At 72.0% G+C, this 106642-nt stretch carries 94 protein-coding genes; 46 read left to right on the top strand and 48 right to left on the bottom strand.

Annotated features, from left to right (window positions below; genetic code table 11):
- Nucleotides 1-131: 131 nt before the first annotated feature.
- The gene (locus ACZ59A_RS20015; protein WP_470960419.1) at nucleotides 132-2003 is read right to left on the bottom strand and encodes a glycoside hydrolase family 97 protein; all 1872 of its coding nucleotides are present in this window, start codon (nucleotides 2001-2003) and stop codon (nucleotides 132-134) included.
- Nucleotides 2004-2172: 169 nt separating this feature from the next.
- On the opposite strand from ACZ59A_RS20015, the gene ACZ59A_RS20010 reads away from it, so the two are divergent.
- The 8 genes from ACZ59A_RS20010 (at nucleotide 2173) to pssA (ending at nucleotide 13185) form a co-directional block, all read left to right on the top strand.
- Nucleotides 2173-5049, top strand: coding sequence for a glycosyl hydrolase family 95 catalytic domain-containing protein (locus tag ACZ59A_RS20010; protein ID WP_470960417.1), 2877 nt, complete (start codon nucleotides 2173-2175; stop codon nucleotides 5047-5049).
- 418 nt (nucleotides 5050-5467) lie between these two features.
- The gene (gene ccrA / locus ACZ59A_RS20005) at nucleotides 5468-6805 is read left to right on the top strand and encodes a crotonyl-CoA carboxylase/reductase (protein WP_470960415.1); all 1338 of its coding nucleotides are present in this window, start codon (nucleotides 5468-5470) and stop codon (nucleotides 6803-6805) included.
- Nucleotides 6805-8823 (top strand): protein meaA, encoded by a 2019-nt coding sequence (locus tag ACZ59A_RS20000; protein ID WP_470960413.1) that lies wholly within the window; start codon nucleotides 6805-6807, stop codon nucleotides 8821-8823. The genes ccrA and ACZ59A_RS20000 overlap by 1 nt, the downstream gene beginning before the upstream one ends.
- Nucleotides 8820-9794: an HpcH/HpaI aldolase/citrate lyase family protein gene (locus tag ACZ59A_RS19995; RefSeq protein WP_470960411.1), complete on the top strand. Its 975-nt coding sequence runs from the start codon at nucleotides 8820-8822 to the stop codon at nucleotides 9792-9794. The genes ACZ59A_RS20000 and ACZ59A_RS19995 overlap by 4 nt, the downstream gene beginning before the upstream one ends.
- A 5-nt stretch (nucleotides 9795-9799) precedes the next feature.
- Nucleotides 9800-10306 carry a MaoC family dehydratase gene (locus ACZ59A_RS19990; protein ID WP_468048006.1) on the top strand — a complete coding sequence of 169 codons (507 nt, stop codon included), beginning with the start codon at nucleotides 9800-9802 and terminating at the stop codon, nucleotides 10304-10306.
- 1 nt (nucleotide 10307) lies between these two features.
- A complete protein-coding gene (locus ACZ59A_RS19985; RefSeq protein WP_470960409.1) occupies nucleotides 10308-11510 on the top strand; it encodes an acyl-CoA dehydrogenase family protein in 1203 nt (400 codons plus the stop codon).
- 180 nt (nucleotides 11511-11690) lie between these two features.
- The gene (locus ACZ59A_RS19980; RefSeq protein WP_470960407.1) at nucleotides 11691-12338 is read left to right on the top strand and encodes a phosphatidylserine decarboxylase; all 648 of its coding nucleotides are present in this window, start codon (nucleotides 11691-11693) and stop codon (nucleotides 12336-12338) included.
- Nucleotides 12325-13185, top strand: a complete 861-nt coding sequence (gene pssA / locus ACZ59A_RS19975; protein ID WP_199830917.1) for a CDP-diacylglycerol--serine O-phosphatidyltransferase — start codon at nucleotides 12325-12327, stop codon at nucleotides 13183-13185. Before ACZ59A_RS19980 ends, pssA begins: the two co-directional genes overlap by 14 nt.
- Before the next feature lie 711 nt (nucleotides 13186-13896).
- Here pssA and ACZ59A_RS19970 read toward each other — a convergent pair.
- Entirely contained in the window at nucleotides 13897-15030 is a 1134-nt protein-coding gene (locus ACZ59A_RS19970) for a glycerate kinase (protein ID WP_470960636.1), read from the bottom strand.
- A gap of 180 nt (nucleotides 15031-15210) precedes the next feature.
- Between ACZ59A_RS19970 and ACZ59A_RS19965 the strand changes: the two genes are divergently transcribed.
- Entirely contained in the window at nucleotides 15211-16290 is a 1080-nt protein-coding gene (locus ACZ59A_RS19965) for an ADP-ribosylglycohydrolase family protein (RefSeq protein WP_470960405.1), read from the top strand.
- A gap of 23 nt (nucleotides 16291-16313) precedes the next feature.
- Here ACZ59A_RS19965 and ACZ59A_RS19960 read toward each other — a convergent pair whose 3' ends face one another.
- The 4 genes from ACZ59A_RS19960 to ACZ59A_RS19945 all read right to left on the bottom strand — a co-directional run bounded on the left by ACZ59A_RS19960 (nucleotide 16314) and on the right by ACZ59A_RS19945 (nucleotide 20733).
- On the bottom strand, nucleotides 16314-17027 hold the full coding sequence (locus ACZ59A_RS19960; RefSeq protein WP_470960403.1) for a hypothetical protein: 714 nt from the start codon (nucleotides 17025-17027) through the stop codon (nucleotides 16314-16316).
- A gap of 57 nt (nucleotides 17028-17084) precedes the next feature.
- Nucleotides 17085-18554: a GntP family permease gene (locus ACZ59A_RS19955; RefSeq protein WP_470960401.1), complete on the bottom strand. Its 1470-nt coding sequence runs from the start codon at nucleotides 18552-18554 to the stop codon at nucleotides 17085-17087.
- Nucleotides 18555-18600: 46 nt separating this feature from the next.
- Entirely contained in the window at nucleotides 18601-19884 is a 1284-nt protein-coding gene (locus ACZ59A_RS19950; RefSeq protein ID WP_470960399.1) for an MFS transporter, read from the bottom strand.
- Between the two features lie 66 nt (nucleotides 19885-19950).
- Complete coding sequence (locus ACZ59A_RS19945; RefSeq protein ID WP_470960397.1) at nucleotides 19951-20733, bottom strand: GntR family transcriptional regulator; 783 nt, start codon at nucleotides 20731-20733, stop codon at nucleotides 19951-19953.
- A gap of 64 nt (nucleotides 20734-20797) precedes the next feature.
- Here ACZ59A_RS19945 and ACZ59A_RS19940 point away from each other — a divergent pair, with 64 nt between their 5' ends.
- Nucleotides 20798-21652, top strand: a complete 855-nt coding sequence (locus ACZ59A_RS19940; protein ID WP_470960395.1) for an amidohydrolase family protein — start codon at nucleotides 20798-20800, stop codon at nucleotides 21650-21652.
- A gap of 9 nt (nucleotides 21653-21661) precedes the next feature.
- Complete coding sequence (locus ACZ59A_RS19935) at nucleotides 21662-22411, top strand: SIR2 family NAD-dependent protein deacylase (RefSeq protein WP_470960393.1); 750 nt, start codon at nucleotides 21662-21664, stop codon at nucleotides 22409-22411.
- A gap of 11 nt (nucleotides 22412-22422) precedes the next feature.
- Here ACZ59A_RS19935 and ACZ59A_RS19930 read toward each other — a convergent pair whose 3' ends face one another.
- Nucleotides 22423-22905, bottom strand: a complete 483-nt coding sequence (locus ACZ59A_RS19930) for a methylated-DNA--[protein]-cysteine S-methyltransferase (RefSeq protein WP_470960391.1) — start codon at nucleotides 22903-22905, stop codon at nucleotides 22423-22425.
- 41 nt (nucleotides 22906-22946) lie between these two features.
- Nucleotides 22947-24419: an AlkA N-terminal domain-containing protein gene (locus ACZ59A_RS19925; RefSeq protein WP_470960389.1), complete on the bottom strand. Its 1473-nt coding sequence runs from the start codon at nucleotides 24417-24419 to the stop codon at nucleotides 22947-22949.
- A gap of 151 nt (nucleotides 24420-24570) precedes the next feature.
- Here ACZ59A_RS19925 and ACZ59A_RS19920 point away from each other — a divergent pair, with 151 nt between their 5' ends.
- Genes ACZ59A_RS19920 through hemC form a run of 5 tightly spaced genes read left to right on the top strand, consistent with a single transcriptional unit; the run spans nucleotide 24571 to nucleotide 33286 of the window.
- Nucleotides 24571-24975, top strand: coding sequence for a CU044_2847 family protein (locus tag ACZ59A_RS19920; protein ID WP_470960387.1), 405 nt, complete (start codon nucleotides 24571-24573; stop codon nucleotides 24973-24975).
- 4 nt (nucleotides 24976-24979) lie between these two features.
- Nucleotides 24980-27154 carry a VMAP-C domain-containing protein gene (locus ACZ59A_RS19915; RefSeq protein ID WP_470960385.1) on the top strand — a complete coding sequence of 725 codons (2175 nt, stop codon included), beginning with the start codon at nucleotides 24980-24982 and terminating at the stop codon, nucleotides 27152-27154.
- Between the two features lie 48 nt (nucleotides 27155-27202).
- The gene (locus tag ACZ59A_RS19910) at nucleotides 27203-28171 is read left to right on the top strand and encodes an AAA family ATPase (RefSeq protein WP_470960383.1); all 969 of its coding nucleotides are present in this window, start codon (nucleotides 27203-27205) and stop codon (nucleotides 28169-28171) included.
- Between the two features lie 27 nt (nucleotides 28172-28198).
- Nucleotides 28199-32320: an SAV_2336 N-terminal domain-related protein gene (locus ACZ59A_RS19905; RefSeq protein WP_470960381.1), complete on the top strand. Its 4122-nt coding sequence runs from the start codon at nucleotides 28199-28201 to the stop codon at nucleotides 32318-32320.
- Between the two features lie 30 nt (nucleotides 32321-32350).
- Nucleotides 32351-33286, top strand: coding sequence for a hydroxymethylbilane synthase (hemC, locus tag ACZ59A_RS19900; RefSeq protein ID WP_468047286.1), 936 nt, complete (start codon nucleotides 32351-32353; stop codon nucleotides 33284-33286).
- Here hemC and ACZ59A_RS19895 read toward each other — a convergent pair.
- Nucleotides 33283-34191 (bottom strand): winged helix-turn-helix domain-containing protein, encoded by a 909-nt coding sequence (locus ACZ59A_RS19895; RefSeq protein WP_470960379.1) that lies wholly within the window; start codon nucleotides 34189-34191, stop codon nucleotides 33283-33285. The two genes, hemC and ACZ59A_RS19895, sit on opposite strands and share 4 nt — an antisense overlap.
- Nucleotides 34192-34511: 320 nt before the next feature.
- Here ACZ59A_RS19895 and ACZ59A_RS19890 point away from each other — a divergent pair, with 320 nt between their 5' ends.
- Entirely contained in the window at nucleotides 34512-35012 is a 501-nt protein-coding gene (locus ACZ59A_RS19890) for a hypothetical protein (RefSeq protein ID WP_470960377.1), read from the top strand.
- Between the two features lie 39 nt (nucleotides 35013-35051).
- On the opposite strand, the gene ACZ59A_RS19885 is transcribed toward ACZ59A_RS19890, so the two are convergent.
- Both ACZ59A_RS19885 and ACZ59A_RS19880 read right to left on the bottom strand, forming a co-directional pair.
- Complete coding sequence (locus ACZ59A_RS19885; RefSeq protein ID WP_470960635.1) at nucleotides 35052-36458, bottom strand: phytoene desaturase family protein; 1407 nt, start codon at nucleotides 36456-36458, stop codon at nucleotides 35052-35054.
- A gap of 58 nt (nucleotides 36459-36516) precedes the next feature.
- Nucleotides 36517-37344: an inositol monophosphatase family protein gene (locus ACZ59A_RS19880; RefSeq protein WP_470960375.1), complete on the bottom strand. Its 828-nt coding sequence runs from the start codon at nucleotides 37342-37344 to the stop codon at nucleotides 36517-36519.
- 175 nt (nucleotides 37345-37519) lie between these two features.
- On the opposite strand from ACZ59A_RS19880, the gene ACZ59A_RS19875 reads away from it, so the two are divergent.
- The 9 genes from ACZ59A_RS19875 (at nucleotide 37520) to ACZ59A_RS19835 (ending at nucleotide 47189) form a co-directional block, all read left to right on the top strand.
- On the top strand, nucleotides 37520-38401 hold the full coding sequence (locus tag ACZ59A_RS19875) for a transketolase (protein WP_470960373.1): 882 nt from the start codon (nucleotides 37520-37522) through the stop codon (nucleotides 38399-38401).
- Entirely contained in the window at nucleotides 38398-39378 is a 981-nt protein-coding gene (locus ACZ59A_RS19870; RefSeq protein WP_470960371.1) for a transketolase family protein, read from the top strand. Before ACZ59A_RS19875 ends, ACZ59A_RS19870 begins: the two co-directional genes overlap by 4 nt.
- The gene (locus ACZ59A_RS19865) at nucleotides 39365-40918 is read left to right on the top strand and encodes an FGGY family carbohydrate kinase (RefSeq protein WP_470960369.1); all 1554 of its coding nucleotides are present in this window, start codon (nucleotides 39365-39367) and stop codon (nucleotides 40916-40918) included. Before ACZ59A_RS19870 ends, ACZ59A_RS19865 begins: the two co-directional genes overlap by 14 nt.
- Entirely contained in the window at nucleotides 40915-41703 is a 789-nt protein-coding gene (locus ACZ59A_RS19860; RefSeq protein WP_470960367.1) for an SDR family oxidoreductase, read from the top strand. The genes ACZ59A_RS19865 and ACZ59A_RS19860 overlap by 4 nt, the downstream gene beginning before the upstream one ends.
- Nucleotides 41704-41737: 34 nt before the next feature.
- Nucleotides 41738-42760, top strand: a complete 1023-nt coding sequence (locus ACZ59A_RS19855) for an ABC transporter permease (protein ID WP_470960365.1) — start codon at nucleotides 41738-41740, stop codon at nucleotides 42758-42760.
- Between the two features lie 67 nt (nucleotides 42761-42827).
- Nucleotides 42828-43805, top strand: a complete 978-nt coding sequence (locus ACZ59A_RS19850) for a substrate-binding domain-containing protein (protein ID WP_470960363.1) — start codon at nucleotides 42828-42830, stop codon at nucleotides 43803-43805.
- Between the two features lie 11 nt (nucleotides 43806-43816).
- Complete coding sequence (locus ACZ59A_RS19845) at nucleotides 43817-45322, top strand: sugar ABC transporter ATP-binding protein (protein ID WP_470960362.1); 1506 nt, start codon at nucleotides 43817-43819, stop codon at nucleotides 45320-45322.
- A gap of 7 nt (nucleotides 45323-45329) precedes the next feature.
- Nucleotides 45330-46361: a sugar-binding transcriptional regulator gene (locus ACZ59A_RS19840; RefSeq protein ID WP_470960360.1), complete on the top strand. Its 1032-nt coding sequence runs from the start codon at nucleotides 45330-45332 to the stop codon at nucleotides 46359-46361.
- A gap of 30 nt (nucleotides 46362-46391) precedes the next feature.
- Nucleotides 46392-47189 (top strand): SDR family oxidoreductase, encoded by a 798-nt coding sequence (locus tag ACZ59A_RS19835; protein ID WP_470960358.1) that lies wholly within the window; start codon nucleotides 46392-46394, stop codon nucleotides 47187-47189.
- A gap of 43 nt (nucleotides 47190-47232) precedes the next feature.
- On the opposite strand, the gene ACZ59A_RS19830 is transcribed toward ACZ59A_RS19835, so the two are convergent.
- From ACZ59A_RS19830 to ACZ59A_RS19820, 3 genes are read right to left on the bottom strand one after another with little or no spacing between them, the layout of a single operon-like run.
- Nucleotides 47233-48036 (bottom strand): sugar phosphate isomerase/epimerase family protein, encoded by an 804-nt coding sequence (locus ACZ59A_RS19830; protein WP_470960356.1) that lies wholly within the window; start codon nucleotides 48034-48036, stop codon nucleotides 47233-47235.
- A gap of 27 nt (nucleotides 48037-48063) precedes the next feature.
- Nucleotides 48064-48984, bottom strand: coding sequence for a sugar phosphate isomerase/epimerase family protein (locus tag ACZ59A_RS19825; RefSeq protein ID WP_470960354.1), 921 nt, complete (start codon nucleotides 48982-48984; stop codon nucleotides 48064-48066).
- A 4-nt stretch (nucleotides 48985-48988) separates the two neighbouring features.
- Nucleotides 48989-50098: a Gfo/Idh/MocA family protein gene (locus tag ACZ59A_RS19820; RefSeq protein ID WP_470960634.1), complete on the bottom strand. Its 1110-nt coding sequence runs from the start codon at nucleotides 50096-50098 to the stop codon at nucleotides 48989-48991.
- 181 nt (nucleotides 50099-50279) lie between these two features.
- Here ACZ59A_RS19820 and ACZ59A_RS19815 point away from each other — a divergent pair, with 181 nt between their 5' ends.
- The 5 genes from ACZ59A_RS19815 to ACZ59A_RS19795 all read left to right on the top strand — a co-directional run bounded on the left by ACZ59A_RS19815 (nucleotide 50280) and on the right by ACZ59A_RS19795 (nucleotide 55752).
- A complete protein-coding gene (locus tag ACZ59A_RS19815; protein WP_470960352.1) occupies nucleotides 50280-51569 on the top strand; it encodes an ROK family transcriptional regulator in 1290 nt (429 codons plus the stop codon).
- 149 nt (nucleotides 51570-51718) lie between these two features.
- Nucleotides 51719-52843, top strand: a complete 1125-nt coding sequence (locus ACZ59A_RS19810; RefSeq protein WP_470960350.1) for a Gfo/Idh/MocA family protein — start codon at nucleotides 51719-51721, stop codon at nucleotides 52841-52843.
- 53 nt (nucleotides 52844-52896) lie between these two features.
- Complete coding sequence (locus tag ACZ59A_RS19805; RefSeq protein WP_470960349.1) at nucleotides 52897-54231, top strand: MFS transporter; 1335 nt, start codon at nucleotides 52897-52899, stop codon at nucleotides 54229-54231.
- Nucleotides 54232-54368: 137 nt separating this feature from the next.
- Nucleotides 54369-55187, top strand: a complete 819-nt coding sequence (locus tag ACZ59A_RS19800) for a hydrolase (protein WP_470960347.1) — start codon at nucleotides 54369-54371, stop codon at nucleotides 55185-55187.
- Nucleotides 55188-55323: 136 nt separating this feature from the next.
- On the top strand, nucleotides 55324-55752 hold the full coding sequence (locus ACZ59A_RS19795; protein ID WP_470960345.1) for a hypothetical protein: 429 nt from the start codon (nucleotides 55324-55326) through the stop codon (nucleotides 55750-55752).
- 233 nt (nucleotides 55753-55985) lie between these two features.
- On the opposite strand, the gene ACZ59A_RS19790 is transcribed toward ACZ59A_RS19795, so the two are convergent.
- The 6 genes from ACZ59A_RS19790 to ggt form a co-directional block, all read right to left on the bottom strand.
- Entirely contained in the window at nucleotides 55986-56984 is a 999-nt protein-coding gene (locus ACZ59A_RS19790; protein WP_470960343.1) for a TIGR03842 family LLM class F420-dependent oxidoreductase, read from the bottom strand.
- Between the two features lie 11 nt (nucleotides 56985-56995).
- Nucleotides 56996-58396, bottom strand: a complete 1401-nt coding sequence (gene hydA / locus ACZ59A_RS19785; protein ID WP_470960341.1) for a dihydropyrimidinase — start codon at nucleotides 58394-58396, stop codon at nucleotides 56996-56998.
- On the bottom strand, nucleotides 58396-59724 hold the full coding sequence (locus ACZ59A_RS19780; protein ID WP_470960339.1) for an aspartate aminotransferase family protein: 1329 nt from the start codon (nucleotides 59722-59724) through the stop codon (nucleotides 58396-58398). Before ACZ59A_RS19780 ends, hydA begins: the two co-directional genes overlap by 1 nt.
- Entirely contained in the window at nucleotides 59721-60563 is an 843-nt protein-coding gene (locus ACZ59A_RS19775) for a nitrilase-related carbon-nitrogen hydrolase (protein ID WP_470960337.1), read from the bottom strand. The genes ACZ59A_RS19780 and ACZ59A_RS19775 overlap by 4 nt, the downstream gene beginning before the upstream one ends.
- Before the next feature lie 153 nt (nucleotides 60564-60716).
- Entirely contained in the window at nucleotides 60717-62261 is a 1545-nt protein-coding gene (locus ACZ59A_RS19770; protein WP_470960335.1) for a hypothetical protein, read from the bottom strand.
- A gap of 144 nt (nucleotides 62262-62405) precedes the next feature.
- Nucleotides 62406-64277, bottom strand: a complete 1872-nt coding sequence (ggt, locus tag ACZ59A_RS19765) for a gamma-glutamyltransferase (protein WP_470960333.1) — start codon at nucleotides 64275-64277, stop codon at nucleotides 62406-62408.
- Between the two features lie 136 nt (nucleotides 64278-64413).
- Here ggt and ACZ59A_RS19760 point away from each other — a divergent pair, with 136 nt between their 5' ends.
- On the top strand, nucleotides 64414-65166 hold the full coding sequence (locus ACZ59A_RS19760) for a hypothetical protein (protein ID WP_470960331.1): 753 nt from the start codon (nucleotides 64414-64416) through the stop codon (nucleotides 65164-65166).
- Nucleotides 65167-65347: 181 nt separating this feature from the next.
- Nucleotides 65348-66937: an alpha/beta fold hydrolase gene (locus ACZ59A_RS19755; protein WP_470960330.1), complete on the top strand. Its 1590-nt coding sequence runs from the start codon at nucleotides 65348-65350 to the stop codon at nucleotides 66935-66937.
- On the opposite strand, the gene ACZ59A_RS19750 is transcribed toward ACZ59A_RS19755, so the two are convergent.
- The 5 genes from ACZ59A_RS19750 to ACZ59A_RS19730 all read right to left on the bottom strand — a co-directional run bounded on the left by ACZ59A_RS19750 (nucleotide 66938) and on the right by ACZ59A_RS19730 (nucleotide 70649).
- On the bottom strand, nucleotides 66938-67798 hold the full coding sequence (locus ACZ59A_RS19750; protein ID WP_470960328.1) for an amino acid ABC transporter permease: 861 nt from the start codon (nucleotides 67796-67798) through the stop codon (nucleotides 66938-66940).
- Entirely contained in the window at nucleotides 67795-68439 is a 645-nt protein-coding gene (locus ACZ59A_RS19745) for an amino acid ABC transporter permease (RefSeq protein WP_470960326.1), read from the bottom strand. The genes ACZ59A_RS19750 and ACZ59A_RS19745 overlap by 4 nt, the downstream gene beginning before the upstream one ends.
- Before the next feature lie 13 nt (nucleotides 68440-68452).
- Entirely contained in the window at nucleotides 68453-69370 is a 918-nt protein-coding gene (locus ACZ59A_RS19740; protein WP_470960324.1) for a glutamate ABC transporter substrate-binding protein, read from the bottom strand.
- Between the two features lie 8 nt (nucleotides 69371-69378).
- Nucleotides 69379-70125, bottom strand: coding sequence for an amino acid ABC transporter ATP-binding protein (locus ACZ59A_RS19735; protein ID WP_470960322.1), 747 nt, complete (start codon nucleotides 70123-70125; stop codon nucleotides 69379-69381).
- Between the two features lie 83 nt (nucleotides 70126-70208).
- Entirely contained in the window at nucleotides 70209-70649 is a 441-nt protein-coding gene (locus ACZ59A_RS19730) for a DUF6278 family protein (protein WP_468047345.1), read from the bottom strand.
- A gap of 154 nt (nucleotides 70650-70803) precedes the next feature.
- Here ACZ59A_RS19730 and ACZ59A_RS19725 point away from each other — a divergent pair, with 154 nt between their 5' ends.
- On the top strand, nucleotides 70804-72624 hold the full coding sequence (locus tag ACZ59A_RS19725) for an SGNH/GDSL hydrolase family protein (RefSeq protein WP_470960320.1): 1821 nt from the start codon (nucleotides 70804-70806) through the stop codon (nucleotides 72622-72624).
- Between the two features lie 225 nt (nucleotides 72625-72849).
- Here ACZ59A_RS19725 and ACZ59A_RS19720 read toward each other — a convergent pair whose 3' ends face one another.
- The 14 genes from ACZ59A_RS19720 to ACZ59A_RS19655 all read right to left on the bottom strand — a co-directional run bounded on the left by ACZ59A_RS19720 (nucleotide 72850) and on the right by ACZ59A_RS19655 (nucleotide 87118).
- Complete coding sequence (locus ACZ59A_RS19720; protein WP_470960318.1) at nucleotides 72850-73629, bottom strand: exodeoxyribonuclease III; 780 nt, start codon at nucleotides 73627-73629, stop codon at nucleotides 72850-72852.
- A gap of 31 nt (nucleotides 73630-73660) precedes the next feature.
- The gene (locus ACZ59A_RS19715; RefSeq protein WP_470960316.1) at nucleotides 73661-74305 is read right to left on the bottom strand and encodes an MBL fold metallo-hydrolase; all 645 of its coding nucleotides are present in this window, start codon (nucleotides 74303-74305) and stop codon (nucleotides 73661-73663) included.
- 52 nt (nucleotides 74306-74357) lie between these two features.
- Nucleotides 74358-75698: a bifunctional 3-oxoadipate enol-lactonase/4-carboxymuconolactone decarboxylase PcaDC gene (pcaDC, locus tag ACZ59A_RS19710; RefSeq protein ID WP_470960314.1), complete on the bottom strand. Its 1341-nt coding sequence runs from the start codon at nucleotides 75696-75698 to the stop codon at nucleotides 74358-74360.
- Between the two features lie 33 nt (nucleotides 75699-75731).
- Nucleotides 75732-76337 carry a hypothetical protein gene (locus ACZ59A_RS19705; RefSeq protein ID WP_470960312.1) on the bottom strand — a complete coding sequence of 202 codons (606 nt, stop codon included), beginning with the start codon at nucleotides 76335-76337 and terminating at the stop codon, nucleotides 75732-75734.
- 32 nt (nucleotides 76338-76369) lie between these two features.
- Nucleotides 76370-77524 (bottom strand): ROK family glucokinase, encoded by a 1155-nt coding sequence (locus ACZ59A_RS19700; RefSeq protein WP_468047358.1) that lies wholly within the window; start codon nucleotides 77522-77524, stop codon nucleotides 76370-76372.
- Between the two features lie 204 nt (nucleotides 77525-77728).
- On the bottom strand, nucleotides 77729-78538 hold the full coding sequence (locus ACZ59A_RS19695) for an ATP-binding cassette domain-containing protein (protein WP_470960310.1): 810 nt from the start codon (nucleotides 78536-78538) through the stop codon (nucleotides 77729-77731).
- On the bottom strand, nucleotides 78535-79593 hold the full coding sequence (locus tag ACZ59A_RS19690; protein ID WP_470960308.1) for an ABC transporter permease: 1059 nt from the start codon (nucleotides 79591-79593) through the stop codon (nucleotides 78535-78537). The genes ACZ59A_RS19695 and ACZ59A_RS19690 overlap by 4 nt, the downstream gene beginning before the upstream one ends.
- A complete protein-coding gene (locus ACZ59A_RS19685; RefSeq protein WP_470960633.1) occupies nucleotides 79590-80573 on the bottom strand; it encodes a sugar ABC transporter substrate-binding protein in 984 nt (327 codons plus the stop codon). Before ACZ59A_RS19685 ends, ACZ59A_RS19690 begins: the two co-directional genes overlap by 4 nt.
- A 150-nt stretch (nucleotides 80574-80723) precedes the next feature.
- Nucleotides 80724-81443 carry a GntR family transcriptional regulator gene (locus tag ACZ59A_RS19680; protein WP_358633569.1) on the bottom strand — a complete coding sequence of 240 codons (720 nt, stop codon included), beginning with the start codon at nucleotides 81441-81443 and terminating at the stop codon, nucleotides 80724-80726.
- A 116-nt stretch (nucleotides 81444-81559) separates the two neighbouring features.
- On the bottom strand, nucleotides 81560-82552 hold the full coding sequence (locus ACZ59A_RS19675) for an ABC transporter ATP-binding protein (RefSeq protein WP_470960306.1): 993 nt from the start codon (nucleotides 82550-82552) through the stop codon (nucleotides 81560-81562).
- Nucleotides 82549-83565 carry an ABC transporter ATP-binding protein gene (locus ACZ59A_RS19670; RefSeq protein WP_470960304.1) on the bottom strand — a complete coding sequence of 339 codons (1017 nt, stop codon included), beginning with the start codon at nucleotides 83563-83565 and terminating at the stop codon, nucleotides 82549-82551. Before ACZ59A_RS19670 ends, ACZ59A_RS19675 begins: the two co-directional genes overlap by 4 nt.
- On the bottom strand, nucleotides 83562-84443 hold the full coding sequence (locus ACZ59A_RS19665; protein WP_468047369.1) for an ABC transporter permease: 882 nt from the start codon (nucleotides 84441-84443) through the stop codon (nucleotides 83562-83564). The genes ACZ59A_RS19670 and ACZ59A_RS19665 overlap by 4 nt, the downstream gene beginning before the upstream one ends.
- Nucleotides 84440-85423, bottom strand: coding sequence for an ABC transporter permease (locus ACZ59A_RS19660; protein ID WP_470960302.1), 984 nt, complete (start codon nucleotides 85421-85423; stop codon nucleotides 84440-84442). The genes ACZ59A_RS19665 and ACZ59A_RS19660 overlap by 4 nt, the downstream gene beginning before the upstream one ends.
- Nucleotides 85424-85444: 21 nt before the next feature.
- Nucleotides 85445-87118: an ABC transporter substrate-binding protein gene (locus ACZ59A_RS19655; RefSeq protein WP_470960300.1), complete on the bottom strand. Its 1674-nt coding sequence runs from the start codon at nucleotides 87116-87118 to the stop codon at nucleotides 85445-85447.
- Nucleotides 87119-87467: 349 nt separating this feature from the next.
- Here ACZ59A_RS19655 and ACZ59A_RS19650 point away from each other — a divergent pair, with 349 nt between their 5' ends.
- Complete coding sequence (locus tag ACZ59A_RS19650) at nucleotides 87468-89414, top strand: cellulase family glycosylhydrolase (RefSeq protein ID WP_470960298.1); 1947 nt, start codon at nucleotides 87468-87470, stop codon at nucleotides 89412-89414.
- 71 nt (nucleotides 89415-89485) lie between these two features.
- Here ACZ59A_RS19650 and ACZ59A_RS19645 read toward each other — a convergent pair whose 3' ends face one another.
- Complete coding sequence (locus ACZ59A_RS19645; RefSeq protein WP_470960296.1) at nucleotides 89486-90373, bottom strand: alpha/beta fold hydrolase; 888 nt, start codon at nucleotides 90371-90373, stop codon at nucleotides 89486-89488.
- A gap of 207 nt (nucleotides 90374-90580) precedes the next feature.
- Here ACZ59A_RS19645 and ACZ59A_RS19640 point away from each other — a divergent pair, with 207 nt between their 5' ends.
- From ACZ59A_RS19640 to ACZ59A_RS19620, 5 genes are all read left to right on the top strand, one after another.
- The gene (locus tag ACZ59A_RS19640) at nucleotides 90581-91603 is read left to right on the top strand and encodes an AraC family transcriptional regulator (protein WP_470960294.1); all 1023 of its coding nucleotides are present in this window, start codon (nucleotides 90581-90583) and stop codon (nucleotides 91601-91603) included.
- A 79-nt stretch (nucleotides 91604-91682) separates the two neighbouring features.
- Complete coding sequence (locus ACZ59A_RS19635) at nucleotides 91683-92321, top strand: HAD family hydrolase (protein WP_470960292.1); 639 nt, start codon at nucleotides 91683-91685, stop codon at nucleotides 92319-92321.
- Between the two features lie 71 nt (nucleotides 92322-92392).
- Nucleotides 92393-93433: a helix-turn-helix domain-containing protein gene (locus tag ACZ59A_RS19630; RefSeq protein WP_470960290.1), complete on the top strand. Its 1041-nt coding sequence runs from the start codon at nucleotides 92393-92395 to the stop codon at nucleotides 93431-93433.
- A 92-nt stretch (nucleotides 93434-93525) separates the two neighbouring features.
- On the top strand, nucleotides 93526-93969 hold the full coding sequence (locus ACZ59A_RS19625) for a hypothetical protein (protein WP_470960288.1): 444 nt from the start codon (nucleotides 93526-93528) through the stop codon (nucleotides 93967-93969).
- Nucleotides 93966-94187, top strand: coding sequence for a hypothetical protein (locus ACZ59A_RS19620; protein WP_470960286.1), 222 nt, complete (start codon nucleotides 93966-93968; stop codon nucleotides 94185-94187). The genes ACZ59A_RS19625 and ACZ59A_RS19620 overlap by 4 nt, the downstream gene beginning before the upstream one ends.
- Here ACZ59A_RS19620 and ACZ59A_RS19615 read toward each other — a convergent pair.
- The 6 genes from ACZ59A_RS19615 to ACZ59A_RS19590 form a co-directional block, all read right to left on the bottom strand.
- On the bottom strand, nucleotides 94159-95445 hold the full coding sequence (locus tag ACZ59A_RS19615) for a cytochrome P450 (RefSeq protein WP_470960284.1): 1287 nt from the start codon (nucleotides 95443-95445) through the stop codon (nucleotides 94159-94161). The genes ACZ59A_RS19620 and ACZ59A_RS19615 overlap by 29 nt on opposite strands.
- Before the next feature lie 172 nt (nucleotides 95446-95617).
- Nucleotides 95618-96112: a hypothetical protein gene (locus ACZ59A_RS19610; protein ID WP_470960282.1), complete on the bottom strand. Its 495-nt coding sequence runs from the start codon at nucleotides 96110-96112 to the stop codon at nucleotides 95618-95620.
- A 95-nt stretch (nucleotides 96113-96207) separates the two neighbouring features.
- Nucleotides 96208-97077 (bottom strand): transporter substrate-binding domain-containing protein, encoded by an 870-nt coding sequence (locus tag ACZ59A_RS19605; protein ID WP_470960280.1) that lies wholly within the window; start codon nucleotides 97075-97077, stop codon nucleotides 96208-96210.
- Nucleotides 97078-97387: 310 nt separating this feature from the next.
- Nucleotides 97388-98044, bottom strand: a complete 657-nt coding sequence (locus ACZ59A_RS19600) for a bifunctional 4-hydroxy-2-oxoglutarate aldolase/2-dehydro-3-deoxy-phosphogluconate aldolase (RefSeq protein WP_468047398.1) — start codon at nucleotides 98042-98044, stop codon at nucleotides 97388-97390.
- Between the two features lie 168 nt (nucleotides 98045-98212).
- A complete protein-coding gene (locus ACZ59A_RS19595; protein WP_470960278.1) occupies nucleotides 98213-99178 on the bottom strand; it encodes a sugar kinase in 966 nt (321 codons plus the stop codon).
- Nucleotides 99179-99441: 263 nt separating this feature from the next.
- Complete coding sequence (locus ACZ59A_RS19590; RefSeq protein WP_470960276.1) at nucleotides 99442-99867, bottom strand: guanyl-specific ribonuclease; 426 nt, start codon at nucleotides 99865-99867, stop codon at nucleotides 99442-99444.
- A gap of 168 nt (nucleotides 99868-100035) precedes the next feature.
- Between ACZ59A_RS19590 and ACZ59A_RS19585 the strand changes: the two genes are divergently transcribed.
- The 6 genes from ACZ59A_RS19585 (at nucleotide 100036) to ACZ59A_RS19560 (ending at nucleotide 105083) form a co-directional block, all read left to right on the top strand.
- On the top strand, nucleotides 100036-100716 hold the full coding sequence (locus ACZ59A_RS19585; protein ID WP_470960275.1) for a helix-turn-helix domain-containing protein: 681 nt from the start codon (nucleotides 100036-100038) through the stop codon (nucleotides 100714-100716).
- Nucleotides 100713-100877 carry a DUF6126 family protein gene (locus ACZ59A_RS19580; RefSeq protein WP_470960273.1) on the top strand — a complete coding sequence of 55 codons (165 nt, stop codon included), beginning with the start codon at nucleotides 100713-100715 and terminating at the stop codon, nucleotides 100875-100877. The genes ACZ59A_RS19585 and ACZ59A_RS19580 overlap by 4 nt, the downstream gene beginning before the upstream one ends.
- A 47-nt stretch (nucleotides 100878-100924) precedes the next feature.
- Entirely contained in the window at nucleotides 100925-101824 is a 900-nt protein-coding gene (locus tag ACZ59A_RS19575) for a maleylpyruvate isomerase family mycothiol-dependent enzyme (protein ID WP_470960271.1), read from the top strand.
- Between the two features lie 33 nt (nucleotides 101825-101857).
- Nucleotides 101858-102718, top strand: coding sequence for an SCO6745 family protein (locus ACZ59A_RS19570; protein ID WP_470960269.1), 861 nt, complete (start codon nucleotides 101858-101860; stop codon nucleotides 102716-102718).
- Between the two features lie 94 nt (nucleotides 102719-102812).
- A complete protein-coding gene (locus ACZ59A_RS19565) occupies nucleotides 102813-103286 on the top strand; it encodes a carboxymuconolactone decarboxylase family protein (protein WP_470960267.1) in 474 nt (157 codons plus the stop codon).
- A gap of 195 nt (nucleotides 103287-103481) precedes the next feature.
- Nucleotides 103482-105083, top strand: coding sequence for an alpha/beta hydrolase (locus ACZ59A_RS19560; protein WP_470960265.1), 1602 nt, complete (start codon nucleotides 103482-103484; stop codon nucleotides 105081-105083).
- Here ACZ59A_RS19560 and ACZ59A_RS19555 read toward each other — a convergent pair.
- On the bottom strand, nucleotides 104969-105658 hold the full coding sequence (locus tag ACZ59A_RS19555; protein WP_470960263.1) for a hypothetical protein: 690 nt from the start codon (nucleotides 105656-105658) through the stop codon (nucleotides 104969-104971). The two genes, ACZ59A_RS19560 and ACZ59A_RS19555, sit on opposite strands and share 115 nt — an antisense overlap.
- A gap of 32 nt (nucleotides 105659-105690) precedes the next feature.
- Nucleotides 105691-106542: a helix-turn-helix transcriptional regulator gene (locus ACZ59A_RS19550; RefSeq protein ID WP_470960261.1), complete on the bottom strand. Its 852-nt coding sequence runs from the start codon at nucleotides 106540-106542 to the stop codon at nucleotides 105691-105693.
- Nucleotides 106543-106642: the final 100 nt, after the last annotated feature.

The following is a 106642-nucleotide window of genomic DNA, read 5'->3' as shown; positions in this document are numbered from 1 at the left end:
ACCCCGGGCTCCCCCCCACACCCCCCCCCTCTTTTGTGTTTGTCCCCCAACATGAGGGAGGGTTTGTTTTTCAACTTCTTCGGGGGGGGGGGGGGGGGGGTCCGGGGCGGAGCCCCGGGGAACAAAGACTCCTAACCCGCCGGGGTGAAGCGGACCGCGTAGCCGCCGTTCTTCGGGACGGCCACCGACAGCCGGGAAGAGGCCGTGACCTCTCGGGTCTCGGTGACGATCTTGCCGTCCGGGCCGTCCTTGTACAGCTCGGCCCGCCACGTCCCGGCACCCAGGAACTTCAGCGGTTCGTCCAGCGTGCGGGCGGCGCCGGAGGTGATCGCGCCCAAGTACCAGTCGTCGCCGGAGCGGCGGGCGAGGACCGCGCGGTCACCGGGGTCGCCGTCGACGAGCCGGGTGTCGTCCCACACCGTGGGCACCTGGTCCAGGAACTTCAGCGCGGCCGGGTGCGCCTCGTACGACTCGACGCTGTCGGCGAAGTGCTGCACCCCGGACTCGTACACCACGGACAGCGCCAGCTCGGCGGCGTCGCTGGTGGGGCGCACTCCGGTGAAGGTCACCGGGGTGAAGTCCATGGGGCCGATGAGGTTCCGGGTGAAGGGAAGCGTCGTGTAGTGGGCGGCCGGGAAGGGCTCGCGGCCCGGCTTGGGGCGGGTGCCCTCGGCGCCCTTGACCGCCTCGACGCTCATCATCTGCGGCCAGGTCCGCTCCTGGCCGCGCGGAATCGTCGCGCCGTGGAAGTTCAGCATGAGCCGGTGCTTCGCGCTGTCCTTGAACACGGCGTCGTACCACCGCATCCGGTCCTGGCCGTCCGACTCCAGGAAGTCGACCTTGAGCCCGACGATGCCCCAGGACGTGTACTGCGCGAACAGCCGGTCCCGCTCGCTCTGCTGGTCGATGGTCTGCCAGCGCACCCAGGCCCAGACGCCGACGCCCTTCTCCTTGGCGTACTTGGTGAGTTCGGGCATCCAGTCGTTGCTCCAGCCGGAGTCGACCAGGACGTACTCCCAGCCCTCCCGGGCGGCGAAGTCGACGAACTTCTTCTGGGCCGCGAGGCTGGTCGGGCTGCTGCCGTCCGACCACCACGACCAGGCCGCCTTGCCGGGCTTGATCCATGAGGTGTCGGCGACCTTCGACGGGGCGGCGAGATCCGTCGGCAGGTCGCTCTCGGTGACGGTGGCGAGGTCGCCGATGACCATGGTGCGCCACGGGGTGGTGAGGCCGGGGGTGCTCACCTCGGCGGGGTCGGGGAGGGTGAGGCGGAAGCGGTCGGTGGCGGCGTCGAGGGTGAGCCGGGAACCGCCGTAGGAGCTGTTGAGGTCGGCTTCCTCGACCAGCATCCAGCTCTTGCCGATGTGGAAGAGCGACGGATAGCCGTAGTCGCCCGACTTGGCGTCGGCGACGCTGCCGTGGTCATGGGCGGATTCGTAGTCCGAACGCCCGTTGTCGTACGGCAGCAGGTAGGAGTCGGCGGTCGGCGGCACGGCGAACTCCGACTCCTCCCCGAGCACGGTGACCGTGTCCTTGCCCGGCAGGGCGTAGCGGTACGCCAGCCCGTCGGCCGAGACGCGGACGATCACCTTCAGCGTCCGCCCGTCCTTGCGGAAGCTGAAGGTCGACTCGGAGGCATCGGAGGTGTGCCGGGTCCGGCGGCCGGTGGTGGTCGTGTAGGTCTCGTGGAGGGTGCGGTCGCTGCGCCCGGCGAAGCGCAGGCCCTTGCCGAAATCGGTGTCGGCGGTGCGGATGCCGAGCGCGGAGGGGCGCAGGACAGTGGTGGAGCCGTGCCGGGCGGTGAGGGTGAGGCCGCCGTCGCGGGTGAGGTTGAGCTGCCCGCTGACCTGGCCCTTCCCGGTCAGCCGCCAACTGCGGCCGTCCGAGCCGGAGGTGCCGGATGAGCCGCTCACGGCTTCGGCTTGGAGTGGTACGAGGGTGGCCGCCACCGCGCAGGCGGCGGCCGCCACGGCTGTGGTGACCCTGGATCGTGCGACGCGCATCGTTCCCTCCCACGGGAGCTAAGGCGAGCTGAGGCGAGCTGAAGCAATACAGCGGAGGCAATACATCAGATCTATCCGGCGCCTTGACGCATCTTTAGCCGCTTCCTACGCTCCCGTCTAGCCAAATCATCGGATCAATCACTTCAGTTTCGGACGGAGCTGGTCGACGATGGCAGTCAGCAGACGCGGTTTCCTGGGCCGGGTGGCCGCCGGTGCGGCGGCGGGGTCGACAGCGGGGGTGGCGCTCCCCGCGCCGGAGGCGGAGGCGGCCGAACAGGCACGCTCCGTGGTGCTGAGCGGCATGCGGACGGACACCGAGTGGCGGCGCTTCCTGGCCGGGCAGGACCTGGTCTGGAAGCGGATGCCGCGCACCTGGTACGAGGGCCCGTTCCTGGGCAACGGCCTGCTCGGCTCGATGGTTTACCAGGAGCCCGGCGAGAACGCCCTGCGCTTCACCATCCACCACGGTGAGGTCCAGGACCACCGCCCCACCCAGGGCGGCAGCGACTGGGGCGTGGCGCGGCTGCCGGTCGGCAATCTGCTGCTGCGCCCGGCCGGGAAGATCACCGGCGTCGATCTTCGACTCGGCCTGTGGGACGCCGAGTTACGCGGCACGATCACCACCGACAAGGGCCGTCTCACGCTCCGCGCGCTGGTCCACAACGACCGGACGATGCTGCTGGCCACCGTCGAGGCGAGCGCGGGCGAGGAGGGGTTCCGCTGGGAGTTCCGCCCCTCCCCCGCCGTCAGCCCGCGCATCGTCCGCGAGGACCCGCCGAAGGGGTTCGAGCCCAACCCGAAGCCGGTGAGCCGTACCGAGAACGGGACCGGCATCACCGTGCAGTCCATGGTCGCGGGCGGGCAGACCGTGACCGCGCACAAGGAGCGCGGCAAGGGCCGGGAGCGGTCGTACTACCTCTGCGTGGCGCATTCGTACCCGGGGACGGACGCCGAGGGCCGGGCCGTCACGACGGTCCGCAAGGCGTCCGCGCTGCCCGTCTCCAGCCTGCTGCGCTCGCACCGCGACTGGTGGCACCGCTTCTACCGCAAGAGCTTCCTGTCGGTCCCCGACGCGATGCTGCAGAGCTTCTACTGGATCCAGCTGTACAAGCTCGCGTGCGCGGCCCGGGAGCACGCCCCGGTGATGGCCACCACCGGCCCCTGGGTGGAGCCGACCCCCTGGCCGGGGGTGTGGTGGAACCTCAACGTCCAGCTGGAGTACTGGCCGGTGCTGGGCTCCAACCACCTGGAGCTGGACGCGATTCCGCGCACCCTCGCCGAGAACACCGATGTCCTGATCAGCGCCCTCAAACCGGAGTACCGGGCCGACTCGGCCGGACTACGGCGCTCCACTGATGCCCAGTGCGAGGACAACGGCACGGTTGCGGTCCCGGGCGTCGGCGACTCCCCGGAGGTCGGCAACCTCCCCTGGGCGCTGCACAACGTGTGGCTGCACTACCGGCACTCGATGGACAAGGGCCTGCTGGAGGATGTGCTCTATCCGCTGCTGCGCCGCTCCACCAACTACTACCTGCACTTCCTCACCGAGCAGGCGGACGGCCGTCTCCATCTGCCGAAGACCTTCTCGCCCGAGTACGGCGCGGCCCCGGACTGCAACTACGACCTGGCGCTGCTGCGCTGGTCCTGCCGGACGCTGCTGGAGTCGGCCGAACTGCTGGGCAAGGACGACCCGCTGGCACCGAAGTGGCGCGAGGTGCTGGACAAGCTCGTCCCGTACCCGGTGGACGAGAACGGCTTCATGGTCGGCACCGGCGTCCCGTTCGCCAAGTCGCACCGCCACTACTCGCACATGCTCTCCGTCTACCCGCTCTACCTGGTCAACTGGGACCAGAAGGAGAACCGCGACCTGATCACCCGCTCGCTGGAGCACTGGATCGGCTTCGAGGGCGCGCTGCGCGGCTACAGCTTCTCCGGCGCGGCATCGATCTCGACCCAGATGGGGCGGGGCAACGACGCGCTGAAGTATCTGCGCGAGCTGGTGGCGCGCTTCATCCAGCCCAACACCCACTACTACGAGGCGGGTCCGGTGATCGAGACCCCGCTCTCGGGCGCGCAGGCGATCCACGACATGCTCTGCCAGAGCTGGGGCGGGACCATCCGCTTCTTCCCCGGGGTGCCGGACGAGTGGCGGGACGTGGCGCTGCACGACTTCCGCACCGAGGGCGCCTTCCTGGTCAGCGGCGTGCGTGAGGGCGGCAGGACGCGATGGGTGCGGGTGCGGAGCCTGGCCGGGGAGCCGTGCCGGGTGCGGCACTCGCTGACCGGCCGGATCAGGGTCGCGGGGGTGCGCGGACCGGCCCCGAAGTGGCGCGACCTGGGGGACGGCGTGATCGAGCTGGAGCTCGGCCGGGACGAGGAGGCCGCGATCTACCCGGCCGCGGGGCCGCGCCCGGACTTCCGGATCGCCCCGGTGAAGGTGTCGGAGCCCGCCGACCGGTGGGGCATGCCGGAGCTGCCGCAGACGGGCCAGGTCACCCAGGCCGACCTGACGGGCGCCTTCGACAACGACGCCATCACCACCGAGATGTACTACGGCGACGGGGACTTCGACGGTACGGGGCGCACGTACCCGATGGCCCAGCTGCCGCAGACCGGGCAGACCGAGGACGACGGGATCACCTTCGCGTTCACCAACGGCAGCGAGGGGTCCCACAACAACGTGATCGCCGCGGGGCAGAAGGTCGCGGTCCCGGCGGGGAGCTACGCCCGGCTCCATGTGCTGGGCGCGGGCGACACGGGGAACGTGACGATCCCGGCGGTGGCCTCGTACGCGGACGGCTCGACCGCGAAGCTGAGCATCCAGCTGACGGCGTGGCTGTCGGGGCCGTCGTACGGGGAGACGGAGGCGGTACGGACCAGCCAGATCCACGCCCGGAGCGGCCCGGTGGGCACGAAGGCGGCGATCTTCCACCAGACGGTGGCCCTGGACCCGGCCAAGGAGCTGTCCGCGGTCACCCTGGCGGCCCCGGCGTCGGGCACCGCCCGGGCCCACGTCTTCGCGCTCTCGCTGGAAAAGAACACCTGAGCCGGGCCGGACAGGCCGGGTCAGGCTGAGTCACCAAAACCACACAATCGAACACCACCCGCAACGGCCGCCCCTCCCGGGGCGGCCGTTTGCTGCTCATGCGTGCAGCCGAGATGACATCTGAGAGAATTTGTTGGCACTCAGTGTCTTGCGGGGTGGCACACCGTGCCATACGGTGAAGGAGTCCGGGCGGCCGGCGCGCTGCACACCTCGCGTGCCGGCTGTCCCCGCAAACCGCCTTGCGCGCCCGGACACCGCCTGCGTCACCAGGCGGGCCCAAGGCGCTCACCCGCGCCCCAGGCCGAAGCACCTCCGCCGAACCGACGGCACAGCAGCAGCCAGCCAGCAGCTTTCACCCCCGTCACGAGCCCAGCGTTCCCTCAGGCGTCCTGTCATGGACGCTTCGCCGGAGGCACCGATGAACGAGATACTTGACGCGATCCTGGCGTCGGACAGCACCCCCCAGGACTTCGCCGCCCTGCGCGTCCCCGAGTCGTACCGCGCGGTGACCGTGCGCAAGGACGAGGCCGATATGTTCGCGGGCCTCACCACCAAGGAGAAGGACCCCCGCAAGTCGCTGCACGTGGACGAGGTTCCGGTGCCCGAACTCGGCCCCGGCGAGGCGCTCGTCGCCGTGATGGCCAGCTCGGTCAACTACAACTCCGTGTGGACCTCGATCTTCGAGCCGCTGTCCACCTTCGGCTTCCTGGAGCGGTACGGCAAGCTCTCCCCGCTCACCAAGCGCCACGACCTGCCGTACCACATCATCGGCTCCGACCTCGCGGGCGTCGTGCTGCGCACCGGCCCCGGCGTGAACGCCTGGCAGCCGGGCGCCGAGGTCGTCGCGCACTGCCTGTCGGTCGAGCTGGAGAGCGCCGACGGCCACAACGACACCATGCTCGACCCCGAGCAGCGCATCTGGGGCTTCGAGACCAACTTCGGCGGGCTCGCCGAGATCGCCCTCGTCAAGTCCAACCAGCTCATGCCCAAGCCGAAGCACCTCAGCTGGGAGGAGGCGGCCGCGCCGGGCCTGGTCAACTCGACCGCGTACCGGCAGCTCGTCTCCCGCAACGGCGCCGGGATGAAGCAGGGCGACAACGTCCTGATCTGGGGCGCGAGCGGCGGACTCGGCAGCTACGCCACCCAGTTCGCGCTGGCGGGCGGGGCGAACCCGATCTGCGTCGTCTCCTCCCCCCAGAAGGCCGAGATCTGCCGGAAGATGGGCGCCCAGGCGATCATCGACCGCACCGCCGAGGACTACCGCTTCTGGAAGGACGAGCACCACCAGGATCAGCGCGAGTGGAAGCGGTTCGGCAAGAAGATCCGCGAACTGACCGGCGGCGAGGACGTGGACATCGTCTTCGAGCACCCGGGCCGGGAGACCTTCGGCGCCTCGGTGTACGTCACCCGCAAGGGCGGCACGATCGTCACCTGCGCCTCGACGTCCGGCTACACCCACGAGTACGACAACCGCTACCTGTGGATGTCGCTGAAGCGGATCGTCGGCTCGCACTTCGCCAACTACCGGGAGGCGTGGGAGGCCAACCGCCTCATCGCCAAGGGCAAGATCCACCCGACGCTGTCCAAGACGTACCACCTGGACGAGACCGGCCAGGCCGCGTACGACGTGCACCGCAACCGCCACCAGGGCAAGGTCGGCGTCCTGTGCCTGGCCCCCGAGGAGGGCATGGGCGTGCGCGACCAGGCGATGCGCGACCAGCACATCGAGGCCATCAACCGCTTCAGGGACGTCTGATGAGTGGCGAACCCCGCCCCAAGGACCGGCCCTGGCTCATGCGGACGTACGCCGGGCACTCCACCGCCGAGGCGTCCAACGAGCTGTACCGGCGCAACCTGGCCAAGGGCCAGACGGGTCTGTCGGTCGCCTTCGACCTGCCCACCCAGACCGGCTACGACCCCGACCACATCCTCGCCCGCGGCGAGGTGGGCCGGGTCGGGGTCCCGGTCTCCCACCTGGGCGACATGCGGAGGCTGTTCCAGGACATCCCGCTGGAGCAGATGAACACCTCCATGACCATCAACGCCACCGCGATGTGGCTGCTGGCGCTGTACCAGGTGGTCGCGGAGGAGCACGGAGCCGATACGGCCAAGCTCCAGGGCACGACGCAGAACGACATCGTCAAGGAGTACCTGTCGCGCGGGACGCATGTCTTCCCGCCGGGGCCGAGCCTCCGGCTGACCACCGACATGATCGCGTACACGGTCCACCACATCCCCAAGTGGAACCCGATCAACATCTGCAGCTACCACCTGCAGGAGGCCGGGGCAACTCCGGTGCAGGAGATCGCGTACGCCATGTCGACGGCCATCGCCGTGCTGGACGCGGTGTTCGACTCCGGGCAGGTGCCGGAGGAGCGCAAGGGCGATGTGGTGGCCCGGATCTCCTTCTTCGTGAACGCGGGCGTCCGGTTCATCGAGGAGATGTGCAAGATGCGCGCCTTCGGCCGCATCTGGGACCGGATCACCCGGGAGCGGTACGGCATCGAGAACCCCAAGCACCGCCGCTTCCGCTACGGCGTCCAGGTCAACTCGCTCGGGCTGACCGAGGCCCAGCCGGAGAACAACGTCCAGCGCATCGTGCTGGAGATGCTCGCCGTCACCCTCTCCAAGGACGCCCGCGCCCGCGCCGTCCAGCTTCCGGCCTGGAACGAGGCGCTGGGGCTGCCCCGGCCCTGGGACCAGCAGTGGTCGCTGCGCATCCAGCAGGTGCTGGCGCAGGAGAGCGATCTGCTGGAGTACGACGACATCTTCGCGGGCTCGCACGTCGTCGAGGCCAAGGTCAGCGAGCTGACCGGGGAGGCCGAGGCCGAGATCGAGCGCATCCAGGAGATGGGCGGGGCGATGGCCGCCGTCGAGTCCGGCTATCTCAAGGCGCAGCTGGTCTCCTCGCACGCCGCGCGGCGGGCCCGGATCGAGGCGGGCGAGGAGAAGATCGTCGGCGTCAACTCCTACGAGTCCACCGAGCCCAATCCGCTCACCGCCGACCTGGACACCGCGATCATGACGGTGGACCCGGCGAACGAGGCCCGGGTGGTCTCCGCCCTGCACACCTGGCGCGAGCAGCGCGACGCCCACCGCGCCGAGACCGCCCTCTCGGCGCTCCGCAAGGCCGCCGCGGGCACCGACAACCTCATGGCCGCGACCGTGGAGTGCGCCCGCGCCGGGGTCACGACCGGCGAGTGGGCCTGGGCGCTGCGCGACGTCTTCGGCGAGTTCCGGGCCCCCACCGGGGTCGGCGGCGCGCCGCTGGCCGTCACCGCGGAGGCGGGCAGCGCGCTCGCCACCGTGCGCGAGAAGGTCGAGAAGACCGCGGCCGAGCTGGGCGGCGGGCGGCTGCGGCTGCTGGTCGGCAAGCCCGGTCTGGACGGGCACAGCAACGGCGCCGAGCAGATCGCCGTACGGGCCCGGGACGCCGGGTTCGAGGTGATCTACCAGGGGATCCGGCTCACCCCGGAGCAGATCGTCGCGGCGGCCGTCGACGAGGACGTGCACTGCGTCGGCCTGTCGATCCTCTCCGGCTCGCACGCCGAGCTGGTGCCCGACGTCCTGGAGCGGCTGCGGCAGGCCGGTGCGCAGGACATTCCCGTCATCGTCGGCGGCATCATCCCGGCCGCGGACGCCGCCGCACTGCGCGCGGCGGGTGTCGCGGCCGTCTTCACCCCCAAGGACTTCGGTATCACGGAGATCATCGGCCGTATCGTCGACGAGATCCGTTACGCGAACACGCTTCCCGCACTGGAGGTTCCCGCATGACCACGCCCGCCCCCGCAGACCGAGTGCTGCGGCCGCGCCGCTCCTGCCTGGCCGTGCCCGGCTCCAATCCGCGCTTCCTGGAGAAGGCCCAGGGCCTCCCGGCCGACCAGGTGTTCCTGGACCTGGAGGACGCGTGCGCGCCGCTGGCCAAGGAGGACGCCCGGCACACCATCGTCAAGGCGCTGAACGAGGGCGACTGGACGGGGAAGACCCGGACGGTGCGGGTCAACGACTGGACCACCCACTGGACGTACCGGGACGTCATCACGGTCGTCGAGGGCGCGGGCCCGAACCTCGACTGCATCATGCTGCCCAAGGTGCAGGACGCCCAGCAGGTACAGACCCTCGACCTGCTGCTCACCCAGATCGAGAAGACGATGGGCTTCGAGGTCGGGCGGATCGGCATCGAGGCGCAGATCGAGAACGCCAAGGGCCTGGTCAACGTGGACGACATCGCCGGGGCCTCGCCCCGGCTGGAGACCATCATCTTCGGGCCGGCCGACTTCATGGCGTCCATCAACATGAAGTCGCTGGTCGTGGGCGAGCAGCCGCCCGGCTACGGGGCGGACGCCTACCACTACATCCTGATGCGGATCCTGATGGCCGCCCGCACCCATGACCTCCAGGCCATCGACGGCCCCTACCTCCAGATCCGAAACGTGGACGGCTACCGCGAGGTCGCCGGCCGTGCGGCGGCGCTCGGCTTCGACGGCAAGTGGGTGCTGCACCCGGGCCAGGTGGAGGCGGCGAACGAGGTCTTCTCGCCGTCGCAGGAGGACTACGACCACGCCGAGCTGATCCTCGACGCGTACGAGTACTGCACGTCCGAGGCGGGCGGCATGAAGGGCTCGGCGATGCTGGGCGACGAGATGATCGACGAGGCCAGCCGCAAGATGGCGCTGGTCATCGCGGGCAAGGGCCGTGCGGCCGGGATGGTCCGTACGTCCACCTTCGAGCCCCCGGAGGCATGAGCACGATGCAGTTCGGCCGCACTTACGAAGAGTTCACGGTGGGCGACGTGTACCGGCACTGGCCGGGAAAGACGGTCACCGAGTATGACGACCATCTCTTCTGTCTGCTCACCATGAATCATCACCCGCTGCACATGGACAGCAACTACGCCGAGAAGACGACCGATTTCGGCAAGAACGTGGTGGTGGGGAACTACATCTACTCCCTGCTGCTCGGCATGTCCGTGCCGGACGTCTCCGGAAAGGCCATCGCCAATCTGGAGGTCGAGTCGCTGAAGCATGTCGCGCCGACGTTCCACGGCGACACCATCTACGGCGAGACCGAGGTGCTGGACAAGACGCCGTCGAAGTCCAAATCCGACCGGGGAATCGTGCATGTCCAGACGAAGGGCTACAAGCAGGACGGCACTCTCGTGTGCGTCTTCCGGCGCAAGGTGATGGTGCCGACCGCCACGTACATCAAGGAGCGGGGCGGCGAGCAGCCGGGCCGCCCGGAGCTGGGAGGGCAGTGATATGGGCCGTCTGGCGCAGACCGAGGGGCTGACCGACGTCCAGCGGGAGATCCTCTCCACGGTCAGGGAGTTTGTCGACAAGGAGATCCTGCCGGTCGCCACCGAGCTGGAGCACCGCGACGAATATCCGACCCGGATCGTCGAGGGCCTGAAGGAGCTGGGGCTCTTCGGGCTGATGATCCCCGAGGAATACGGCGGCCTGGGCGAGTCACTGCTCACCTACGCGCTGTGCGTGGAGGAGATCGCCCGCGGCTGGATGAGCGTGTCCGGCATCATCAACACGCACTTCATCGTGGCGTACATGCTGAAGCAGCACGGCACCCAGGAGCAGAAGGACTACTTCCTGCCCAAGATGGCGCTCGGGGAGATCCGCGGCGCCTTCTCGATGTCGGAGCCGGGGCTGGGCTCGGACGTGTCGGCAATCACCAGCAAGGCGGTGCCGGACGGCGACGAGTACGTACTGAACGGCCAGAAGATGTGGCTGACCAACGGCGGCACGTCCACGCTGGTGGCGGTTTTGTGCCGAACCGGTGACCGGCAGGAGGGCGTACCTCCGCACAAGTCCATGACGACGTTCCTGGTCGAGAAGGAGCCCGGCTTCGGCGAGGTCCGGCCCGGACTGACCATTCCCGGCAAGATCGAGAAGATGGGCTACAAGGGGGTCGACACCACCGAGCTCATCATGGACGGACTGCGCATTCCGGCCGATCGGGTGCTCGGCGGAACGACCAACCGCGGTTTTTACCAAATGATGGACGGCGTGGAGGTCGGCCGGGTCAATGTGGCCGCGCGGGGCTGTGGCGTGGCACAGCGCGCATTTGAGCTGGGCGTTGCGTACGCACAAGAACGGCACACCTTCGGGAAGCCGATCGCCCAGCATCAAGCCATCCAGTTCAAACTGGCCGAAATGGGAACAAAGGTCGAGGCAGCTCATGCGATGATGGTCAATGCGGCTCGCAAGAAGGACGCGGGTGCGCGCAACGACCTCGAAGCGGGAATGGCGAAGTACCTGGCGTCGGAGTACTGCAAAGAGGTCGTGGAGGACGCCTTCCGCATCCATGGCGGGTACGGCTTCTCCAAGGAATACGAGATCGAGCGCCTCTACCGAGAGGCACCGATGCTCCTCATCGGCGAAGGTACCGCCGAGATTCAGAAAATGATTATTGGACGACGACTGCTGGAGGATTACCGAAGCCAAGGCTGATGTCCCTTTTGGGGTGGTATCCGAGAGAAGAAGCTCACACCGCGCCATGGGTCTTCGGCCACTGACAAGCCACCGACAGGCCCTGGCGCTTGCCCAGTTACCGCTCGCAACCGATACCATCCCCGGAAAGCCGCCGTCCCCAATCTTGCGTCGCGGCATCCTCCGCTACGAAGGTCATCCATGCCCCACAGCCAATCCTCTGCACAACGCGGCCGCGTCCGCCTCGCGCGCGGAGCGTCGCCGTGGCTCCTCCCGACCGTCGCCACGGCGGCGGTCAGCCTCACCCGCGCCCGTCGCTCCGGGCGCTGGGCGGCAGTCGCCGTGCCCGCCACCGCGCTCGCGGCGGGCATGCTGTGGTTCTTCCGCGACCCCGAGAGAGAGATCACTCAGGGCCGCGTCATCTCCCCGGCCGACGGTGTGGTGCAGAGCATCATGCCGTGGAAGGACGGGCGCACCCGCGTCGCGATCTTCATGAGCCCGCTCAACGTTCACGTGAACCGTGCCCCGCTGGCCGGCACCGTGACCTCCGTCGAGCACATCCCGGGCGGCTTCGTTCCCGCGTTCAACAAGGAAAGCGAGAACAACGAGCGGGTCGTCTGGCACTTCGACACCGAGCTGGGCGACATCGAGATGGTCCAGATCGCCGGTGCGGTCGCCCGCCGAATCGTTCCGTACATGCCGCAGAGCACCAAGGTCGAACAGGGTGAGCGGATCGGTCTCATCCGCTTCGGCTCGCGCGTGGACGTGTACCTCCCCGAGGGCGTCGACGTCGCGGTCGAGGTCGGCCAGGCCACCACCGCGGGGGTGACTCGCCTTGACCGTGATTGATCCCGACACCCAGGCCGCCTGGGTCCCCGAGGCCGACATGGACGCCGCCGACGAGACGGACGACATGCCCTTGTCGACCCGGCTGTCGATAGCGGACACCCTGACCCTCGGCAACGCCACCTGCGGCTTCTTGGCGGTCTACTTCACCACCACCGGCGTCCTCATCCCGCACCTGACGGGCAGCGAGGACGGCGGCATGACCCGCCACAGCGCCGCCTCGGCGGTCATGCTGATGCTGCTGGCCTCCGTCTTCGACCTCTTCGACGGGCTCGTCGCACGGAAGCTGCGCAGCTCGGCCATGGGCGCGGAGCTGGACAACCTCTCCGACCTGGTCAGCTTCGGGCTCGCCCCGGCGTACTTCGTCCTCGTCTGGGGCATGGTCGCCGACGACGCCTACCAGCGGGTCTCGGTGGTGGGCGCCATCGTGGTGCTCCTCGCGGTGGTGCTACGGCTGGCCAGATTCTCCTGCGTCACCCTGCGCGACGGCGTCTTCCAGGGCATGCCGAGCCCCTTCGGGGCGCTCACCGTCGTCTCGGTCGTCCTGCTGGGCCTGCCGTTCGTGCCGACCCTGCTGGCGATCATCGGCATCGCCTGGCTCATGGTGAGCCGCGTCGAGTACCCCAAGCCGCGCGGCCGCCTCGCCGTGGCCATGCTCGGCTGGATCGTCACCAGCATGGCGCTGCTGTCCGCCTGGGCCTTCCAGGCCCCCGGCGGCGAGCTGCTCCTCCAGTCGGCCTGCGCCCTCCAGGTCGTCATGGGCGCGGTGATCCCCCTCTTCGCCACCGCCCGCCGGGTCAACGCCTTCCGCGACAACCGCCGCGAGGCGAGGGCAGCGCAGCTGCCGTAACGGCTGCCTCAGCGCAAACGCCGTGGGGGCCGAGCAGGAAGCTCGGGCCCCACGGCGTTGTCGTCCCCGGCCACCCGACGATCCACCTCGGCGCCCCCGGCCTCCGCCGTCTCGGCGGGTCGGAGGCCGCAACCCCGGCAGGCCCAGGGGCGTGCCCCCGGCCCGGGGGCACAGCCCCCACGTTCGGGAAGGCGCGTGCCCCCTCGGGCCAGGCGCCCCGGCCCGGGCCGGGGCCGAAGCCCCCGGTGGGGCCTGTGGGCGTAGCCCCCACCAGGCGCTCCCGTGCGGAGCACACACCGCCCCCGGCCCGGGTGGGGGCCTGGGGCGCAGCCCCCAGTTCGGGAAGGGGCGGGGTGGGGGACGAGCCCCGCTCAGGGCAGGCGCCCTGGGCGCCGAGCACACGCCCCCCGGCCCGGCCCAGGGGCGAAGCCCCGGGCGGGGCCTGAGGGCTTGCCCCCACGTTCGGGAAGACGCGGGGTGGGGAACAAACCCCCGCCCGGCTCAGGGCAGGCGCCCCGGCGCGAGCGCGCGCCGGGGCCAGCGGGGCGGGGGGGCTTGCCCCCGGTTCGGGAAGGGGCGGGGTGGGGGACAAGCCCACGGCAGGTCCCCGGCCCGGCCTGCCAGCCCGAGGCCGCCGCCGGGGTCCGGGGGCGGACCCCCGGTTCGGGAAGGGGCGGGGCGGGGGACTGGCCCACGGCGGGGCGCCCGGGGTCAGGCCAGGAAGTCCGTCGCCAGGTGCTCCGCCGCGCGTTCCAGCAAGGGGCCCGCTTCGGCGATGCAGCGGGCCGGGTCGGGCTCCAGGTCGGTCAGGGGGTAGGCGCGGCGGATACCGGCGCCGCCGAGGGCCGCCGGGGTGAGGGCGAGGCGGCCGCAGACGGCCACCACGTCGATGCCCCGCGCCCGCGCCGCCGCCGCGACGCCCGCCGGGGCCTTGCCGTGCAGGGTCTGCTCGTCCAGCGAGCCCTCCCCCGTGATCACCAGGTCGGAGCCCTCCAGCGCGGCCGCGAAGCCCAGTACGTCCAGCATCACGTCGATTCCGGGGCGGAACGCCGCGCCGAGGCCCAGCAGCGCGCCGAAGCCGATACCGCCCGCGGCGCCCGCGCCGGGCGCGGCGGCGTATTCGGCGGCGCGGGCGCCGACGGCCCGCTCCAGGACCCGTACGTACGTGGCGAGGGCGGCGTCCAGGGCCGCCACATCGGCCTCGCTCGCGCCCTTCTGCGGTCCGTAGACCGCCGCCGCGCCCTTCGGGCCGGTCAGCGGATTGTCGACATCGCTGGCGAGCACGAGCTCCGTCGACGCGAGCCGCGGGTCGAGGCCGGAGAGGTCCGCCGTGGCCAGCTCGCCCAGCGGGCCGCCGCCCGGCGCGACGGGCGTGCCGTCGCCGCGCAGGAAGCGCGCGCCGAGCGCGCTCAGCATCCCGGCGCCGCCATCGGTCGTGGCGCTGCCGCCGACGCCGAAGACGATCGTGCGGGCGCCCGCGTCGAGCGCCGCCCGGAGCAGCTCACCGCTGCCGTACGTGGTGGCGGTGAGCGGCGCGAAGACGCCGTCCGGCAGGTGCCGCAGCCCGGACGCCTCGGCCATCTCCACCACGGCCGTCCCGTCGCGCAGCGCGTACGCCGCCGTGACCGGGGCGCCCAGCGGTCCGGTCACCCGCACCTCGCGCCGCTCGAACCCGGCCGCGACCGCCGCGTCCACCGTGCCGTCGCCGCCGTCGGCGACCGGCAGCGCGTCGATACGGAGCAGCTCGGCGCCGCCGGACCAGCCGCGCCGCAGCCCCGCCGCCACCCGCTCGGCGACTTCGACGGCCGTGAGCGACCCCTTGAACTTGTCGGCGGCGATCAGCACCCGCGTCGGGGGCGTCGCCTGCCCCTGCGCCCACGTCTTCACTTCTGCCGTCGCCTCGGCCTTCGCAGCGTCCGTCACCCTGGTACCCCTTGCTGTTCGCTCAGGCGGTCGAAGCCGTTGTGACCTTATCCTTTGGACCGGCCACCCGGTACACCCACATCATCCGGGTACACCTGACACATGGGCCACAGCGGGAACGCGCACGCAGCACTCGCGGACCGGATCCACGGCGGCTGGCTCGGCCGCATCGCCGGGAACATGCTCGGGAAGCCCATCGAGCGCGGCGACGTCTGGACCCGCGACCGCATCGACCGCTATCTGCGCCGCGCCGACGCCCTCCCGCTCACCGGCTATCTGCCCGCCCTGGAGCCGCCACCGGACCCGGTGGAGTTCGAGCTGCGCCCCGAGTGGCAGGAGTGCGTGCGCGGCCGGATCCACGGCAGCGCACGGGACGACGACATCGACTACACCGTCCTCGGCCTGCACCTCCTGGAGACCCACGGCTTCGGCTTCACCACCGAGCAGGTGGGCGAGATGTGGCTGCTGCGGCTGCCGTACCTGCAGACGTTCACCGCCGAGCGGGCCGCGTACCGCAATCTGGCGGCCGGGATACGGCCGCCGCTCACCGCCACCGTCGACAACCCCTACCAGGAGTGGATCGGCGCCCTGATCCGCGCCGACATCCACGGCTGGGTCAACCCCGGCGATCCGCCCCGCGCCGCCGCCATGGCCCGCCGCGACGCCGTGCTGTCCCACACCGGCAACGGGGTGTACGGGGCGATGTGGGCGGCCGCGCTGATCGCCGCCGCGTTCACGGCCGACGGCCCGCGTACGGCGGTCGAGTCCGCCCTCGACCGCGTCCCGCCGCGCTGCCGCCTGGCCCGTACCGTCCGCCGCGCGGCCTCCCTGTACGACGCGGGCGTGACCTGGCCGGACGCGCTGGACCAGCTGGAACGCGAGACGAGCGGCCTGCCCTGGATCCACACGGTCCCCAACGCCGCCGTCCTCACCGCCGGGCTCCTCTACGGCGCGGGCGACTTCACCGCCACGCTGGCCCTGACCGTACGAGGCGGCCTGGACACCGACTCCAACGGCGCCACCGCGGGCTCCGTCGCGGGCGTACTGTGCGGCGCGGCCGCCCTCCCGCCGCAGTGGACCGAGCCGCTGGAGGACCGGATCCGCAGCGCCGTCTTCGGCTTCGACGGCGCCCGCGTCAGCGACCTCGCGGCCCGGACCCACCGCCTGGCGCTACCGGCGTAGGCGGCTCAAGACCCCGGCACCCGTCAGTCGCGGGACAGATCCCACACGCTGCCGAGCCAGCCGTCGTGGCTGTTGAGGAGGGCGACGAGGGCGGCGAGGACGCGGTCGTCCCACCAGTCCGCGAGCGCCTCCAGCTCGAAGGCGCTGCCGCTGCCGCTGCCGCTGTGGAAGTCGAGGACGATCCGGTTGTCGGCGCGCCACTTGGTGCGGCGCGGGGGGCGGGCGACGTCGCCGCTGCCGCCGATGATGCTGCCGATCGCGATGGCCAGCTGAAGCGGCGAGATCAGCCACCACATGAACCACCAGAAGGGCCGCCCCTTCATCCCGACCGCGGGCGGCGCACCGGCCTGCTGGACGGTCCAGCGGGTGCGGACCCGGCCGCCCTTCATGGCCGGTTCGCGGGTGATGAGGGCGAGGGGTTCACCGGCGGCGCCCAGCACCTCGTAGGTGGCCGGACCGCCCTTGGCCGCCGATTTGGTGGTCACGTGCGCGAACACCCCGGCGCGGTGCGGGTCGGCCCAGAGGGTGAAGGCGCGGGTGCCGTCCTTGCGGATGGCGCGGTAGGCGTCGAAGCCGCCGGGCGGGTCGCGGCGTTCGGGGAAGGCGAGGGGCTGGATGACGCCGTCAGGGCCGGGGGCGCCGTGGGAGGCCCGTATGCGCCAGGTGACGCGCCCGTCCTGCGGTGGTTTTTCGTTCTTGCTCAGCGTCTGACCGCTCAGCCACAGAAACCGGCCCATCCCCGCACTCTCCCCGTCATGCCACGTTCGACCTGGTGCCGGGGCGGACTTTACCCGTCACGCGAAGACCGAGAGCAGCAGGGCCATCCCGAGGCCGAGCACGCTCACCAGCGTCTGCACCGCGGTCTGCGTCTTCGCGGCCTGCGTCAGGCTCATCCCGAAGGACTCCTTGACCAGCCAGAACCCGGCGTGGTTGACGTAGTTCAGGCCGAGCGAGCCCGAGCCGATGGCGATCACGAGGAGGGACGCCTCCAGGCCGCCGCCGGTACCGATCAGCGGGGCGAGGATGCCGGTGGCGGAGACGATGCCGACGGTGGCCGAACCGGTGGTGAGGGACAGCAGCAGGGCGATCAGCCAGCCCAGGACGATCAGGTTCATATGGGCTCCCTCGGCCGCCGACGCGATGGCGTCGCCGATGCCGGAGTCCTTGAGGACCTGATTGAACGCGCCGCCGCCGCCGATGATGAGCAGGATGGAGGCGATGGACTGCAGGCTGGCCGTCATCGAGCGGCGGGCCTCCTCGCCCTGACCCGTGCCGCGCAGGACGGTCAGGCCCAGGGCGAAGAGGAATCCGGCGAGCATCGCGATGAGGGGTTCGCCGGTGAAGGTCAGCGCGGAGCGCAGCCGGCTGGACTCGTCGAGCGTGGTCTCGGCGAGCGTGCGCAGCAGCATGAGGACGACGGGGATGAGGACGGAGCACAGGGCGAGGCCGGTGGGCACCCCGGAGCGGGCCGGGGCGTCCGGCCGCCGCTGGGCGCCGGGGCCGTCGGAGTGCGCGGCGGCGGGCGGCGCGGCCGGGCCGTCGGGGAGCGGGGCCTCGGCGGGCCGCTGTCCGGTGCCGGTGAACTGGGCGACCAGCGCGGGGTCCGGGCGGACGTCGGCGAGCCGGGGCGCGATCCACCGGGCGTAGACGGGACCGGCCAGCACGATGGTGGGGACGGCGCAGACGACGCCGACCAGGAGGGTGAGGCCGAGATCGGCGTGGAGCCCGGTCATGGCGGTCAGCGGGCCGGGGTGGGGCGGCAGCATGCCGTGCAGCGTGGAGAGCGCCGCGATGGCGGGCACCCCCAGCAGGACGTACGGGGAACCCTTGGTGCCGCCCTGCGCCTCCAGCCTGCGGGCCACGCTGAAGATCAGCGGCAGCAGCACGATCAGACCGACCTCGAAGAACATCGGCACGCCGATGACGAAGGCGGCGCCCGCGACGAGCCACGGCAGCCGCCGGGTGCTGGACCGGTCGACGATGGCGTGGGCGAGGGCGTCGGTCGCGCCCGAGTCGGACAGCAGGCGGCCCAGCATGGCGCCCAGCGCCAGCGTGATGCCGACGTCGCCCAGGGTGCCGCCCGCACCCTCCTCGATGGACCCCGCCAGTTTCTCCACGGGTTCACCGGCCGCCAGCCCCGTGCCCACGGTGACGACGATCAGCGCGACGAACGGATGCAGGCGCAGGCGGGAGTTGATCAGGATGATCAGCGCTGCTATCGCCACGGTCAGGATGAGCAGCAGTGACCAGGCGTGCGTGGTCATACGGAGGTGCCTTTCGTCTTACGGGAGCGAGCCGGCGTTCCGGTGTTTACGGGAGCGAGCCGACGCGAGGGGCGGCGCGGGGCGCTTCGTCCGCGCGGCCTTCGGGGGTGTCGAGCTCCTGGTGCGAGGTCTCGGGAAGGAGAGCCACGGCGAGGACGGCGAGGCCGTAGGCGCTCCCCGCGAACAGGCCGATGCTGGTGCCCATCCCGAGCCGGTCGCTGAGGAAGCCGACGAAGGCGGGGAAGGCCGCCGCGACGATGCGGCCGAAGTTGTAGCAGAAGCCCTGCCCGGTGCCCCGGATCCCGGTCGGGTACAGCTCGGCGAAGAGCGATCCGAGCCCGGCGGGGATCCCGGCGGAGAAGAAGCCGAGCGGGATGCCGAGGAAGAACATCTGGGTGTCGCTGACCGGCAGGAACAGATAGATCACGACCGAGGCCAGGCACAGCACCGCGAAGCACATGATGTTCTTCCGGCGGCCGATCCGGTCGGCCAGGACTCCCGAGGTGAGATAGCCGAGGAACGAGGCGGCGATGAACACCGCCAGATAGCCGCTGGTCTCCAGCACCGACAGGCCGTGCGTGGTGCGCAGGTAGGTCGGCAGGAAGGTGGTCAGCGCGTAGTAGCCGCCGTGGCTGCCGAGGCCCAGCAGCGCGCCGAGGAGCGTGACCCGCAGCAGGTCCGGCTTGAAGATCCGCAGCAGTGATGCCCGGTTCCCGGCCTTCGCGGCCCGCTGCCGGTAGAGGGGCGGGTCGGTGACGTTGCGGCGGATCATGATGACCAGGACGGCGGGCAGCGCGCCGAGCCAGAACATCGACCGCCAGGCCCACTCCTCCGGGAACAGGCTGAACAGGACGGTGTACGTCGCCAGGGCGAGGCCCCAGCCCAGCGCCCATCCGCTCTGGACGGCCCCCAGCGCCCGGCCGCGGTGGCGGGTCCCCATGTACTCGCCGACCAGCACGGCTCCCGCCGCCCATTCGCCACCGAACCCGAAGCCCTGGACGCAGCGCAACGCCATCAGCTGGGAGTAGTCGGCGGTGAAGCCGATGAGGACCGTGGCGACCGAGTACACCAGGATCGTCCACTGCAGCACCCGCACGCGCCCGTAGCGGTCCGAGGCCCAGCCCGCGAGCCAGCCGCCGACGGCGGTGAAGACGAGCGTGACGGAGGCCAGGGTGCCCGCGGCCCCGGTGCTCAGATGCCAGGCGGCCAGCAGCGTCGGCAGGACGAGCCCGAACATCTGGGCGTCGGCGGCTTCGAGCGTCCAGCCGCCGAAGGCGGCCCAGAAGGCTCGCTTCTGTGGCGTGTCGGTGTCCCGGTACCAGGCAAACATGGGGCGGCTCTCTTCGTGGTGCGGGAGGCGTGAGCGGGAAGCGGGCTCAGCCGGTGGGGAGCGGGCTCAGCGGATGTCGATGCGGTAGCGGAAGCTGTGCGCGGACCCCCGCGAGCGGCGGTACTCCAGCGGCCTGCCGTCATGGGAGCGGGCGACCCGTTCGACCACGGCCACCGGCTCGGAGCGCCCGCGTCCGAGCAGCAGCGCGTCGGCCGCGCCGGCCGCCTCGATGGTCAGCTCCTCCGTGGCGGCCGCGACGATCTGCCCGCAGTGGCGTTCGTACGTCGGATACAGCAGGTCGCCGAGGCCGTCGGCGCCGATGCGCTCCAGCGGCTCGAACAGGGGAAGCGGCAGCCAGATGTCCTCGACGAGGACGGGCTGCTCGTCGTAGAGCCGCAGCCGGTGGAGATGCAGCACCTCGCTGCCGGGGGCGATCTGGAGGGCGGCCGCGATGGCGGGCGTGCTCACCTGCCGGGCGGCGGAGAGGATGCGGCTCCGCGGAAAGCCGCTCCCGGCGGCCCCGAACCGGAAGAAGCGGAAGAGGGAGGCGTCCAGCGACGCCCTCCGGAGATACGTCCCGGTCCCCTGGCGCCGCTCCAGCAGCCCCTCGTCCACGAGGTCCCGGAAGACCCGCCGCATGGTCCCCAGGGACACCCCGTAGTACGCGACCAGGGCGGACTCGGCGGGCAGCGGCTCGTCGGGCGACCACTCCCCCGAGCGGACGCGCTCGGCGACCACCTCCCGGAGCCGGGCGTGCAGCGGCAGACGGGGGTCGGTCCGGGCGAGGGCGGCCGCTCCCGGGCTCTCCGGCGTGGCCGGGCCCTCGGGCGTGGACGGGATGGAGTGCATGGCGAGAAAGCATGGTCCGGATTCCTACTGACGTCTAGTCCTTCATAGGACTATTCTTCGGTGGGTGACGTTCACCGAGCCGCAGCCGCCGCCCGCCGCCTTCGACACCCACGCCCACGTCTTCACGCGCGGTCTGCGGCTGGCGGACGAGCGGCGGTACAGCCCGGACTACGACGCCACGCCGGAGACCTACCTGTCGCTGCTGGACGCGTACGGCCTCGCGGCCGGGGTACTGGTGCAGCCGAGCTTCCTCGGCACGGACAACTCCTACCTGCTGGACGCCCTCGGCAAGGCGCCGGAGCGGCTCCGCGGCGTGGCCGTCGTCGACCACCGGACGCCGGGGGAAGAGCTCGACCGGCTCGCGGAGGCGGGCGTGTGCGGGATCCGCCTCAATCTGATCGGCCGTCCGGTGCCCCCGCTGGGCGGGCGGTCCTGGCAGCGGCTGGCCCGCGAACTCGCGGCGCGCGGACTCCACATGGAGGTGCAGGCGCGGCAGCGGCAATGGGAGGAGCTGGAACCATGGCTGCTCCGCTGGCCCGGCGCGGTGGTCGTCGACCATCTGGGGCTCCCGGCGTCCGCCTCGCTCTCCCACCCCGGCTCCGACGCGCTCGCCCGGCTGCTCGCCGCGCCGCAGGTGTGGGTGAAGGCGGCGGCACCGTACCGTTCGGCGCCGCAGGCGGCCACGGCGATGCTGCGCCGACTGCTGGACACCGGAGGGGTCGAGCGGCTGGTGTGGGGCAGCGACTGGCCCTGGACCCGCCATGAGGAAGGCCGCTCCTACCCCGCCACCCTGTCCTGGCTCACGGCGCGGCTGAGCGCCGCCGAAACCCGGCGCGTCCTGTGCGCCAACCCGGCCCGGCTGTTCGCCTGGACGCCTTCCGCAGCGGCAGCGAAACCTACGGCCGCACCGCGCGCGTAGGCTCGCCGCATGAGCAGCGAGACGACGCACCGGCCCCTCGTCGCGATCCTCAGCGGGGCGGGCATCTCGACGGATTCCGGCATCCCCGACTACCGCGGCCCGCAGGGGCTGTGGCGGCGCGACCCGGACGCCGAGAAGCTCGTGACGTACGACTACTACATGACCGACCCGGACATCCGGCGCCGCTCCTGGCAGATGCGCCGGGAGAGCAAGGCGCTGCACGCCCGCCCGAACGGCGCGCACGAGGCCGTGGCGCGGCTGGAGCGGTCGGGGGTCCCGGTGCGCGTGATCACGCAGAACGTGGACGGGCTGCACCAGCTGGCCGGGATGCCCGAGCGCAAGGTGCTCGAACTGCACGGCACCGCGCGCGTCGTGCAGTGCACCCACTGCGAGGAGCGCTCCGGGATGGACGAGGCGCTGGAGCGGGTCGCGGCGGGCGAGGCGGACCCGGCATGCCGGGAGTGCGGCGGGATCCTGAAGTCGGCGACGGTGATGTTCGGTCAGGGGCTCGACCCGGAGGTGCTGACCGAGGCGGTCGCGGTGGCGCGGGCGTGCCAGGTGTTCATCGCGGTCGGCACCAGCCTCCAGGTGCAGCCCGCGGCGTCGCTCGCCGGGATGGCCGCCGAGAGCGGCGCCCGGCTGATCATCGTCAACGCCGAGCCGACGCCGTACGACGCGCTCGCGGACGAGGTCGTCCGCGAGCCCATCGGTACGGCGCTGCCCGCGCTGCTGGAGCGGATCGCCACCGAGGACGGCTGACGCCCGGAGGATCAGCGGCTCTCGAAGTCCAGCAGCCGCCGCTTGCGGTCTAGCCCGCCGCCGTAGCCGGTGAGGCTGCCGGTGGAGCCGACGACGCGGTGGCAGGGGACGATGATGCCGACCGGGTTCTTGCCGTTGGCCAGGCCCACGGCGCGGGAGGCGGTGGGCTTCCCGATGTGGTCGGCGAGCTGGCCGTACGTCCACGTCTCGCCGTACGGGATGCGGCGCAGCGCGTCCCAGACGCGGCGCTGGAAGGGCGTGCCGTCGAGGTGGAGCGGCAGGTCGAAGTCGGTCAGCTCGCCCGCGAAGTAGGCGCCGAGCTGGCGGACGGCCGCGGCGAAGGGGGCCTCGTCGGGGTCGCCGGGGACGCCGAAGGTCTCCTCGGGCGGGCGGTGGCGCTGTCCGGTCATGTAGAGGCCGGACAGTTCGGCGCCGGTGGCCACCAGGGTGAGCGGGCCGTACGGGCTGTCGACGACGGTGTGGGTGCGGTTCACGGGGGGATTCTCCTGGTTCTGGCGGGCCCGGCGCGGGCGGTTCACGCGGGCAGGCGGTTGATGGCGTGGCCGCCGTCGAGGGCCCAGAGGTACTGGACGGCGTACGCGCGCCAGGGCCGCCACCTCGCGGAGTGCCGGGTCAGCGCGCCGGGCGTGGCGGGCAGCCCCAGGTCGGCGGCGGCCTTGCGGACACCGAGGTCGGTGGCGAGGAACGCGTCCGGGTCGCCGAGCCCGCGCATCGCGATGACCTCGACGGTCCAGGGCCCGAGCCCGGGCAGGGCGGTCAGCCCGGCCCGGGCCGCGTCCCAGTCGCTGCCGACGCCGAGCGCGATCCGCCCCTCGGCGAGCGCGTCGATCAGCCCGGTGAGCGTGGCGCGGCGGGTGCGCGGCATGGCCAGCGCCTCGGGGTCGAGACCGGCCAGGGCGCGGGCGGTCGGGAAGAGGTGGGTGAGCCCGCCGCCCGGGTCGGCGACGGGGTCGCCGTGCGCGGTCACCAGCCGCGCCGCGAGGGTGCGGGCGGCGGCCGTGGACACCTGCTGCCCGAGGACCGCGCGCACCGCGAACTCCTCCGCGTCCGCCGACCGCGGCACCCGCCGCCCCGGCGCCTTGTCGACCAGCGGTTCCAGCTGGTGGTCGGTGCGCAGCAGGTCGTCCACGGCGGCCGGGTCGGCGTCCAGGTCGAGCAGCCGACGGCAGCGGCTGATCGCCCCGGACAGGTCCCGCAGATCGGCCAGGGACAGCTGGCAGGCGATGTGGTCGGGGCGCGGGCTGAGGGCGACGACCCCGGGCCCGTACGGCAGCCGCAGGGTCCGCCGGTACGCCCCGTCGCGCCACTCCTCCACCCCGGGTACGGCGGTGGCGGCGAGGTGGCCGAAGAGGTTGTCCGGGCACAGCGGCGCCCGGAACGGCAGCCGCAGCGTCAGCGCCCCCGGCACGGCGGGCCGGGGCCCGCTCCCGGCGCGCTGCCGCAGCTCGGTCGGGGAGAGCGCGAAGACCTCCCGTACGGTCTCGTTGAACGCGCGGATGCTGGCGAACCCGGCCGCGAACGCGATGTCGGCCATCGGCAGCCCGCTGGTCTCGATCAGCAGCCGCGCGGTCTGCGCCCGCTGCGCCCGGGCGAGGGCGAGCGGCCCGGCGCCCAGTTCGGCCAGCAGCTGCCGCTCGATCTGCCGGGTGCTGTAGCCGAGCCGGTCGGCCAGCCCCGGCACCCCCTCCCGGTCGACCACCCCGTCGGCGATCAGCCGCATGGCGCGGGCCACGAGATCGGCCCGCTCGTTCCACTGCGGCGACCCGGGTGCCGCGTCGGGGCGGCACCGCTTGCAGGCCCGGAACCCGGCCTGCTGGGCCGCCGCGGCGCTCGGGTAGAACCGCATGTTCTCGGGCTTCGGACCGACGACCGGGCAGCTCGGACGGCAGTAGATGCGGGTGGTGACGACGGCGATGAAGAACCATCCGTCGAAGCGGGCGTCCTTGGCCCGCGCGGCCCTCAGGCACCGGTCGGTATCGGTGTACATGGCTCCAGCATCGGCCACCGCGCGCCCCCGGGCTCGCGGGAATCCGACATCGACGTCGGCGCCCGGCCCGCCGCGCGCGACCGGCGCCCCCATCCGGGGATTTTGCGACGGAACAGCAGACCGGAGCCCTGATGATCGGCATGATGAAGAGGTGACGGAACACCGAGAGATACCGCTGGCAGACGGCACCTCCGTACGGCTGGAACTCGCCCCCGTGGGAGACCCCTCGCTCGCGGACGCCTACGGAGGCGTGGGCGGGGTCGGCGGCGTGACCCCGGTGGGGCGCGCGACGCGGGCCGCGGCGGCGCTCGCCGACGCCGGTCTCGGCGTCGTACTGCAGGGGCTGGGCCCGGTGCTCCAGGACGTGCACGACGCGGTGCGCTCGGCGCCCCATCCGCCGCAGGAGTTCACCGTCCAGTTCGGGGTGCAGGTGGGCCAGGACCTCAAGCTCGGCATCGTGGGGGCGAACGGGAACGCCAGCCTCACCATTTCGGCCACCTGGCGGCCCGACGAGACACCACCGCGACAGCCGCCCGTGCCCGATCCCGCGGGCTGACGCCATGGGCTGGTTCCACCCCCGCGGGTCCGCGCCGCGGCCCGCCGTGTCGATCCTGGCCAAGGACGACGGAAGACCCGCGGGCGCCGGGGTGCTGCTGCCCCGCCAGCACCTGCTGACCTGTGCCCACGTGGTCAACAGCGCCCTCGGCAAGGACATGCTGGCCCCTGATCACCCGGGGGCGGTCACGGTCTCGGTGCGGATCCAGGGACCGGAGCACACCGTCGAGGCCGACGCCGAGCTGACGGCCTGGATCCCGCCCCGGAGGGACGACGGGGGCCTCGGCGCCTTCGAGTGGAACGGCGACCTCGCCGTACTCCGGCTGGCCGGAGCGCTGCCGCCCGTGTTCGAGCCGCCGCGCTGGCACCCCATGGCCCGGCGGCAGTCCGTCCGCGCCTGGCACGGCAGCGGCGAGCCCGGGGTCTTCGCCGACGCCGAAGTGAGCGAATGCGACGGCCGGTTCGGCTACTTCGACGGGGCCGAGCGCACCCTCGACGTCGAACCCGCCTACAGCGGCGGCCCGCTGTGGTCGCACGAGGAGAGCGCAGTCGTGGGGCTCGTGACGGCGAAGCTGCGCGTGCGGGGCGAGCTGCGGCGCGCCTGGGGCATCCCCTGGCAGCGCGTGACGCGGGAGCTGCGGCACGCCGGAGTGGACCACCTCCTCCCCCGGCCCGACGAGGACGTGACCGACCACCCGGTCTACCCGGAGCTGGCCGCCCTGCTGGACGGGCCGCTGTCCCTGTCCGAGGGCTGGGTGCGGTGCTGCCGCGCCGTCGCCCGCCAGTGCGGCCTGGGCCACCGCGAGGACGGCGCGCCGTCCGCCGACGAGTTCGCCCGGCTGCTGCTCACCCGGGGGCGCGCCCTCCCCGCGCTGGTCGAGGCGGTGCGCCCGACAGCGGAGCCGGTCGCCGACGAACTCCTCGCCCTGGGGCGCCGGTACGGGCTGCCGAAGCTGCTCACACCGGGTGAGTACGAGCGGCTGCTGCGGCAGCTGCGCGCCCTGCCCGCGGCCTCGGCCGCCGGTGTCCCCGGGGCCGTACGGGCGGCGCTGTCGCTGGCGGCCGCCCTGCCCGGCGCGCTCCTGGCCGGGTTCGGCGGCGGCCCCTCGGGCGACGACGGTCCCTCGGGCGACGACGGCATGGGGCCCTTCGAAGCGCTGATCGCCCATCTGGAGGGGCTGTACGGCGACAGCGCGCCGACCGACGACGGCCGCCCGGCCGTCCCCGGACTGCTGCGCGCCGTGGAGTTCGTGGCCGCGGGCTGCTGCGCGACGGCGGAGGAGCGCGCCGGGCTGTGGCAGTGGAACGCGGCCGTGGCCCGCCGTCTAGGCGTCCACGACGCGGCGTTGAGGGATCGCCGCCACGACGCCAAGCTGTGGGCCCGGGGCGCGTCCCGGGGCTCGGCGCCGCCCCGGGTGGTGGCGAAGCTGTCGTCCTGCGGGACCGCGCCGGTGCCGGACGGGGAAGAGCGCTACCGGCTGCGGCTGTGGTGCGACGACGGGGGCGGGCTGCGCCAGGCGTCGGACGACAGCGAGCGGCCGCGCAGCGCGGAGGAGGCGGCCCAGGAGATTCTGGACGCGGTCGGCTCGCTGCGCCGGCCGGATCCGGCGGGCCCGCGCTTCGTCATCGAACTGATCGTGGACCGGGACGCGTTGGAGGTGCCCGCCGACGCGTGGAAACCGGCCGGGGCCAAGGCGCTGCTGCCGCTTCCGCTCGGCGCGCCGTATCCGCTGGTCGTCAACTGCCCCGAGCTGCGGGAGCTGAACGGCGAGGCGATGCTGGACCAGTGGCGGGAGCGCTGGGCCCGGCTGGAGTCCGAGGAGCCCGTGCACATCGACGACGCCACGGCCCCCGACCCGGAGGCGGTGTGCGGGCTGCTGATGGAGCGGCTGACCGCCCATGTCACGGTCGACGTCGCGGCCGAGCGGCGGGCTGGGGTGGTGCAGATGTGCCTCGCGGCGGGCGTTCCGGTGGTCCTGTGGGACCGCAGCGGGCAGCCGGGGTCACCGGCCGTGCGGCACGCGACCGGGACGCGGGCGCGCGAACTGCCCGAGGCGATACGGACCTACCGCACCAAGACCCTCCAGAAACCGGCCGAGTACACCGGGCGGCCGGTCCTCGCCTGGGCCGACCCCGGGCGGGCGCTCCCCCGGCTCGACCTCGTGGACCCCACGGAGTGACGCGCGATGTCCGCGGACGCGGACGCGGACCGAAAGGAAGGTTCCCCGATGAACGCACGGGAACAGCACGGCCGGCGGCTGTTCCGGGGGGACGGCGTACCCCGGCAGGTGGAGATGCCGCCCGCCCCGCCGTGGCGCCGCTTCGGCAGCGGTACGGGTGACGGGGAGCACGATTCCGCGGGCCGGCCGTCGCCGTATCTGATCTCGCCCGAGCACGCGGACGTGGTCGACGCGGCCCTGCGGCTGCGCCGCCCGCTGCTCGTCACCGGCAGCCCGGGCACCGGCAAGTCGTCCCTCGCGCGGGCGGTCGCGCACGAAATGGGCCTGGGCGAGGTGCTGCGCTGGCCCGTCAACAGCCGCTCCACCGTGCAGGACGCGCTCTACCGTTACGACGCGATCGGGCGGCTGCGCGAGACGACCCTGATGCGGGACCGCGGCGAGGCCGAACCGGACATCGGCACGTTCGTACGGCTCGGCCCGCTCGGCACCGCGCTGGTGCCGGGCGAACGGCCCCGGGTGCTGCTCGTCGACGAACTCGACAAGGGCGATGTCGACCTGCCGAACGACCTGCTGACGGTGTTCGAGGAGGGCGAGTTCGAGATCCCCGAGCTGGCCCGGCTGCCGGAGGAGCAGTCGGAGGTGGAGGTGCTCACCGAGCGGCCGGGCGAACGGGCGGCGGTACGGCGGGGACGGCTGGCGTGCGAAGAGTTCCCCGTCGTGGTGATCACCAGCAACGGCGAGCGCGACTTCCCGCCCGCCTTCCTGCGCCGCTGCGTACGCCTGGAGCTGCCCACGCCCGACGAGGAGCGGCTGCGGGCGATCGTCACCGCGCATCTGGGGGAAGAGGCGCTGGAAGAGGTCGATCAGCTGCTGGAGGTCTTTCTGCGGCGGCGCTCGGCGCGCGAACTGGCCACCGATCAGCTGCTGAACGCCGTGTTCCTGCGGTCGGGCGGGGTGGACGTGACGGCGCAGGGGCTGCTGGAAGCGGTGCTGCACCGGCTGGGCGGGGCGGTGTGACCCATGGCCCAAGGGGGCGCGGAGCGTTTGGAGCGGCTTGACGAGGCCATCACGGTCCTCGCGTCCGGGGGCGTGTACATGTCCCGGGAAGAGCTGCTCGACGCCCTCTGGCTGGCCGGGCGGCTGCCCGAGAGCGACGCGGCGGGGGCGCCCCTGGAGCGCGCGGTGGCGCGCGACGGGGCGACCTTGCCCGACGTACGCCCCGCGCCCGCGCGTCCCGCCACCGCGGCCGCCCCGGAAGCCCCCGTCGCCCCCGTGGAACCGCCCGGCCCGGCCCGGCAGGCCGAGCGGGAGCGGGAAGCGCCGGAGGAACGTCCGTCCGCACACCCTGGCCAGGACCCGCCGGGCCCCCGCCCCGCCGACCGCCCGCCGCACGGCCTCTACGGCGGCGGCCACACCCCCGGCGGGCCCGGTACGGACGCCGAACGGCCCGGCGCGCGGCGCGGGCTGCCGCTGCGGGTGCCCGAGGACAAGGCGCTCCATCAGGAGCTCTCCATCGGCCGCGCCCTGCGCCCGCTCAAACAGCACCGGCCCAATCCGCTCAAGCGGGAGTTCGACGAGGTCGCCACCGCGGCGGCGCTCGCCGAGACCGGTCTGCCCGACGTGGTCACCCGCCCCGCCCGCGAGCGCTGGCTCGACCTCGCGCTCGTCGTGGACGACGGCACGTCGATGCTGCTGTGGCGGCGGCTGGCCGTCGAGCTGCGCACGGTGCTGCAGCGCTCGGGCGCCTTCCGCGTCGTACGGGTGCTCGGCCTGCACAGCCGCGGCGGCGGCGCCCCCACGCTGCGCACCCGGCCCTACGACCCGGACGCGCCCCACCTCCCCACGACGGCGCTGTCGGACCCGTCCGGGCACACGCTGGTGCTGGTGGTGAGCGACGGGGTGGGCTCGGCGTGGCGCGACGGGCGGATGGGCCAGGTGCTGGCGCGCTGGGCGGGGGTGGGGCCCACCGCGGTCGTGCACGCCCTGCCGCCCCGGCTGTGGGACAGCTCCGGGATCCGTACGCGGCGCTGGCAGGTGCGGACCCGGCGGCCCGGCTCCGCCAACACCGACTGGGCGGTCGCCGACCCGGTGCTGCCCGCCGCCCTGGCCCGGTTCGACGGGGTGCCCGTGCCCGTACTGGAACCGGAGGCCGGGCCGCTGGCCGACTGGGCGCGGCTGATCGCCTCCGCGAGCAGCACGGCCGTCCTGCCGCTGCTCGCGCCGCCACGCGGCGCTCCCGCGACCGCCCGCCCGGCCACGGCCCCTTCCTCGTCCCCGGCCGACGAGCTGGGCCGGGTCCAGCTCTTCCGGGACGCGGCGTCCCCGGAGGCGTACCGCCTGGCGGCCCATCTGTCCGCGGTCGCCCCGCTGCCGGTGCCGGTGATGCGGATGGTGCAGAAGGCGGTGGACGGACGGTCCGACACCGGGCGGCTGGCCGAGGTGTTCCTCGGCGGGCTGATGCGCCCGGTCGCACCGCCCGCCTCGGCGGGCCCTGACCCGCTGCCGCCCGAACACCGGCCCTTCGCCTTCACCGAGGCCGCCCAGCAGGCGCTGCTGGGCGCGGTGCCGCTGACCGAACTGGTCGCGACCAGCCGGACGATCGGCCGACGGCTGGAGGAACTGGCGGGCCGCTCCCCCGACTTCCCGGCCTGGCTCGCCCATACGGCGGGCAGCGACCGCCTCCCGCCCGGCGCCCTGCCCTTCAGCACGGTGGAACGACGGCTCGCGGCCCGGCTGGGGGCGCCGCCGCTGTCCTCGGCGCTCGCGACCGGCCAGGCGGCGCAGCAGTGGCGCCGCCTCGAGGCCCGCGATCCGGAGACGATCGGTCCGTACCGGCTGCTGCGGGCCGGTCCGCCGGGGCTGCGCGTCGCGCGCTACCTGGGCCGGGACGCATACGGCGAGGAGGCCGTCGTCAGCCTCGTCCACCCCGAGCATCAGCCCTACGGCGCCGCGATGCTGGGCGTACAGGCGGAGGCGCTGCGCCGGATGGACGGACGCCATGCGTGCGCGCTGCTGCGTGTGGGGCTGGACGACGATCCGCCGTGGATCGCGGAGGAGCCGTTCGTCGCGGACCGGCTGGACGACCTCCTCCTGTCGAGCAAGGTGAAGTGGGACGCGCACACTGCCCTCCGGATCGCCCGGCGGGTCGCGGACGCCGTGCGGGTGTGCGCCGCGGAGGGAATGGTGCACGGCGACCTCACCACCAGCATCGTGCACCTCGCCGGTGAGGACGCCATCCTGAGCGGCTGGTCCTCGGCCTGCGTCGACGGCGTGCCGTCCGCCGACTCGTACGGCCGGGTCCCGCCGACCCCCGAGGACAACGTCGCGGCGCTGGGCGACATCCTGCTGCGTCTCGGTGGCAGCGGCCGCACGCATCGCCCCCGCGTGGACGACTACGACATGCCGCGCTGGGACGGCGCCGCCTGGGAGCCGGTCCGCGCCTTGGTGATGGCCTGCCTGGCGAGGCAGGACCGCCCCACCGCGCACGAGGTCTGGCAGTTCCTCGACGACTTCCGGCCGGAGACGGCACCACCGGGGTCGGCACCACCGGAGTCGGCACCACCGGAGTCGGCACCACCGGAGTCGGCGTCCTCCGCCCGGGAGGGGGAGGCCGAACCGGAAGGCGGCCAGCCGTCGTTCCCGGGGTACGAGATCCTCCGCAGGCTCGGCGGCAGCGGCGGTTACGGCGTCTATCTGGCCCGTCGGGAGCGCACCACCAAGAAGGTGGTGATCCGCAGCGCCCCGGGCGCCAAGCGGGAACTGCTGGCCGAGATGGAGGCGCTGCGGCGGATGTTCGGGCACTACGCGCCGCACTGTTCCGGCGACGCGACCCATCTCGTCCCGCCCTGGATCGTCACGGAGTACGTCTGCCTCCCCGACGGCTCCCCGGCCCCGCCGCTGTCCTCGTTCCTGACCGGGGACGCACCCCGACTGGACGCCGTGCACGCCGCCACCATCGGCCTGCGCCTCGCCGAGGCGGTGAACATGTGCGCGCTGAAGGGCATCGTGCTGAAGCAGCTGACGGCGGACGACGTGCTCGTCGTCGGCCGCACGGTGAAGCTGACCGGCTGGGCGGACGTGGCCATCGACGACACCCGCCGGACCAGAGCGGACAACGTCCACGCCCTGGGGGTGATTCTCCGTGCCATGGCCGACGAACAGCCGACCCCTTCGATTTTCGCGGACGAACAGCTGTGGCGCGACCCCCAGCTGCTCTCGATCATCGGCGCCTGCCTCAGCGAACGCCCGGACCGGCGCCCGACCGCGGGCCAGGTGGCGGACGTCTTCGTACGGTGTCTGCCGGCCGCGTCGGCGTTCGGCCACGAGACGCCGTACGACGTCGAGTCCACGGACGCCCAACTCCCGGACACACCCGCCCCCGGCCCTCAGGTACCGCTTCCGGAACAGCCCGCGCCCACCCGCGACACCGCACGCCCCCGCCGTCTGACATCCCGCTTCCGCTTCGGTTTCGGCGGAAAGGCCGAGCGGCAGCGCAGACTCGACCTCATCCGTACGCCGCTGACGTCCACCCACCACATCGCCGTGGCCCGCCCGGTGGGTGCCGGGCACACCACGACGGCGGTCGTGCTCGGTTCGATCCTCGCGAGCGAACGCGCGGACAAGATCCTCCTGTTCGACGCGAGCACGCTGGCCGTCAACATGAGCCACACCACACGGACGCCGTCCGGGCTGGAGATCCGCGTGGAGACCTCCAGTTCGGGCGCCCCCACGTTCCCGGCCACCGACGAGGCGCACCGCCGCTACGCGGTCGTCCTCACCGACTTCGGTACGTCCCTCGGCACCGGACGGAGAAACCGGGGAAACTTCGACGCCGCCGACCAGCTGTTGATCGTCACCACCACATCCGCCGAGCACCGGTGGACCGCGCACGAGATCCTGGACAAGCTGGAGAGAGACGGCCACACGGAGCTGGTACGCCAGGCCGTCACCGTGATCAACAAGTCGTCCGAGACCGAGGCCACCGGCATGGACGACCTGGCGGAGGGGTTCCGGGCCCGCTGCCGTGGCGTGGTGGTCGTACCGTACGACAGCCACCTGGCCGTCGAGGGCGAGATCGACCTCGACCGGCTCGCGCCCAAGACCCTCGACGCCTACCTCGACCTCGCGGCGCTGGTCGCGGAGGGGTTCCCCGGGGCCGCGCGATAGCGCTCCCGGGGAGGGCCTATCCTCTACGCCATGTCGTCCGCCGATCTGATCCGCATCGTCTCCCGTTCCTCGCCCATGGCCCTCGCCCAGGTCGAACGGGTCCGCACCGAGCTGGCCGCGCTGCGGCCCGGTATCCGTACGGAGGTCGTGCCGGTCACCACCTCCGGCGACCGGTGGATGGGCGATCTGTCGAAGCTGGGCGGGAAGGGCGCGTTCACCAAGGAGGTGGACGCCGCGCTGCTGGCGGGCGAGGCGGATCTCGCGGTGCACTGCATCAAGGACGTGCCCGCCGACCGGCCGCTGCCCGCGGGCACGGTCTTCGCGGCGTACCTCAAGCGGGACGACATCCGGGACGCCATGATCCACCCGGAGGGGCTGACGCTGGACCAGATGCCGGAGGGCACCCGGATCGGCACCTCGTCGGTGCGGCGCGTCGCCCAACTGGCCGTCACTCACCCGCATGTGACGTGCGTGCCGATGCGCGGCAACGCCAACCGGCGGCTGGAGAAGCTGGCGGCGGGCGACTGCGACGCGCTGATGCTGGCCGTCTCGGGGCTGGAGCGGATCGACCGCACGGACGTGATCAGCGAGATCCTTCCCGTCGACACGATGTGCCCGCCCATCGGCGCCGGAGTGCTGGGGCTGCAGTGCCGGGAGGACGACACCACCACGATCGAGGCGGTCGCCGGGCTCGGCGACACCGAGGTGTGGAAGGAAATCACCGCCGAGCGGATGCTGCTGCATGTGCTCCAGGGGCACTGCAACTCCCCCATCGCGGGCTACGCCAAGGCCGAGCGCGACGGGCGGCTGTCGCTGCGCGCCCGGGTCTTCAGCCCGGACGGCAAGACGGTGCTGGACGCGCACGAGTGGGCGGGCCCGCTGGACCCGGCGACCCTGGGCACGTCGGTCGCGGTGGCCCTGCTGCGGCAGGGTGCGCGCGACGTCATCGACAGCATCCCCCACTAACTCCCGTACGGGTTCGCGGCCAGCAGGTCCGTGCCCAGCGGGGTGGGCGTGTGCAGGACCGTGTTGCGGTCGCGTACGGAGGCGAGCAGGCCCGCGTCGCGCAGGATGCGGGCGTGCTCGCTGGCGGTGGCCGGGGTGACGCCGGTGCGCCGGGCAGGTTCGCTCGTGGTGCAGCCGCCCTCGACCGCCCGCAGCACGGCGGCGCGCCCCCGGCCCCGCAGGGATCCGAGGGTGCTCCGGCCGGTCGGCCGCTCCGCCTGTGGTGACCACCAGGCGGGGCCGCGCCGCACGGGGTAGACCAGCACGGGCGGGAGCGCGGGGTCGGCCAGGGTGATCGGGTTCCGCCAGCAGAACACCGAGGGGATCAGCAGCAGCCCCCGCCCGCCCAGGCGCAGATCCCGGTCGAGCGGATAGTCCGCCTCCAGCACCGGGGAACGCCAGGTAAGCGTCGGCCCGAGGCCGGACAGCAGCGCCTCGGTGCCCCCGGTGAGCAGGGCCCGGGCCCGGAGCGCGCGGTCGGCCTCGGCCTGGGCGCGTATCGCCGTCCAGCAGGGGGCGAGCGCGGCGTCGAAGTACCCCTTCAGCGCCCGCCCGAGGGTGCGCAGCATGTCCGGTTCGCCGTCGGCGAGCGGGCGCAGCCACGGGGGCGCCGAGCGCAGCAGGCCGATCTCCCGCCGCAGCGACCGGCGCGGGGTGGACAGTACGGCCTCGATGCCTTCGGTGAGACCGCCGGCGGCCTCACGCGGGTTGAGGAAGTCGGGGAACCGGCCCTGCGGCGGGGCCAGGGTGCGGACCAGGCGTACGGAGCCCGGCGGCAGCCGGTGCAGCCGGGGCCGGGCGTGCAGGCGCCACGGGTCGAAGACGGCCCGGCCCTGGGCGGTGCCGAGGAGGTTGGCGCTGAGCACCGTCTCCCACAGCGGGTCGGGCCCGGCCGCGACGGTGTGGTTCTCAGCAGATCCTCGCGCGTGAAGTGCAGACGCAACACAGCGGCCTCCCCCGGTACTCCGTGCGGCGGTCCGTCCCCATGGTGCGGGGGCTGGGTGAAGTGGCCATGCCACGACACACCCGGAGAGTCATCTGATTGACCGAATTTCGTCACTTTACGATCTGGCCTGGTTATTTAGGCACACACCGAAGGTCATGGCGGTACGAGGCACAACTGGGCAGCCTTGGAGGCGCTTTCCAGACACTCGTGACCCATCCGACCTCCGGGAGGAAGACGGACATGACCTCGACGACGGACCGGGCCGAACAGGGCCCCCGCCGACGCGCCCTGCGACGCACACTCTTGGGCGCCGCCCTCGCGTTCGGCATCGCGGCCCTCACCCCGCTCACGGCCGAGGCCGCGCCCGGGCAGAGCGTGAGCTACGGCAATCTGCCCAACGAGGGCAAGTACCCCGAGCAGACCGCCTGCTCGGGCCGCTACACCCAGCCCAATGTGCCCGGCGGGGCGACGAAGACGGCGGTCTACCAGGGGCGCACCATCACCCTCAAGTACTTCTACAACTCCGGCTGCGGCTCGTTCGCCCGCATCGAGAACGCCCCGCAGGGCTGCGCGGCGCACAGCAACCGGCTCGTGGGCTCCTCGATCGTGTGGGTGCTGGAGACGGTCGACCCGGGCATCGACTACGCCTACACCAAGGTGATCAACAACCTCGACGGCCGCCAGAGCAGGGCCGTCCTGATCTGCAACAACCAGACCCTGGCGGCAACCGCCTGGTACTAGAAGTGAACATCGGTGGACCCGCCTCCGGGCGGGTCCCCGTCACCGGCCCCGCAGCCGCCGCCACACCGCGCGGGCCGCGTGGTGGCCCGACATGCCGTGGACGCCGGGGCCCGGCGGGGTGGCGGAGGAGCAGAGGAAGACCGCGGGGTGGGGCGTGGCGTACGGGACGCGGGCGAGCCGGGGGCGGATGACGGCCTGAAGGCCCTCGAAGGCGCCGCAGGCGATGTCGCCGTCGATGTAGTTGGCGTTGCGGGCGGCGAGGTCGGGGGGACCGGCGACCGCCCGCGCCAGCACCAGGTCGCGGAAGCCGGGGGCGAAGCGGTCGAGCTGGCGCTCGATGGCGTCGGTGAGGTCGCCCGTCCAGCCGCTGGGGGCGTGGCCGTACACCCAGAACGTGTGCTTGCCCTCGGGGGCGCGGGCCGGGTCGACCAGGCTGGGCTGAGCGGAGATCAGGAAGGGGACCTCCGGGGCGTGGCCGTCGAAGGCGGAGCGCAGGGCGGTGCCGATCTCGCCCGCGCTCGGGCCGATGTGGACGGTTCCGGCGCGGCGCGCCTCCGGCGCGGTCCACGGCATCGGGCCGTCCAGCGCGTAGTCGATCTTGAAGGCGGAGGGCCCGTAGCGGTAGCCGCGGTACGCGTTGCCCAGCCCGGCGATCCGGGCCAGGGCGCGCGGTGAGGTGTCGAAGATGTACGCGCGGGCCGGGGGCAGCTCGTCGAGCCGCTTGACCGGCACGCCGGTGTGGATGACCCCGCCGTGCTCGCGCAGGTACGAGCCGAGCGCGTCCGCGATCGACTGCGAGCCGCCGCGCGGGATCGGCCAGCCGACCTCATGGGCGGCGATCGCGAAGAGGAGGGCCGGACCCGCGGTGGCCGGGGCGCTGGTGGGCGCGATGGTGTGACCGGCGAGCCCGGCGAGGAGGGCCCGCGCCTTCTCGCCGCGGAAGCGGCGGCTGAGCAGCGAGACCGGCAGGACGGCGTTGAGCCCGAAGCGGGCCCAGGTCAGCGGGTCGCGCGGGACGCCGTCCCACTGGGCGCGCAGCACATCGGGGGCGAACGTCGCCCAGTTGCCCAGGTACGGCGCGACCAGGCGGCGGTACGCGCCCGCGTCGCGCGGGCCGAGCGACCGGGCGGTCTCGCCGACCGCGCGGGCCAGCACCGCGGCGCTGCCGTCCGGGAAGGGGTGGGCGAGCGGCAGCTCGGGGTGGAGCCACTCCAGTCCGTGGCGGCCGAGCGGCATCCGGTCGAAGGCCGGGGAGCCGATGGCGAGGGGGTGCACGGCGGAGCAGGGGTCGTGCCGGAAGCCGGGCAGGGTCAGCTCTTCGGTGCGGGAGCCGCCGCCGATCCCCTCGGCGGCCTCGAAGATCTCCACCGCGCAGCCGCGGCGGGCGAGTTCGACCGCCGCGGTCAGCCCGTTCGGCCCGGCACCCACCACTACCGCGTCGAGCATCGACGGCACGTCGACCTCCTCGTCGTTGAGGACCGGCCCTCCAGGACCGGCGGAGCACTCAGCCGGCGGCGGCCAGCAGGCCCAGGATATGCCGTACGGTCGCCTCGTTCCGCGCCGCCGTGAAGGGAAGCGCGTTGCCTCCGGCGATACGGAACGGCTCGTCCGCGAGCGTCGCGCTCGCCCCGCCCGCCTCGGCGACGAGCAGCAGCCCGGCGGCGTGATCCCAGGCGTTCTCCCACGTGAAGGCGATCGCGTCGAGGTGGCCGCGGGCGATGTTCAGATACTCCAGACCGGCCGAGCCGCAGGGGCGCGGCTCCACGCCCTCCGTCCGCAGCCCGGACAGGGCGCGCTTCTCCAGGTCGGTGGTGAAGTCGTAGTGGGATATGGCGACTTCGAGGGGCTTGCCCGGCTCGGGGGCACCGGCCCGGAGCGGCTCGCCGTTGAGCACCGCGCCCCCGCCGCGGCGGGCGACGGCCATCAGGTCCTGGGCGGGCGCGTAGGTCCAGGAGGCGAGGAGTTCGCCGTGGTGGGCGAGGGCGACGAGGGTCGAGAAGCCCGGCTCGCCGTGGACGAACTGCCGGGTGCCGTCCACCGGGTCGACGATCCATACGGGCGCGTCGCCGCCGAGGTTCTTGAGCACGGTGGGATCGGCGTGCACGCCCTCCTCGCCGACCACAACCGACCCGGGCAGCAGCGCGGTGAGCGAGGCGGTGAGGTGCTCCTCGGCCTGCCGGTCCGCGGTGGTCACCAGGTCGTGCGGGCCCTTCTTCTCCACAATCTCGTGGGCGGCGAGCTGCCGGTAGCGCGGCATGATCTCCGCGGCGGCCGCCGAGCGCACCGCCTGCTCCACCTCGGAGAGACCACTGGCAAGAAAGTCATCGAACATGTGGTCATCGAATCACGTGCCGCCGACATGAGGTGACCGGATCCCGGCCCGAGGGTGGCATCAACGTGAACGCCTCCAATGCTTGCGCAACCCATTGACACCTGGCTGAAACACGACCTACTTTTCGAGCACCATAATTCACTAGTGAATAAATATTCACTCCAAGGACGTTCAGATGCTCAGCACAGACCCAGCCGGCGCAGCACGGTTCCGGGAGCGCCGCCACCGCATCGCCGACGAAGCCCCGGACGCACAGGTCCGCCAGCTCCAGCTGCTGGCCGCCGAGGTGCGCCGGAGCGTGGTGCACATGATCGACAAGGCGCAGCTCGGCCACATCGGCGGCGACCTGTCGGTGACCGACATCCTCGTCACCCTCTTCGGGCGGGTGCTCGACGTGGATCCCGCTCAGCCCCGCAGGCCCGACCGCGACCGGTTCATCCTCAGCAAGGGACACTGCGCGGCCTCCCTGTACGCCACGCTCGCGCACTGCGGCTACTTCCCGCTCTCCGAGCTGTCCACTTTCATGGCTCCGCTCTCCGCGCTCAACGGCCATCCGAACCGGACCAAGGTCCCGGGCGTCGAGACCAACACCGGACCGCTGGGCCACGGCTTCCCCGTCGCGGTCGGCTGCGCCCTGGCCGCCAGGCTCGCGGGCCGCTCGTACCGCACGTACGTCGTCCTCGGCGACGGCGAGCTGCAGGAGGGCAGCAACTGGGAGGCCGCCATGACCGCCGCCCACTACGACCTGGGCTCCCTCACCGCGATCGTCGACCGCAACCGCCTCCAGCAGGGCGACCGCACCGAGGAGACCAAGCGGCTGGAGCCGCTGGCGGAGAAGTGGACCAGCTTCGGCTGGGAGGCCCGCGAGGTGGACGGGCACGACCACGCCGCACTGCTGACCGCACTGCGCCCCTCCCCCTCCGGCAGACCGGTCGCGGTAATCGCGCGGACCGTCAAGGGCAAGGGCGTCTCGTTCATCGAGGACCGGGTCGAGTGGCACCACAAGGTGCCCGACGCCGGACAGGTGCGCACCGCACTGGAGGAGCTGACCCGATGACCGCCGGACTCATACCCGAGAACGCCGAGAGCGCCGCCCGGACCTACGACTGCCGCCAGGCTTTCGCCGAGGAACTGATCGCCCTGGCCGCCGAGGACCCGCGCATCGTCGCCGTCTGCAACGACTCGGTGGGATCGAGCAACCTGGTGCGCTTCCGGGAGCTGTACCCCGAGCGCCTGATCAACGTCGGCATCGCCGAGCAGGATCTCGTCGGCGTGGGGGCCGGGCTGGCCAACGGCGGGCTCATCCCCTTCGTCAGCGCGGCGGGTCCGTTCCTCACCGGCCGGGCCACCGAGCAGATCAAGACAGACGCCGCCTACAACGGGCTGCCCGTCGTCCTGTGCGGCCAGAGCCCCGGCATGGCGTACGGGGAGCTGGGGCCGACGCACCACTCGATCGAGGACCTGTCGTGGATGCGGGCCATCGCGGACCTGGCCGTCGCGGTCCCGGCCGACCCGGCCCAGACGCGCGCCGCCGTGCGCTGGGCCGCCGCCCACGACGGCCCGGTCTATCTGCGCATCCCCCGGTTCAAGATCCCCGCCGTCACCCCGGAGGACGCGCCGTTCCACCCCGGGCGCTCCCTCCAGCTGACCGACGGGGACGACGTCACGGTGATGGCCGTCGGCACGATGGTTTCCCGGGCGCTCACCGCCGCCGAGACGCTGCGCGCCGAGGGCATCGGCGTCCGCGTGCTGAACATGACGTTCGTCGAACCGATGGACATCGACGCGGTGCTGCGCGCCGCCCGCGAGACCCGCGGCATCGTCACCGCCGAGGAGGCCACCACCACGGGCGGGCTCGGCGCTGCGGTGGCCAGCCTCGTCGCCCAGAACCGCCCGGTGCCCATGCGGATCCTGGGGGTGCCCCGGCGGTTCGCGCCCACCGGCAGCGCCTCCTTCCTGCTGGAACACTTCGGACTGACCGCCGACGGCATCGCCGTCGCCGTCCGGGAGCTGCTGTCCCATGAGCACCGCTGAACCGCTCGTCCTCGCCATCGACCAGGGCACCAGCGCGACCAAGGCGGTCCTGGTCGACCGGGGCGGAGCCATCGTCGCGCGCGGCTCGGTCCCGCTGGAGCTGTCCACCCCCGCCCCCGGGTGGGTGGAACAGTCGGCGGAGGAGATCTGGACCGGCTGCGGGCGGGCCGTCGCCGACTGCCTCACCGGCCAGGACGTCTCCCGCGTCGCCGCCATCGGCCTGAGCACCCAGCGCGAGTCGCTGCTGCTCTGGGACCGGGCGACCGGGGAACCGCTGAGTCCGCTGGTGAGCTGGCTGGACAAGCGCACCGCGGGCGATCCGGCGCTGCTGCGGGCCGTGCCCCGCGCGGAGCTGGTCCACGAGATCAGCGGACTGCCGCTGGACCCGATGTTCTCGGCGCCCAAGGCCGCCTGGCTGCTGGACCGGTACGACCCCGACCGCCGCCGCGCCCGCGCGGGCGAGCTGTGCCTGGGCACGGTCGACTCCTGGCTGCTGTTCAAGCTCGGCGGCGCCCATCTCATCGAGGTCGGCAACGCGGCGCGCACCCAGCTGCTCGATGTCCGCCGCTGCGCCTGGGACCGGCGGCTGACCCAGCTCTTCGACGTACCGCCAGAGGTGCTGCCCCAGGTCGTACCGTCCCAGGGCCCGTTCCCCAGCACCCGCGGGCTGGCGCCGCTGCCCGACGGGGTGCCGGTCACCTCGGTGCTCGGCGACTCCCACGCGGCGCTGTTCGCCCACGCGGGCTGGGTGCCGGGGACGGTCAAGGCGACGTACGGCACCGGGTCGTCGGTGATGGCGGTGGTCCCCTCCGCGGCCCGGGTCTCCTCCGGGCTGTGCCTGACCGTCGCCTGGCAGACCGGCTCCACCCCGACCTGGGCGGTGGAGGGGAACGTCCGCTCCACCGGCGCCACCGTCAACTGGCTGGCGGGCGTGCTCGGCCGCGGCCCCGCGGAACTGGCGGAGCTGGCCGCCGACAGCAGCGAGGGCGTGGTCGTCGTCCCCGCCTTCGGCGGGCTGGGCGCCCCCTGGTGGGACGAGAACGCGGTGGGGCTGATCAGCGGGCTCACGCTCGGCACCCAGGCCGGGCACCTCGCGCGGGCCGCGCTGGAGTCGATCGCGTTCCAGGTCGAGGACGTGGTGGCGGCGGTCGAGCGGGAGACGGGCCCGGTCACCCGGCTGCTCGCGGACGGCGGGCCGACCGGCAACCCGGTGCTGATGCGGCTCCAGGCCGACACCAGCGGGCGGCTGGTCGAACGGGCCCTGGCCCGCGACCTGTCGGCCCTCGGCGCCGCCCATCTCGCGGGGCTGACCCGCGGGGTGTGGAACCGGGCCGCCCTGGAACGGCTGGACCGGCCCCGGGAGAGCTACGCGCCGACCGACGACGAGCCCACCCGGGCCCGCAGGCTCGCGCACTGGCACACCGCGGTACGCCGCGCCCGCCTCCAGCACGCCCCGGCACCCGCGCCCCCACGGACCGCCACCACCACCGCCGCACCGCCACGAACCCCCGAACCCTCGGCCGTCAAAGGAGCGTCATGACAGCGCGATACGCGGGACAGGGCGTCGTCGTCACCGGGGCCGCGCGCGGCATCGGCCTGGGGATCGCCGCCCGGTTCGCCGGGGAGGGCGCCGATGTCCTGCTGGTGGACGCGGCCGACTCCGTCGAGGACGCCGCCCGGGAGCTGGCCGCCGACAGCGGCACCCGGACCCTCGGCGTCAAGGCGGACGTCACCTCACCCGAGGACGTGGCCCGCGCCTTCGCGCTCGCCGAGTCCACCTGGGGACGGCTGGACGTCCTGGTCAACAACGCGGGCGTCATCACCATCAGCAGGCTCGAAGACCTCACCCTCGACGACTGGCAGAAGGTCCTCGCCGTCAACACCACCGGCACCTTCCTGTGCGCCCAGGCCGCCGCGGCGGCCATGCGACGGCACGGAGGCGGCGGACGCATCCTCAACGCGGCCTCGGGACAGGCGCGGCAGGGCTTCCTCTACACACCGCACTACGCGGCCAGCAAGTTCGGGGTGGTCGGCCTCACCCAGTCCCTGGCCAAGGAGCTGGCCGGGGACCGGATCACGGTCAACGCCTACTGCCCCGGGATCGTCGGCAGCGAGATGTGGGACTACAACGACCGCGCGTGGGGCCGGCTCCTCGGCGACTACGCACCCGGGGAACTGATGGCCGAGTGGATCGCGGGAATCCCCCTCGGCCGCGCCGGAACCCATAACGACATCGCCAATCTGCTGCTCTTCCTCGCTTCTCCCGAGGCGGAGTACATCACCGGCCAGACGATCAACGTCGACGGCGGGATGTTCATGAACTAGCTCCGACGACGTCGGAGAACCCTCGGAGGTTTCGATGAGCACGACCGGCAGCGCCGCAACGGCTGTTGACACACCACCACCCCCCTCGGACGCCCGCCGCCTCCGGCTGCCGTCCTGGGTGACGGGCGTCCTCACCGGATCGCGCGGCCCCGCCCTCGGCCTGCTCGCCATGTGCGTCGTCTTCTTCATCGCGACGCCGTACTTCCTCACCCAGAGCAACCTGCTCAACATCGTCGACCAGACCGCCGTCCTCGGTCTGCTCGCGCTCGGTATGACCGCGGTCATCGTGATGGGCGGCATCGACCTGTCGGTCGGCGCGACGCTTGCCCTCGCCACCATGGTGGTCGGCTGGCTCTCGCACGACCAGGGATGGCCGCTGTGGCTGAGCGCGCTGGCCGCGATCGGCGTCGCGGGCGGCTGCGGGCTCGCCAACGGGCTGGGCATCACCTACACCAAGCTGCCGCCGTTCATCGCCACGCTGGCCATGATGTCGATCGCCCGCGGCCTGGCCAACGTCATCACCGACGGACAGCAGATCGTCGGGTTCCCCGACTGGTTCGACAACCTGTCCACCACCCGGTACCTCGGCGTCTTCACGGTGTGCACCGCCGTGCTCGCCGCGCTGTACGTGGCGGGGTGGGCGTATATGCGCTACCGGAGCGGGGGCCGCGCCCTGTACGCGATCGGCGGCAGCGCCGAGGTCGCCCGGCTCGCCGGGATCAACGTCAAGAGGCGGACCGTGCTCGTCTACACCGTGACCGGTGTGCTGGCGGGACTGGCCGGAGTCTTCCTGACGATGCGCCTGGACTCCTCCCAGCCGAGCGCGGGCACCGGCTACGAACTCGACACCATCGCCGCCGTGGTGATCGGCGGTGCCAGCCTCAGCGGCGGCGTCGGCTCGATCACCGGAACCCTCTTCGGCGTGCTGATCATCGGGGTGCTGCGCAACGGCCTCAATCTGCTGGGAGTCTCGCCGTTCATCCAGCAGATCGTCATCGGCCTGGTCATCGCGCTGGCCGTCATGCTCGACGTCCTCCGCCGACGCGAGGCGCGCTGACCCCCTCCCCCCCCTGTCCCTGCTCCCCCTTCTCCTCCCCCGGGCACAAACCAAGGATGTGGTTCCCATGAAGACACGAGCGACGACACGCGCCGTGATAGCCACCGGGATCGCGGCCACCATGGTGGTCGGCGTCAGCGCCTGCGGACGCGGCGGCAACGGTGCGAAGACCGCCGACGGCAAACAGATCACCATCGGGCTGGCCGTGGCCAACCTCCAGGCCGACTTCTTCAACCAGATCAAGCAATCCGTGACCGCGGAGGCGAAGAAGAAGGGCATCAAGGTCATCGTCTCCGACGCGCACGGCGACGCGGCCACCCAGGTCAACCAGATCCAGGACTTCATCAGCCGTCAGGTCAGCGCCATCGTCTACATCCCGGCCGGTGCCACGGCGGCCGGAGTCCCGGTGAAGGCGGCCAACCGCGCCAAGATCCCCGTGGTCACCGTGGACCGCAACCCACCCGGCGAGCCCGGCAAGTCGTTCATCGCCAGCGACAGCGTCGCGGCCGCGCGGACGCTGGGCGACTATGTGGCCAAGGAGTCCGGCGGCAAGGGCCAGCTCGCCATCCTGCAGGGCCAGATCGGCACCACCCCGCAGGTGGACCGGCAGAAGGGGTTCGGGCAGGCCCTGAAGAAGGCACCGGGCATCAAGGTGGTGTCCCAGCAGCCCGCCGACTGGGCGCAGGACAAGGCGTACTCCGTCGCCCAGGACATGCTGCAGGCCCACCCCGGCATCGACATCCTGTGGGGCCAGGCCGACGCGATGGCGCTCGGCGCCGCCCAGGCCGTCAAGGCGTCCGGCTCGCACAAGAAGCACATCATCGTGGGCTTCGACGGTGACGTCGCCGGGCTCAAGGCCGTCCGCCGGGGCACCATCGACGCCACGATGGTGCAGCAGACGCGCAAGATGGGCCGGATGTCGGTGAACACCGCCGTGGACATCATCAAGGGCAAGAAGGTCCCGGCCGAACAGCTGCAGCCCGCCTTCCTCCTGACCAGCAAGGACAAGAAGAAGGCCGACCAGTTCATCACCACCCACCCGTAGGAGACGCGGCGATGGCTTACGCGGGCAAGCACCCGGCGGCGGGGCCCTCCCAGGGGCTGGTCGTCCGGGGGATATCCAAGCGGTTCGGGGTCACCCAGGCGCTCGACCGGTTCGACCTGGAGGTGCGCCCCGGGGAAGTGGTGGCGCTGCTCGGCGAGAACGGCGCGGGCAAGTCCACCGTGTCCAACGTCATCGCGGGCACCTTCCCCTCCGACACCGGCGAGATGACCTGGCAGGGGCGGCGTTACGAGCCGAAGTCCCCCGGGGACGCCATCGGCCACGGCATCGGCCTCATCCACCAGGAGATGCGGCTGCTGCCGGACCTGTCCGTGGCCGAGAACGTGTTCCTCGGGCGGCTGCCGCTCCGGGGCGGGCGGATCGACCGCGCCGAGATGAACCGGCGGGCCCGGGAGCAGTTGCGGCGCCTGGGCCTCGACCTCTCCCCGAACCGTCTGGTGCGCACCCTGCGGGTGGCCGAGCAGCAGCAGGTGGAGATCGCCAAGGCGCTGACCCTGGACGCGCGGCTGCTGATCCTCGACGAACCCACGGCCGCCCTCGGCGGCGAGGAGACCGACCACCTCTTCGAGCGCATCGACGCCCTCCGCGCCGAGGGCATGTCGTTCGTCTATGTGAGCCACCGGCTGGAGGAGATCGCCCGCATCTGCGACCGCGTCGTGGTGATGCGCGACGGACAGCTCGTCGCCGCCCACGACACCGCGCAGGTGCCGGTGGTCCAGCTGGTGGAGGAGATGGTCGGGCGCAGCATCGAGCGCATCTTCCCCGACACCGGAGCCGCCCGCGCCCGGGAGGTGCTCCAGGTGCGGAACCTGTCCGGCCCGTCCTTCCAGGACGTGTCGTTCAGCGTCCACGAGGGCGAAGTCCTCGGCATCGCGGGCATCGTGGGGGCGGGCCGTACGGAACTGGTACGGGCCGTCGCGGGTGTCGATCCGGTGACCGGCGGCACCGTGGCCGTCGAGGGCCGGACGCTGCGGCTGCGCGGTCCCAAGGACGCCATCGACGCGGGTGTGGTGCTCGTGCCCGAGGACCGCAAGGGCCAGGGCGCCGTGCTGGACCTGTCGATCGGCGACAACGTGGCCCTGCCCAACCTCGACCGCATCTCCCACCGCGGCTGGCTGAGCCCGCGCCGGGTGGCGGCGGTGGCCGGTGAGGCCATCGGTCTGATGACCGTCAAGGGGCGGGCCGGGCAGCCGGTGCGGACGCTCTCCGGCGGCAATCAGCAGAAGGTCGTCATCGCCAAGTGGCTGGAGCGCAAGCCCAAGGTGGTCATCCTGGACGAGCCGACCCGCGGTATCGACGTCGGCGCGCGGGCCGCGATCTACGAGGTGATCGCGGACCTGGCCCGCGCCGGCATGGCGGTCGTCGTGGTCAGCTCCGACCTGGACGAGGTGCTGGGCCTGTCCCACCGGGTGCTCGTCCTCAGCCGGGGGCGGCAGCGGGGCATCCTCCCGGCGGCCGAGGCCACCGACGCCGCGGTCATGCACCTCGCCACGGCATGATGCGGCTATGAATCCCCACAACCGGACCGGAACCCCCGTGACCCGCACCACCCGCATGGCGACCAGCGACGAGCAGCTGCGGCTGATGACCCGGATCGCCCGGCTCTACCACGAGCAGGGCATGCGGCAGCCGCGGATCGCCGAGGAGCTGCACATCTCCCAGGCGCGCGTCTCCCGGCTGCTCACCCAGGCCGCCAAGCTCGGCATCGTGCGCACCATCGTGGTGCCGCCCGAGGGGGTCTTCGCCGAGCTGGAGGAGGAGATCGCGGCCCGGTACGGGCTGCGCGACGTGGTGGTCGTCGATGTCGAGGGCGAGGCCGACTCCGTCATCCCGGCGCTCGGCGCGGCGACCGCGGTCTATCTGGAGACCACGCTCATGGAGGGCGACCGGCTGGGCATCTCCTCGTGGAGCGCCACGCTGCTCGCGGCGGTCGAGGCCATGCGCTCCCGGCCGGGCGGGCGGTTCCTGGAGGAGGTCGTCCAGCTGATGGGCGGGGTGGGCGATCCGCAGGTGCAGGTCCAGGCGACCCGGCTGATGGGGCGGCTCGCCGAGCTGACCGGCGCGGAACCGGTCTTCATGTCGGCCCCGGGGCTGGTCGCGGGCGCCACCGTACGGGACGCCATACTCGCCGACCCGAAGGTGAGCAGCGTGGCCTCGGCGTGGAAGAACCTCACCATCGCCATCGTGGGCGTCGGCAGCCTCGAACCGTCGCCGCTGCTGCGCCGCAGCGGCAACATCTTCTCCGACGACGACCAGGAACAGCTGCGCGGGCTCGGCGCGGTGGGCGACATCTGCCTGCACTTCTTCGACGAGCACGGCACCCTGCTCGACACCGAGCTGAACGACCGCGTCATCGGCATCACCCCCGAGGTCTACCGCGCCGTGCCGCGCCGCGTCGCGGTGGCGGGCGGCGACCGCAAGTACGCGGCGATCCGGGCCGCGGTGCTGGGCGGCTGGGTCGATGTCCTGATCACCGACCTGGGCGTGGCCCGCAGGCTGGCGGGCCGGTCCGACCGAACCGAACGACAAGCGCCGTAGCGGCCGCACTCAACTCTTCGAGGAGTTTTCATGTCCGTCCCCTCCCTCCGTCCCGGCTCCTTCCGTCCCGACTCCTTCCGTCTCGACGACAGCGTGGCCCTGGTGACCGGGGCGGGCAGCGGCATCGGCCGACGGCTGGCGATCGGGCTCGCCGGGATGGGGGCCGATGTCGGCTGCCTGGACCTGCCGAACAGCGATCTGGCCGGTACGGTCGAGGCGATCGGGGACGCGGGGCGGCGCGCGGTCGCCCTCCCGGCCGATGTGACCCGGGCGGAGGACCTGGCGGAGTCGGTGGCCAGGGTCGAACGCGAGCTGGGCGCCCTGCGGCTGGCGGTCAACGCCGCGGGGATCGCCAACGCCGCCCCGGCCGAGGACATGCCGCTGGAACAGTGGAAGCAGGTCGTGGACGTCAACCTGACCGGGGTGTTCCTCTCCTGCCAGGCCGAGGGCCGGGCGCTGCTGCGCAACGGTGGCGGCTCCATCGTCAACATCGCCTCGATGTCGGGCACCATCGCCAACCGGGGGCTCACCCAGGCCCACTACAACGCCTCCAAGGCCGCCGTGATGCACCTGACGAAGAGCCTGGCGACGGAGTGGTGCACCCGTGGCGTCCGGGTCAACAGCGTGAGCCCCGGCTATACGGCCACGCCGATGAACCTGCGCCCCGAAGTGGCGGCACGCGTCGCCCAGTTCGAGGCGGACACCCCGCTGGGCCGGATGGCGACGGTGGACGAGATGGTCGGCCCGACCGTGTTCCTGCTGAGCGAAGCGGCGAGCTTCGTCACGGGTGCGGACCTGCTGGTGGACGGCGGGGTCACCTGCTGGTAGCAGCCGGTCACCCCGCCTCCTGTCTTCTTACGTTTCGCAGGGTTCAGGACCAGCGCGACAGGCCCGATTCGGCCAGCCTGCCCGCGTTGCCCGCCAGCAGCTCGAACGGGTCGTGCTCGGTGACGTCGATCTCCGCGACGTGCCAGACCAGCCCGGTTCCGGCGGCGCGGACGGCCGCCGGGGTGTCCACGTCGCCGGTGCCGATCGGGGTCTGCGGCTCGCCGCGCCGCGCGGGGCCGTCCTTGAGGTGGACGGACACGGCGCGGGTGCCGAGCCGGGCCAGCACCTCGGCGGGGTCGGCACCGGCCACGGTGGCCCAGTAGACGTCGAGTTCGGCGAGGATCGCGTCGTCCACCGACGACCAGAACGCGTCGTAGCCGCTGCGCCCGTCGGGCAGCGCCGCCCATTCGAAGTCATGGTTGTGGTAGCCCAGCCGCAGCCCGGCCCCGGCCAGGGTCTGCCCGGCCGCGTTCATGGCGTCCGCGAACGCCGCGAGCCGTCCGGGGTCGCCGAAGGTGTCCTCGTCGAAGCCGCTGATCAGACGGGGATGGGGCACGAACACCGTGCCCGCGCCGATCGCGGCGCACTCCTCGGCCAGCGAGCCCAGGTCGTCGGGCAGCCCGGCGTGGGTGGCCGAGACGCTCAGCCCCGCGGCGTCCAGTCCGCGGCGCAGGGCCTTGGCGGCCGTCAGCCGTTCCCCGGGGCTCTTGGCCGCGGACCCGAGTCCGAAGGGCTCGACGTAGCGGAAGCCGATCTCCGCCAGGCGGGCCAGGGTGCGGTCCTGGTCCTCGGCGAGCGCGTCGCGGACGCTGTACAGCTGCACGGACAGCAGACCTTGCCGGTCCATGGTGCTCCTCTCGTGTGGGGCGGGTGCTCAGCCGATGACCAGCGGGCGCAGGGTGCGCTGGGCGATCCGCAGCCCCTGGACGACCTTCTCCTCCGTCCCGCCCCAGACCGGGTCCTCGTGCTCGACGGAGAGCGTTCCGGTGAAGCCGTGCTCGTAGAGGCGGTCGACGACGCGCGTCCAGTCGACCTGGCCGAGCCCGGGCACCCGGTAGCGCCACCAGCCGTTGTCCCAGGGGTCGGGGCGGTCCACCGCCTTGCCGAAGAAGCCGTAGCGGTCGATGTCCCCGCTGCCCAGCTCGACGTCCTTGGCCTGGGCGTGCACGATGCGGTCGATGTAGGGCGCGATGGTCTTCACTGGGTCGATGCCGATCCAGGTGAGGTGCGAGGGGTCCCAGTTGAGGTAGAGGTCCAGCGAGAACATCCACTCCCACAGCTCCGGGGAGTAGGCCAGGTTGCCCGGATAGCCGTCGGGGTGCCAGCCCTCCATGACGCAGTTCTCGATGATGACCTTCACGCCGCGCTCGCCCGCGTAGTCGACCAGCTCGGGGAAGACGCGCTCGGCCTCCTTCAGGTTGTCCGCGACGGGCTTGGTCCAGTCCCGGCCGATGAACGTGCCGACGTAGGGGACGCCGAGCGCCGCGGCCGCGTCCACCGCGTGCTTGAAGTGGGTGCGGATCTCCGCCCGGCGCTCCGGGTCGGGGTGCAGATGGTTCTCGTAGTACGCGAGCGCGGACAGTTCGAGGCCGTGCTTGGCGAACAGCGCGAGCGTCTCTTCCGCGCGCGCCGCCGGGAAGTCGGCGACGGGCAGATGGCTCGCCTCGAAGTCGCGTCCCCCGGTCCTCGGCCAGACGGCGACTTCGAGCGCCTCGTAGCCGTTGCCGCTCGCCCACTCCGCGATGCGCGGGAGGGACCAGCCGGGGAGACATGCCGTCAGGAACCCGAGTTTCATGCGTTCACACCTCTGTCCACGAGCTGTTACGGGAGGATCGGAGTACCGCGTCGGTGATGCGGGCGGCGCGCAGTCCGTCGTCGAAGGTCGGCAGGCCCTCGGGCCGGTCGCCGCCGATCGCGGCGTAGGTGTCGGCGACGAACGCCTCGAAGCATTCCGCGTACCCCTGGGGATGTCCCGGGGGCAGGACCGACAGCCGCCGCTGTTCGGCCGAGCCGCGGCCGGGGTCGCGGCTGATGAGCCGGGCGCCGTCCTCGGCGCCCAGCCAGACGGTCTCGGGGTTCTCCTGGTCGAAGACCGCGCTGGCCCGCGCGCCGTCCAGCTCGAACCACAGCCGGTTCTTCCGCCCGGCGGCGACCTGGGAGACGGTGGTGGACGCCAGCACACCGGAGGCGGTGCGCAGCAGCAGCGCGGCGCTGTCCTCGGTCGTCACGTCCATGTACTCCTCGGCCGCCGACGGCTCCGGGGAGTCCGCCGCCTCGAAGGTGCGCGCCCCGGCGGCGGGCCGCTTGCCGACGGCGATCGACGTCGAGGCGACGACCTCGGCGAACCGTTCGCCCGAGACCCACTCGACCAGGTCGCACCAGTGGGAGCCGATGTCGGTGAAGGCGCGGGACGGGCCTCCGGCGACCGGGTCCACGCGCCATCCCGACGCCTGCGGGGAGAGCATCCAGTCCTGGAGGTAGCTGCCGTGGATCAGATGCCAGCCGCCGAACTCGCCGTCGATCCGGCGGGCCCGGATCTCCCGGACCAGCGGGTGGTAGCGGTAGACGAAGGGAACGGCGGCCACCAGCCCGGAGCGGCGGGCCGTCTCCGCCATGCGCTCCGCCTCCGCGGCGGAGGTCGCGAGGGGTTTCTCGCACACCACATGCTTTCCGGCGGCGAGGGCGCGCGTCGCGAAGGGCGCGTGGGTGGCGTTGGGCGAGCAGACGTGGACCACGTCCACGGAGTCGTCGTCGAGGAGCGCGTCCAGCGACGGATAGGCGGGGACCTCCCACTCCGCGGCCACCCGCGCGGACCGTGGGGGTGTGGAGGCCAGGACACCGGCGATCCGGGCACCGGCCAGCGTGGCGGCCCTGCGGTGGATCTCGCCGATCATCCCGGCGCCGACGATGGCGGTGCTGAGGTGCCTGGAGCGGCCTTGCGATGGAGATGTGATGACAGCCCTCCCATGAGGCCCGACCTCGGTTTCGTCCGGCCGTGAGCCTAAGACAGCGATTAGCGCCTCACAAGACATTGAATTCTGCATCTTGTGAGTCATAAAAATAGGCTGAATTGCTGTACGGTGACCGGCCATGGGAGCGCAGACGACAATGGACCCCCACCCGACACCCCGGCTGTCGGTCGCCGGGCTGCGGCCGCAGAACACCGGCGGCCCCGTCCACAGCTCACTGGCCCGGCTCATCGCCTCGGGTATCGCCGACAGCCGCGCCGACCTGGTCAAGGCCACCGGCCTGGCCCGGTCCACGGTGACCCGGCACCTCGACACCATGATCGACGCCGGGGTGGTCACCGAGGGCGGAACCGTCGCCCGGCCCGGCCGCGGCCGGCCACCGCTCCGGCTGGCGCTCAACCCCCGGGCCGGGGTGGTCGCGGTGGCCGACGTGGGCGCCCACAGCGCCCGCCTGGCCCTCGCGGACCTGTCGCAGAACCTCGTGGCGCAGGAGGAGATCGCTCTCGATGTGGCGCAGGGGCCCGAGGCGACGCTCGATCTGCTGACGGAACGGCTGCGCGGCATGCTGGCCGAGTCCGCGGGGGCTGGGTCGGCGGGGGCCGGGTCGGCGGCGGGCGCGCGGCCGTCCGCCCTCGTCATCGGCCTCCCCGGGCCCGTCGACGCGCGCGCGGGGACACCGGTACGGCCGCCCATCATGCCCGGCTGGGACGGCTTCCCGGTCGGCCGGACCATGACCGAACGGCTCGGCTGCCGGACCTTCGTCGACAACGATGTGAACCTGATGGCCCTCGGCGAGGCGCGCGCCCTGCCGGAGGACGAGGTGCCGCTGCTCTTCATCAAGATCGGCACCGGTATCGGCGGCGGCCTCATCTCGGCCTCCGGGGAACTCCACCGCGGCGCGGAGGGGGCCGCGGGCGACATCGGGCATGTGCGGGTGCCCGGCGCCGACGACACCGTGTGCAGCTGCGGCAACATCGGCTGCGTCGAGGCCGTGGCGTCGGCCGCCGCGATGGTGGCCCGGCTGGGCCGGGAGGACTCGGGCCTCGCCGGGCAGGAGCGGCCGCGCGGCGCCGCCGACCTGGCCCGGCTCGTCCGCGACGGCCACCCCGGGGCCGTCCGCGTCGTCCGCGAAGCCGCGGTGACGATCGGCGAGGTGGTGGCGCTGCTCGTGCACGTCTACAACCCGGCGCGGATCGTCATCGGCGGGGCCATCGCCGCCGCCAGCGACGATCTGCTGGCCAGGATCCGCGGCGTCGTCTACCGGCGCGCGCTGCCCCTGGCCACCCGTCGGCTGTCGCTGACCCAGAGCGTGCTGGGCATGTCCGCCGGGGTCGTCGGCGGGACGGTGGTCGGCGTGGAACACGTCCTCTCCCCCGAGGGGATCGGCGACGTGCTGGCGCGTTCCGTCTGACCGAACCCTTGACCGGGCCGGGAAGCCGGTGCTTGCATGTGGTCCGTTTCACCGACAGCGGTTTCGTCCAAATCCGTTGCCCCGAGGCGTCGTTCGTCGCGGCCCACCGCCGCCGGAGCGACCGGCGCCGCCCGAACCGGGAGAGAACCATGGACGAAACCACGCAGCGCGTCCCCGTCGGCATCATCGGTACCGGCTCGATCTTCAACACCTACGCGCTCGGCCTCTCGACGATCCCTCAGCTGCCCATCGTGCGCGTCGCCGACCTCGACGGCGAGCGCGCCCGGGCCGCCGCCGAGGAGTGGAACATCCCGGCCTGGGGCACGACCGAGGAACTGCTCGCCGACCCCGAAGTGCAGGTCGTCGTCAACATCACCCCGCCCAGGGCCCACGCGGCGCTGACCGACGCGGCCCTGCGCGCCGGAAAGCATGTGTACGTCGAGAAGCCGCTGGCCGCCACGGTGGCCGAGGCCCGGCGGAACATCGAGACCGCCCGGGAGACCGGCAGGCTGCTGGGCGGCGCGCCCGACACGTTCCTCGGCCCCTCCGGGCAGACGGCCCGCGCCGCCGTCGATGCCGGGCTGATCGGGCGGCCGTTCGCCGCGACGACCTTCGTCCGCTCCTCGCGCGCCGAGACCTGGCACCCGGACCCCACGTTCCTGTTCACCGAGGGCGGCGGCCCGGTCCTGGACTGGGGTCCGTACCACATCGCCGCGCTGGTCAACCTGCTCGGACCGGTCAGCCGGGTGGTCGGGGCGACCACCCGGGCCGCCGACGAGCTGACCGTGACGGCCCCCGAGCGGCGCGTCGAGCGCGTCGGCGTCACCGTGGACACCCACGCGACCGCGATCCTGCAGTTCGCCTCCGGCGCCCTGGCCACGGCCATGTACAGCTTCGACGTGTGGGACACCACCCTTCCGCACCTGGAGGTCTACGGCACCGAGGGCACCCTTCAGGTGCCCAACCCCAACGGCTTCGACGACCCCGTGCTGCTCAAGCGGCGCGGCGACGAGGCATGGACCGAACTGCCCGCCGTCATGGAGCCGCTCACCCCCGCGGGCGCCAGGACCATCCGCGGCCCCGGGGTGCTCGACCTGGTTCGCCACCTCACCGGAGACGCCCACCGGGCCTCCGCCGACTTCGCGTTCCACGTCCTGGAGGTCCTGGAGCGGCTGGACGGCATCTCACCGGCCGACGGCGCCGTGGAGATCACCAGCACCGTGAAGCGCCCGGCGCCCGTCCTCGGCATCGAACCCGGGCCCCTGGCCCGCTGACCCGCTCCCTCCCCCACTCCCCCCACGGGACCCCATCCACGAAGGAGCGGACGATGCTGTCTGCCCGGAAGTCCGGCGCCGCCACCCCCGAAGCCCCTGAAAGCCCTCAAGACCCCGACAGCCCCCGGCCGCCCAACGGACCGGAACAGATCGCGAAAGCGACCGGTCAGGAGGTGAACGGGGTGTTCATCACCCTGTTCATCCTCGCCTACATCGGCCTGTGGATCGCGCTGTGCACCCCCGCCTCGGTCACCCTGTCCCTGCGGGTCGCCGACCTCGACCCGGAGGGCAAGGCGGAGAGCCTGTCGACCATCGCGGGCGCCGGTGCGTTCTGCGCGCTGGTCGCCAACCCCGTCTTCGGCAGGCTCAGCGACCTGTCCACGTCCCGCTGGGGCCAGCGCAGGCCGTACATCCTCGGCGGCATGGTCCTGGGATTCGGGGCGCTGCTGGTGATGGGCACGGCGCCCAACCTGGTCGTCCTGGGCATCGGCTGGTGTCTGGCCCAGGTGCTGTTCAACGCGGCCCTCGCCGCCGCCACCGCCCTCCTCCCCGAGCGGGTGACGGACCGGTACCGGGGGCGGGTCTCCGGCCTGATGGGCATGACCACCCAACTCGGCATCGTCAGCGGGACGTTCCTCGTCCAGCTGACCGGGACGCAGAACCTGTGGATGTTCATCGCCCCCGGTCTCCTCGGCCTTCTCATGGCCGGAGTCTTCGTCTGCTACCTCAAGGAGCTGCCGCGCTCCCGGGCCGAACTCCCGCGGCTCACCTGGGCGGACATCCCCAGCAGCATGTGGATCAACCCGGTGCGCCACCCCGACTTCGCCTGGGCCTGGTGCGGACGGTTCCTGACCTGGACGGGCGTCAGCTTCCTGTCGACCTACAAGGCGTACTTCCTGATGGACCGGCTCGGCTACACCGCCGAGGACGCCTCGGCCGTGCTGTTCTGGTCGATGCTGACCCTGGCCACCGCCAACAGCCTCAGCAGCGCTCTCGCCGGATGGCTCTCCGACCGGATACAGCGCCGCAAGGTCTTCGTCGCGGCGGCGTCCGTCGTCTTCGCCTGCGCCATGGTGGTGGTGGCCACGGCCCAGTCGACCGAGGTGTTCCTCGTGGGCGTGGGGCTCTCCGGTCTCGGCCAGGGCATGTACATGGGCGTCGACTACGCCCTGGTGTCCTCGGTGCTGCCCAACAAGGACACCGAGGCCGCGAAGGGCATGGGCGTCTTCAACCTGTCCAGCACGATCCCCCAGACGATCGCCCCGGTCATCGCGCCGCTCTTCCTCTCCATGGGCGGCACCGCGAATTACGGCGCCCTGTACGGCGCCGCGGCGGCCTTCTGCGTCGCGGGCGCGTGCAGCATCCGGCTGGTGCGCGGCGCGCGATGAGGGCGGCCGCCGCCGGTGACGTACCGGCAGCCGCGGGCCCCGGCGGGCGGGTTCCCGACTTGTCATGGCTCGGCTAAAGTGGGGAGCGAGCCTGGGAGCGCTCCCACTCCCCTCTCGCTCCCCCGCCGGAGGTCCCGATGCCCCTCTTGCCGAACCGCCGCCGCACCGCCTCGGCCGCCGTCGCCGCCCTGGCCATGACGGGCCTCGCCGCCCCCGCCTCCTCGGTCTCCCCCGGCCCGGCCTCCCCCGGCCCGACGAGAGCCGCCTGCAACGCCACCGGATTCTGCGAGGACTTCGAGTCCCAGACCGGCACCACCCCCGCCGGGCGCTGGACCACGGCGGTGGCCAACTGCTCGGGCACCGGCACCGCCGCCGTGGACTCCGCGGTGGCGCACACCGGCACCAAGTCGGTACGGGTGACGGGCAGGGCGGGCTACTGCAACCACGCCTTCGCCGGGACCTCCCTGTCCGCCCTGCCGACCACCGGCGACCTGTACGTACGCTTCTGGGTCCGCCACACCACCGCGCTGCCCGCCCAGCACGTCACCTTCGCGGCCATGAAGGACCCGGGCGACAACGGCAGGGACCTGCGCATGGGCGGCCAGAACAAGGCGCTCCAGTGGAACCGCGAATCGGACGACGCCACCCTGCCCGCCCAGAGCCCGGCGGGCGTCGCGCTCAGCACTCCGCTGCCCGTCAACACCTGGACGTGTCTGGAGTTCCGCCTCGGCCGCGCCGCGGGCCGCCTCGACACCTGGGTGAACGGCACGCTCGTCACCGGCCTGGTGGTCGACGGCACCCCGACCCAGGACGTCGACCAGCAGTGGCTGGCCCGCGGCGGGTGGCGGCCCGCCCCGGCCGATCTGCGGCTGGGCTGGGAGAGCTACGGCGAGGGCGACGACACCCTCTGGTACGACGACGTGGCCGTGGGCACCGCCCGCAACGGCTGCGCCTGAGGCCCCGCGCGCGCATTTCCCGCCGTGCGCCCCGGAAAAGCCCCTTCCGACCGGAAGGGGCTTTCCGCATTTCCGGATTGGCGCCAACAGCCGCTGTCCCGCTAGAATTTGAGCGGTTCCAAGAAAAGGGGAAGCAGTGGCAGTTCGCTTTGTTCAGGTTACGGAAACCGAGAAGGACGAGGAAGGGGTTCAGGAAACCGTCACACCCGTCGTCGTCAACGGACAGACGGTGGAAACGCGAATCTACGGACGCACGGTAATTCACTGCGATCTCGAACCCGATATCACCGCGGACGTGCATTCGGTGGATATCACCGTGCCCACCTGGGTCGAAGAGGAATACGAAACCGGGGAGCAGAACGAGGACGGCAGCAACACCATTGCCGTGCGGCAGGCCCTGAGGAATGAGCGCCGGACCGTGGACCTGGGCCCGGACGGGCTGAAGGCCCTGCAGAAGGCGCTGAAGCCCTTCGCGGCGGCGTCCCGGCCCGCGGAGGAGCCGCCCGCCAAGAAGCGCGGCCGCCCCGCCAAGAAGGCGGCTCAGACCCCTCCGAGCGCGAGCTAGGCCCTGTCCGGCGGATCTCCGCGGGCCCGCGGCGTCTGGCACGGCACCTCGCCGCGTTGTCGGGATCGCCCGAGTACGACCCGGTACGAGGACGACCCTCCGCCTTGCGATGCTCCCCCAGCTACCGCTGGGAGGTGCCCCCCGCACCAGACGCCGCGGGCTGATCCACGAAGATCCGCCGGACAGGACCTAGTGCCGCGGGGGCGGGAACCACACGGTCCCGCCCCCGGCTCCTAGGCGGTCAGCGCCGGGATGACCTCGGTGCCGTACGCGTCGATCGTCCGCTCCTTCGCGTCGTGCATCGCGTACACCGCGAACTGGTCCACGCCCAGTCCCCGTAGCGCGCGCAGCTTTTCCACGTGCGCCTCCGCCGGGCCCAGCAGGCAGAAGCGGTCGACGATCTCGTCCGGGACGAAGGCCGTGTCCGGGTTTCCGGCGCGGCCGTGGTGGCTGTAGTCGTAGCCCTTGCGCTGGGCGATGTACTCGGTCAGGGACGCGGGGACGGCGCCGGAATCGCCGTAGCGGGAGACCAGGTCGGCGACGTGGTTGCCGACCATGCCGCCGAACCAGCGGCACTGCTCCCGGGCGTGGGCCAGATCGTCCCCGATGTACGCGGGCGCGGCGACGCAGATGGTGATCGCGTCCGGGTCGCGCCCGGCGTCGGACGCGGCGGCGCGGACCGCGTGGACCATCCACTCCGTCAGGAACGGGTCGGCGAGCTGCAGGATGAAGCCGTCGGCCTTCTGCCCGGCGAGGGCGAGGGCCTTGGGCCCGTACGCGGCCATCCAGACCGGCAGCCTGCCGTCCTTGATCCAGGGGATGCGCATCGAGCTGCCGTCCACGACGGCCTCCCGCCCCTCCGCCAGGTCGCGGATGGCGTCGATGGCCTCGCCCAGCCGGGCCAGGGTGTTGGGCTTGCGGCCCGCGACCCGCAGCGCGGAGTCGCCGCGGCCGATGCCGCACACCGTGCGGTTGCCGTACATGTCGTTGAGGGTGGCGAAGGTGGAGGCGGTCACCTCCCAGGTGCGGGTGCCGGGGTTGGTGACCATGGGGCCGACGGTCAGCCGCTCGGTGTGTTCCAGGATGCGGCTGTAGATGACGAACGGCTCCTGCCAGAGCACGGCGGAGTCGAAGGTCCAGCCGTAGCCGAAGCCGTTGCGCTCGGCCCGGCGCATCAGGTCCACGACGTCCGACGCGGGCGGATCGGTCTGCAGTACGAGTCCGAAGTCCATGGCCTGGCCTCCTAGGTGAGGTACTGACAGGTCGAGCGGCGGACATATTTGCCGTGCCCGGCGCGCCCGGTGTAGGCGCGCCCGTCGATGACCGGGAAGCCGCGCGAGAGCACGGTCTCGACCTGCCCGGTGATCTCCTTGCCCTCGTAGGCCGAGTAGTCGACGTTCATGTGGTGGGTCTCGGCGGAGATGGTCTGCCGGGCGGCCGGGTCGTAGACGACGATGTCGGCGTCCGAACCGGGCGCGATGGTGCCCTTCTTGGGGTAGAGGCCGAACATCCGGGCCGGGGTGGCGCAGGCGATCTCGATCCAGCGGCGGCGGGTGATGTGGCCGTCCACGACGCCCTGGTGGAGCAGGTCCATGCGGTTCTCCACGCCCGGCATTCCGTTGGGGATCTTGGAGAAGTCGCCGCGGCCCATCTCCTTCTGCCCGGTGAAGCAGAACGGGCAGTGGTCGGTGGAGACGACCTGGAGGTCGTTGGTCCGCAGCCCCCGCCACAGCGCCGCCTGGTGTTCACGCGGCCGCAGCGGTGTCGAGCAGACGTACTTGGCGCCCTCGAAGTCCGGCTCGGCGAGGTTGTCGGTGGACAGGAACAGATACTGCGGACATGTCTCGCCGAAGACCGGGAGCCCCTTGTCGCGCGCCTGCGTCAGCTCCGCGACGGCCTCCTCCGCCGACACATGGACGACGTACAGCGGCGCCCCGGCCACCCGGGCCAGCTGGATGGCGCGGTGGGTGGCCTCGGACTCCAGCAGCGCCTTGCGGACCTCGCCGTGGTAGCGGGGGTCGGTCCTGCCCTCGGCGAGGGCCTGTTCGACCAGGACGTCGATGGCGATGCCGTTCTCGGCGTGCATCATGATGAGCCCGCCGTTGGCCGCGCCGCGCTGCATGGCGCGCAGGATCTGCCCGTCGTCGCTGTAGAAGACGCCCGGATACGCCATGAACAATTTGAACGAGGTCACCCCCTCGTCCACAAGGAGATCCATCTCCTTCAGGGAGCCCTCGTCGACATCGGAGAGGATCATGTGGAAGCCGTAGTCGATGGCGCAGTTGCCGCCCGCCTTCAGATGCCAGGCGTCCAGCCCCTCCCGCAGGGCGTGCCCCTTGGTCTGGATGGCGAAGTCCACGAGGGTGGTCGTACCGCCCCAGGCCGCGGCCCGGGTGCCGGTCTCGAAGGTGTCGGCGGCGAAGGTGCCGCCGAACGGCATCTCCATGTGGGTGTGCGGATCGACACCGCCCGGGATGACGTACTTGCCGGTGGCGTCGATCGTACGGTCGGCGGTCCAGCCGCGCGCGATGTCGCTGTCGGACGCGGCCAGCGCCACCACCCGCTCGTCCTCGACCAGGACGTCGGCGTGGATCTCCTCGGCGGCGGTGATGACGAGCCCGCCACGGATCACGGTACGAGACATCAGCCCGCACTCCTTCCCGACTGACCGGACTGACCGGACTGGGTGGTCTTCAGGGCGGCTTCGAGGATGTCCGCGCCCTCCTCCGCCTCCGCCACGGTGAGGCTCAGCGGCGGGGCGATGCGCAGGACGCTGCTGTTGTGGCCGCCGCCCTTGCCGATGAGCAGCCCGCCCTCGCGGGCGGCCTCCAGCACGGCCGAGGCGGCCTCGGGGGACGGCTCCCCGGTGTTCGGATCCATCAGCTCGACGCCGATCATCAGGCCGCGGCCGCGCACTTCGCGTACGCCGTCGAGCCCGGCGCAGGCCGCGCGCAGCCGCTCGATGAGCAGTCCGCCGACCCGGCGGGCGTTGCCCTGGAGGTCGTGCTCGACCAGGTGGTTGAGGTTGGCGAGACCGGCGGCCATGGTGACCGGGCTGCCGCCGAAGGTGGAGATGGAGTTGGCGCCCAGGCAGTTCATGACCTCCGCGCGGGCGACGACCCCGCCGATCGACATGCCGTTGCCGATGCCCTTGGCGAAGGTGAGGATGTCCGGCGGGCCCGCGGCGTCATGCGCCTGCCAGCCCCAGAAGTGGTCGCCGGTCCGGCCCCAGCCGGTCTGCACCTCGTCGGTGATCCACAGGATGCCGTGCCGGTCCAGCACCTCGCGGAACGCGGCGAACAGCCCGTCGGGCGGGGAGGTGAAGCCGCCCACGCCCTGAACGGGCTCGGCGATCAGCGCGGCGACGTTGCCGTGCGCCTGGCCGAGGATGTCTTCGAGGTCGGCCACGCACGCGTCGATGAACGCGCCGTCCGACAGCCCGGCGAACGGCCCCCGGCCCCGTACCCCGCCGTGTACGTACAGCGTCTGGAGCGGGGAGATGCTGGTCGGCGACCAGGAGCGGTTGCCCGTGATGCCGACCGTCGAGAACGACCGGCCGTGGTAGCTGTTGCGCATCGCCAGGATCTGGTTGGAGCGGCGGTACGTGGTGGCGAGCAGCAGGGCCGTGTCGTTGGCCTCGGTGCCGGAGGTGGTGAAGAAGACCCGGGCGTCGGGGATGCCGGACAGATGCGCGACGCGCTCGGCGAGATCGACCATCGGGCGGTCGAGGTAGAGCGTGGAGCTGTGCAGGATCCGGCCCGCCTGCTCGGTGATGGCCTTGGTGACCTCGGGGAGCGCGTGGGCGGTCATCGTGGTGAGGATGCCGCCGAAGAAGTCGAGGTAGCGGTTGCCGTCCGCGTCCCAGACGTGGCGTCCCTCGCCGTGGGTGATCTCGATGGGCCGCTGGTAGTAGACCGCCAGCCAGTCCGGGAGGACGGCCCGGTGGCGTGCGTACAGCTCCTCGCCGGTCATGGCTTCACCAGCCCGTCGTAGGCGTCGGGGCGGCGGTCCCGGTAGAAGGCCCACTGCTGCCGCACCTCGTCGATGAGGCCGAAGTCGAGGTCGCGGACGATCAGCTCCTCCTCCTTGTCGCTGGCCACGTCGCCGACGAACTGGCCGCGCGGGTCGACGAAGTAGCTGGTGCCGTAGAAGTCGTTGTCGCCGTATTCCTCGGTGCCGACGCGGTTGATCGCCGCGATGTAGTACGCGTTCGCGACCGCCGACGCGGGCTGCTCCAGCTGCCACAGGTGGGAGGACAGCCCGCGGGAGGTGGCCGACGGGTTGTAGACGAGCTGCGCACCCTCCAGCCCCAGGGCGCGCCAGCCCTCCGGGAAGTGGCGGTCGTAGCAGATGTAGACGCCGACCTTGCCGACGGCGGTGTCGAACACCGGCCAGCCCAGGTTGCCGGGCTTGAAGTAGTACTTCTCCCAGAACCCTTTGAGCTGGGGAATGTGGTGCTTGCGGTACTTGCCGAGGTAGCTGCCGTCGGCGTCGATCACGGCCGCGGTGTTGTAGTAGAAGCCGGACTGCTCGACCTCGTAGACCGGCACGACCATCACCATCCCGGTCTCCCGGGCCAGCTCCGCCATCCGCCGCACCGTCGGCCCGTCCGGGACCGGCTCCGCCCACCGGTAGTGCTCGGGCTCCTGCACCTGGCAGAAGTACGGAGCGTTGAACACCTCCTGGAAGCCGATCACCTTGGCCCCCTGGGCGGCGGCCTGCCGGGCGTACTCCTCATGCTTCGCGATCATTGATTCGGTGTCGCCGGTCCAGGTGGACTGGACGAGCGCGGCACGTACGACGTTGGCCATGATCAGCTCCTTCACAGCAGTGCTCCGGGGGCTTGCCCCCGTCGTCAACCTGTGTCTACGCACGTAGAATCTGGCTGTGGTGAAGAACGTAGAAGCGCACTTACCACTCTGGCAATACCGCCGCCGTTACTCAACGAAGCGGGCCCGGCAGGGTCAGCCGGAGCCCTGTATGCCCGACACACGGAGGGCGTGGGCGAGGTCGTGCTGGCTGCCCGGGGACACCGCGCCCGCCGCGTCCAGCAGCCGGGGCACCAGCGTGCCCGGGTCCTCGGCCGCCGACTCGGCCACCTCGGCGGGCGTACGGGCCCGTATGAACGCCGTCAGCAGGAAGGCCACCTCGCGGTGCGCGGTGTTCCCGAGCAGCGCGAGCGCGGTCTGCGCCACCTCGGCGACGGGCCGCGCGACGCTCTGCCGCAGCAGCCGCTCCCCGTCGGACTCCCGGCCCGCCGCGATCAGCGCCTCCGCGGCGGCGGCGAGCTCCTCGGGCGGCAGGCAGGCCATCTCCCACAGCAGCGTGGCCACGTCGGCGCCGAGCCCGGCCCGCTCCAGCTCGGCCGCCAGCACCGGCAGCCGCCCGGCGGGCCAGACGGCCGTCTCGCACAGCACGGCGTGCGCCTCGCCACTGCGCCCCTCCGCCCGCAGCCGCCCCAGCCGCGCGACGGCCCCACCGGCCGCCCGCCGGGCCTCGGCCAGCTCCTGCTGCGCACTGGCCCGGGCCCGCTCCTCGGCCTCCCGCTCCCGCTTGCGCGCAGCGCCCCGCACCCCGGGGAACCGGGCCCCGCGCGGGGCGGACGGCTGCTGCCCGGCCCCCGCGAACCGCGCACCGCGCGGGCGGGCCGGTTCGGCGCCCGGGGACGCGGGCGGTACGGGGCCCGGGGCGCCGTCGTACGCCTCGGCGAACCGCGCCCCGCGCGGCCCGGCCAGCCCCGCGGTCGTCGGGTCCTGCAGCCCGCCCACCATCCAGGACGACCGGGCCGCACCGGGCGGCGGGCCGTCGGTGCGCGGCGGCGGGGCGGTACGGGCGGCGCCCGGCTGAGGGCGCCCGGCCGGGCCAGTGGGCGAGGGGCCCGGCGGACCGGCCCCCTCCGGCACCGGCTGCCGAGGCGGTCCGGGCGGTGTTTCGGCGGGCACCGCGGCGGGCTCGGCGGGCGGCGGGCTCTCGCCCGCCGGGACCGGGAGGGCGGCCAGGCGGGCGGTGAGTTCCTCGCAGCGGGCCGAGGCCCGGTAGTGGTCGTCCTGGGCCCAGGCCAGGGCCGCGTCGACGGGGTCTCCGTCCGTGGTGGTCTCGGCCCCGGCGCGCTGGGCCGCCTGGAGGTCCCGCTCGCGGTCGGCCGCGGCGAACCGTTCACGGTGCATCGCGGCCAGGCGGGCGCGGAGCGCCTCGCGGGTGCCGGGGACCGCGTCATGGGCGGTGATCGAGGCGCGGTACAGGGTGGCCGCGCGGGCCGCGGCCACGTTGGCCGTCTGGGCGCCACGCTGGGCGGAAAGGTCCTGCAGAAGGGCCTGGACGACGTCCCAGGGCGGGATCTCCTGGCCGTCCAGACAGGCGCGCAAACCCTCGGGGTCGCGCTGCGCGAAAACCGCGTACCAGCCCAGGTCCGGGTCGATGCGCCGGGTCAGCGCGCGCAGATAGCTCGCGAACTCCTCGATCGCCGCCGGGAGTTGTCTGCCCGCCATCGCCACCCCCGCATTCGACACCCCGCATGTTACGGACCCGGGTACCGGCGCGCTACCGGTACATTTCCGGATTCGCCCGTGACAGGCGAGGTTGGTGTGGATTCCTACGGGGATTTTACGGTGGCGGCCCGGCCGGGGCCGGACCGCCACCACGAACACGGCGGATCAGCCCGCGGGCCTGACCACCATCGCCGAGCCGCCGCCGCGCCGCTGCGTCTCGGCCGCCGCCAGCCACCGGCCGTCGGAGAGCCGCTGGACGCCCGTCGCGGCCCCGATCTCGGGGTTCTGCTTGAAGGCGTGGCCCAGCTTCTCCAGCCGGGCCCGCTCCGGGCTGTTCCACAGCCCGGGCTCCAGCTCCGTCTGGGCGGCGTTGCGCTGGCTGGCCCGCGGTGCGGCGATCGCGTCGACCAGCGGCATGCCCCGGTCGAGGTGGTTCAGCAGGGTCTGCAGCACGGTGGTGATGATCGTGGCGCCGCCCGGTGAGCCGAGCGCCAGCACCGGCTTGTGGCCGTCGAGCACGATGGTCGGCGACATGGACGAGCGCGGCCGCTTGCCCGGACCCGGCAGGTTCGGGTCGTGGACGGCGGGGTCGGCGGGCGCGAAGGAGAAGTCGGTCAGCTCGTTGTTGAGCAGGAAGCCCCGGCCGGGGACGGTGATGCCGCTGCCGCCGGTCTGCTCGATGGTGAGGGTGTACGCGACGACGTTGCCCCACTTGTCGGCGGCCGTCAGATGCGTGGTGTTCTCGCCCTCGTACGTGGTGGGGGCGGCGTGTCCGCGCGTGTCGCAGGAGCCGGGGGCACCGGGGTTCGCCGGGTCGCCGGGGGCGAGCGGGCTCTTCAGCACCGCGTCGGGCTTGATGAGGCAGGCCCGGGAGTCGGCGAACGCTTGCGAGGTGAGCGCCTTGGTGGGGACGTCCTCGGCGGCCGGGTCGCCGACCCAGCGGCCGCGGTCGGCGAAGGCTATCCGGGATGCCTCGATGTAGCGGTGCAGATAGTCGCGCTCGCTCAAGCGGGAGAGGTCGGTGCGCTCCAGGATGTTCAGCGCCTCGGCGACGCTGGTGCCGCCGGAGGACGAGGGCGCCATGCCGTACACGTCCAGGCCGCGGTAGGAGGTGCGGGTCGGGGCCTGCCGCTTCGTCCCGTACGCCCGCAGGTCCTCGGCCCGCAGATCGCCGGGCCGCACGACGCGCTGCGCCTTGGGGTCGACGGGGGGCTTGCGCACCGTGGAGACGATGTCGCGGCCCACCTCGCCCTTGTAGACGGCGCCGACGCCCTTCTTCGCGAGCAGGGCGTAGGTGCGGGCGAGATCCGGGTTGCGGAGCGTCGAGCCGACGGCCGGGAGCTTTCCGCCGGGCAGGAACAGCTCGGCGGTGGCCGGGAAGTCCTTGAATCGGTCCTCGTTGTCGGCGGTCTGCTCGCGGAAGGTCTTGTCGACGGTGAAGCCGTCGCGGGCCAGCCGCTCGGCGGGCTTCAGCACCTGGCCGAGCGACCGGGTGCCCCAGTCCTTGAGGGCGTCGCTCCAGGTGGCCGCGGTGCCGGGGGTGCCGACGCCGAGCCCGCTGGTGACGGCGTCGTCGAACGGCAGCGGCTTGCCGTCCTTGCCCAGGAAGAGGTCCTTGTCCGCGCTGAGCGGGGCCCTCTCCCGGCCGTCGAGCGTGGAGACGCTGTGCCGCTTGGCGTTGTAGTAGACGAAGTATCCGCCGCCGCCGATGCCCGCCGAGTACGGCTCGGTCACGCCGAGCGCGGCCGCCGTCGCCACCGCCGCGTCCACCGCGTTGCCGCCGCGCCGCAGCACGTCGATCCCGGCCGCCGAGGCGTCCGGGTCCACGCTGGAGACCGCGCCGCCGTAGCCGGTGGCCACGGGTGTCTTGTCGGGCGTACCAGCGGCGGCCTCGGCGCCACTGGCGGCGTGCGCGCCCGCCGGGGCGATGCCGAGCACGGCGACCATCCCGGCCGCGGCGGCGAGCGCGGGCAGCGCGCGCCGTGCGGCTCGTGCCGTGGATCTGGTTGCTGCGGCTGGTCGTGCGGCGTGCCCCATCCGGACCTCCAAGCGGACGACAGAGAGAGCGGAGCCTACCGGCGGCGCTCATGCTCACGACAGAGGGCGACAGCGGGCGAGTGCCCTTCGGCATTCACTCGAACACGACTGCGGATGGCAGCTACGATGCGCGGCCATGAGTGACACCGTGCAGGACCTGATCGCTTCCGGAGCGGCCCTGATCGTGGGGGTGGCGCTCGGCTGGGCCGTGCACTCGGCGGCCGGACGCCGGGGGCGCGCCCGCGAGCAACGCTTCTTCGGCTTGCCGGACGGCTCGGAATGTGTGCTGGTCACCCACCGGGACAGCACCTCGGCGCACTGGTCCATCCCGCGCCATGACGCCCTCGCGCTGCTGGGGCTCGCCTCCGTCGTGGAGAACTGCGGGGCGCATGCCGAGGTGGCGCCGCACGACACGGGGCTGCAGGGCTTCGGCGCGCGCACCGAGTTCTGCGTCGGCGACCCGACCGCGCACCGTCGGCTGGCCGCGCACATGGCGAACCTGCTGCCGGGCGTGACCGTGCACCAGGGCGACGAGTCCGGCGCGAACCGCGGCAGCTTCACCATCGGCGGCACCGACTACCCGCCGGAGCCCGGCGCGGTCGAGCATGTGCTCGTGGCCCGGCTGACGGCGGGCGACGGCGGCCGCCCGGTCTTCCTGGCCGCCGGGCAGCGCCCGGTCACGCACCGCGCCGCCGTACGCCACCTGGTGCGCAACCGCGCCAAGCTGGCCCGCAAGCACGGGCCGCAGGGCTCGTTCTGCCTGCTGCTGAAGGTGGTCAACTCGCAGGCGTACGGCCCGGATGTGGTCGAACTGGTCGCGGACGTCACCAAGGCGGCCACCACGGGAGGCGGCCGGGCGTCCACGAAGTCGCTCCTCAAGGAGGGCTGAGCCGGGGGGATATCGCATCACGGACGGTGCCCGGGCCCGCTACGCCCGCATCGTTACCCAGGCGTAACTTGCCGCCCTATTACCAGCGGTAAGGCCCCGAGTTACCGTCAGGTCACTTAGGCCCTCCGGGCCTGCACCGGTGCTCCCCCAGCCCCCCACGGCATCCACGTCTGGAGCGACAGTGACCCCTGCCCGCCGAGCGCTGCGTACCACCGCCGCCGCCTCCCTTTCGGCGACCGTCCTGGCCGGTGCGACCTTCGTCCTCGCCCCCGCCGCCCAGGCCGCTCCCGCCACGTCCGCGGCCGCCTCCGCCGCCGACACCTCCGTACGATTCGTCGACATCCCCGGCGACGGCGGCATCACCCTGGCCGCCAACGTCGTCGCCCCGGCGGACGCCTCGGGCCGCCACCCCCTCGTCGTGCTGCCCACCAGCTGGTCCATGCCGCAGGTCGAATACCTCGCGCAGGCCAAGAAGCTCGCCGACTCCGGCTATGTGGTGGTCAGTTACAACACCCGCGGCTTCTGGCAGTCCGGCGGCCGGATCGAGACGGCCGGACCACCCGACGTCGCCGACGCCTCCAAGGTCATCGACTGGGCGCTGGCCCACACCGCCGCCGACCCCGACCACATCGGCATGGCGGGCGTGTCGTACGGCGCCGGGATCAGCCTGCTCGCCGCCGGTTTCGACAAGCGGATCAAGGCGGTCGTCTCGATGAGCGGCTGGGCGGACCTGATCGGGTCCATCTACAGCGGCCGCACCCAGCACGCCCAGGCCGCCGGGCTGCTCGGCGGCGCGGGGGCGCTCACCGGCCGCCCCAGCGACGAACTCAAGCAGACCCTGGAGGACTTCCTCGGCTCCAACCTGGCCAAGGAAGACCAGATGATCGAGTGGGGCCGCAAGCGCTCCGCGGCCACCTACCTCGACAAGATCAACGCCAATGGCGCGGCCATCATGCTGGGCAACGCGTGGGGCGACTCCATCTTCCCGCCCAACACCTACGCCGACTTCTACGAGAAGCTGACCGGCCCCAAGCGGCTGGAGTTCCGGCCGGGCGACCACGCGACCGCCGAGTTCGGCGGGCTCTTCGGGCTGCCCAACGACACCTGGGAGCACTCCCGGCGCTGGCTCGACCGCTACCTCAAGGGCGAGCGCAACGGCATCGACGGCGAGCGGCCGGTGCAGCTCATGTCCCGTACCGGCGGCGGCTACGAGGGCTACGCCAGCTGGTCCGCCGTCTCCTCGGAGCGGCGCCGGGTGGCGCTCGACCGGACCGCGACGGTCACCGCCAACCACGACTCGGGCGCCAACGCCGGGACCGTCCTGCTGACCGGCGCGCTCGACCAGTTCCTCAAGCTCCCGCCGCTCGCCTCGATCCCGCTGCTGCCGCGCTCGTACGCCGCCGTCTGGCAGACCGGGGCGTACGCGACCGAGCAGCGCGTCCGCGGCACGGTGTCCCTGCACACCACCCTCACCAGCGACAAGGCCGACGGCACCGCGGTCGCCTACCTCTACGACGTGGGCCCGCTCGGCGTCGGCAAGCTCATCAGCAACGCGCCCGTCACCTTCCACGACCGCACCCCGGGCAAGCCGTTCCCCGTCGACCTGGACCTGTTCTCGACGGCGTACGACGTCCCGGCCGGACACCGGCTCGCGCTGGTGGTCGACACCGTCGACCCGCTCTACATCGAGCACAACCCGGACGGCGCCCACCTCACGTTCTCCTCGCCGGCGGCCGACCCCTCGTATCTGTCGGTCCCGGTGCGCGACTAGCTAAGCGGTGTCGCCCGGCAACGGGGCGCCCGGGCCGGGCGGCGCCACCCGCACCTCTGCCGTCTTCACGCTGCGCCGCTGCCGCTTGGCGGCCCAGTTGGCGCACCACGACAGCAGCATGCACATCCCGATGTACACCGGCGAGATGACCATCACGACGGGGATGAACGGCAGGTCGTAGTCGAGGTTGGACGCGATGAGCTTGCCCGCGTGCAGGAACTCCTCGTAGGTGATGAGGAACCCGAGCGAGGTGTCCTTCAGCGCCACCACCAGCTGGCTGATGATCGCGGGCAGCATCGCCCGTACCCCCTGGGGCACCAGGACGTACGTCATGACCTGCGTCTTGCGCAGCCCCAGCGAGTACGCCGCCTCCCGCTGCCCGCGGTCCACCGACGCCACGCCCGCGCGGAACACCTCGGCGAGCACCGAGCCGTTGTACAGGGTCAGCCCGGTGACCAGGGCGGGCAGCGGCTGCACCTTCAGCGCCACGAAGACGAAGAAGATCATCACCAGGACGGGCATCGCGCGGAAGAACTCCACGATCAGCGTGGCCAGCCAGCGCACCGGGCGGTGGTCGGACAGCCGCCCGGCGGCCAGCACCGCGCCCAGCGCCAGCGAGAGGACGGCGGCGAGCCCGAACGCCTTGAGCGTGTTGGCGAGCCCGCGCAGCAGCAGCTCCTGGATGCCGGCGTACTCGAAGGGCATCCACTTCCGGTACGCGAACTGACCCGTGTCGACAAGGAGATAGATCACCCAGGCGATCAGGGCCAGCAGCACCAGCGTGGCGATCACCCCGTACAGGCGGTGGCGGCGGACGGTACGGGGCCCGGGGGCGTCGTAGAGGACGGCGGTGGCGGTCAACGCGGCACTCCCCAGCGCTTCTCCAGCACGGTGAAGACCGCGCTGATGGTCAGGGTCACGAGCAGATAGCCCACGGCGATCCAGACGAAGGACCAGACGATGCTGTAGCCCATCTCGTTGAGCGGTTTGTAGGTGCCGAGCAGTTCGGTGACGCTGAACGACCCGGCGATGGCCGAGTTCTTGGCGAGCGCGATCAGCGTCGAGCCGATCGGCGGGATGACGGCGCGGAACGCCTGCGGCAGCACCACAGCGCCCAGCGTCTGCTCGAAGGTCATGCCCAGGCTGCGGGCGGCCTCGCCCTGCCCGACCGGCACCGTGTTGATACCCGAGCGCACCGCCTCGCAGATGAACGCCGAGGTGTAGCAGCCGAGGGCGAGCACCGCGAAGGCGGTGAACGGCAGGATCAGCCCGAAGCGGGGCAGGCCCAGCATCACCGCGAAGAACAGCAGCGTCAGCGGGGTGTTGCGGAGCACCGTCACCCACGCGGTGCCGAACGCGCGCAGGCTCGCGACCGGCGCGACCCGGAAGGCGGCCATCAGGACGCCGAGCGCGAGGGCGAGCAGCGAGGCGTAGACGGTCAGCTCGACGGTGCCGAGCAGGCCGCGGCCGTAGAGCGAGAAGTTGTCGGTGAGCACGTCCATGGGTGCGGGGCCTTTAGTGGTAGCGGTCGACGGCGGGCGGTTTCGGGGCGGGCACACCGGACAGGCCGAGGGTCGCGTTGTACGCCCGCCTCCAGTCGCCGTTGCGCTCATGCGCCTCGATGGCGTCGTCCAGCGCGAAGCGCAGTGCGGTGTCCCCCTTGGGCACGCCGATGCCGTACGGCTCCTTGGAGAACGGCTTGCCCACGACCTTCAGCTCCTCGGGGACCTTGGCCGCGTAGCCGAGCAGGATGACGTTGTCCGTGGTGACCGCGTCGACCTGGTAGCTGAGCAGGTTGTCGACGCACACCGAGTAGTTGTCGTACGCGACCGGGTGGGCCTTGGGGTAGTCGTGCTGGATGCGCTGCAGCGGGGTGGAACCGGCCGCCGAGCAGACCGTCTTGCCCGCCAGGTCGCCGGGGCCGTGGATGTCGTCCGTGTCCTTGCGCACCAGCAGCGACTGCCCGGCCATGTAGTACGGACCGGCGAAGCCGACCAGCCTCTTGCGCAGCGGGTTGATGGTGTAGGTGCCGACGTAGATGTCGATCTGGCCGTTCTGGAGCGCGGTTTCCCGGTTGGCGGAGGCGATGCTCCGGAACCGGATGGTCCGGGGCGGGAAGCCGAGAGAGGCGGACATCATCTTGGCGATCTCGATGTCGAAGCCGGAGTAGCGGCCGGTGGCCGGGTCCTTCTCGCCCAGATAGGGCTGGTCCTCCTTGACCCCGGCGGTCAGGTACCCGCGCCGCTTCGCCTTCCGCCAGGTGGGCGAGGAGGGCAGCCGGAAGCCGGTGGCCACCCGGTAGCGCGGCAGCGCCTCGGCCTTGGGGCCCTTGGCGGGCGGGCTGCCCTCCTTGCCGCAGCCGGTGAGGGCGCCGCCGCCGAGGGCGAGGAGCAGCGCGAGGAGCGCGGTCAGGGTGCGCCTCATGTCCGTCATCACCCGGCTCAGTGCTTGAGGATCTTGGAGAGGAAGTCCCTGGCCCGGGCGGACTCCGGCGCTCTGAAGAACTCCTCCGGGCTGCGGTCCTCCACGATGCGGCCGTCGGCCATGAACACCACCCGGTTCGCGGCGGAGCGCGCGAAGCCCATCTCATGGGTGACGACGGCCATCGTCATCCCGTCCCGGGCGAGCTGCCGCATGACCTCCAGCACCTCGTTGATCATCTCCGGGTCGAGCGCCGAGGTCGGCTCGTCGAAGAGCATCACCTTCGGGTCCATGGCCAGGGCCCGGGCGATGGCCACCCGCTGCTGCTGGCCGCCGGAGAGCTGCGCGGGGTACTTGTCCGCCTGGTCCGCGAGCCCCACCCGGTCCAGCAGCTCCCGGGCCCGCCGCTGGGCCTCCGCCTTGCCGCGCCTGCGGACCTTCAGCTGGGCGAGCATGAGATTGTCCAGCACGGTCCGGTGGGCGAACAGATTGAACGACTGGAAGACCATCCCCACTTCGGCCCGCAGCCGCGCCAGTTCCCTGCCCTCCTCGGGCAGCGGCCGCCCGTCCACCACGATCGAACCCGACTGGATGGTCTCCAGCCGATTGATCGTCCGGCACAGCGTCGACTTCCCGGACCCGGAGGGCCCGATGACCACCACCACTTCCCCGCGGCCGACGGTGAGGTCGATGTCCTGGAGGACGTGGAGCGCGCCGAAGTACTTGTTGACGCTGCGCAGCTCGATCAGCGGTTCACCAACGGACATACCGCGCAAACTATCCACACGAAAGCGGTACTTCGGTCAGGACACGCACCGATGGGGCGATAACGCCCGATAGGGGTGGACCGCTAGACCTCGGAGACCTCCGCGTACAGCTGGGACAGTTCGGGGGCGCCGTCGGCGGCCCATTGCTGGCCCGCCTCGACCACGTCGACCTCCCGGCCGGAGCCGAGCCGGACCACCGGGCGGCCGTTGGGCCACACCTGCCAGACGGCGCCCGGCACGGTGCGGACGATGACCGTGCCCAGATACAGCCCGGCGTCGTTACCGAGCCAGGGCAGCTCCTCCGGGTCGTCGCGCCAGCGCGGCACCAGTTGGTCCAGCGCCTCCAGCGACCCGGCCGAGTCGTCGAGCCCGATGCCCGCCTGCGTGGCCCGGGCGCGCAGCAGTTCGCACTCGGAGAGGAGTTGCGCCACGCCTTGGGGGTCCGCCTCCTGGGCGCTCATCAGAGCCGTACCGGAGGCCGCACCATGCCGCTTGCGCCAGTTGTCCAGGAAGGGGATGTTCATACAGCTCAGCGTCGCACCAAGCGCACGGGCGCACCACAGGGCGCGCGGTGGGGTCCGTGACCCGTTGCTTGTCTTGACGACACCCGTCCGTCTCCCTACGTTCGCCATGCACCTGTCGAATCGCCGGTCGGGTCGGTTACGAGAGGGGACACATATGCGCGTCGGCAGACCATGGTCAGCGGCCGGAATCGTCGCGGGAGGCGCCATCCTCGTACTCCTCGCACCGGCCGCACCCTCGGTGGCCCAGGCCCCCACCACCACCAAGCCGCTCCCTTTGGAGCGGCTTTTCGACAACCGGGCGGTCGGTGACGACACCGCGCCGGGCACCGCCGACTTCGACGGGGCGGGCAACTCCCTCTCCGCGCAGGACCTGCGGGCCGCGGGCTGGACCCCCGGACGCACCATCGCCCTCGACGCGGCGCGGCTCAGCTGGCCGCAGAGCGCCGGGCGCCGCGCCGACAATGTGATCGCCGACGGGCAGTCGGTGCGGCTGCGGGGGCGCGGCGACGCGCTCACGTTCCTCGTCGCGAGCAGTTCCCCGGGCGGCCCCGGCGCCGGGGCGGGCGGCACCGGCACGGTCCGCTACCGCGATGGTTCGCACGGTACGTACACCCTGAGCGCCCCCGACTGGCGCGCGGGCCCCGCCGCCACCAAGGCGGTCGGCCTCCCGCACCTCAACACCGCCGACGGGCAGCGGCAGGAGGCGGCCCGGCTGTACGCGGTCACGGTGCCCCTGCGCGGCGACCGGGAAGTCGCGTCGGTGACGCTGCCGAAGGATCCGGGCCCGGCGGCCGATCTGCATGTCTTCGCCGCCTCGCTGCGGCAGCCCGCGCGGGGCTGGACCGGCAGCTGGGCCGCCAGCACCGCCGGATACACCAAGGCCGGGCCGTGGACCGACCAGACGCTGCGGCTCGTCGTGCACACCAGCGCGGGCGGGCCGGGCGCCCGGGTCCGGCTGGAGAACACCTTCGCCGCCGCCCCCGTCGAGATCGGCCACGCCACGGTCGCCCTCCAGGCGGGCGGCGCGGCGGCGAGCGACGCCCCGGTGCCGCTCACCTTCCGTGGCCGGGCCGGTACGTCGATCCCGGCGGGCGCGCAGGTCTTCAGCGATCCTGTGAACTTCGCCGTGCCCGCCGACGCGAACCTTTTGGTCAGCATTCACCTCCCCGGGCCGGTCGCGGCGGTGCCGGTGCACACCCAGGCCACGCAGCGCTCGTATCTGAGCGCGCCGGGGAGTGGTGACCGTACGGGCGAGGCGGGCGCCGACGCGTACACCTCCACCCTCACCACGTGGCCGTTCCTCACCGGCGTCGACGTCCGGGGCGGCCCGGGGTCGGTGGTGACCCTCGGCGACTCCATCACCGACGGCACCAAGTCCACGATGGACGCCAACCGGCGCTGGCCCGACGTCCTCGCCCGCCGTCTGCGCGCCCAGTCCGGTGGGTCCGGCGTGCCCGCGTACGGCGTCGTCAACAGCGGCATCTCCGCGAACCGCGTGGTCACCGACGTCTACCCGGGCGACGGCGTCTCCACGGTCACAAGCGGGGTGAGCGCGGGCAGCCGCCTGGAACGGGACGTCCTGGCCCAGACGTCCGCCCGTACGGTCGTCGTCTTCCAGGGCATCAACGATCTGCGCTGGGGCACGTCTGCCGAGGCCGTCATCGCGGGGTTGAAGGGCCTGGCCGCGCGGGCGCATGCGCGGGGGCTGCGGGTGGTGGGCGGGACGATCACGCCCTGCGAGGGCGAGGCGCTGTGCACCGCCGACGCGGATGCCCGGCGTTCGGTGGTGAACGCGTTCATCCGCGACAACGGCGGCGCGTTTGACGCGGTGCTGGACTTCGACGCGGTCGTGCGTGACCCCGGGCATCCGTCGCGGATCCTTCCCGCGTACGACAGCGGTGACCATCTGCACCCGGGCGATGCGGGCTTGAAGGCGATGGCGGACGCGGTCCCCCTGCGGCGCCTGCTGGGCTGAGGGGCTGTTCCCGGGGCTCCGCCCCGGCCCCTAGTTGAAGGCTCCGCCCCCAAACCCCCGCTCCTCAACCGCCGGAGGGGCTGGATGTGCCACAGGTTGTGGGCAATCGTTCCGCGAGGGGGCACCTCCCAGCGGTAGCTGGGCGAGGGACGGGTGGGCACAACCCGGCCACCGTCCCGCACCCGCGTACGAAACCCCCGGGGGCACCCCGGCCAGGCTCTGGGATCAGAGCTTGAGGTCTACGACGACCGGGGCGTGGTCGGACGCGCCCTTGCCCTTGCGCTCCTCGCGGTCCACATACGCATCGCCAACCGCCCCCGCGAAGGCCGCGTTGCCATACACCAAGTCGATCCGCATGCCGCGGTTCTTCGGGAAGCCCAGCTCCCGGTAGTCCCAGTACGTGAAGGGGTGGTCGTACTTCAGGGGGCGGGGGACGACGTCCGACAGTCCGGCTTCGCGCAGGGCGGCCAGCGCCTCGCGCTCCTTGTCGGTGACGTGCGTGAGCCCGTCGAAGCGGGTGCGGTCCCAGACGTCGTCGTCGGTCGGGGCGACGTTGAAGTCGCCGAGGACGGCGAAGGGCCGGGAGCTCTTCGCGTCCTCGGTCACGGTCGACCGCAGGGCCTCCAGCCAGCGCAGCTTGTAGTCGTAGTGCGGATGACCGATCTCGCGGCCATTGGGCACGTAGACCGACCACACCCGCGCCCCGCCACACGTGGCCGCTATGGCGCGGGGCTCCTGGTCGCCCTCGTAGTCGGGGCCGCCGGGGAGGCCGGAGACGATGTCGTCGAGGCCGACCCGGGAGACGACGGCCACCCCGTTCCACCTGCCGGTGGCGTTGACCGCGGCCTCGTAGCCCAGCTCGCGCAGGGGCTCGAAGGGGAAGGCGGTCTCGGCGCACTTGGTCTCCTGGACGCACAGCACGTCCGTGCCGCTGCTCTCCAGCCAGGCGAGCAGCCGGGGCAGCCGGGCGGTGATCGAATTGACGTTCCAGGTCGCGATGCGCATGGGAGACAACCTACAGCCCGGGTCCGACAGCCTAGAGCGGGAGCGATTCGCCCGGCAGCAGGCGGATGTGATCGGCGCCGCCGGTCCCCGGTCCGTCCGGGCCCAGCATCCGGCCGTACACCTGCGGGGCCAGGTCGGAAAGCAGGATGTCGTGGATGTCGATCGCGCGCCGCGGCGCGACCTCGCGTACGTAGTCGAGGATCTCGGAGAACTTGTTCCAGGGCGCGTGCAGCGGCAGCAGCAGGGTCTCCACGGGACGGTCCGGCACGGTGAGCGCGTCGCCCGGGTGGAAGACCGCGCCGTCCACCGCGTAACCGACGTTGGTGATCCGCGGGATGTCGGGGTGGATGACGGCGTGCAGTTGCCCGTGCACCTCGATGTCGAAACCGGCCGCGGTGAAGGTGTCGCCGTCGCCGACCGTGTGCACCCGGCCCGGGAAGGCCGCCGAGATCTGCCCGGCGACGCTGGCGAGGGTCCAGATCCGCGCGGCGGGGTTGGCATCGAGCGCCGCCCGCAGATGCTCCTCGCTGAAGTGGTCGAAGTGCTCGTGGGTGACGAGAATCGCGTCCGCGCCGACCGCCGCGTCCTGTTCGGTGAAGGCTCCGGGGTCGATGACGAGGCGCTGCCCGTCCTTCTCCAGCCGGACGCAGGCGTGGCCCTTCTTGGTGAGCTTCATGGGGATCATTGTCCTCCCCCGCCACCCGCGCGACGCGCCCGGGACCACGCGCCTACTCCTCGGGGCTGGTCTCCTCGCGGATGACCCGCTGGGCCACGGCGAAGGCGGCGTTCGCGGCGGGCACCCCGCAGTAGATGCCGGTGTGCAGCAGCACTTCCTTGATCTCGGTCGGCGTCAGCCCGTTGCGCAGCGCGGCCCGGGTGTGGAAGGCGAGCTCGTCCAGGTGGCCGCGGGCGGCCATGGCGGTGAGGGTGATCACGCTGCGGGTGCGGCGGTCGATGCCGGGCCGGGTCCACACCTCGCCCCACACATAGCGGGTGATGAAGTCCTGGAAGTCGCCGGTGAACTCGTCGACCTGGGACTCCGCGCGGTCCACATGGGCGTCGCCCAGCACCTCGCGCCGGACCTTCATGCCCTGCTCGTAACGGTCGGCGCGGCCGTCCGGCGCGGACTCGGGCGGCTGGGTGTAGCCGATCTCGACGGGCGGCCCGGCGTGCGCGGCGGCGGCCGGTGCGGTACGCGGCGGGGCCGGGGCGGTGACCGGCGGCGGCACGGGTGTCAGCACGGGCTTGACGGGCGGGGCGGAGACCGCGGTCATCCCGGTCGGGTGGTCCGAGGACTGCCACGAGCTGGAGAAGTGGCGTACGAGCAGATCGGTGACGGCGGCGGGCTGCTCGACGGGCGCCAGATGGGACGTACCGGGGACGAGCGCGAGCCGGGCGTCGGGTATGCCCGCGACCAGGACGCGGGCGTCCGCGGCCGGGGTGACCTGGTCCTCGGCCCCGGCCACGACGAGCGTGGGGATGCCGATCCGGCCCAGCTCGGGGCGGATGTCGAAGGCGGCCAGTGCCTCGCACGCGGCGATGTAGCAGCCGGGGTCGGTGGTGCGGACCATCTGGACGGCCCAGTCGACGATGGCGGGCTGGGCGGCGGCGAAGGTGGAGGTGAACCAGCGCTCGGGGGTGGCGCGGGCGATCGGGTCGAGGCCGTTGGTGCGGACCACGACGCCGCGCTGCCGGAAGGAGTCGGCGGTGCCGAAGCGCGGGGAGGCGGAGACGAGGGCGAGTGAGCCCACTCTCAGGGGATGTCGCAGCGCCAGTTCGGCGCCGATGGCCCCGCCGAGCGAGCAGCCCGCGTAGCCGAAGCGGTCGATGCCCAGCATGTCGAGGGTGGCCAGCAGCCGCGCGGCGAGTTCCGCGACGGAGGGGGCGGGGTGGGCGGGTGAGCCGCCGTGGCCCGGGAGGTCGAAGCGGAGGACGCGCCAGTGGCGGGACAGCTCGGGTATCTGGCGGTCCCACATGTGCCAGGTCGTGCCCAGCGACGGTCCGAGGACGAGTACGGGCCCGTCCTCGGGGCCGTCGGTCCGGTACTGAAGTGTCTTGGTCTCGCTCACCCGGAAACGGTATCCCGAACGTCGTAGCGGTCCCTACGGCGTAATGGTGGAGACCACGTAGACCTTCGGATGTGCCGGGTTGTCGTTTCTGACCGTGATCCTCAGCTTCGGCTGCGGATCCTTCTGCTTGATGACCATGCCGGACCAGTCGTGACCGGCGGCTCCGACCTGCCAGCCCACGTTCTTCGCCTGCTCGTCCGTGATCGTCACCGCGCCCTTCTCCAGCGCGGACGGACGGGTGCCGAGCTTGGTCAGGAAGCTGTCGAGTCCGCCGCGGGAGGTGACGAACTGCACGTACAGCGAGCTGACCTTCCACGAGTTGGTCTCGTACGAGGCGACCTTGCGCGCGTGCTGCGGGACCGGCACGTCGTAGATGCGCCGCTGCACCCGGGACGGATAGCCCGCGGAGAGGCCCTTGGCCTTGGCCGCCTGGACCTTCTCCGAGCCGCCGTCGCGGCTCTGCATGGCGGAGATCGCCAGATAGCCCGCCGGGATCGCGATCAGCAGGAAGACGATCACGGCCTTGAGCCAGCGGCGCGGCGGACGGCCACCGTCACCGCCGTACGCACCGGGCGTGGCGGGCGGCACGCCGGGCGTGCCGGGCCGCTCGGACACGGGGCTTCCGTTGGTACCGGACACGGGGGCTCCTCCGGGGCGCTGCTCGGCGGTGTTCACTCGCGGCCCGCCTGACCGCGCGGCGCCAGCCGCAGCGGGGAGGAGGACCCGGCGCGCTCGTACCGCTCGACCCGGCGGCGGGTGGCACGGCGGAAGCGGCGGGCGACGAGCCGGGCGAGATCGGCGGCGCCGACCATGCCCGCCTCGGGTCCCAGCTGGGCCTTGACGATACGGGCCTCCGGCCGGTAGCCGCGCCCGGTCAGGGTACGCCGGAACGCCTCCCGGGCCGGGACGATCAGCAGATCGTCGGCGGCGCTGACGCCGCCGCCGATCACGAAGCAGGAGGGGTCGAGGGCGGCGGCGAGGTTGGCGATGCCGACCCCGAGCCACTGGCCGATGTCCTGGAGGAGCTCGATGCACATGGCATCGCCGTCCCGGGCCAGCTCGGTGATCAGCGGCCCGGTGATCTCCTGGATGTTGCCGCCGACCCGGTCGTTGATCCCGTACGCCACCGGCGACTCGGCGGCGGCCAGCTCACGGGCCTCCCGGACCAGCGCGTTGCCGGAGCTGTACTGCTCCCAGCAGCCCCGGTTGCCGCACGGGCAGCGGTGTCCGGCGGGCACGACCTGCATATGGCCGAACTCCCCCGCGACCCCGTACTTGCCGCGCTTGACCTGGCCGTCCTCCAGAATCGCGCCGCCGATGCCGGTGCCGAGCGTGATCATGACGAGATGGTCCTCGTCGCGTCCGGCGCCGAACCGCCACTCGGCCCACGCCGCCGCGTTCGCGTCGTTGTCGACCATGACCGGAACGGCGAGCCGCGCGGCCAGCCGGTCGCGCAGCGGCTCATTGCGCCAGGACAGATGCGGTGCGAACAGGACCCGGTTGCGGTCCGCGTCCACCCAGCCCGCCGCCCCGATGCCGACCGCGTGCACATCGTGCCGGTCGGACAGGTCCAGGACGAGTTCGGTGATCGTGTCCTCGACCACCTTGGGGCTCTTGGACTTGTCGGGCGTCTCGGTGCGCACCTTCTCCAGGATGTTGCCGTCGGCGTCGACGACCCCGGCCATCACCTTCGTGCCACCGATGTCGATGCCGACCGTGGGGACCCGGGGCGCGCTCAGATGCGAGCGGCGCTCACGCGTGCCGACGGTCCGCAGCACGGTGGCCCTGGCCGAGCCGCGGTGCACTCTTTCGCGGTAGATGCTCATCGGCCGGCCCCTTCACCGGTGCGGGGGATGCGGTCGCTGCGGGTGCGTGCTCGCAAGAGTTCGTCGTCCCTGCGGGTGTCTCGGGAGGCCGGGGCCTCGGCGTGCGGTGGTCATGACGCGGGTGGGGCCCGCCGTGCGATTGTGCCTCAACCGGCCCTCGCGGTGCATGGTGAGCCACCGGACACCCGGCCGATCGGGCCTCACTCAGCGCGCCAGCTCGTGGGTCAGTTGTTCCAGCTCGCTGCCGCCCGCCATCTGGCGGGTCAGGTCGTCCAGCGCGATCTCGTCCTTGGCGTGGCTGCCCGCCATCGTGCCGCGCTTGAGCAGGACGAAGCGGTCGCCGACCAGGTAGGCGTGGTGCGGGTTGTGCGTGATCAGGACCACTCCGAGCCCGGCGTCGCGCGCGGCGGCGACGTACTTGAGCACCACCCCGGACTGCTTGACGCCCAGCGCCGCCGTCGGCTCGTCGAGGACGAGGACCTTGGCGCCGAAGTGGACGGCGCGGGCGATGGCCACGCACTGGCGCTGGCCGCCGGAGAGGGTGCCGATGGGCTGGTCGACGTCGCGCAGGTCGATGCCCATGCGCAGCAGCTCGCGGTGGGTGGTCTCGCGCATGGCGGGCACGTCGAGGCGGGTGAAGGGGCCGCGGCCCTTGCGGAGCTCGGAGCCGAGGAAGAAGTTCCGCCAGACCGGCATCAGCGGGACGACGGCGAGGTCCTGGTAGACGGTCGCGATGCCGCGGTTCAGGGCCTCGCGCGGCGAGCCGAGCCGGGTCTCCTCGCCCTCGACGGCGAGGGTGCCCTCGTCGTGCTGGTGCAGCCCGGCGACGATCTTGATGAGCGTGGACTTGCCCGCGCCGTTGTCGCCGAGGACGCAGGTGATCCGCCCGGCGTGGACGTCGAGCGAGACGCCTTCGAGGGCCCTGACGTTGCCGTAGTGCTTGCCGATGTCGCGCAGCGCGATCAGCGGAGTCCCGGATGCGCCGTCGGTGTTAGTGCCGGTGTCGGTGCTCATGCGCTTGCCTCCGCCCGCTTGCGGACCCACCAGTTGAGCAGCGTGGCGAGCAGCAGCATCGCCCCGAGGAAGAACTTGAACCAGTCCGCGCCCCACTGCGCGTACACGATGCCCTTGTTGGTCATGCCGAAGATGAACGCGCCGACGGCGGCGCCCACCGCCGAGCCGTAGCCGCCGGTCAGCAGGCAGCCGCCGATGACGGCCGCGATGATGTACAGCAGTTCGTTGCCGACGCCCTCGCCGGACTGGACGGTGTCGTACTTGAACAGCAGATGCTGCCCGGAGATCCACGCCGCCAGGGCGACCCCCATGTAGAGCCCGATCTTGGTGGCGTTCACGGGTACGCCGACCGCGCGGGCCGCCTCCTTGGCACCGCCCACCGCGAAGATCCAGTTCCCGGCGCGGGTGCGCAGCAGGATCCAGGTGGCGAGCGCGATCAGGGCGAACCACCACACCACGGTGATCTGCAGCTCCACGTCCCCGATGGTCAGCTCGGAGGCGAAGACCCGGCGGGCGGAGGGGAAGCCCTCCATGTCGGCGATGGTCTTGGTGGAGACGGTCTCGCTGATCAGCTTGGTGAAGCCGAGGTTGCAGCCCTGGAGGATCAGGAAGGTGCCGAGCGTGATGATGAAGCTCGGCAGGTTGGTGCGCACCAGCAGATAGCCGTTGAAGAAGCCGATGGCGAGGGTGACCAGCAGGGACACCCCGGCGCCGACCCAGACGTTCGCCGTCATCTGGTACGAGAACATCGACGAGACCAGCGCGGACGAGGTGACCAGGACGCCGGTCGACAGGTCGAACTCGCCGCCGATCATCAGCAGCGCGACCGGCACCGCCATGATCCCGATGGTCGAGGAGGCGTACAGCACGGTGCTGAAGCTCGACCACTGGAGGAAGGCGTCGGCGGCGATCGAGAAGAAGACGAACACGGCGGCGGCGCCGACGACCGCGCCCAGCTCCGGGCGGCCCGCCAGGCGGGGCAGCAGCGGGGTCCGCGCCACCGGGCGCGCCTCGGTCTCGCCCTCCTGCGGCAGGGACCGGGTCTCCGCGCTCATCGGGTGCCCCGCTTCGTGAACGCCGCCAGCTTCTTGGCGTCGTCCTTGGTGACGATCTGCGGGCCGGTGAGGACCGGCTTGCCGCCGCCGAGCACGTCCGCGTTGTAGCGCTGGAGCCAGAGCAGGTCCACCGCCTCGTACCCCTGGAGATACGGCTGCTGGTCGACGGCGAAGCCCAGCGTGCCGTCCTCCAGCCCGGCCGCGACCTTCGCGTTGAGGTCGAAGGTGTCGATCTCCGCCTTGCTGCCCGCCTGCTCGACGGCCTGGGAGGCGGTGTCGGCGAACGGCGCGCCGAGGGTGAGGACGGTGTCGATGTCCTGGTCGGACTGGAGCTTGGCCTCGATGGAGGACTCCACGTCGGGCATGTTGGTGCCCTCGACGTAGATCTTCTGCAGCTTTCCGTCGAACGTCTTCGCCGCGCCGTCGCAGCGCTGCTCGTGGCCCACGTTGCCCTGCTCGTGCAGGACGCACAGGGCCTTCTTGCGGCCGCGCTTGTTCAGCTCGTCGCCGACGGCCTCGCCCGCGATGGTCTCGTCCTGGCCGACGTGGGTGAGCGCGCCGAACTTCTTGGACTCGGCGGAACCGGAGTTGACCGTGATCACCGGTATCCCGGCCTTCTGGGCGCGTTGCAGGACGGACTTCATGGCGTCGGGCTTGGCGAGGGTGACGATCAGGCCGTCGACCTTCTGGTCGATGTACGACTGGACCTGCTGGGCCTGTTCCTTGCCCTCCTCGTTATGGGCGTAGAGGAACTTGACGTTGTCCTTGACGGCGGCCTGCTCGGCGCCGTTCTGCACGATGTCCCAGAAGGTGTCGCCGTCGCCGGAGTGGGTGACCATGGCGAAGGTCATCCGCGGGGTGTTGACCGCCGCGTGCCCCGAGGCCGCCTGCGCGGCCCGCTTCTCGGCACGCAGCCCGCCGGTACTGCTGCACCCGGCCAGGGCCGCGCCCAGCAGTGTCGCCAGCACGGCGGCGGTCAGCGCGCGTGCCCCTGTCCCAACTCTGGCCACGAAGAAGCCTCGTCCCTCTCGTCCCGTTTCATGTCCGCGGCCGGGAGCGACATGATCGGCCCCGGCCGCCGCCAAGTATCCGTTACGGGGCGCGACCGGGGTCGTGGGGGTGCCGGTGGATCAGGGACGTACGAGCAGCTGGAACTCGAAGGCGTAGCGCGAGGCGCGATAGGTGTGCGAGCCGAACTCGACGGCCCGGCCCGTATCGTCGAAGGTCGTCCGCTCCATGGTCAGCAGCGGCGCGCCCTCGGGCTCGCCGAGCTGCTTCCCCTCGTCGGCGGTGGCCGCGCGGGCGCCGACCGCCTGGCGCGCGCTGTGCAGGGTGATCCCCGCGGCGCGCATCAGCCGGTAGAGGCCGGTGTCCTCCAGCTCCGCGCTGTCCAGCTTGAGCAGCCCGGCCGGGAGCCGGTTGGACAGATGCGCCATGGGCTCGCCGTGCGCCAGCCGCAGCCGCTCGATCAGCACCACCTCGGTGCCCTCCGCGATGCCGAGCGCGGCGGCGACCTCGGCGGTGGCGGGCTCGGTGGTGTTCAGCAGCACCCGGGTGGCGGGGCGCTGGCCCGCGGCCTCCAGGTCGTCGTAGAGGCTGCTCAGCTCCAGGGGGCGCTTGACCTGGCTGTGCACCACCTGGGTGCCGACGCCTCGGCGCCGCACCAGCAGGCCCTTGTCGACCAGCGACTGGATCGCCTGGCGGACGGTGGGGCGGGACAGCCCGAGCCGCCCGGCCAGCTCGATCTCGTTGCCGAGCAGGCTCCCGGGTGCCAGCCGTCCTTTTTCGATCGCCGACTCGAGCTGCTGGGACAGCTGGAAGTAGAGCGGGACCGGGCTGCTGCGGTCCACGCTGAACTGGAGCGCATCCGCCCCGCCGGAGGAGTCTTCTTCCTGCTTTGCCACGGGGCGAGCGTAGCCGGATGAACAGATGACGGGAAGTCGTGAAGTTCTGTTGTCCGGACAAACTACGGAGTGGAGTCGACAACGCTGTCTTTCGTGTCTGTCCGTAACCAGCAGAGCGACCGATGGCCCGGGCCCACCCTCGTCTCGGGCGGCCGCCGCGTACAGGCGTCCATGGCGTACGGGCAGCGCGGCCGGAACCGGCAGCCGTCCCCCACCACCACCTCGCGCCGCTCCGCGTCCCGCCGCGCCCGCCCCGCCAGCCGCTCCGCGCGGGCCGCCCGCGCCCGCTCGCGACCGGCGGCCGAGCTCGGCGCGGCGGCGGCCAGCGCCTGGGTGTACGGGTGGCGGGGCGCGAGGATCACCTCGTCGCTGGGGCCGCGCTCCACGATCTCCCCCCGGTACATGACCATCACCTCGGAGGCGAAGTGCCGGGCGGTGGCCAGATCGTGGGTGACGTACAGCAGGGCGAGCCCGCGCTCGTCCTTGAGCCGGTCCAGCAGCCCCAGGATCTCCAGCCGGATCGACACGTCCAGCATCGACACCGGCTCGTCGGCCAGCAGCACCTGGGGCCCCGGCGCCAGCGCGCGGGCGATGGCGACGCGCTGCCGCTGCCCGCCCGACAGCTCGTGGGGGCGCTTGCGCGCCATGTCGGCGGCGGGCGTGAGGTTCACCGACCGCAGCAGCTCGTACGCCTGCTCCGGGGCATCCCCGCGCCGCGCCCGGCCGCTCGCCAGCAGCGGGCGGACGAGGTGGTGGCCCACGGTGTGCGCGGGGTTGAGCGAGGCGAACGGGTCCTGGAACACCATCTGTACGGCCCGCCGGTACTCGGTGCCCCGGGTCCGCCGCGCCCCGCCGAGCCGCACCTCCCCGGCGGTCGGCGCCACCAGCCGCGACAGGGCGCGGACGACGGTCGACTTGCCGCTCCCGGACTCCCCCACGAGCGCGAGCGTCCGCCCGGCGTGCAGCGAGAACGACACCCGGTCCACGGCCCGGAACGGCACCCGGCCGCGCTGCGGGAAGTCGACGGTGAGGTCGGAGACCTCCAGTGCGGTCACGGCTGCCGCCCTTCCGGTCGGGGGGCCGTCCCCGCCACCGCACCCAGATGGCAGGCGGCGGAGGTGCCCGGGGCTTGGCGCACGAGGGGCGGCGAGGTCGTACCGCAGGGGGCGAAGGCGTGCTCGCAGCGTGGGGCGAACGGGCAGCCGGGCAGGGCGTCGCGGAGGTCCGGCGGGGAGCCGGGGATGCCGCGCAGGAGCCCGCGTTCGCCCGCGAGGTCGGGGAAGGAGCGCAGCAGGGCCTGGGTGTACGGATGTGCGGGGGCCGCGGCGATCCGCTCCGCGGGTCCGTACTCGACGATTCGGCCCGCGTACATCACGGCCAGCCGGTCGCTGATCTCCAGCAGCAGCGACAGGTCGTGGGTGATGAAGACGACGCTGAAGCCCAGTTCGTCGCGGAGCCGCTGCACCTCGTCCAGGATTTCGCGCTGGACGACGACATCGAGCGCAGTCGTCGGCTCGTCCATGATGACGATCTCGGGTTCGAGCGCGAGCGCCATGGCGATGACGACGCGCTGCCGCATGCCGCCGGACAGCTCGTGCGGATACGCCCGCACCCGGGCCGGGTCGATGCCGACCATGTCGAGGAGGGCGCGGGCGCGCTCGTACCGCTCGGGGCGGCGCATACGGGGGCGGTGAGCGCGGAAGATGTCGTCGAACTGCCGGCCGACGGTGGTCACCGGGTTGAGCGCGTTCATGGCGGACTGGAAGACGACGGACAGCCGGGACCAGCGGAAGGCCCGCAGCGCCTCCCCCTCCAGCGCGAGCAGATCCGTTTCGGCGCCGTCACGGTCGCGGTGTGTGACCCGCCCCCCGGTGAGCCGCGCCGGGGGCGCCAGCATGCGGGCGACGGCGTACGCGAGCGTCGACTTGCCGCAGCCGGACTCGCCCGCGATACCGAGGAGTTCACCGCGCCGCAGCTCGAAGCCGACGTCGCGGACGGCCCGGGTGGGGCGTTCGCCCTCGTACACCACGCTGATGTGCTCGGCGCGCAGCACCACGTCGTCGCTCATGGGCTCACCTTCCGTACCCGCAGCCGGGGGTCCAGGACCTCGTCCAGGCCGAAGCTGATCAGCGACAGGGCCGTGCCGAGGGCGGCGATGCACAGCCCGGGCGGGATGAACCACCACCAGGCCCCGCTGGTGAGGGCCTCCGCGTTCTGCGCGAAGTAGAGCATCGTGCCCCAGGTGAGCTGGGACGGGTCGGACAGGCCCAGGAACGCGAGACCGGCCTGGGTGAGGATCGCGAAGATCACCGCGAAGATGAACTGCGAGACGATGATGGCGAGTTCGTTGGGCAGGATCTCCACCAGCACGATCCGCCACCGCTTCTCCCCGTACACCCGCGCCGCCAGCACATAGTCGCGGCTGCGCAGCGACAGCGTCTGGGCGCGCAGCACCCGGGCGGAGGCGGCCCAGCTGGTGAGGGCGATGACGAGGATGGTGGACCAGGAGCCGCCGCCCTTGACGTACGCGGACACGACGATGACCAGCGGCAGCCCGGGGATCACCAGGAACACGTTGCTGATCAGGGACAGTGCCTCGTCCGCGAGCCCGCCGAGGAAGCCGCCGCCGATCCCGACGACGACGGAGACGACGGTCGCGATGAGGGCGGAGGCGGCGCCGATCAGGAGGGTGCCGCGGGCGGAGGCGACGAGCTGGGCGAAGACGTCCTGCCCGGTCTGGGTGGTGCCGAGCCAGTGCGCCCCGGAGGGAGCCTGGCCCAGGTCCGCGGTGAAGGCGTTCGCGTCCCGGATCAGCCAGGGTCCGAGCGCCGCCGTGAGGACGAAGACGGCGAGCAGGACGAGGCCGGTGGCGAAGCGGCGGGAGCGCAACGCGGGTCGCAGCCAGCCGCGGCCGCCCGCCCGTGGGGTGGTGACCGGGGGTGTCATCGGGCCTGCCTGGTGCGGGGGTCGACGAAGCCGTACACAAGGTCCACCAGGAAGTTGGCGGCGAGCACGCCGAAGGTGATGACGAGGAAGACGGCCTGCATGAGCGGGTAGTCGGTGTTCTGGACGGCCTGGAGCAGGGTGAAGCCCATGCCGGGGTACGAGAACACGATCTCCATCACGAGGGAGCCGCTGACGATGAAGCCGAGCGAGATGGCGAACCCGGCGACCGAGGGCAGCACCGCGTTGCGGGCCGCGTAGCCGACCATGACCGTGCGCGGCGGCAGCCCCTTGGCCTCGGCGGCGACCACGTAGTCCTCGGCCAGGGTGGAGACCATCATGTTGCGCATGCCGAGCATCCAGCCGCCGACCGAGCTGAGCACGATGGTGGCGGCGGGCAGCACGGCGTGTTCGGCGGCGGAGGACAGGAAGGCGCCGCTGAGGCCGATGTCCAGCGTCTCGTCGTAGCCGCCGCCCAGCGGCAGCACGCCCCACACCTGGCTGAAGAGGTAGAGCAGCAGCAGCGCGAGCCAGAAGTAGGGGATCGCGGCGAGGAAGGTGGTGGAGGGGACGAGGGAGTCGAACCAGCTGCCGCGCCGCCACCCGGCCAGGGTGCCGAGGGTGAGGCCGAGGGCGACGCTGAGGAGGGTGGCGGCGCCGACCAGGACGAGCGTCCAGGGGACGGCGCCGCCGACGACCTCGGTCACCGGGCTCGGGAAGTACGTGACGGAGAGCCCGAAGTCGAAGTGGGCCAGCGCGCGCAGATACTCGCCGTACTGGACGAGGAGGTTGCCGTGGCCGAGGCCGAGCATGGCGGCCAGGGCCTCTTCCTGGCCGGGCTCGACGGGCCCGGACTGGGCCTGGCGGGCGAGCATCAGCTCCACCGGGTCGCCGGGGATGAGGCGCGGGAGGAAGAAGTTGACGGTGACCGCCATCCAGGCGGCGACGGCGTAGAAGCCGAGCTTGCGCAGGAGGTAGCGCACGCTGTCCGCCCCCGCCCGCCGCTACTTGCCCGCTTTTGCTGGCTTGATCCGGGCGGCGACCCAGCCGCCGTCGGGGTCGAGCCAGATGGAGGGCGCGGCATACAGATTGTCCTCGGTGGGATAGCCGGTGACCCGGTTGCCGTTGAATTCCTGCTCGTTCTGGCCGTAGAGGAGCGGGATCAGCGGCATGTCCTCGATGAATTCGTGCTGGATCTTGTAATACCAGGGCCTCTGTTTCGCGAGGTCGGTGGTGGACGCGATCCGGTCGAGCGCCTTGTCGATGGCGGGGTTGGCGTAGCGGCCGAAATTGCCGACATTGGTCGACTCACCGATCTTCGGCGGGATCGAACTGTCCAGCATCTGCGCGTAGTAGGCGCGCGGATCGGGGGTGTATCCGGCGTTGTCCAGCAGCATCTGGAACTGGCCGCGGGCCCGGTTGTTGGACCACTGGCTGTACGACTCGGCCTTGACGACGAGGTCGATACCGGCCTTCTTCAGCTGCTCCTTCGCCATCTGGGCGACGCTCACGTAGTCGGTCCAGCCGGAGACGAGTTCGACCGATACGGACAGCTTCTTCCCGTTCTTCCGCCACATGCCGTCCGACCCCTTGGCGTAGCCGGAGCCGGTGAGATACCCGTCGACCTTGTCCTGTCCGGTCTCGACCTTCGCGTCTTTCAGCGACGGGTCGAGGACGGACCGGTAGTTGGGGAGCAGGAGCGCCATGGGGTTGGCGGGGGGCGACTGGCCGTCGTACACGCTTCTGTTCATGAAGTCGCGGTCGAGGGCGGCGCTGATCGCTTTGCGGACATGGACATCGGCGGTGGGGCCGCGCTGGGCGTTGGGCACGAAGGAGGTGGTGGCCAGCGGTATGTTGACCAGGTCGAACTTCTTGTTCTTGGCGAGATAGTTCTTCTTGACGTCGGGAATGAACCCGCCCGCCCAGTCGATCTGCCCTGAGGTGACCGCGGCGTTGGCGGCGCTGTTCCCGGTGAAGCCGCGATACCGCATGATCTTGAAGTGCGGAAGGCCCTTGATGTAGTAGTCCTTGCGGGCGGCCAGATCGTATGTCGTGCCCTTGACGGATTTCACCGTCCACGGTCCGGTGCCCACCGGGCTGGGGTTGAGCGTGGTCGTCCTCTCCTTGGCGGAGAACGTGGACCAGATGTGCCGGGGCAGCATCTTCATCTTGCCGAGGAGGAAGTACTCCTTGGTGTACGCGGACTTGGTGAAGGTGAGGACCACGGTGTGCTTGCCCTCGGCGGCCGCGGAGGCGATCGGCAGGGCGTACATGTTGAGCGCCTTGTCGTCCTTCGCCATCTGGAAGGTGTACGCGACGTCGTCGGCGGTGAAGGGCTTTCCGTCGTTCCAGGTGACGTTCGTCCGTAACTGGACGCGAAGGGATTTTCCGCCGTTCGACCATGTGTATTTCGTGGCCAGCCAGGGGTCGACGTCGCCGGTTCTGGCCGCGTTGAAGTGGAATAACGGCTCGTAGATCATTCCGTTGGTCGCCTGGAGCGGCTGCGGCGCGAACGGATTGAAGTTGCGGACGAAATTGCCGGTGGATCCGGTGGATACGGTCAGCACCCCACCAGCGCCGCCTCCGCCGCTGCCGCCACCGCCGCAGGCGGCCAGCGTGCCGGAGAGTGCGAGTGCGGCCGCCGCGGCGATCGTGCGGCGCGGACGGCCCGTGCTCATCAACATCATGGTGTCCCCCTCGATATGCCCGCACTCGGTATGCCCGCAGTCGGCATGCCCGCACTCGGTATGCCGGCACAGCCCCGGCGCCGTGAAATTAAGGGGCTCCGTCAGAGGGTGTCAATAGAGCCGACAGGGCTCCTCCGCTGAACCGGATCAGCAGCGGCTTGTCGAATCCGTCGAATACCCAGGTCCGGCCGTACAGAGCCGTGTTCATCGGATCTATACCGCGGAATCTTCCCCCGTACGACCCTCGTCGATGTTGTTGACTCTAAACCGGTTTAGCCCTTCACTGCTTGAGGAGCACGGCACCGCCCGCTTCCCCATCCGGCCAAGGGAGAGTCCGTCGATGCAGCGCCCCTCCGCCCGGCTCACCGTCCACGACCGCCCCGTCACCTGGCTCGGCGCCAACTTCTGGTCCCGGACCGGCGGCCCGCTCATGTGGCGGAATTACGACGGCGAGGTGATCGACGCCGAGCTGCGGGTGCTGCGGGACCACGGGCTGACCATGACCCGCTCCTTCTTCTACTGGCCCGACTTCCATCCCGAGCCCGACCGGCTGGACGAGGACCTGTGCGCGCGCTTCGCCGACTTCCTCGACCGGCACCAAGCCCTGGGCATGACCACCGTCCCCACCTTCCTGGTCGGCCACATGTCCGGCGAGAACTGGGACCCGTCCTGGCGCGGCGACCGCGATCTGTACGGCGATGTGTGGCTGGTCGCCCGGCAGGCGTGGTTCGCCCGCGAGACCGTGCGCCGCTTCGCCGCGCATCCGGCCGTCGCCGGGTGGCTGGTCTCCAACGAGATGCCGATCTACGGGCGCGAGCCGGGCACCGCCGCCCCGCCCGCACCCCGGGAGACCGTCGCCGCCTGGGCCCAGCTCGTCGTGGACGCCGTCCGCGCCGGGGGCGGCACCCAGCCCGTCTCGCTCGGCGACGGCGCCTGGGGGCTGGAGAACTCCGGCCACGACAACGGCTTCCGGCTCCGCGACACCGCCGACCTGTGCGACTTCCTCGGCCCGCACGTCTACCGCATGGAGGACGACCCGGTGCGCCAGCACTACGCGGCGGCCTGGGTGTGCGAGCTGACCGGCACATACCGACGGCCCGTGGTCCTGGAGGAGTTCGGCGTCAGCTCCGGCTTCGCCTCCGGCCCGGGCGCGGCCCGCTACTACCGGCAGACCCTGCACAACAGCCTGCTCGCCGGGGCCACCGGCTGGATCGCGTGGAACAACAGCGACTACGACGGGCTGCGCGGCCAGGCCCCGTACCGCCACCACGCCTTCGAGATGCACTTCGGCCTGACCACGTCGGAGGGCACCCCGAAACCGCAGCTCCTCGAACTGGCCGCGTTCGCCCGGATCCTGGACGAGGTGGACTTCGCCCACTGCCACCGCGCCCCCGCCGACACCGCGCTCCTCGTCTCCTCGTACCTCGACACGCTCTACCCCTTCACCCGCGCCGAGGACCGCGGCTACGTCCAGCAGACCTGCCGTCAGGCGTGGGTCTCCGCCCGCCTCGCGGACGCCCCGGCCGCGGTGGTGCGCGAAAGCGACGGCCCGCTGCCGTCGGGCGTGCGGCTGTGGCTCGTCCCCTCCACCAAGCAGCTCCTCTCCCCCACCTGGTACGCGCTGGAGCGGGCCGCCCGCGACGGCGCCACCGTCTACGTCTCGTACTCCCCCGGCGCCCACGACGAACAGCGCGGGCCCTGGTACGCCCATCTCAACGAACTCTTCGGCGTTCGCCACCAGTTGGAGTACGGCCTGCTCGACCCCATCGAGGACGACGAGGTCACCCTCACCCTCACCCGCCCGTTCGGCCACCTCCCCGAGGGCGCCCGCCTCACCTTCCGCGCCGCGGGCGCCCGGGCCTTCCTCCCCGTCGAACCCGACGGCGCCGACGTCCTCGCCGTCGACGGCCACGGCCGCCCGGCGCTGCTGCGGCGCGCGGTGGGCGAGGGCTCCGTCGTCTTCTGCGTCTACCCCGTCGAGCACATGGCCGCGGTCACCCCGCGGGTCAACCCCGAGGCCACCGCCACCCTGTACGACGCCCTCGCGGCCCACGCCGGAGTCCACCGCCCGGTCACCGTGGGCGACTCCCGCGTCGCCGTCGACAGCCTCGTCCACGACGACGGCCGCACCTTCGTCTGGCTGGTCAGCCAGGCCCCCGAGGAGCTGACCGTCAAACCGTCCGTCACCGGAGGTCTGCTGCGGGACCTGACCGGCGGCCCGGCCGACACCGTCACCCTGCCGCCGTACGGGGTGCGGGTGCTGCGGCTGGCTCCCGCACCCCGCTGACCGGCTGCCGCGGGGCGTCGTCGTCACCGGGACCGGTGACGACGAGCCCGGCCGACCGGGTGGGGAGGGGCTCAGCCCCAGCGCTTCACGAAGTCGATCGCCGCGGAGTCGACCTCCGCGGGGTGCGAGGCGCTCAGGAAGTGCTGTCCGCCCTCGATGGTTTCCAGACGCGCCTCGGGAGAGCGGGTGAACATCCGTATCTCCTCCTGGGCGTTGGCCACCGAGTACACCTGGTCCGACGTACCGTGCAACCACAGGACGGGGCAGCGGACCTCGTCGAGCCTGCCGTGGAGCCCGTCGCGGTCGCGCAGGTTCACCGTGCTGAGGCGCAGGCGGTGGCGCCCGGCGTCACCGGAGTAGTTCGCACGGTAGGTGGCGAGCCAGAACTCGCGCTCCTCGCCCGAGACGCCGCCCAGGGCCGTCTTGAACACCTCGTCCACGAGCTCGTCCGGCACGACCCAGTCCTCGCCGACCGGCTCGGCGAGGGCGTCCACGAGCGGCGTGTTGAACTCGATCCCGTCCCAGCAGCCCAGGTCACGGCTGCGCGGGCTCTCGAAGTCCATCGACGTGCCGAGCGCCATGACGCCCTTCACGACGTCCGGGGCGAGCAGCGCCATGCGGGCCGCGACCCAGCCGCCCTGCGAGGTCCCCAGCACGAAGACCTCGTGGATCCCGAGGGCCTCGAGGACCTGCAGGTTCGCGATGGCGCTGTCCCAGTAGGTGAAGTGCGGGTACGAGGCCCTCGTACGGCCATGCCCGTACGGCTCCAGGGCGAGCAGATTGGCCGCGGACCTGAGCGCCGGGTCGGCGAACTGCGGCCGGTACAGCTCGGCAGAGGTGGTGTACGAGTTGATAAGGACCAGCGTCGGGAGCGCGGGGTCGTACGGCCCGGCGAAGGTGTACCCGACGGTCGACCCGCCCAGGTGGGGGATCTCGACGGTCTGCTCGATCTTGCTCATCACATGCTCCTCAGGTGGTACATCGGAAATCTCTGACAACGGGTCTCTGCTAACGGGTCTCTGCTAACGGGTCGCCAATCTCGACTGGTCGGGCGCTGGTGGTCGTCGATCCGCCACGTCGCCGCACACCTCACTGCTCAACGTTTACCTCCCCCGATGCGCATGGAAGGTTCAAGTCAAGGCTGCACGCGAACTTCAGGATGAGCTATGACGGAGCGTCTGCAATCTTTACCCAAAGGTCCGGGCGGGAGCGCTGCGGGGCAGTTCGCCCTGTCGTCCGACCTCCTCAGCGAACTGCTGACCAGCATGCGGCTGCGCGGTGTCCAATACCGTCGCGTCCACGTCGGCCCACGGTTCGGCCTCACCTTCGACGCCAAGCCCGGACGCGCCTATTTCCACTTCCTCGCCGTCGGCTCCGCCGTCCTGCGCACCGAGGACGGAACGGTCCACGAACTCTCGGCGGGCAACGCCGTATTCATGCCCCACGGCGAGTCCCATCAGCTGCTCTCCGGCCCGGACATACCGGCCCGGGGCATCGACAGCTTCGACGCGGTCCCGCTCAGCAACGCGGTGTGCGACGTGGACGCCTGCCCGAGCCCCGACCCGAATCCCAGCGCCATCTTCTTCAACGGCTTCATGGATTTCGACCTCGGCGGGATGCAGGGCCTCAGCCAGCTGATGCCCGACGTCATGCTGGTCGACGCCGAGGGACAGCGTTACCCCGGGCTCATTCCGATCCTCACGTCCATGAGGCGCGAAGTGTGCTCCGCACGCGTGGGCTTCGCCGGAATCCTCGCCCGTCTGGCCGAAGTGGCGGCGGCCATGATCGTCCGGGGCTGGATCGAATGCGGCTGCGACAACACCTCCGGCCTCGTGGCCGCATTGCGCGACCCCCGCCTGTCCTGCGCCATCCTGGCCCTGCACCGGCAGCCCGGACACCACTGGACGGTGGCGGAGCTGGCAGCGGAGTGCAACGTCTCCCGCTCTGTCTTCGCGGACCGATTCCACACCACGATCGGCATGCCGCCCCTCCGTTACGCCACGGAACTGCGCATGCTCCTCGCCAGCCAGTGGCTGGCCCAGGACACACTGCCGATCCAATCCGTGGCCCAACGCCTCGGCTACACCTCCCAGGCCGCCTTCAGCCGCGCCTTCAAACGCATCACGGGCCACCCACCCGGCGCCAGCAGAGACAGCTCCCGTTCACAGCCCGCCTATGAGCGGGCCTGACGCGGAGGCCAGCAGGATCCGGCGATTACCCGGCCTGAGGTGGGGCAAGAAGGGCTTCGCGCTGTTCTACGCTGCCCGGATGATTCGCGCAGTGGTACTCGACGTCGGCGAGACCTTGATCCGGGACGACCGGGGCTGGGCGGCGTGTGCCGACTGGTTGGGGGTGCCCCGCCACACCCTCTCCGCGCTGGTCGGTGCGGTCGTGGCGCAGGGGCGCGACAACGCGGAGGCGTTGCGGCTCGTCCGGCCCGGGATCGATATCGCCGCCGAGCGAGCGGCCATGGAGGCCGCGGGCGTCGGCGAGAAGCTGAGCGAGTGCGACCTCTACCCGGATGTACGTCCCGCCCTCGCCGCTCTTCGTGAGACCGGTGTACGCGTCATCGTCGCGGGCAATCAGACGGCGCGTACCGGGAAGTTGCTGCGGGACCTCGCGCTGCCGGTCGACGCGATCGCCACCTCGGGAGAGTGGGGCGTGGCCAAGCCGGACCCCGCCTTCTTCGTGCGCGTACTGGAGCTGGCGGGAACAGCTCCCGGTGAGACCGTCTACGTGGGCGATCACCCCGCGAACGATACGGGCCCGGCGAAGGCCGCGGGCCTGCGCGCCGTGCATCTGCGCCGTGGGCCCTGGGGACACCTCTGGTCGGGTAAGGCCGAGGCGGCTGCCGCTGACTGGCAGGTCGACTCGTTGCACGACCTGGTGCGAATCTTCGCAAGCTGAGGCGAAAGGGCCCGCATGTGAGGTGGCCGCTCAGTACCGTTCGGAGCAGACGCAGCGGATGGAGCACGAACATGCCCACTGAGCTTGCCCGGCGTGTGGCCTATCGGCGCCGCATCGCGCGCCTGGCGCAGCAAGAGCTGGCGGATGCCGCCGGGGTCCACGTGGGGACGTTGCGGAAAATCGAGCGAGGCGCCAGGGGCGCGAGCGATGACGTGGTCGAGGCGCTCGCCGCTGCTCTCGGCGTCGATCCGTCCCTCCTGCTGGGCAGCAGGGACCGGGCGGACGCCCGGGTGCACGCCGCCATGCCGACGTTATCGGCCGTCATCGCCGCGTACGACGTACCGGACGACGGACCGGTCCGGCCGCTAGCCGAGTTGCGTGTGTCAGTGGACGAGGCGGTGACCTGGCGCCTGGCTGCTCAGTACGTCCGTAACGGCGCCCGGGACCTGTCCGCCCGCCTGGTGGAGCTGATGCGGTGGGCCGCACCACACGCCGGGGACCCGCTGCTGGATGCGGCTGTCGCCTACGTCCGCACCGAGGTCTTCTTCGCTGCTCGCGCCTACGTCGCCGGGCTACGCGCGCTTGAGGCCGCTGTGGACAGGGCCCCGGTTGGACATGCTCACGCGGCCCTCGCCGCTCGGGGTGCCCTCTGCATGCGGGCGGCCGTGGTCGCCGGGCGCGCCGGGCTGGCAGAGGCCGCGGATCGACACCTCGCGGAGGCCCGGCGCCTGGGGGACGCCGTACCGGAGAGCGTCTATCAGGGCACAGCGTTCGGACCGGTCAGCGTACGCATTCACGAAGTGTCCGTCGGTGTCAGCCTCGGTGACGATCACGTTCGCCGGGCACTCGAAGCCGTCGGCGAATGGGTGCCGCCGCGGGACATGCCCGCCGAGCGGCGTAGCGGGTTCTACATCGAGAAGGCGCGTGCCCAGTTGTGGTCCGGGCTCCCGCGCGAGGCCTTCGAATCGCTGAAGGCGGCGCGCCTGATCGCTCCTCAGCACACTCGCGATCACCCGTGGGTGCGTGAGGACGCCGCGACATTGCGCCGCGTGCGGCGTGCTGACGCCGACAGCCTCAGCAGTTTCGCCGAGTGGTGTCACGCGGGCGAGTGACCCTGGCTGACCCTCACTGGGTCACTTGCGGCTCTCGCGGCGGAGAACCATCGCTTGTCCACACCGACGAGGCAGATGGGACGACACCAGCCATGGCCAACCCCAACGGGTTCCCTTCGGGAACCACCCGCAGATCATGGGCGCCACCGAGCGGCACGGACGTGGAGCTGGTCGAGGTGGGCCCATACTGGGACGCCGTTCGGACCCCCGCTGACGTCGGTGAATGCGCCCTGCGGCTGCTCGGCGAGGCAACCGGTGCCGTCATCGCCGACTACAGCCTCATGTACTGGCTCATCCCGCCAGGTCACGCCCGGCACTGGCGGAGCGTGCAGAGGAACGTCAACGCCCTTGGCGCACACGACACCACAGTCACCTACGTCGGGGTTCCTCCGGCCGCCCACACGACCGGCCCGCGCCTGCACTGGCGCATCCCGGTGGGCCCCGACCGGTACCTCACCGACCCGTACCGGCTGCGCGAAGCCCTCGCCCGGGCATCCACCGCCGAGCCCGAGACCGGTGAGGATGCGGGCCGATGACGATCCAGATCTGCGCCCGCTGCGATAAGCCGACCAGCACCCCGGTCGTCGTCGCGATCGGACACGGTGCGAGCGCCGGTGGCGGCACCGTCTACGCCTGCCCCGGCAAGTGCGCCGACAGCTTCCCTCGCCAGCGCGACCCGTTCGACCAATCTCTACGGGGGCAGCTTCATCACCGAAAGGCGGAGGTCAGCGGCCGCCCCTCGGGGCCGGGGTGAAGGTTACGGGGAGGGCGGAGAGGCCTCGGACCCAGGGGGAGGCTCGCCAGAGGAGGGTGTCTCGGGGGACGGCGAGGCGGACGTCGGGGAGGCGGTCGAGGAGGACTTCGACGGCGGTTTTGGCGATGGTCTCGGCGATTTCCTGGGCCGGGTGGGGGCAGCGGTGTTCGCCGTGGCCGAAGGAGAGGAAGGCGTTGTTGCCCTCGGTGAAGGCGTGGGTGTCCGGGCGGACCAAGGGGTCGGTGTTGGCGCCGTGGAAGCCGAGGATCAGGAGGTCGCCCTTGCGGATGTGCTTGCCCGCCAGGGTGGTGTCGCGGGTGGCCCAGCGGGCGGCGAGGTTGGCGACGGGGGTGTCCTCCCAGAGCACCTCGTTCATGGCCTGGCCGACGCTGTGGCGGCCGCCGGAGAGCGAGAGGGCGAACCGCTCGTCGGTGAGCAGCAGCCGCAGGGTGTTGCCGATCCAGTCGGCCGTCGGCTGGTGACCGGCCGTCATGATGACGATGAGGTCCTGGACGATCAGTTCGTCGGGGTATCCGCGGTAGGCGGCGACCAGTTGGGAGGCCACGTCGGGCGCGGGCGCGGTCCGTTTTGCCGCGGCCAGCTGGCTCATCACCAGGTAGACGTGCTGGTACGCCTCGAGGGCGTTCTCCTTGGCGTCGATCGCGTCGTTCATCGCCTGCACGAGGGCCGGGCCCTCGGCGTCGGGGATGCCGTAGAAGTGGGCGAGGACCAGTTCCGGCAGCAGCCGGGCGTAGTCGGCGATCAGTTCGGCCTCGCCCTTGTGGCAGAAGTCGTCCACCAGCCGGTCGGCGATCAACTCGGCCTGGCGGCGCAGGTCGTACGGGTCGACGGCCTCCAGCGCTTCCCCGATGGCCTCGGCCCGCCGCTGGTGGTCCTCGCCGGTCGCGTACACGACGGACGTCTGATCGCGGCTGATGAGGGGCGCGAGCGGCCAGTTCTCGGGGATGTTGTCCCACTGGTTCCACCGGTTCGCGTCCCGGGTGAACAGCCCGGCGTCGCTCGTGACCTGGTGCAGTTCCCGGTAGCCGAGCACCAGCCAGCCGGGTATGTCCCCGTCGAGCAGCACCGGGGCCACCGGCCCGTGCTCGCCGCGCATCTCCCCGTACACCCCGAAGGGGTTGGTCTGGAAGCCGGGCCCGCTCAGCGGCCGCGCGCCCCGGTGGGCGGGGCAGCCGGGCGGCGGTGTGGCGGGGGTGGCCGCGGCGTTCTCGGACGACGGTTCGGGGCTGGCTGTCATCGATGGGGTCCTTGTGCACGAGTGGACAAATGCCAGGCCAGAATAGATTGCATACGCCAGCCATGTGCCCGGACCACCATGTTCGTCCCCGGGCCGGGCCCGCTGTCCGGCACCGCCGAACCCCGGCGCGAGCGAGCGCGCCGGGGTTCTTGATGAAGCGGGGGGGGGCCGATCAGTGCGGCGGGTCGGGCAGTTGAGTGAACACGCACGTCCCGACGGGCCGGGTGTTGGGGCAACGGCCCTCCCACACCTCTTGCGACCGGGTCAGCACGGTGACGAACACCGGGCCGCCTTGGACATCGTCGGTGTTGGATGCCAGCGTGGCTTCGAGGACATCGTCGGGACCGCCCACGGACACCCACCCGCCAACAGGGGTGCCCGGGTTCGTCGACTCGTCGACCGACAGGATGTAGACCTGACCGTTGCATACGGTCGAGATGTACTTCGCGCCCACTCCGCCCGTGATGACACCTTCGTTACCCGCGGAGTCGACGTCGGTACAAGCCTTCGACTTCTCGTACCCGGAGTGATTGTCGTGCCCGGTGCGGGCGGACTGCGTCGTGTTGTCCTGATCGGGCTGCGGCTCGGTCGCCGCCGCGCTGGTCGCCACGGTGGTCGCGAGGGCCGCGACGGTCATGGCTATGGCAAGCTTTCGCTTCTGCCTCATTCGATTCGCTCCTCTATGGAGAAAGCGGTTCGTAACCTGGCAAAGGAGGCTTACCCGGAAAATATGATTTCGGTCGGATGGGCCCACGTATTCACTCAACCGGCCGAGGTCAGCCAGTCGTCCGCGTACTTCCGGTACGTCCCGTCATGCGTCGTCAGGTGCACCCACTGGTCGACGTATTCCTTGAACTGCGCGTCAGCGCGGGGCAGCGCGTACGCCTTCTCCGAGAACGAGAACGGCTTGTCCGGGTGGACCGCGCACAGCTCGGGGTGGATCTTGGACTGGTAACGCGTCTCGCTCGCGTCGGTCATCATCACATCGGCGCGACCGTCGATGATCTCGTTGAAGATCGTGGTGTTGTCGGGGTGGACGGTGAGCTTGGCCCGCTTGATGTGGGCGCGGGCGAACTGCTCGTTGGTGCCGCCCGGGTTGACGACGACCCGTACGCCCGGCTGGTCGATGTCGTCCAGCGTCTGGTACTTCTTCTCGTCCTCGCAGCGCACGATCGGCGTCTTGCCGTCGGTCAGATACGGCTCGCTGAAGGCCGCCTTACGGGCCCGCTCCAGGGTCACCGAGACCCCGCCCATGCCGATGTCGCAGCGCCCGGCGGCGAGGTCGTCCACCAGCTTCGCCCAGGTCGTGGCGACGAACTTCGGCTTGGCGTCGAGGCTCTGGGCCAGGTTGCCCGCCATGTCGATGTCAATGCCGGTGTAGTCGCCGGTCTTGGCATCGCGATGGCTGAACGGCCGGTAGTCGCCCGTGGTGCACACGCGCAGCACACCCCGCGCGGGCACCCGGTCCAGCAAAGTGCCTTGCTGCGTGCCTTGCTGCGTGCCTTGCTGCGCGGCGGAGCCGGCCGCGGAACCGGTGCCGGGGCGGGGCGCCGGGCCGTCGGCCAGGGCCGAGCCCGCGGCGGTGGCGGCGAGCACGGCGGCGACAGTGGCGAGCGTGGCGGCGCGTCTCATGGGGACTCCTCGGCAGCGGCATGATCACGGCGCGCTCAGAGTGCCAGAAGACGCCGCCGAGGAGAACCCGCGGACCACCTGCTGGAATCCGGGAAACGGGACGGGCGCGGCTAGGGGGTGTCTTGTCGATCAGGCCGGATCAGCGAGCGGCGTCTGGTGCAGGGGGCACCTCCCAGCGATAGCTGGGGGAGGCGCTGCGTGCGACGAGCGCGGGGCCGCGAGGTGCCGCCCGCCGCGGCAGCGGCTGATGCCACAGCGGCGTCGGGAGCCCGGCATGATCGGCGAGACACCCCCTAGGGCCGAGCCGCCGTCAGTACCGCTCCGGATCGGGGTCGTCCAGCGGCGGGCCGACCTCGGCGAGGCGGGCCAGCAGCTCGGAGGCGCGCTTGGCCACGGTGTCGCGGTCCCCTTCGGAGAGCGCCGAGGCCATCCCGCAGGCGACCGCCCCGGCGGCGATCCAGTCCGGTGCGTCGGCCACGGTCACCCCGCCGGTCGGCACGAAGGCGGCCTGCGGCAGGGCGGCCCGTACGTCCTTGACCCAGCGCGGCCCGTACGCCGCGGCGGGGAACAGCTTCAGCGCGTCCGCGCCCAGCTCCATCGCGCGCACCGCCTCGGTGGGGGTGGAGACCCCGGGGAAGACCGGCAGGCCGTAGCGGTGGCCGGTGCGGATGACGTCGGGGTCCAGGCTCGGGGAGACGAGGAAGCGGGCGCCCGCGTCGACGGCCATCCGGGCGGACGCGCCGTCGAGCACCGTGCCCGCGCCGATCACCGCGTCGTCGCCGACCTCCCGGATCAGAGTGGTGACCGCCTCCAGTGCGAAGGGCGTGGTCAGCGAGATCTCCAGGCTGGTGATGCCCGCGGAGAGCAGACTGTCCGCCGTCGCCGTGGCGTGGTCGTAGCTGTCGCTGCGGACGATGGCAAGGACACGCTGCGCGAGCGCGGCCCGGGTGATCTCCCAGCGGTACACGGCAGTCGCCGCCTTTCCTCTCCTAGGGTCTACTGCCTGATCGTGCCGCACCCCCGTGCCTCCGGGATATGCGGTGGTGTGCGGTGCGTAGTGCGGTGTGGTGTGGTGCCGTGGTTGATGATCTGGCTTCCGCCCTGCGCGGGCGGGGCGGAATCGGCGGCCCCGGCGCTAGCGGTGGACCCCGTCGCCGCCGTTGACGATCTCGGCGAGCGCCCGGTCCCGGGCGAGCGCGGAGGGCAGCCCGTCCGTGTCCGAGGCGGCCTGGACGACGAGCGCGGCGACGCACGCGGCCTCGGCCAGCGCCCGGGGCTCGGACAGCCCGCGCAGCCTCGCCGACAGGTACCCCGCGGCGAAGCCGTCACCCGCGCCGATCGGGTCGACCAGCGGCACCGGGTGCGGCGACTGCTGCCAGCGGCCGTCCGAGGTGATGACGGTCGCGGAGTGGTCGGCGCGCTTGATCACGACTTCCTGGGTGCCGCCCTCCAGCAGCTCCAGCGCGGCGTCGTCGGCGGGCTGCGAGGTGAGCAGCTCCAGCTCGTCCTCCCCCGCCAGGACGAGGTCCGCCTCGCGCAGCAACGGCCCCGCCGTCTGCGCCCACTGGGCGGCACCGCCCAGCTTGCGCCGCACGTTCGGATCGAAGGACACCTTCGCCCCGGCCTTCCGGGCCAGCTCCACCAGCTTGCCGCTGGCGGCCGCGGCGGTCGGCGAGAGCATCGGCGTGATCCCGGAGATGTGCAGCATCCGGGCGCCGTCCAGCGCGTCGGGGCCGATCTCGTCGGGGGTGAGGCGGGACGCGGCCGATCCCATGCGGTAGTACTGCACGTCGATCGCGCGGTGCGGATGGCTGTCGCGCAGCAGCAGCCCGGTGGGCGCGTGCTCGTCCACGACGGCCTGCGAGACGTCCACCCCATCGGCGCGCAGCTCGCGCAGCACGGCCTCCCCCGCCGGGTCCGCGCCGACCCGGCCGAGCCAGCGCACGCTGTGGCCGAGCCGGGCCAGGCCCGCGGCCACATTGGACTCGGCGCCCGCCACGGAGCGGCGGAAGTGCACGGCCCGGTCGAGCGGGATTCCCGGCTCGGCGAGCAGCAGCAGCATCGCCTCGCCGCACGTGACCACTTCCGGACCGTTCGCCACCGCTGCCTCCCCGCGTGTCCACTTCTACCGAAACGGTATCGGCAACCACCGACAAACGGCGGGGCGGGGGGAGGAGATCGTTCGTAAAGAGACCGAGATCATTCGCGGACCGGCGTGTGTGCACAGCACAACGGCCGCTGCCCGGCGGGGCGGCGGCCGTTGTACGTGGGGGGTGGCGGCTGTTGTACGCGGGGGGCGGCTGGTGCGGTGCGCCGTACCTAGGGGGACGGCGTACCGGGGGGTGCGCCGTACCGAACGGTGGCTCAGCAGCCGCGGTCCACCAGGTCGAACGACTCGTAGTGGTCCGCGGTGTAGTAGTCCTCGTCCGTCTTCTTGCCGGTCACGATGCGGCGCGCGCCGCGGTCGTCGGAGCCGGGGGTGATGACGGTGTACTCGTGGTAGTAGCCCGAGGACTGGGCCGGAAGAATGCCCTCTCGGTTCTGGAAGACCGTGCCGTCCTGCGGGAACGGGTACGGCCCGCCCTCCTCGATCAGGTCGAGGGTGTCGTGCGCCTGGGACGGCAGCTTCGAGTAACAGATCTCGCCGACGTCCGCGATGGCCTGGGCCGATACGACGGTCGCGGGCGGAGGCGGGGACGCGGTCGCCGTGACGGCCGTGCCGCCGAGGAGAAGCGACGCGGCGAGGGCGCCGAGGGCGCCGATGCGGGCAATCCGTGGGGGGATTTTCATGCCCCTAGCATGACGCGCGTAGAGCATGGCATGTCAATGCCAAGTAACGGGAGTTTTCGCGGAGTTCACATGTTGCGCGCGAAGCGCGAGGGGGCGAGACCGAACCGTGATTTTGCCTCGGAGGCAAGCTTTTTGCCTGAGAGGCGAAGGTCTCGCTATACCGGAGACATGAACCCGTTCCCCGAGGGGGACCCCGCCGAGCCGCTCCCCCGGCCGTCGGCCGAGCCGCCCGCCCAGCCGTCCGCCGAGCTGCCCACCGTCGCTCCCCGCCTGCGGGACCTGCGGCGCCGCAGCGGGCTGACCCTGGAGGCGGCGGCCCACCGCGTCGGGCTCTCCCCCGCGCATCTGTCCCGGCTGGAGACGGGCCGCCGCCAGCCGTCGCTCCCCATGCTGCTGGCCCTGGCCCGTACGTACGGAACCACGGTATCCGACCTCCTCGGCGAGGTGCCGCCGAGCCAGGACCCCATCGTGCGCGCCGACCGGATGGAGGCGCAGGAGGCGGGCGGCTGGACGTACTGGCGGGCGGGCGGCTCCGGCCGGGCGATGCAGGCGCTGCGGCTGCACGTGCCGGAGGGCTCGGGCGCCCAGGACGAGCTGGTGCGCGTCCATACGGGCGAGGAGTGGCTGTACGTCGTCGACGGGCGGCTGCGGCTGACCCTCGGCGACGCCGTCCACATGCTCGGCCCCGGCGACGCCGCCCACTTCGACTCGCTCACCCCGCACCGCATCGCCGCCGCCTCGCCCGGCGGAACGGATCTGCTCTTCGTCCACACCCTGCTGCAGAGCGGGGCCGCCGAGCTGTGCCTCGGCGACGCCGCCCGCCGCGGAGGAAGGCCGCGAACGCCATGACCAACGCGTCCCCGAACCCCGAACCGGGCCCGGTTCCCAAGGTGCGCGAGCAGGACCGGGCGCCGATCCCGGTCTCCGTCCGGGTCTTCATCTACGTCGTCGGTGTGCACGTCTTCGCCGGTTTCCTCTATCTGCTGTTCTACCTGGGCGCCTCGAAGTAGCCGCGACCCGGACCGGGGCGTTCCGCGGGGTGGCACAATTCCCGGGCATGGACTGGTCACGCCTCGGCCCCCCACTGGACGTACGTCCCCTCTTCCCCCTCGACCGCGGCGCCCTGCTGGACCTGCTGACCGGGCTCGGTCCCGACGACTGGCGGCGCCCGACCGCATGCCCCGGATGGGACGTCCACGACGTGGCCGGCCACCTCCTCCACGACCACATCCGCCGGCTGTCCGGCGGCCGCGACGGCCACCCCGGGCCGCCCTTCGGCCCCGGCGAGACGCTTCCCGCGTACATCACGCGCACCAACGAGGAGTTCGTACGCGGCACCGCCCGGCAGCTCAGCCCCCGGCTGCTGACCGGTCTGCTGGCCACGCTGGGGCCACAGCTGGACGACCACTGGGCCGCCCGCGACCCGGACGCGCCCGCCGGGCTCGACGTGTCCTGGGCCGCGCCCGGGGTCCCGGCCCCGAACTGGCTGGACACCGCGCGCGAATTCACCGAGTTCTGGGTCCACCAGCAGCAACTGCGCGACGCCGTGGGCCAGCCGGGCGGCACCGGTCCGGAGCTGCTGCACCCGGTGCTCGACACGTTCCTGCGCGCCCTGCCGCACACCCTGCGCGACCATCCGGCCCCGGAAGGGACCTCCGTACGGATCCGGGTACCCGGCCCGGCGGGCGGGCAGTGGACGGCCGTACGCGAGGCGGATCACTGGCGCCTCGGCGCGGCCGACGCACCGCCCGCCGCGGAGGTGACGGCCGACGCATCGCCCACCGCGGAGGTGACGGCCGAGGTGGCGATCGACGCGGACGCCCTGTGGCGCCTGGCCACCCGCGGCATCACCCCTCGGGCGGCCCGCTCCCGGGCGACGGCGCACGGGGACGAGCGGCTGGCCCGTGCCGCGCTGACCCTCCTGGCGATCGTCCGGGAACCCGACGCACCCGCCTGATCCGACCACCCCGCCCGGGAAGGGAGCCCGACGATGGAGGACCGCGCGGCCTCGACCGCCCGCACCATGTGGACCCTGTTCGAACCTCTCCACGCCGTCGCCTACTTCGCCCCCGAGGCCCTGGCGGCGTACGAGGACGCGGGCCTGCGCGGCTTCTGGCGCGGCTACTTCGCGTGCCGTGCCGCGCCGCTGGGCCCGGTCGGGCCGGAGCCCGTCGCCGCCGCCTTCTTCTCCTTCGCGCCCGCCATGGTCGCCCGCGCGCTGCCCGACGTATGGCAGCTGACCGCCCCCGAACGCGCCCTGGAGCTGCGCCGCGCGGGCGCCGTGGCCGCCCTGCGGCGGCTGCTCACCGGCCGGGAGCGCGAGGCCGAGCGAGCGGCGGAGGCCCTGGTCCCCCGGGCCGCCGGGCTCGACACCGCCGGGCGCGTCCTGGCCGCCGCCCACGCCTCGCTGGACTTCCCCGACCAGCCGCTGGACCGCCTGTGGCACGCCGCCACCCTGCTGCGCGAACACCGAGGCGACGGCCATGTCGCCGCCCTCGTCGCCGCGGGGCTCGACGGCTGCGAGGCCCTCGCACTCCGCGCGGGCACCGACATCCCCCGCGCCGAGCTCCAGCCCTATCGCGGCTGGACCGACCAGGAGTGGGAGGCCGCCCGCCTCCGCCTCACCGAACGCGGCCTGCTCCTCCCCGACGGCACCGCGAGCCGGAACGGCCGCGAGCTGCTGCGCGCCGTCGAGTCCGCCACCGACCGCGCGGCGGAACGCCCCTGGCGCGCCCTGACCCCGGACGCGGTCCGGGACCTCACCGCCCTCCTCGCCCCCGTCTCCCGCGCCTGCGCCACCGCGCTCCGCTTCCCGAACCCGATCGGTCTGCCCGAGCCGAGTGGCCAGTGACCGGGAGACGCACGTCACATTCGGTCATGTCACATCGTGCCGCTCCAATCCGTCAGGGATGTGTAACCACCGACAACGGCATGAGGAGCGCACGATGGATGCTCGCTTGAACCTCTTCGGCAACCGGGCCTCGGCCACGTTCCTGAAGCACATCACCACGGCAGGCAAGGGGATCTCGGATTCGACGCTGCCCACCGCGACGCAGGAGCTGGTCAAGCTCCGCGCCAGCCAGATCAACGGCTGCGGCTTCTGCACCGACATGCACACCAAAGAGGCCGCCCACGCCGGGGAGACCTCGGTGCGCCTCCATCTGGTCGCGGCCTGGCGAGAGGCCACGGTCTTCACCGACGCGGAGCGCGCCGCGCTGGAGCTGACCGAGCAGGGCACCCGCATCGCCGACGCGGCCGGTGGCGTCACCGACGAAGCCTGGGCGAACGCCGCCAAGCACTACGACGAGGACCAGCTCGCCGCCCTGGTCTCCCTCATCGCCCTCATCAACGCCTACAACCGCCTGAACGTCATCGTCCAGCAGCCCGCGGGCGAATACCGGGTCGGCCAGTTCGGCTGATCACCGGGCTCGGCAAGGCGGTCTGAGCGCATGGTTCCCGGCCTGCGCCGAAGCGGCGTAAGACCAGGGGATCATGGGCGGCCCGTCACATCACTCCCAAGGCGGAGGGGAGTTGGACCGCTCGGCTGATGTTCCCGACGCATGTCGCCTGAATGATCGTTCCTGTCCGAACGCGCGACTGGAAGGAACGATTACGTGCGCAGACGATATCTCGGGCCCCTGTTGGCGGTCAGTGTCACGGCAACGCTGGCTCCCGCGCTCGCCACCTCGGCGGCCACCGCCGCTCCGGCCACCACCCCGTCGGCCGCCGCCAAGGGCGCGCTGGACCGGTATGTGGCGCAGGAGCCGCGGTGGAAGCGGTGCGAGGCCGACTCTCCCGCAGAGTTCGAGTGCGCCACGATCAAGGTCCCGCTGGACTACCGGGTTCCCGGGGGCAAGCAGATCGACTTGGCGATATCCCGAATCAAGAGCGCCGCGCCCGACAAGCGGCGCGGCGTCCTGTTCTCCAACCCCGGCGGCCCGGGTGGACAGGGGCTCTACATGCCGATGAGCATGCAGGACAAGCTCCCCAAGTCCGCTCAGCAGAAGTACGACCTCATCGGCTTCGACCCGCGCGGGGTGGGGAAGAGCAGCCCGGTTTCCTGCGGTCTGGAGCCGGAGGACGAGAAGCCGCTGCGGCCGTACAAGGAGGAGACGTTCGACAAGGACGTCGCCTGGGCACGCGGCGTCGCGCGCAAGTGTGAGGAGAAGGCAGGCGACACGCTCGCGCACATCACCACGCGCAACACCGCACGCGACATGGATCTGATCCGGGCGATCCTCGGTGAGAAGAAGATCTCGTACGTGGGTTACTCGTACGGCACCTACCTGGGTTCCGTCTACACCCAGCTCTTCCCGGGCCGGGCCGACCGGTTCGTGCTGGACAGCGCGGTCGATCCGGCGCGCGCCTGGCGAGGGATGATGCAGTGGTGGGCGGAGGGTGCCGAGCCCGCGTTCGACCGGTGGACCGAGTGGGCCGCGGCACGTTCGGAGAAGTACGGCCTCGGTGACACCCCGAAGGAGGTCGACCGGACCCTCTGGGACCTGGTCGCGCAGGCCGACGAGAAGCCCATCGAGGTGGACGGGCAGCCGACCACCGGTGATGACATCCGGAACGGTATGCGCGAGGCCGTCTTCACCCCGCAGTACGCCACCGAGGCGGTCGTGGAGCTGAAGAAGGCCGCGGCCGACGAGCCCGCCTCCCTGAAGAAGCTCGCCCCCTTCGCCGGATCCGGGAGGACCGGGACGGCAGCCGCCGGTGCCGCCGAGGTGCCGTCCGACAACACGTCGGCGAGCTTCTGGGCCGTGGTGTGCGGCGACAACTCGGCCGCGTGGTCCCGCGATCCCGAGAGCTACCGGCGGGACGCCATCGAGGACAAGCGCCGTTACCCGCTCTACGGTGACTTCGCGTCCAGCATCAAGCCCTGTGCGTTCTGGGATGAATCCGCGGAACCGGCGACCAAGGTGAACAACGAGGTCGGCTCCCTGATCGTCCAGAACGAGTGGGACCCGCAGACCCCGCTGCCCAGCGGCCAGGCCCTGCACGCCGACCTGAGGGGCTCGAAAATGGTCACCGTCCTCGGCGGCGAGGGCCATGGCGTCTACCCGAACGGCAACGCGTGCACGGACGGCACGGTCACCGACTATCTGCTCACCGGCAAGCTCCCGGCGAAGGACGTGACCTGCGAGGCGACGGCCGCCTCGAACGCGGAGGCGCGGAAGAACCAGAAGCGGGACGCGCTCCCGGACCGTTTCTGAGCCCGGTCGCATGACCCGTTGAAGGTGGGGCGGGACCTCCTGGCGGGGTCCCGCCCCCTCGCGCTCAGGGCCCAAGGGCTCAGGCGACGGTGACCGCCCCGGTGAGGACGGCGAAGGCGATATAGGCGAGGGACACGGGGACGGCGTTCGAGGGCGGCGTTGACCCACATGCGCCAGTCCGGCCGCACCGGCTCGAAGGCTTCGCCCGAGGCGACCTCGCGCTGGTAGGCGGCGAGTTCGCCGGGGTCGAGCTTGCCGCGTCCGCACAGGCCGAGCCAGTAGGCCACGGCGATGATGGCCGCGCTGGTCAGGGCCATGGGGCCGATCATGTGGACGAAGTAGTCGGTGGCGCTCAGGTGCAGGACGCAGATGCGGACCGGGGCGCCCTTGGCTGCACGGAATATGGCCTGGCAGGCGGGTTCGAAGAGCTTGCACTCCATCATCAGGCCGAAGCAGAGGACGGCGAACAGCAGGAGCGCGGCGGTGGGCGCGACCGTTTCCAGACCGTTCGTGATCATGTCGCCGAGCTTGGCGCCCTTGCCCGCGACGAGAGCGGCGGCGATCGGGGTGAGCATGATGGCGGTGAACCATCGCCCCGCGGGAGGGCTCAGCGGGGCACGTCCATGCGCTGGGTGCCGACGACCGACAGCAGCCGCAGCGCCTCCTCGGACGAGGAGCCGGGGGTGGCGGTGTAGATCACGACCCGCTGGTCCCGGTCGGTGATGTCGAGGGCGTCGCAGTTGACGGTGACGGGGCCGACCACCGGGTGCTGGAAGGTCTTGCACAGGGTCGGCTCGGCGCACACGTCGTGGGAGTCCCACAGCCGGACGAACTCCTCGCTTCCGGCGCGGAGTTCGGCGATCAGTTCGGCCAGCTCGGGGTCGTCCGGGTAGCGGGCGGCGGTGGCGCGCAGGTTCCGGGCGGTGGTGCGGGCGAACCCGTCCGCGTCGGAGACTCCGTACAGCCGCCGCCCGTCCGGATGGGGCCCGAGGAAGGCGCGGCGGACCAGGTTGCGGTCGCGCCGCGGAAGGGCGGAGAAGTCCTCCATGAGGGCGGCCGCGAGGTCGTTCCAGGCGATCACCTCGTACATCGCGGACGTCACGATCGCGGCGGCCTGCGGCAGCCGGTTCAGCAGGTCGAGGAGGCTCTGCCGCACCTCGCGCGGGGGCCCGGGCGGCGGGGCGGGCGGGGCGCCCGCGAGGTGGTGGAGGTGGGCGCGCTCGGCGTCCGACAGGCGCAGCGCCCGGGCCAGCCCGCTCAGCACCTCGCGCGAGGGGCGCGGGCCGCGGGCCTGTTCGAGCCGGGTGTAGTACTCGGTCGAGATGTAGGCGAGCTGAGCCGCCTCCTCGCGGCGCAGCCCCGGGGTGCGGCGGCGCGGCCCGGCGGGCAGCCCCACGTCGGCGGGGGCGATCCGCTCGCGCCTGCTGCGCAGGAAGGCCGCCAGTTCTTGTCTGTCCACGGCCCCAGTGTGCGCGGGGGGCGGGGGGGGGGGGGGGGGGGGGGGGGGGGGGGGGGGGGGGGGGGGGGAGGAGGGGGGGGGGAGTGTGTGGTGGGGAAAA

It is taken from the genome of Streptomyces sp. NPDC040405 (genome assembly GCF_055595765.1).
This window is presented reverse-complemented; position numbering and strand designations above follow the sequence as displayed.

What these genes read in the sequence shown, in the direction of transcription:
- hydA (WP_470960341.1), bottom strand. Translation starts at nt 58,396, where the DNA reads ATGTCTCGTACCGTGATCCGTGGCGGGCTCGTCATCACCGCCGCCGAG.
- ACZ59A_RS19850 (WP_470960363.1), top strand. Translation starts at nt 42,828, where the DNA reads ATGAAGACACGAGCGACGACACGCGCCGTGATAGCCACCGGGATCGCG.
- ACZ59A_RS19965 (WP_470960405.1), top strand. Translation starts at nt 15,211, where the DNA reads ATGGGCCACAGCGGGAACGCGCACGCAGCACTCGCGGACCGGATCCAC.
- ACZ59A_RS19640 (WP_470960294.1), top strand. Translation starts at nt 90,581, where the DNA reads ATGACGGAGCGTCTGCAATCTTTACCCAAAGGTCCGGGCGGGAGCGCT.
- ACZ59A_RS19835 (WP_470960358.1), top strand. Translation starts at nt 46,392, where the DNA reads ATGTCCGTCCCCTCCCTCCGTCCCGGCTCCTTCCGTCCCGACTCCTTC.
- ACZ59A_RS19615 (WP_470960284.1), bottom strand. Translation starts at nt 95,445, where the DNA reads ATGACAGCCAGCCCCGAACCGTCGTCCGAGAACGCCGCGGCCACCCCC.
- ACZ59A_RS19860 (WP_470960367.1), top strand. Translation starts at nt 40,915, where the DNA reads ATGACAGCGCGATACGCGGGACAGGGCGTCGTCGTCACCGGGGCCGCG.
- ACZ59A_RS19885 (WP_470960635.1), bottom strand. Translation starts at nt 36,458, where the DNA reads ATGCTCGACGCGGTAGTGGTGGGTGCCGGGCCGAACGGGCTGACCGCG.
- ACZ59A_RS19955 (WP_470960401.1), bottom strand. Translation starts at nt 18,554, where the DNA reads ATGACCACGCACGCCTGGTCACTGCTGCTCATCCTGACCGTGGCGATA.
- ACZ59A_RS19815 (WP_470960352.1), top strand. Translation starts at nt 50,280, where the DNA reads ATGGGAGCGCAGACGACAATGGACCCCCACCCGACACCCCGGCTGTCG.
- ACZ59A_RS19690 (WP_470960308.1), bottom strand. Translation starts at nt 79,593, where the DNA reads ATGAGCGCGGAGACCCGGTCCCTGCCGCAGGAGGGCGAGACCGAGGCG.
- ACZ59A_RS19585 (WP_470960275.1), top strand. Translation starts at nt 100,036, where the DNA reads ATGAACCCGTTCCCCGAGGGGGACCCCGCCGAGCCGCTCCCCCGGCCG.
- ACZ59A_RS19825 (WP_470960354.1), bottom strand. Translation starts at nt 48,984, where the DNA reads ATGAAACTCGGGTTCCTGACGGCATGTCTCCCCGGCTGGTCCCTCCCG.
- ACZ59A_RS19780 (WP_470960339.1), bottom strand. Translation starts at nt 59,724, where the DNA reads ATGACCGGCGAGGAGCTGTACGCACGCCACCGGGCCGTCCTCCCGGAC.
- ACZ59A_RS19575 (WP_470960271.1), top strand. Translation starts at nt 100,925, where the DNA reads ATGGACTGGTCACGCCTCGGCCCCCCACTGGACGTACGTCCCCTCTTC.
- ACZ59A_RS19980 (WP_470960407.1), top strand. Translation starts at nt 11,691, where the DNA reads ATGCCCCACAGCCAATCCTCTGCACAACGCGGCCGCGTCCGCCTCGCG.
- ACZ59A_RS19655 (WP_470960300.1), bottom strand. Translation starts at nt 87,118, where the DNA reads ATGAGCACGGGCCGTCCGCGCCGCACGATCGCCGCGGCGGCCGCACTC.
- ACZ59A_RS19735 (WP_470960322.1), bottom strand. Translation starts at nt 70,125, where the DNA reads ATGTCCGTTGGTGAACCGCTGATCGAGCTGCGCAGCGTCAACAAGTAC.
- ACZ59A_RS19960 (WP_470960403.1), bottom strand. Translation starts at nt 17,027, where the DNA reads ATGGGCCGGTTTCTGTGGCTGAGCGGTCAGACGCTGAGCAAGAACGAA.
- ACZ59A_RS19890 (WP_470960377.1), top strand. Translation starts at nt 34,512, where the DNA reads ATGACCTCGACGACGGACCGGGCCGAACAGGGCCCCCGCCGACGCGCC.
- ccrA (WP_470960415.1), top strand. Translation starts at nt 5,468, where the DNA reads ATGAACGAGATACTTGACGCGATCCTGGCGTCGGACAGCACCCCCCAG.
- ACZ59A_RS19910 (WP_470960383.1), top strand. Translation starts at nt 27,203, where the DNA reads ATGAACGCACGGGAACAGCACGGCCGGCGGCTGTTCCGGGGGGACGGC.
- ACZ59A_RS19995 (WP_470960411.1), top strand. Translation starts at nt 8,820, where the DNA reads ATGACCACGCCCGCCCCCGCAGACCGAGTGCTGCGGCCGCGCCGCTCC.
- ACZ59A_RS19945 (WP_470960397.1), bottom strand. Translation starts at nt 20,733, where the DNA reads ATGCACTCCATCCCGTCCACGCCCGAGGGCCCGGCCACGCCGGAGAGC.
- ACZ59A_RS19990 (WP_468048006.1), top strand. Translation starts at nt 9,800, where the DNA reads ATGCAGTTCGGCCGCACTTACGAAGAGTTCACGGTGGGCGACGTGTAC.
- ACZ59A_RS19645 (WP_470960296.1), bottom strand. Translation starts at nt 90,373, where the DNA reads ATGAGCAAGATCGAGCAGACCGTCGAGATCCCCCACCTGGGCGGGTCG.
- ACZ59A_RS19875 (WP_470960373.1), top strand. Translation starts at nt 37,520, where the DNA reads ATGCTCAGCACAGACCCAGCCGGCGCAGCACGGTTCCGGGAGCGCCGC.
- ACZ59A_RS19790 (WP_470960343.1), bottom strand. Translation starts at nt 56,984, where the DNA reads ATGGACTTCGGACTCGTACTGCAGACCGATCCGCCCGCGTCGGACGTC.
- ACZ59A_RS19700 (WP_468047358.1), bottom strand. Translation starts at nt 77,524, where the DNA reads ATGAGCATCTACCGCGAAAGAGTGCACCGCGGCTCGGCCAGGGCCACC.
- ACZ59A_RS19635 (WP_470960292.1), top strand. Translation starts at nt 91,683, where the DNA reads ATGATTCGCGCAGTGGTACTCGACGTCGGCGAGACCTTGATCCGGGAC.
- ACZ59A_RS19625 (WP_470960288.1), top strand. Translation starts at nt 93,526, where the DNA reads ATGGCCAACCCCAACGGGTTCCCTTCGGGAACCACCCGCAGATCATGG.
- ACZ59A_RS19775 (WP_470960337.1), bottom strand. Translation starts at nt 60,563, where the DNA reads ATGGCCAACGTCGTACGTGCCGCGCTCGTCCAGTCCACCTGGACCGGC.
- ACZ59A_RS19880 (WP_470960375.1), bottom strand. Translation starts at nt 37,344, where the DNA reads ATGTTCGATGACTTTCTTGCCAGTGGTCTCTCCGAGGTGGAGCAGGCG.
- ACZ59A_RS19745 (WP_470960326.1), bottom strand. Translation starts at nt 68,439, where the DNA reads ATGGACGTGCTCACCGACAACTTCTCGCTCTACGGCCGCGGCCTGCTC.
- ACZ59A_RS19570 (WP_470960269.1), top strand. Translation starts at nt 101,858, where the DNA reads ATGGAGGACCGCGCGGCCTCGACCGCCCGCACCATGTGGACCCTGTTC.
- ggt (WP_470960333.1), bottom strand. Translation starts at nt 64,277, where the DNA reads ATGGGGCACGCCGCACGACCAGCCGCAGCAACCAGATCCACGGCACGA.
- ACZ59A_RS19915 (WP_470960385.1), top strand. Translation starts at nt 24,980, where the DNA reads ATGGGCTGGTTCCACCCCCGCGGGTCCGCGCCGCGGCCCGCCGTGTCG.
- ACZ59A_RS19565 (WP_470960267.1), top strand. Translation starts at nt 102,813, where the DNA reads ATGGATGCTCGCTTGAACCTCTTCGGCAACCGGGCCTCGGCCACGTTC.
- ACZ59A_RS19830 (WP_470960356.1), bottom strand. Translation starts at nt 48,036, where the DNA reads ATGGACCGGCAAGGTCTGCTGTCCGTGCAGCTGTACAGCGTCCGCGAC.
- ACZ59A_RS19925 (WP_470960389.1), bottom strand. Translation starts at nt 24,419, where the DNA reads ATGTACACCGATACCGACCGGTGCCTGAGGGCCGCGCGGGCCAAGGAC.
- ACZ59A_RS19870 (WP_470960371.1), top strand. Translation starts at nt 38,398, where the DNA reads ATGACCGCCGGACTCATACCCGAGAACGCCGAGAGCGCCGCCCGGACC.
- ACZ59A_RS19590 (WP_470960276.1), bottom strand. Translation starts at nt 99,867, where the DNA reads ATGAAAATCCCCCCACGGATTGCCCGCATCGGCGCCCTCGGCGCCCTC.
- hemC (WP_468047286.1), top strand. Translation starts at nt 32,351, where the DNA reads ATGTCGTCCGCCGATCTGATCCGCATCGTCTCCCGTTCCTCGCCCATG.
- ACZ59A_RS19865 (WP_470960369.1), top strand. Translation starts at nt 39,365, where the DNA reads ATGAGCACCGCTGAACCGCTCGTCCTCGCCATCGACCAGGGCACCAGC.
- ACZ59A_RS20015 (WP_470960419.1), bottom strand. Translation starts at nt 2,003, where the DNA reads ATGCGCGTCGCACGATCCAGGGTCACCACAGCCGTGGCGGCCGCCGCC.
- ACZ59A_RS19670 (WP_470960304.1), bottom strand. Translation starts at nt 83,565, where the DNA reads ATGAGCGACGACGTGGTGCTGCGCGCCGAGCACATCAGCGTGGTGTAC.
- ACZ59A_RS19665 (WP_468047369.1), bottom strand. Translation starts at nt 84,443, where the DNA reads ATGACACCCCCGGTCACCACCCCACGGGCGGGCGGCCGCGGCTGGCTG.
- ACZ59A_RS19800 (WP_470960347.1), top strand. Translation starts at nt 54,369, where the DNA reads ATGCCCCTCTTGCCGAACCGCCGCCGCACCGCCTCGGCCGCCGTCGCC.
- ACZ59A_RS19715 (WP_470960316.1), bottom strand. Translation starts at nt 74,305, where the DNA reads ATGAAGCTCACCAAGAAGGGCCACGCCTGCGTCCGGCTGGAGAAGGAC.
- ACZ59A_RS19760 (WP_470960331.1), top strand. Translation starts at nt 64,414, where the DNA reads ATGAGTGACACCGTGCAGGACCTGATCGCTTCCGGAGCGGCCCTGATC.
- ACZ59A_RS19580 (WP_470960273.1), top strand. Translation starts at nt 100,713, where the DNA reads ATGACCAACGCGTCCCCGAACCCCGAACCGGGCCCGGTTCCCAAGGTG.
- ACZ59A_RS19950 (WP_470960399.1), bottom strand. Translation starts at nt 19,884, where the DNA reads ATGTTTGCCTGGTACCGGGACACCGACACGCCACAGAAGCGAGCCTTC.
- ACZ59A_RS19805 (WP_470960349.1), top strand. Translation starts at nt 52,897, where the DNA reads ATGCTGTCTGCCCGGAAGTCCGGCGCCGCCACCCCCGAAGCCCCTGAA.
- ACZ59A_RS20010 (WP_470960417.1), top strand. Translation starts at nt 2,173, where the DNA reads ATGGCAGTCAGCAGACGCGGTTTCCTGGGCCGGGTGGCCGCCGGTGCG.
- ACZ59A_RS19985 (WP_470960409.1), top strand. Translation starts at nt 10,308, where the DNA reads ATGGGCCGTCTGGCGCAGACCGAGGGGCTGACCGACGTCCAGCGGGAG.
- ACZ59A_RS19630 (WP_470960290.1), top strand. Translation starts at nt 92,393, where the DNA reads ATGCCCACTGAGCTTGCCCGGCGTGTGGCCTATCGGCGCCGCATCGCG.
- ACZ59A_RS19740 (WP_470960324.1), bottom strand. Translation starts at nt 69,370, where the DNA reads ATGACGGACATGAGGCGCACCCTGACCGCGCTCCTCGCGCTGCTCCTC.
- ACZ59A_RS19935 (WP_470960393.1), top strand. Translation starts at nt 21,662, where the DNA reads ATGAGCAGCGAGACGACGCACCGGCCCCTCGTCGCGATCCTCAGCGGG.
- ACZ59A_RS19605 (WP_470960280.1), bottom strand. Translation starts at nt 97,077, where the DNA reads ATGAGACGCGCCGCCACGCTCGCCACTGTCGCCGCCGTGCTCGCCGCC.
- ACZ59A_RS19650 (WP_470960298.1), top strand. Translation starts at nt 87,468, where the DNA reads ATGCAGCGCCCCTCCGCCCGGCTCACCGTCCACGACCGCCCCGTCACC.
- ACZ59A_RS20000 (WP_470960413.1), top strand. Translation starts at nt 6,805, where the DNA reads ATGAGTGGCGAACCCCGCCCCAAGGACCGGCCCTGGCTCATGCGGACG.
- ACZ59A_RS19695 (WP_470960310.1), bottom strand. Translation starts at nt 78,538, where the DNA reads ATGAGCACCGACACCGGCACTAACACCGACGGCGCATCCGGGACTCCG.
- ACZ59A_RS19855 (WP_470960365.1), top strand. Translation starts at nt 41,738, where the DNA reads ATGAGCACGACCGGCAGCGCCGCAACGGCTGTTGACACACCACCACCC.
- ACZ59A_RS19810 (WP_470960350.1), top strand. Translation starts at nt 51,719, where the DNA reads ATGGACGAAACCACGCAGCGCGTCCCCGTCGGCATCATCGGTACCGGC.
- ACZ59A_RS19845 (WP_470960362.1), top strand. Translation starts at nt 43,817, where the DNA reads ATGGCTTACGCGGGCAAGCACCCGGCGGCGGGGCCCTCCCAGGGGCTG.
- ACZ59A_RS19730 (WP_468047345.1), bottom strand. Translation starts at nt 70,649, where the DNA reads ATGAACATCCCCTTCCTGGACAACTGGCGCAAGCGGCATGGTGCGGCC.
- ACZ59A_RS19720 (WP_470960318.1), bottom strand. Translation starts at nt 73,629, where the DNA reads ATGCGCATCGCGACCTGGAACGTCAATTCGATCACCGCCCGGCTGCCC.
- ACZ59A_RS19840 (WP_470960360.1), top strand. Translation starts at nt 45,330, where the DNA reads ATGAATCCCCACAACCGGACCGGAACCCCCGTGACCCGCACCACCCGC.
- ACZ59A_RS19725 (WP_470960320.1), top strand. Translation starts at nt 70,804, where the DNA reads ATGCGCGTCGGCAGACCATGGTCAGCGGCCGGAATCGTCGCGGGAGGC.
- ACZ59A_RS19555 (WP_470960263.1), bottom strand. Translation starts at nt 105,658, where the DNA reads ATGCTCACCCCGATCGCCGCCGCTCTCGTCGCGGGCAAGGGCGCCAAG.
- ACZ59A_RS19610 (WP_470960282.1), bottom strand. Translation starts at nt 96,112, where the DNA reads ATGAGGCAGAAGCGAAAGCTTGCCATAGCCATGACCGTCGCGGCCCTC.
- ACZ59A_RS19620 (WP_470960286.1), top strand. Translation starts at nt 93,966, where the DNA reads ATGACGATCCAGATCTGCGCCCGCTGCGATAAGCCGACCAGCACCCCG.